Raw genomic sequence first — 115,343 nt, 5'->3', positions numbered from 1 at the left:
GCCGGAGACCTTCGACAGCTTCATCGCCCAGCGCTCGCGCTGGACCCAGGGCATGATCCAGCTGTTCCTGCTGAAGAATCCGCTGTTCAAGCGCGGCCTGACAATCGCCCAGCGGCTCTGCTACACCAGCACGATGCTGTACTGGTTCTTCTGGTTCTGGCGGCCGATCTTCCTGTTGTCGCCGCTGTGCTATGCCCTGTTCGGGCTGGAGATCTACCGCATCAACCTGCCGGATTTCGCCTGCTTCGTCATTCCGCACGTCTTCGCCGCCGCCTTCCTGTCGCAGTTCCTGCACGGGCGGATGCGCTGGCCGCTGTTCTCGGAACTCTACGAGTATCTGCAGTCCTTCCACGTCTCCCGCGCGGCGCTGGCGACGATGATCCGGCCGCGCGACCCGGTGTTCAAGGTCACCGCCAAGGGCCAGTCGGTGGAGGAGGACGGCTTCTCTCCCCTCGCCACGCCCTTCATCGTCACCACGCTGCTGCTGGCGGCCGGGCTGGCGGCCTGCGCATGGCGCTATTCCATGTTCCCGGAACACCGGGCCGCCATCGTCCCGGTGGCGGTGTGGTGTTCCCTCAGCCTGCTGCTGGCGCTGGGCGGGCTTGCGGTCGTCTATGAACGCAAGCGCGTCCGCCGGCAGGAGCGCTTCACCGTCGACCGTCCCGCCGTGCTGAAGCTCGCGGACGGGACCGCCATCGACCTGACCGTCGCCGACGTGTCGGCGGGCGGCGTCGGGCTGCTGGTCGATCCCAAATGGCGCGACTCCATTTCCCGGCCGGACCAGACGCCGGTGCTGACCATCACCGCGACGGAGACGGAGGCGGCGACCACCACCGGTGTGCGCATCTTCCGCATCGAGATGCGCAACGGCGAGCTGGCGGTCGGCGCCAGTTTCGCCCCGCGCGACCGCCAGGACATCGTCGAGATGGCGCGTTTCGTCTTCGGCAACAGCGTCGGCTGGGACGTCTTCCTCGACCGCAAGCGGGTGGCCGCCCCGACCTTCTTCGGCGGGCTGCTGTTCTTCGCCACGCGGGTGGTGCCGCGGCTGGGGCATGTGCTGCTGGCATTGCCGCGCGCCCTGTGGCGCATCCTGAGCTTCCAGGCTCCGTAACGGCCATGGCGCAGGCTCGCACCCATATCTGCGGCCCAAGGGCTGCCTGCAACCTGACCGTCGACGCCCGGACCATCCGCGGCCTGTTGGCCCTGCTGTGCCTCTGCCTCGCCCTCTGGACCGGCTGGACGGCGCCGGCCCGTGCCGAGGACCGGCGGGTGATCCCGCTGTCGAACCTGCGCGACGGCCAGCCGGAGGTCATCCTGCATGGCGAGACGGAGACGGTGGCCCTGCGCGCCGTCCTGCCGCCGGTGGTCGGCCTGACCTCCGTCGTGCTGGCGCTGACCTACGAGAACGGCATCGACATCCTGCCCGAAAAGGGGGCGATGTCGGTCTTCATCAACGGCTCCCCGGTGGCCGACCTGCCGCTGTCCGCCTTCCGCGGGCCGGTCAACGCCTCGATCACCCTGCCGGCCAGCCTGATGCGGCCGGGCGAGAACCAGATCGTCTTCCAGACCAACGCGCAGCACCGCGCCATCTGCTCGGTGCGCGGCACCTACGATTTGTGGGCGCGGGTGAACCTCGCCGCCTCGTCGCTGACGCTGGTGTCGGACCGCGGCGTTCCCGAACCCGATCTCGCCATGGTCAGGCAGCTGCTGGTCGCCGCCGACCGGGCGCGCGAACCGCTGGCCATCCTCCATCCCGGCAGCGAGATCGACGCCGACCATCTCGGCTGGGGCGCCATGGTGGCGCAGTCCTACGGCCTGCTGCTGGGCGACCAGACCCCGCGGATGACGGCGGTGCCGGCCCAACCGCCCGCCCAACCGTCCGCCCAACCGCCCGCCGCCAAACCCGGAGCCTCCGGTTCGCCGTCGCTGGAAACTCTTCCCCTGCCGGGCGGCAAGAACGTGCTGATCGGCACCCGCGACCGCATCGCCCCGCTGCTGGGCGAGGCGCGGGCCGCCGCCATCGCCGGTCCCTTCCTTGCCGTCTATCCGCTTCCCGGCCCCGGCGGCGGGGCCTTCGTCGCCGTCGCCTCCGGCCGCACGCCGCAGGAAGTGGATCAGGCGGTGATGCGGCTGGCCGACCTTTCCCGGCCGCTGCCGACCCAGACCGCCATGATCGTCACCGACGCGGCCCCGCCGGCGCCGCTGCCGCAGCCGGCAGTGCAGGCGGAGGGGCGCTACCGCCTGTCGGAGCTGGGCTTCCAGACCGTCCAGCACAGCGGCTACCGCTATGCCGGGCACTTCACCCTGACCCTGCCCACCGGCTTCGCCCCGGTCAGCGACCGCTCCATCCTGTTCCACGTCAACGGCGCGTTCGAGGGCAGTCTCGGTTCGGGCGCCGTGCTGAACGTCCGGGTGAACGGCAAGTCGGCGGGCGCCATCGAGATCGACAAGCGGTCCAGCGGCGTGATCGACAATGGCGAGATGCCGCTGCCGATGGCGATGTTCCGCCCCGGCCCCAACGTGATCGAGGTGGAGGCGGAACTGCCGCCGGCCGGCGGCACCGACTGCGTCTTCGCGGTGCGGCGGCCGACCTTCACCCTGCTCGACAGCTCCAGCATCGAAATTCCGGGCTTCGCCCGCCTCGTCACGCTGCCCAGCCTGGGCGGCTTCGGCAACACCGCCTATCCCTATGGCGGCGTCGCGGGCGGCGAGCCGGCGGCCCCCTTCGACCTCGTGGTCGTCGGGCGGGAGCCCGCCTGGTTCGGCGCCGCCTGGAGCCTGACCGCCCGGCTGGCGCAGCGGGCGGGCGACCTGATGGCGGTGGTGCCCTACACCGGCTGGGACGGTGCGCCGGACGACAACGCGCTGATCGTCGGCCCGGTCGCGGCGCTGCCGCAGGCCGTCTTCGCCTCGGCCCCCCTTCCTGCCGACCGTCTCGCCGGCCTGCTGGAGGCCGGAACCCTGATCGCCCAGGCCAGTGCGCGGGGCGAGCCGATGCCGGCGGCAGACCGCCGCGCCCTGGCAGAGCGGCTGCGGCTGGGCTGGTCCGGCAGCACCGTCCGTCCGGGCGTTACCCGGTCCGCTGGCTTGCCGTCTTCGTCCTTCGGCATCGCCGGGACGGCACAGGCGGCCGATGGCGGCGCCCAGAACCGCTGGCAGCGGATGGCCGGCGAGGCCAAGGACGCCTCCGCCGCCGCCGGCGGCTGGGTTCCCGACTGGGCGCGGCGCGTGATGGCCGCGGCGGCCCGCTACGTCAACCATTGGACGGTGGAGAATGCGCCGGTCGACGTCGTCGCCCTGACCGAGAATGCCGACCAGCTGCCGGAGGCGGCGCTTCTGCAATACCGGGCGCCCGGCGCCGATCCGCTGACCTGGACCCTGCTGACCGCGTCGGATCCCCGCTCCATCGACCGCGCCATGCGCAGCCTGGGGGAAGCCGGCCTGTGGGACAAGCTGCGCGGCGGCGGGGCGCTGTGGAGCAGTGCGGCGCCGGCCGTCACCACGCTGGAGGCGTCGAACCGCTACCAGATCATTCTCAATCCCTTTGACATCGGCAACCTGATCCTGATCCTGGCCCGCAACCTGTCGCAGCGGATCGAGCTTCTGTTCGCCATGCTGCTGGGGACGGCGGTGGTGCTGACGGTCAGCATGCGTCTTCTGCTGAAGCATGGACATCGGGAACGGAGCGGACCATGACCCCATCGCGGCGTGACCTACGGGATGCACAGATCTCGCATCCGCGAAGAAAATACAATCTCCGGGGGCGAGTGGCCCTTCTCCCCTTGTGGGAGAAGGGTTGGGATGAGGGGTGCGGCCGGCCAAAGGCCGGGAAGATTCGGTTTGCCCCCCTCACCCCAACCCCTCTCCCGCGAGGGGAGAGGGGCTTTGTTCAGCGCCAGACAGCATGCTCTGTTGCAAGCGAGAGATCTGTGCACCCTGTGGCATCGCGGCGTGACGTGCTGTTCGGAGCGGCAACCCTGGGCCTGACGGCGGGTCTGGCGGCCGGCCTGTCGACGGCCTTCCCGGCCGCCGCCTTAGCCGCGCCCTTCGATGCGGCGGCGTGGCGGCGCTATGCCGAACGCTTCCTGCAGCCGGACGGGCGGATCGTCGACACCGGCAACAAGGGCGTCAGCCATTCCGAAGGGCAGGGCTACGGCATGCTGCTGGCCGCGGCGGCCGGCGACCGCGCCGCCTTCGACCGGATGTGGGGCTGGACCCAGCGCACGCTGATGGTGCGCGGCGACGGGCTGGTGGCGTGGCGCTGGACCCCCGGCGGCGGCGTCACCGACCGCAACAACGCATCCGACGGCGACATGCTGATCGCCTGGGCGCTGCTGCGCGCCGCCGAGCTATGGAAGACGGAGGCCTACCGCACCGCCGCCGCCGCCATCGTCAAGGCGCTGGAGTCCGGGCTTCTGGTGGAGCATGCCGGGCTGACCGTCCTGCTGCCGGGGCGTGACGGCTTCCGCAAGGGCGACACGCTGGTCCTCAACCCCAGCTATTGGATCTTCCCGGCCATCCGCGCCTTCGCCGCCTTGCCCGGCGGACAGCGCTGGAACAAGGTGACCGATTCCGGTCTGGTCCTGCTGTCGAAGGCGCGCTTCGGCGGGTTCCAGCTGCCGCCGGACTGGATGGCGCTGGACGCCGCCGGCACCGTCACCGTCGCCGAAGGCTTCAGGAAGCAATATGGCTACGATGCCGTGCGCGTCCCGCTCTATCTGGCCTGGGACGGCTACCGCGATCCCTATTATTTCCGGCCCTATGCCGATCTGGTGGCGAAATTCGGCGGATCGACGGTCCCCGCCACCGTCTCGCTGCCGGGCGGCACCACCACGCAGGTGGCGGCCTCCGTCGGCATGCTGGCGGTCTACCGGCTGGCCTGCCGCCTTGCCGGCGCCGGAGCCGGGGCGGGGGGCGGCGACATGGTGACCGTGCCGCCGCTGGCGCCGGACGAGGATTACTACTCCACCACCCTGTTCCACCTCTCCGCGCTGGCGGCCCAAAGCCTGGGGATCGACCCGTGACCCGTCCCGTCCTTCTTCCGACCCTTCTTCTTGCCGGCATCGCCGCGCTCGGCGGCGGGAGCGATGGCTGGGCGCAGTCGAACGGCGGCGGCCGCGCGCTTGCCCCCGGCGTGAAGGTGGAGGTGGCGCCGGCCCCCGGCAGCGGCTCCGGCCCCGCCGCCGGCAAGGTGGACGAGACGGCTCTGCGCTATTACGCCCGCATCGGCGACGGCGAACGGCTGGAGGCGGAGATCGCCCGCCTGCGCGCCCTCGATCCGACCTGGGAGCCGCCCAAGGACCTGTTCGCGCCGCAGCCGGCCGCCGCGAGCGTCGACGAAAGCCCCTTCTGGAGCCTGCTGTCCGCCGGCAAGGTGGCGGAGGCGCGCGCCGCCATCGCCGAACAGCGGCGCAAGTCGCCCTCCTGGCAGCCGTCGGACAAGCTGCTGCAGGAGCTCGACCTCGCCGAGAGCGCCGGCCGCATCCGTTCGGCCAGCGACACCAAGCGCTGGCAGGATGTGGTGGACGCCGCCGCCGCCAATCCGGAGGCGGTGGCCTGCAACCGGCTGGACAATGCGTGGCGCCTCGCCGAGGCCTATGCCGAGCTGAAACAGACCGACCGCGCCTTCGACACCTACAAGACCATTGTCACCAGCTGCCCCAAGGCCAAGGAGCGGCGCGATACAATCTTCAAGGCATCGCGCTATCTCGGCCCCGACCGGCTGCGCGAGCTGGCGGCGCTCGGCGCCACCGCCAACCCGGCGACGGGGGAGGACTACTCCACCGTCCGCACCGCCGAGGCCGAACTCGAAACCGGCCGTCTGCTGGAGCGCCTGGGCAATTCCAAGGCCGGGGCCCTGTCCGACGCCGACCTGTCGCGCGTCCAGGGCATCGTCCGCGACAAGCAGGACGCCGACGCCGCCATCGCGCTCGGCTGGTACTTCCAGAAGCAGAAGAACTTCGCGGAGGCGCAGAGCTGGTTCTCCCAGGCCAATGGCTGGGCGCCGTCCGACCGGGCGGCGGAAGGTCTGGTGCTGGCCTACAACGGTTTGGGCGAAAAGGCGCAGGCCCGCGCCGCCGCCGCGCCGTGGAAGGGCAAGTCGAACCGCGTCGACCAAGCCCTCAAGGCGGTGGATCCGCCGCGCGGGCCCTCCGGCGGCGGGCGCAGCGCTCCGCAGGGGCCGAGCGAGCTCGACCGGGCGCTGGCCCGCCAGGATTATGCCGCCTGCCTTACCATCATCCGCGCCTCGATCGTCAAAAGCGGCCCGACCGCCGCCCTGCTGCAGCAGCGCGGCTGGTGCCTGCTGGAGATGAAGCGCCCGTCGGAGGCCGAGGCCTCCTTCGCCGAGGCGAAGGCTCTGGCCGCGCGCGAACCGGCCAAGGACGGCGCATCGGCCGGCAGCCTGCCGCAGAAGGCGACCCCGGCGCAGGAGAACGCCTATGGGCAGGCCATCGCCCGTCTGGCGACCGGCGACGTGGCCGGCCTGACCCGCGACCTGCCGCGCGCCAACATGACGGCGGCGCAGAAGGCGGAAATCCGCGCCTCGCTGCTGGCGGCGGAGGCCAACCGGGCGCTGGAGGACAAGCGCTACAACGACGTGCTGCGCCTGCTCGACGCCCGCAGGGAACTGGAGCCGGAACCGCGCAATCTCGGCATCCTGCGCGGCTGGGCGCTCTACAATCTGTTGCGCATGGACGAGGCCTATGCCCAGTTCAAGGCCATCGACGACCGGCTGAGCACCGAGGAATCGCGCGAAGGCGTCACCATCACCGGGAAGACGATCTATCATGGCTGGTAAGGGAGCCCCGATGCCCGAGACACCGTCCGATAGCCCGACGGCCAAGTCCGGCGGCGTGCGCACCCTCCTGCTGGCGACGCTGGCCGCCGTCACCCTGCTGACCTCGGGCTGCGCCGGCTGGGTGCGCGACAACCTGACCCAGGCGCCGACGCCGTGGCGCCGCATCCAGCCCGCCGCCTTGCCGGTGACCCTGCCGGACAGCCGGGACTTCCCCATCGTCGCCGCCCGCATGCGCGACACCGGCACCGTCTACAAGAGCTATATCGTCGTGCTGGGCAACCCCACGGTGCTGCCGGGCGAGAACCGCCTGACGGTGGACGTACAGACCCTGCCCGACAGCCTGTTCGGCGCGCTGGTCCAGCCGCCCCGCATCTTCCCGGTCCCGCTCTACACCATGGACACGCTGACCGAGACGACGAAGCGCGAATTCCCGGAGATGCGCATCAAGCTCGCCGACAGCGCCCGCCGCAACCGCTACGGCGACTACGACTATGTCACCGCCCAGGACGGCGAGAACAGCTGCGTGCTGGCCTGGCAGCTGATCGGCGACCGCAAGCGCATATTGCCGGAGCGGATCGAGGCGATCCGGCTGGACTACCGGGTCTGCGGCGTCGGCTCCAACATCCCCGCCCTGCTGGCCCCGTTCGAGGCGATGACGCTGACCCTGCCGGAAACGGTGCTTGAGGTGCAGGATTTGGGCGGCCTGTAACCAAGGATCGCAAAAGGGCGACAACGGCTCGGCTTTGCGGTAGTCATGGGCGGCCATTCGCTTCCCATGACTGCAGAACCCATCGCCGATGACCACCGTTTCCGAAGCCCTGCGCATTGCCGTCGGTCTGCACCAGGGCGGCCGTCTGGCCGAAGCGGCGGACATTTACCGGAAGATCATCCGGGCCGCGCCCGCGGTGGCCGATGCCTGGCATCTGCTGGGTGTTCTGCATCACCAGTCCGGCGACTCCGGCGAAGCGGTGCGACTGATCGGGCAAGCGATCGGGCGCGATGGCCTGTGCGCCGCCTATCACGACAATCTCGGTTCGGCACTGCGTGCCGGGGGGAAGGCCGGTCAGGCCGCCGGCCATCACCGGGCCGCGCTGGCGATCGATCCGGGCTGGGTCAAGCCTTTCGGCAATCTGGCCGGCGCCCTGACCGATCTGGGCGACGGCGCCGCGGCTGCCGATGCCCTGCGCCGGGCGCTGCGGCTTTCCCCCGATACCGAAGCCTATCTGCTGCGGCTCGGCGACTGCCTGTATTCCCAGGACCGGATCGGCGCGGCGGAAGAGGTTTACCGGCGGCTGGACGGGCTTTATCCCGACCGCCCGGACTATCTGTACCGGCTGGGCCTCTGCCGGCTGGCGGAAAGCAGGCTGATGACGTCCGCCCTGGCCACCTCCGGCCATCTGGTCGACCGCAAGGCGATGGGAGAGTCTGTCGCCGCCTTCGGCCGCGCCGCCGCCGGCGGTCATGCCGATGCCACCAGGAACCTGTTCGGGACGGCGGTCGTCGCCCTTCAGAACGGGGTGATGGAAGACGGGATGCTGGGCCGGGTCGCGGAGGCCGGGCGGCGCCGGCTGATGACCGAACCGGGCGACAGCGTCGCCCTGTCCGTGGTCTGCTACGATCTGTATCGCCAGGGGCGCCTTGACGCCGCCCGCCGCTTTTTCCGCAAATATGCGCGCCATTGGCCGGCGCAGGCGGTCGCGGCGGATTTCGAGATGCTGCTGTGGACGATGGTGCGCAGCGAACCGGCGTTTTTCGAGCGGCTTCTCGCCGATCCGCCCACCCTGTTCGGCCGTGCCAACCGCCGCATGCCGGTTGCGCCGGGCGCCGATGGCCGGCCGGTCCTGCTGGTGGGGTGCGACGACGATTATTGGCGCCGGTTCGGCGCAGCCTTCCTGGATTCGGCGCGCGAGCGGGCGCCGTCCTGCGCCATGCATGTCCATATCGTCAACCCGTCGGCAGAGACCGAAGCGGCGCTGGCGGATCCGGCTGGCGCCGGCGGCGGCCCGCTGTCGGTCTCCTTCGAGGCTGCCGACCTCGGCGGGTTGCCCGACCCTGTGCGGCTGACCTATTACGCCTCCGCCCGCTTCGCGGTGACGCAGCGTCTTCTGCGGCAGCAGGTCGGGCCGGTGATCCAGGTCGATGTCGATGCGCTGCTGCTCGCCGATCCGGGTGCGGCGATGGCGGGCTGGCCGGGCTGGGATGTCGCGGTGATGCAGGACCGGCGCGGGCGCGGCCCGACCCGCGACTTCCTCGCCGGCTTCCTGGCCTTCAACCGGACACCGGCCGCGCAGCGTTACCTCGACCTCGTGGTCGCCTATATCGCCCGGCATTTCGACGAGGGGCGGGCCTTCTGGGGGCTGGATCAGGCCGCCCCCTTCTGCACCCACGACCATCTGGTCCGCAGCGGCGGCGCGCCAACCCTGATCCGCTTCGATTTCGAAGCCTTTCCCTTCCTGCGCTTCCTGGAGAAGTGACCCCCCTCACGCCGCCCGCGCCGTCTCCCGCTGCCGCAGCCGCTCCTCCAGCGCCCGCCAGCGCGGCTCGACCGCCTCCCAGGCCCGCTGCTTGACCGGCCCGAAGCCGCGGATCTCCTGCGGCAGCGCGGCCAGCTCCACCGCGGTGGCGAGCCTGTCCGCCGACAGCCGTTCCGCGATCTCCGCCACCGTCGCCTCATAGCGGGCGATCAGCGCGCGCTCCATCTTCCGCTCCGCCGTATAGCCGAACGGGTCGAGCGCCGTGCCGCGCAGCCGTTTGCAAGCCGCAAGCCCGCGGAACACCGGCAGGATCCAGGCGCCCAGCGCCATCTTGCGCGGCTCGCCATGGCCGTTGGTGTCGCGCGACAGCAGGGGAGGGGCGAGGTGGAAGACCGGCTTCCAATCCCCCTCGAACCGCTCCTCCAGGCTTTTGCGGAAGACCGGATCGCTGTGCAGCCGGGCGACCTCATACTCGTCCTTGTAGGCCATCAGCTTGAAGGCGCTGCGCGCCACCGCCTCGGCCAGCGCGGTCGAACCGGGAGCCACGCGGCCTTCCGCCTGCCGTGCCCGCTCCACCAGCGCGCGGTAGCGCCCGGCATAGGCGCGGTCCTGATACTCCGCCAGGAAGGCCGCCCGCCGCTCCACGATGCCGGCGAGGTCAGCAGCCGGCGCCCCCTCCTCCGCCCCCAGCCCCGCCAGAGCTTCCGGTCGGTGCGCGGCGAGGCGGCCGAAGGCGAAGGCGCGCAGGTTGGCGGCGACGCCGGTGCCGTTCAGCTCGATGGCGCGGGTCAGCGCCTCCAGCCCGACCGGCAGCAGCCCCTTCTGGAAGGCGACGCCCATCAGGAAGACGTTGGCGAGGATGCTGTCGCCGAACAGCGCGGTGACCACCCGGTTGGCGTCCACCACCTCGACCTGCTCGGCCCCCGCCGCCCGGCGCAGGCTGCGCAGCAGAGCCCCCGCATCCGGCAGCTTGGCGCCGTCGCGGGTGAAGGCCCCGGTCGGCGCCACATGGGCGTTGGCCACCACCCGCGTCCGCCCCAGCCGCACCGTCTTCAGCGCGTCCGGCGAGGCCGCGACCACCGTGTCGCAGGCCAGCACCAGCTGCGCCCGCTTCGGGTCGATCCGCGCCTGATGGAGCAGCGCCGCATCCCCCGCCACCCGCAGATAGCTGTAGACCGCACCGCCCTTCTGCGCGAAGCCCATGAAGTCCAGCACCGAGGACGCCTTGCCCTCCAGATGCGCAGCCATCGCCAGCACCGCGCCGATGGTGACGACGCCGGTGCCGCCGACCCCGACGATCAGGATCTCCGCCAAATCTCCAGCTGCGCCATAGCGCGGCAGCGGCAGCGCCGCCAGTTCCCCGGCGAAGCGCGCGGCGACCCTGTCCGGCTCCGGCTTGCGCAAGCTCCCGCCCACCACCGAGACGAAGCTGGGGCAGAAGCCGTCGGCGCAGGAATAATCCTTGTTGCAGCTGGATTGGTCGATCTGCCGCTTCACCCCGAATTCGGTCTGTTTCGGCTGCACCGACAGGCAGTTCGACTTCTTGCCGCAGTCGCCGCAGCCTTCGCAGACCAGATCGTTGATCACCATCCGCCGCGCCGGGTCGGCCATGGTGCCGCGCTTGCGCCGCCGCCGCTTCTCCGCCGCGCAGGTCTGCTCATAGACGATGGCGGTAACGCCGGGAATCTCGCGCATCTCGCGCTGCACGGCGTCCAATTCCTCGCGGTGATGCACCGTGGTGAAGGGCGCCAGCCCCGACCGGCTGTCATACTTCTCCGGCGCGTCGCTGACCACGGCGATGCGGGTGATGCCCTCCGCCGCCAGCTGGCGGGTGATGGCGTCGACGGAGATCGGGCCGTCCACCGGCTGGCCGCCGGTCATGGCGACGGCGTCGTTGAACAGGATCTTGTAGGTGATGTTGATTTTGGCAGCCACCGCCTGCCGGATCGCCAGCAGGCCGGAATGGAAATAGGTGCCCTCGCCCAGATTCTGGAAGATGTGCGGCCGCTTGCTGAACGGCGCCTGCCCGATCCAGCTGACGCCCTCGCCGCCCATCTGGCTCAGCCCCACCGTGTCGCGGTCCATCCACGACGCCATGAAGTGGCAGCCGATGCCGGCCATCGCCTTGCTCCCCTCCGGCACCTTGGTCGAGCTGTTGTGCGGACAGCCGGAGCAGAAATAGGGCGTCCGCGCCAGAGCAGGATTGATTGCAGGGGCAGCGGGAGCCTCCCCCGGCAGCAGCTCCGCCAGCCGCCCTACAAAATCCTGTTCCGGAAAGCGGTGGCGGATGCGCTCCACCAGAGCCTTGGCGACGATCCAGGGCCGCAGTTCCCCGGTGGCGGGCAGCAGCGGGGCGCCGAACTCGTCGGTCTTGCCGACCACGGCGCGCGGCCGCTCCCCGGCCGGCAGGTGGAACAGCAGATCCTTCAGCTGCCCCTCGACGACCGGCGCCTTCTCCTCCACCACCAGCACCTCGTCGGCGCCGCGGGCGGCGGCGAGCGCGAAGTCCGGCTCCAGCGGCCAGGACAGCCCGATCTTGTGGACCGACAGCCCGATCCGCTCCGCCTCCGCCGGCCCGATGCCGAGCAGCCGCAGCGCCTCCATCACATCGAGATGCGCCTTGCCGGTGGTGACGATGCGCAGCCAGCCGCCCCGGCCGGAACTGCCGCCCATCACGGTGCGGTCGATGCGGTTGACGCGGGCGAAGGCCTTCACCGCCGCGACCTTGGCGGCCAGCCTTTCCTCGATGGCGAGGCTGGGCAGGTCGGGCCAGCGGTAATGCAGCCCCCCCGGCGGCGGATCGAACGCCACCGGCAGGTATCCGCCCTCCAGCGCCGGAATCCGCACCGTGCCCGAGCTTTCCACCGATTCCGAGATCGCCTTGAACCCGACCCAGGCGCCGGAGAAGCGCGACAGGGCATAGCCGTACAGCCCGAACTCCAGATAGTCGCGGATGCCCGCCGGGTTCAGCACCGGCATCGACCATGCGATCATGGCGAGGTCGCTCTGGTGCGGCATGCTGGACGACACGCAGCCATGGTCGTCGCCGGCCACCGCCAGCACCCCGCCGCGCGGCGAGCTGCCATAGGCGTTGGCATGTTTCAGCACGTCGCCGGAGCGGTCCACCCCCGGCCCCTTGCCGTACCACATGCCGAACACGCCATCGACCTTGCCCTCGCCCGAGGATTCGACCTGCTGGGTCCCCATGACGGCGGTTGCGCCCAGATCCTCGTTGACGCCGGGGACGAAGCGGATGGCATGGGCGTCCAGATGCGTGCGCGCCTGCCACAGCGCCTGATCCAGCCCGCCCAGCGGCGACCCGCGATAGCCGCTGACGAATCCCGCCGTGTTCAGCCCGGCCCGCCGGTCGCTCTCCGCCTGGAGCAGCAGCAGCCGGACCAGCGCCTGCGTCCCCGACAGATAGACCTGCCCCCCGGCGCGGCTGTAGCGGTCGTCCAGGCGATAGCTGCGGTCGATCCGGTCAGGAGCCCGACCGTGATCGCGCTCCGCCCGCAGGCCCGTCGGCATGCCGTCCATGTCTCGTTCCCTCGATTATCCTTCGTTGGAACGAGTGTGCGCCCTTTGCAGGCAAATGATTTTGCGGGTTGGGCGCGGAACGGGTGTGTTCGGAAAATCCCGTTGCGGATTGTTGGGGTGTGGAGCGAAATTTTTGCGGTGGATGGGTGGGGGAGGGACGAAGCAGGGGGGTAGGGAGTGAGACTTGTCAGATGGACAAATGCACTCCCCTTCGCGACAGCGGTTCAGTGGCGGACCAGCAGGTCCAGCGGCACCTGGAGCGCACCGGCGATGCGGGCCATCGCGTCGAAGCTGCCGGGCTTTTTCCCGTTCTCAATCTCGGACAGGTAGGACGGAGCCACGCCTGCGGCTTCCGCCAGTCCGCGGGCCGTGAGGCCGCGATGCTCGCGGAGCACCGCAACAGGATGCTCCCCATCAAGGATGCGCTCCGCGACCTCGAACGGAAAAGTCTCCGTCTCCCCCGCAGCGAGCCGTGCCTTTACGGTTTCGGCGTCGGCCAAGTCCTGGGCGTCCGTCACCAGATCGGCCAGGGCCTCGAAGTCGGCCCGGCTGAGGGTGACGCTGTCCGCCGTCTCGGCAATCGGCGTGATTGGCAGAGCGTTCATCGATAGACCTCCTTGCGGTTCCCGACCTTCAGCACCGTGACCAACAGCGCATCGCCGTCGATCTGGTAGATGGCCCGCCAGTCCCCGTGGCGGATGCGGCCTTGCCCGCCGCCGAACGCCTTCGCCCAGGGATGGGGGTCATAAGGAGCGGCGGCGAAGGTCTTCAGCTTGTCCCGCAGCCCGGCCGCATCGCCCTTTGGCATGCGGAGCAGAACCTTCAGCGCAGTGGCTTCGATCACGAGCTTCATGCAGACATGATCGCTGATAGCGAATCAACGGTCAAGCTGCTATTCGCTAACGGCGAACCACCCCTTTTCACGACAACGCCAGGACGGCCGCGGCTGCCCCTTTCGCGACAGCGGTCCCATGCTCTGGCCGCTCCCTTTCACGTCAGCACCACGACAGCCGAGGTCGCTTGTTCAATAAACGACCCTTTGTCAATGCATGGAAAAAGAGAAGGATTTACAATCCAAGATTTGTTTTTAGTGCAGCGGTTGCTAGGGCGTGTCGTCAGTTATGGGATTCCCAGCGGTAGGAATGCGTGATTCATAGAGGGTCGGCTGACGGGAGGGCCGACGAATGCGACGCTATGCTTTGCGCGACGATCAGTGGGAGCGGGTCCAGGATTTTCTGCCGGGGCGGGTAGGCCATGTCGGGGGGACGGCGAAGGACAACCGCCTGTTCGTCGAGGCGGTGCTGTACCGTTACCGGGCTGGCATTCCCTGGCGCGACCTGCCCACCCGGTTCGGGGATTGGAAGAACACCCACCGCCGCTACCGCCGCTGGTGCGAGAGCGGGGTGTTCGAGCGCCTTTTCAAAGCCCTGGCCGAGGACAGCGACAACGAGTACATGATGCTCGACGCGACCATCGTCCGCGCCCACCAGCACAGCGCCGGGGCGCGAAAAAAGGGGGCGCCTGCCAAGCCATCGGCCGATCACGAGGGGGGCTGACGACGAAGATCCATGCCATCGTGGACGCCTTGGGCAACCCGGTGGCGATCTCCCTGACCCCCGGTCAGGCCTCTGACTTCAGCCAAGCCGCCCCTCTGCTCGACGCGGTCGAGCCGCAGGCCCTCATCGCCGACAAGGCCTATGATGGCGACGCCCTGATCGACGCATTGAAGGAGCGCGACATCGTCCCCGTCATCCCGTCCAAGGCTAATCGGCTGATCGCCCGCGATACCGATTTCGCCTTGTACCGCGAACGTAATCTCGTCGAGCGATTCTTCAACAAGCTGAAGGGCTTCCGAGCCATTGCAACTCGATACGACAAGCTTGCCAGCACTTTCTTGGCGGCTGTTTACCTCGTGTCGGCTGTCATCTGGCTCAACTGACGACACGCCCTAGTCCAACCCCGATCTTCTCGGATGTGGAGAGTAGCCATTGGCCAGCCTGACCGATCGATGCCAGAGCCTGTTGTACCTTTGATGCGTCATTGGCTTCGGCCCCAATTTGGGCTTCGGATAGGCGTCCGATAGCGGAAAAGTGTTCTGGACTACTGGCTTGTGGTAGGACAGCGGTCCGAAGGGATGCAAACTCAGCCGCTAACTTGGTAAGGTCCATTCCTGACAGGCTTCCGGCATTCCCGGTAATCTGTGTCGACCGATTGGTACCCTGTTGGATCGCACCTCCATTAAATGTGCCAATATTTATGATGTTTTGCACTGCGGGAAAATGCTGCGTTGGAAAACCAGGGCGCGCTAACGCGTCCTCCACCGCATCCACTCCACCACCCGTAATAAAAACGTGTGGTAGCGCGGCCATCTCTCGACTGTCCTTAGAGTCCGACTCGGAATCGGCAAAGCTGTGTCTATGTTCGAGCCACCCGTCTTGAGAGCAGTTTGACGCTGGCGATGAAGACCCAGGCGACGGCACTCTCGACGGTGGCCTCGAAGTCCTTGGCGAGGCGGCGATTGCGGTTAAGCCAAGCGATTGTACGCTCAACGACCCACCGCCGAGGCAGCAGTTCAAAGCCTTTGGCGGCGTCGGACCGCTTGACGATCTCCAGAGTCCATGTCCCGATCTGAGCCAAAGCGGTTTCCAGCTTGGGTCCAGCGTAGCCGCCGTCCGCGAAGACGTGGCGAAGCCAGGGGAAGAGCGTGCGAACGGAGGCGAGGAGCGCCGGGGCGCCATCACGGTCCTGGATGTCGGCGGCATGAACGATGGCGGCGACCAGCAAGCCATTGGTGTCGGTCAACACATGCCGCTTGCGCCCCTTGATGCACTTGCCCGCGTCGTAGCCACGGGGGCCACCTGCTTCCGTCGTCTTGACCGACTGGCTGTCGATCACCCCCGCTGTCGGGCTGGCCTCCCGTCCCATGCTTTCCCGAACCATCGCCACCAAGGCGTGATTGATCGTCTCCCAGGTCCCATCGTCGCGCCAGCGGTAGAAATAGCGCTGGACCGTCGTCATCGGCGGGAAATCCTTCGGCAGTTGCCGCCACTGGCACCCGGAGGTCGCCAGAAAGAGGATGCCGTTCACGATCTCGCGCACGTTGACCGTTCGCGGCCGTCCCAAGCGTCGAGCCGCCGGGAGGAGTGGTTCGAGCACCGCCCACTCCGCGTCCGTCGTGTCGCTTGAATACCTCAATCCTTTTCGCTGATACTGCGCTCGGGTGATTTCAGTCCACATTGTCTTGTCATTCGTCATGCTTCGCAACATCAATCGAATCACAAGAGACTGAAATCACTCAATTCTTTTCGGGTCAGGCTCTCAGCAATGTCATGAGCTGCAGAGTTTCCTTCTAATCTCAGCATCGTTGCCCATTCTGAAATTGTTTTATCAATTATATGCTTATCATCCAACTCTTTGAGCTTAAAATATAGATCACCTTTCTTATATTCGAAATGGTCGCAAACACTTTCTAGTGTTCTCCTGCACATAATAACCGAAGCAGTATAAGCCTTTACTTTCAGACATTTCTCGGCTTCCTCGTAATTAAACTGTATATTGTCAGGTATCTCGGTTTCAAATTTTTTTAGTAAATTTAGGGTACAAAACTTTTGGAGTTGCATACTCCATATTTCCCTGTCCAACGTAATAAATCTCTCTTGACACCAGTATTGGCCCGTCACACGACGGGCATTGTAAAATGGAGTATTCTATATTATCTTGGCTAAATTCATCAAAGGTGTTATAGGATCCTTTAATATCCGCATCTACAAATGTACCGCAGCCATCGCATTCAATGCGCATTTTCAATCCTCCATTTCGTGACAGTTGCCCAGAAGTGATTATTTTCGCTAAACGTTTTCTGAAGTGCTTTCAGTTTTAATTGCTGATTGGAAATTAGTCTTTCATCTACTGCCTAGACACCACAAATTCAGCTATACTTAACCGCTTTTCCACCAGCTTAGCCGGATGCCCTTCCGGCAATCCCCGATCCCGTGCCGCGCTCATACCAGACTTGGTCCGCTCACTGATAAGATTGCGTTCAAACTCAGCCATGGTCGAGACTAGGGTGAACACGAGCTTGCCCGTTGCTGTGCTGGTGTCGAGATATTCACTCAAGCTTCGCAAGCTTACCTTCGCTTCCTGCAATCGATCACCTATGGGCAGCAGCTCCTTGGTGCTGTGCGCCAATCGGTCTAGGCGCCACACCATGAGCGTGTCGCTCCGACGAAAAGCCTTCAACGCGCCGGCTAACACTGGCTGTTCGGACCGCAAGCTATTGGTCTTGTCCGACCGTACATCGTTGGGCCGAATTTCGGCGGCGATCAGCGCCGCGATCTGGAGGTCAAGTTTCTGATCGTCAATGGACATCCGTACATAACCAATCAGATGTGGATGAACAGCATTCTTCGTGTATCTATCCATTTAAATGCATTATAGCGTGAAAAATTCCACGGAAAACCAATCTTGCGTGGCATTGCTCGAGCTAAAGTGTCGCGAATCCCGCCGTGGGACAAAAACCCCTCAACCAGAAAAAATTCCTATATCCTCCCCCGCTGGTCCCATCCACCCGCGGAGCCCCGCCATGCCGCTCGACAGCCGCACCCTCTCCGACGACCATTTCCCCTGCTGGGCGGAGGAGCCGCCGGTCCCCGCCGACGGCTCGCTGGTTCCCGGATCGCAGTTCAACGAGGAACAATGGATCATGGCCGCCGGCATGCTGGCGCGCGGCTGTTCCTTCCTCTACGTCGCCCGCGCCATGGGATGCAGCCGCACCACCCTGTGGCGGGCCTATTACGGATCGCGGGATTTCCGCCATCGCGTCTGGTGGGAACGGCAGGCGTTGAACCGGGAGGCGGACCTGCGCCTTGCCTCGATCCGCACCCTGGTGGCGGAACAGATCGAGCGGCTGGTGTCGATGGGCGATCCGAAGACGGTGCGCTGGCTGGCCGAACGGCTCGGCCTGTTCGCCGGGCTCGACGCCCCGGCCAGACCGGCGGCGCGCGCTCCCCAGCCCGACCGGCCCGCCCCGTCCCCGGAACCGGCGGCAACGCCGGCCCCGCAATCGCCCCCGCAATCGCCGCAGCCGCCCCCTCAGCCCTCATCGCCGCCGCAGCCCGAGCCGGCCGCTCCGCCCCCGACGCCCGCCGGCCCCGGCGGCGACCGTTCCCGTCCGCGGCCGGTGGAGCCGGTCGCCGCGGCGCTCCCCGATCCCGCCCCGGTGCCGGTGGACGGATGGAACAGCGCGCGAAATCCGTTCCACACTGTTCCATCCGCCGCCGCTCCGCCGGCCAAGGCGGGCGGGCGGCGCCGCGTCAGCCCCCTCGGATCAGCTCCGAATACCAGCGCGCCGACTCCTTCGGGGTCCGCGCTTGCGTCGTGAAATCGACATGGACGATGCCGAACCGCGTGCCGTAGCCGCCGCCCCATTCGAAATTGTCCAGCAGCGACCAGACGAAATATCCCCGCACGTCGGCCCCCCGCGCCTTCGCCTCCGCCATCGCGGCGATGTAGGCCTGGAGGTAGGCCAGCCGCTCGGCATCCACCACGCGCCCCTCGGCATCCGGGGCCTCCGCCGCCTTGGTGCCGTATCCGTTCTCCGTCACATAGATCGGCAGGCGGTAACGGCGGGTCAGGTCGATCAGCGTGTCGCGGAAACAGCCGGGGTCATAGGGCCAGTCGATGGCCGTCCGCTTCATCCCCGCCGGCGGCGATCCGAATCCGAAGCCCCAGATCAGGCTGTCGTCCTTGCGGCCATAGACCGGGGCGTAATGGTTCAGCCCGAACCAGTCCAGCGGCCGGGCGATGCGCGCCATGTCGCCGGGCTGCACATAGGGCTCGATGGCTTCGGCTATGCGGCGCGGATAATATGCCAGCAGCTGGGCGTCGGGGAAGGCGCGGTTCCAATGCTCGTCGAACAGGGCGGCGGCCTCGACATCCTCCGGCCGGTCGGTCTCGGGCCGCATCGGCTGGACGCTGTGCACCGCGCCGATGGAGGCATTCGGCACCAGGGCGCGCAGCACGTCCACCCCGGCGCCATGGGCGAGGTTGACGTGGTGGATCGTCTTCAGGTGGGTGGCGCGGTCGGCGATGCTCGGCGCCCCCCAGCCGAAGGCCCAGCCGAACAGGGTGAAGACGGAGAATTCGTTGAAGGTGGCCCAGCGCTTCACCCGGTCGCCATAGCGCCGGGCGCACAGCGCGGCGTAATCGGCGAACCATCCGGCGCCGTCGCGGACGGCCCAGCCGCCCTGGTCCTGCAAGGCCTGCGGCAGGTCCCAGTGATACAGGCACAGCCAGGGCTCGATGTTCTTCTCCAGCAGCCGGTCGATCAGCCGGTCGTAGAAATCCAGCCCCTTTTCGTTCGGCGCGCCGCGCCCGCGCGGCAGCACCCGCGGCCAGGAGACGGAGAAGCGGTAGGCCTGCAGCCCCAGCTCGGCCATCAGCTCCACATCCTCCGGCATCCGGTGGTAATGGTCGCAGGCGACGTCGCCGCTCTCGCCATTGTCGACCCGGCCCTTCAGCTTGCAGAAGCTGTCCCAGATGCTGGGCGCCCGCCCGTCGGCCTCGGCCGCGCCCTCGATCTGATAGGCGGAGGTGGAGGCGCCCCACAGGAAGTCTTTGGGAAAAACCGGACGTTCGGCCATGGCGGATCACCCGAAATATGGATGATCGGATCCTACCTCTTTCCCGTCCGGGTGGAAGGGGCCAATCGTCGCTGTTCCCGGCGGATGCTCCGTCACGATATCGCGGTCGACAGGATGGCGCGGCACTCCTATGGTCTGGCCGACCGGACGAGCGATTCAGAAAGGAACGGGCGCATCATGGCGAAAAAGGACGGGGTCAACGGCAAGGGCGGCCAGTTCAGCGGGACGCCGGCCGACCGGCTGGTCCGGCTGTGGCGCAACAACGACGAGCGTTTCGGCGCGCTGCTGGACGAGGTGCTGGACGGCAACCGCCAGGGCGTGATCGAAGCGGCCGTGGGCAAGCTGCGCGAGGAGGAAGGCTACGACTTCATGGACGAGGTCGAGGCCTTCTCCGAAACCGCGCAGGGCACCGACGAGCAGGGCGACCCGACCCTCTCCACCCTGTTCTGGCTGGTGCTGGAGGTGGACGGGCCGCTGGACGCGCCGCCGCCGGTGGGCGTGATCGAGGAAGCGCTCGATTCGGCCGGGCTGCTGGAAAAGGCCGCCGACATGCGGCTGCTGCCGCTGTGGCTGGATCCGGAGCCGCTGTCCTACCTGGATGCCGCCGACCGCCGCACCCTGCTGCGCCGCCTGATCTCCTCGCCGGAGGAGGCGGAGAGCTTCGCCCGCACGCAGGATCTGCTGGCCCCCGCCGACGACAGCGGCACCCGGCTGGTCGGCGTCGTCGGTCTGGTGATCGAGGAGGATGCGGAGCTGGAAGGGGAGGGCATGCCCGATCCGCTGAAGCTCGGCTTCGCCGACGACGGGCAGGAGCTGGAGATCGACCCCATCGAGCAGGAGCGCATCCGCCAGTCGATGGCCGCCTTCGCCGAAGCGGTCGCCGCCGCCGATCCGCGGGTGAAGCGCTGCGAGCCGGTCGGCGGGCTGAACGATCTCTTGGACTTCACCGCCGAGGGCGTCTGGCCGGACGACATCGAGGCCAACTTCGACGAGATCAACGACTTCCTCGACATCGCCGGCAACGAGACCGGCGACGGCGTCCTCGACCTGTCGGTCGGCCAGACGCCGGAGGGGCTGCTGGTCCGCGTCTACAACTCCGACGGCGTGTTGCTCGACGAGCGGAGTTTCGACCTCTCCGGCGCCCGCGCCGACGAGGCGCTGGCGATGATGAAGCGGCGCTGCCGCCGCCTCACCGAGGAGTAAGGAGGCTCAGCGCCGGGCGGGCCTGACCGCCAGCACGCAGGCGACGGCGGCGAGGATCAGCACCAGCGCCGCCGCCAGCCGCAGCGTCATCGGCTCGCCCAGCAGCAGCACCGCCCCGCCGACCCCGACCACCGGGATCAGCAGGGTGCTGACCGCCGCCTCTCCCACCGTCAGCCGGCGCACGGTGACGTACCACAGCGCCTGCGCCGCGCAGATCGAACAGACGATGTGCCAGGCGAAACCGACCCACACCTCTGGGTGGATCTCGGCCAGGGCCGGCCTCGTCTCCGTCGCCGCCAGCAGGATCATCGGCGGGGCGCACAGCACATACTGCCAGCCGGTGATGACCATCGGGTTGCTGCGCCAGACCCGCCGCTTCATCACGATGGTGCCCAGCGCCCAGGCCAGCGCCGACACCAGCATCACCGCCGGCCCGGCCAGCTGCGACGGCGGCGCCGTCAGCGCCTCCGGCCCCAGCAGGACCATCAGCCCGGCCAACCCGCAGGCCAGCCCGACGATCTGGCGGGCTCCCGGCCGCTCGCCCAGCAGCGGGATCGCCAGCAGCGTCGCCCACACCGGCATGGTGAAGGCGATGATCGCCGCCTGCGAGGTCGCCATCAGGCTCTGCCCCAGCGCCGTGCAGAGGTTGAAGACCAGCACATTGCACAGCCCCGCCGCCGCCAGCGCCGGCCATTCCGCCCGCTCCACCCGCAGCCGGTGCCCGGCCAGCCGCGCCGCCCCCAGCAGCAGAACCGCCCCGGCGGTGAAGCCGATGGCGCGCAGGCTGAAGATCGGCATCTGCGTCAGGATCGTCTTCACCGCCGGCCAGTTCATGCCCCAGAACAGGCTGATGGCGACGATCAGCAGATACTTGACCAGATCGCGGCCGGCCCCGCTGGCGGCGATGGCGGTCATGCCGCTCTCTTGCCTTCAAACCCGTCCAGGAAGCTCGAAAGGTTGGCCGACAGCGCGTCGATGGCGTATCCGCCCTCCTGCACCAGAACGGTGGGCATGTCAGCGGCGGCGATCAGCGCGCCCATGCGGGCGAAGCCCGGCGTGGTGACGCCGAAGGCGGCCAGCGGATCGTCGATGAAGGTGTCGAAGCCCAGCGAGACGAACAGCATGTCCGGCCCGAAGCGGCGGACCTCCTCCAGCCCCTTGCCGATGGTCGCCAGCACGGTCGCCTCGTCGCTGCCGATGGGCAGCGGCAGGTTCAGATTGTATCCCTCGCCGCGGCCGGTCCCGCGCTCCTGCGCGAAGCCGGCCATGTGCGGATAGAACTCCGCCGGATCGGCATGGACCGAGACGAAGAACACGTCGTCGCGCTCGTAGAAGATATCCTGGGTGCCGTTGCCGTGATGGACGTCCACATCGATGATCGCCACCCGCGCCGCCCGGCCCTGGGCTCGCAGGATCGGCAGCACCGACTCCGCCGCGACCGCGACATGGTTGAGGTAGCAGAAGCCGCCGGCCATATCGCGGGTGGCATGATGCCCCGGCGGCCGGCACAGCGCATAGGCCGCACGGTCCGCCCCGGTGGCGACCAGCCGCGCCGCATGGATGGCGGCGTTGGTCGCGGCGCAGGTGGCGGTCCAGGTCTCCGCGCCGATGGGGCAGGCGGTGTCGAACATGTGCCAGCCGGCCTGCCCGACGATGCAGGTGGGATAGCTGGGGGCGGCCTGCATCCGGTGGACGTTGGGCAGCACCACGTCGCCCATGTCGCCCTTCGCCACCCAGCGCGCATGGGCGGTCTCCAGGAAGGCTAGATAGGCGGGGGTGTGGACTGCGGCGCGCGGGGCGGAGCCGTAATCGTCGGGACGGATCAGCGTCTCGCCGCGCTTCTCGATCAGCGAGGCCAGCGCACCGACCCGCTCCGGCTTCTCCGGCAGGGCGCGCAGCAGGCCCTTGTTGAAGTAGGTGGCGGGGCGGTGCAGGGCGGCGTCGGGGTGATGGACGAACTTCATGGGGGACTCCGGGGCGTGCTGAGGTGGTGCCCCCTCCCTCCCGCTTCGCGGGTCCCTCCCTCCCCCGCCTTCGGCGGTGGAGGGACAGGAAGCGCCAGTCCCCTCTCCCTCGAAGAGGGGGAGGGTTAGGGAGGGGGCAATTGCAACTTGCGCCGTTACGGCCGGCCGGCCGTGGCGACCAGCGTTTCGAACAGCACGGCGGCACCGCGGGCGCCGTCGGCGGGGGAGATGTTCTCGACCTCGTTGTGGCTGATGCCGTCCTCGCAGGGGATGAAGATCATCGCCGTCGGCACCTTGCCCGCCACATACACCGCGTCATGGCCGGCGCCCGACACGATGTCGCGGTGGCTGAAGCCGAAGCCGCTCGCCGCTTCGCGCACCCGGTCGACCAGCGGCTCGGCGAAGGGCGTCGGCGGGAAGTGCCAGAAATCGGCGATCTCGGCGCTCACCCCCTGCTGCTCGGCGATTTCGGCGACGGCGGCACGGAAGCGGCGGTCCATGTCGGCCAGAGTGTCGGCGTTCGGGTGGCGCAGGTCGACGGTGAAGAAGACCCGGCCGGGGATGACGTTGCGCGAATGCGGGTGGACGTCGAGGATGCCGACGGTGGCGCACGGGTCGCCCGCCGTCTCCAGCCCGACCCGCTGCACCGCCTGCACCATGGCCGAGGCGGCGACCAGCGCGTCGCGGCGCAGGCGCATCGGCGTCGGGCCGGCATGCGCCTCCACCCCCGTCACCGTCACCTCGTACCAGCGCTGGCCCTGCGCGCCGGTGACGACGCCGATCTCCTTGCCCTCGACCTCCAGCACCGGACCCTGTTCGATGTGGGCCTCCAGATAGGCGTGCATGGGGTGATCGACGGAAGCCTCGCCGGCATAGCCGGTGCGGACCAGTTCGTCGCCGAGCCGGGCTCCGTCCTGCGCCACCTTGTCGAGGATCTCCTCCAGCGTGAAGATTCCGGTGACCACGCCCGATCCCATCATCGGCGGCGAGAAGCGCGATCCCTCCTCGTTGGTCCAAACCGCGACCTCGACCGGGTGCAGGGTTTCCACCCCACGGTCGTTCAGCGAGCGCACCACCTCCAGCGCCGCCAGCACGCCGAACACGCCGTCGAACCGTCCGCCGGTCGGCTGGGTGTCGAGATGGCTGCCCATCACCACCGGGGCCAGGCTGTCGTCGCGGCCCCTGCGGCGGGCGAAGATGTTGCCGATGCGGTCGACGGTCACGGTACAGCCGGCGGCCTCGCACCAGGAGACGAACAGGTCGCGGCCGGCCTTGTCCTCGTCCGACAGTGCAAGGCGGCAGCTGCCGCCTTTCGCGGTGGCGCCGATCTTCGCCATCTCGGCAAGGCTGTCCCACAGACGGTCGGCGTCGATGGGCAGGTTGGAGGGGAGGGGCATGGTGGCTCCGGGTGGGGTTTGTTGGATTCTTGGGGGTGGGAGTTGCGGTTGCCCCCTCCCTAACCCTCCCCCGCTCTTGCGGGAGAGGGAACTCCGCCGCTTCGCGAATAGCTCACATCGACAAGCGTCCTGCCCCCTCTCCCGCGAAGCGGGGGAGGGATGGGGAGGGGGCAATGGTTGAGGGGGCAATGGTTGAGTGGGCCTTGGTTGCGGTATCTAAGCCACCACCTCCCGCCGCTCCCGCGCCCTGAGGTCGACCATCGCCGACACCGCGCGCAGCATCGGCACCTCCATGCCGCAGCGCTCCGCCAGTTCGATCACCGATCCCAGGATCGCCTCCAGCTCCAGCCGGCGGCCGGCCTCATAGTCCTGCAGCATCGACGTCTTGAAGTCGCCGACGCCGGCGGCCATGGCGATGCGTTCGTCCACGCTGGTGGTGAAGACCACGCCCAGCCGCTCCGCCACCGCCTTGGCCTCCAGCATCATGGCGCGGCCGGTCTCCCGCGTGCCGGGATCGTTGCACAGCCGGCCCAGCGTCGATCCGGTCAGCACGCTCAACGGGTTGAAGGCGAGGTTGCCCCACAGCTTCACCCAGATCGCCTGCCGGATATCGGTGGTCTTCGCCGGCTGGAACCCGGCCTGCCCGAACAGGGTGACGATGCGGTCCACCGCCGGGTTGTCGCGGCCGGCAGCGTCGCCCCCGGCATCACCGAAAACGAAGCGCTGGTCGCTGACATGGCGCAGGCGGCAGGGGCCGTCGCCCTCAACCGCGACGAAGGTCGTCGCGCCGACCACCCGGTCGGGATCGATGGAGCGCCAAAGCAGCCCGTCGGGATCGACGCTGGCGAGCGGCCGGTCAGCCAACGGCTCCGGCTGGCGGTGCGGATACCACCAGGGAATGCCGTTGATCATCGGCACGATTGCGGTCTCCGGCCCCAGCAGCGGGGTCAGCGTGTCGATGGTGCCGCGCAGTGCATGGGCCTTGACGCAGAGGAACACCAAATCCTGCGGCCCCAGCGACAGGCTGTCGTCGGTGACGCGGGGGGTGAGCCGGGCGACGCGGTTCAACGGCGTCACCATGGTCAGGCCGTTGCGGCGGATGGCGGTTGCGGCGTTCGGCCGGGCGACCAGCGTCACCTCCGCCTCCGTGGCGCCCAGCCGCGCTGTCAGCAGCCCGCCGACCGCCCCGGCCCCGATGATGGCGACCTTCATTCAGTGCGCTCCCGCCGGGACTTGCTGAAGGTCGTCCGGGATGTGCCAGCCCTTGCCGGGGATGGCGTCGAGCAGGCTGCGGGTGTAGGCGTCGCGCGGATGAGTGAACACCTGCCGCGCCGTGCCCAGCTCGACGATCCGTCCGCGGCGCATCACCGCGATGGTGTCGCAGACCTGCGCCGCCACCCGCAGATCGTGGGTGATGAACAGCATGGCGAGGTTCAGCCGCTTGCGGATGTCGTCCAGCAGTTCCAGCACCTGCCCCTGCACCGATACGTCGAGCGCCGACACCGGCTCGTCCGCCACCAGCAGCTTCGGCTCCATGGCGAGCGCGCGGGCGATGCCGATTCGCTGGCGCTGGCCGCCGGAGAACTCGTGCGGGTAGCGGTCGGCGGCCGACCCATCCAGCCCCACCATCGCCAGCAACTCCCGCGCGCGGGTCAGCGCCTTGTTGCGGTCCTCGCCGAAGGCGACCGGCCCCTGGGCCACGATGTCGCCGACGCGGTGGCGCGGGTTCAGCGAGGCGTAGGGGTCCTGGAACACCATCTGCACCGCCCGGCGGTAAGGCTGGAAGCCCTTGCGGTCGAGCGCCAGCAGGTCGGTGCCCTCGAACAGGATGCGGCCCGAATCCGGCTTGATGAGGCCGACGATGGAGCGGCCGAGCGTCGATTTGCCCGATCCCGATTCTCCGACCAGCCCCACGGTCTCGCCGGGATGGATGGTCAGCGACAGGTCGTCGCCGGCCACCACCTGCTTGGATTTCTTGAACAGCCCGCCGCCGACGTTGAACACCTTGCGAACCTTGTCGGCGACCAGCAGCGGCGCGCCGACCTTGGCATGGTCGTCGCGGTGCTCGATGTAGTGCGGAACCGAGGCGATCAGCTGCCGGGTGTAGGGATGCTGCGGCCGGTTCAGCACGTCGGACGCCGGGCCGTATTCCACCAGCTTGCCGTGGCGCATCACCGCCACCCGATGGGCGATCTCCGCCACCACGCCGAAGTCGTGGGTGATGAACATCATGCCCATGTGGCGTTTGGCCTGGATCGAGCGGATCAGGTCGAGGATCTGCTTCTGGGTGGTGACGTCCAGCGCGGTGGTCGGCTCGTCGGCGATCAGGATGTCGGGCTGGCAGGCCAGCGCCATGGCGATCATCACGCGCTGGCGCTGGCCGCCCGACAGGCGGAAGGGATAGGCCTCGGCCAGTTCGGCGGGGTTGGGCAGGCCGACCTGGGCCAGCAGCTCAACCACGCGGGCGCGGCGGGCGGGGGAGGGCAGGTCGGTGTGCTCGCGCAAGCTCTCGCCGATCTGGCGGCCGACCCGCATCAGCGGGTTCAGCGCCGTCATCGGCTCCTGGAACACCATGGCGATGCGGCCGCCGCGCAAGCTCCGCTGCTCGGCCTCCGGCATGGTCAGCACGTCCTTGCCCTTGAACAGCAGGCTGCCGCCGGCGACCCGCACATGCGGGGTGGGCAGCAGGCCCATCATGGCGTGCGCGGTCATCGACTTGCCGGAGCCGGACTCGCCGACCACGCAGAGGATCTCGTCGGGGTTCAAGGTGAAGGTCAGGTTGTCCACCGCCAGCGGGCGGTCGGCGCCCGGCGGCAGCGCGATGCTGAGGCCGCGCACATCGAGAAGAGGCGTGGTCGTCATGGCGGCGGTCTCCGTCGGGATGCGGGTCAGTTCGGACAGGCTCATCGGATCACCCGCGCGACCGGGCGAGCTTCGGGTTCAGCGCATCGTTCAGCCCCTCGCCGACGAGGTTCAACGCCAGCACGGTCAGCACGATGGCGAGGCCGGGGAAGACGCTCATCCACCAGGCCTGCCGGATCACCGTGCGGGCGGCGCCGATCATGTAGCCCCAGCTCATGGCGTTCGGATCGCCCAGACCAAGGAAGCTCAGCGAGCTTTCCAGCAGGATGGCGGTCGCCACCATGAGTGAGGCCGAGACGATGATCGGCGACAGGCTGTTGGGCAGGATCTGGCGCAGGATGATGGTGGTGTTGCTCTGTCCGGTGGTGATGGCGGCCTGCACGAACTCGCGGGTGCGCAGGCTGAGGAACTCGGCGCGGGCGAGGCGTGCGAGCGGCGGCCAGCTGACGATGGCGATGGCGGCGACGATGGTGGTCAGGCTGGGGGTAAAGATGGCGACCAGGACCACGGCCAGCACGAAGTTGGGGATGGTCTGGAACAGCTCGGTGAAGCGCATGATGGCGTCGTCCACCCGTCCGCCATGGAAGCCGGCCAGCGCCCCCAGCGTGACGCCGATGGCCAGCGCCGCGGCGGTGGAGGTCAGGCCGATCAGCAGCGACACCCGCGCCCCGTGGGCGATGCCGGCGGCGATGTCGCGTCCCAGCATGTCGGAGCCCAGCAGCGCGTCCTCGGACAGCGGCGGCTGGAACGGGGCGGTCGCCATGTCCCAGGGATCGTTGGGGAACAGGATGGAGGCGAAGACCGCCAGCACGACGATGGCCGCCAGGATGACGAGGCCCAGGACCGCGCCCTTGTTGCGGGCGAAGGCCCGCCAGAATTCGGACTTCATCATTGGGACACCTGGATGCGCGGATCGACGAGGCCGTAGAGGATGTCGGTCAGGATGTTGAAAAGGATCACCATGATCGACGTGACCAGGAAGATGCCCAGCAGCACCTGATAGTCGCGCTGCAGCACCGCCTCGAAGGCCAGCCGGCCGATGCCGGGCCAGGCGAACACGGTTTCGATCAGGATGGAGCCGCCGACCAGCTGCCCGGCCTGGATGCCCGCCACGGTGATGACCGGCAGGATGGCGTTGCGCAGCACATGGCGGGTGACGATCCGCCCCTGCGACAGCCCCTTGGCCTTGGCCGTCTTGATGAAATCGAGGCCGCGCACCTCCAGCATCGAGGCGCGGGTGAGCCGCGCGTAGCTCGCCATATAGAACAGCGCCAGCGTGATGACCGGCAGGATCAGGTGCTTGGCCACGTCGGCGACATGGGCAAGCCCGGTATAGCCGGCCCCGACCGTCTCGTAGCCGAAGGCCGGCAGCCATCCCAGCTGGATCGAGAACAGCAGGCTCAGCATCAGCCCGATCCAGTAGATCGGGGTGGCGTAGGCCAGCAGCGCCACGACGGTGATGGCGCTGTCGGCCCAGGTGCCGACCGTCACGGCGGCCAGCGTGCCGAGCGCCACGCCCAGGGCCAGCGCCAGCAGGAAGGCGGTCAGTGTCAGCACCAGGGTGGCCGGCAGCCGTTCCGCCAGGATGTCCCAGACGGGCCGCTGCTGCCGGTAGGAGAAGCCGAGATCGCCCTGCACGACCTTGCCGACATAGGTGCCGAGCTGTTCGAGGATCGGGCGGTCGAGCCCGAACTGTTCGCGCAGCTGCGCGACGAACTTCTCGTCGGCGGCCCCGGCTTCGCCCGCCATCACCATGGCCGGGTCGCCGGGGGCGGCATGGACGAGGAAGAAGTTCATCACCACGATGGCGATCAGGATCGCAGCGGCCTTGACCAGGCGGCTCGCGAAGATTTGGGCGAATCCCAGCATGGGCGTGGTCCTATTTCAATTGCCGCGCTCTCGCCTCTCCCCCTCTCCCCGGGGAGGAGAGGGGATAGTGGGGGAGATCGGACGACTACTTCGCCAGCCAGACGTCTTCGTACGTCTCGTTCACCCCGATGGCAGTCTTGTTGGCGTTCCTGACCCGCTTGTCGAGGAAGGTCGGGAACTCCATCTCCAGCAGCCAGACGACCGGCAGCTCGTCGGACAGGATGCGCTGGACCTCGCTGTACTGCTCCTGGCGCTTGGCCGGGTCGTTCTCCTGCGACGCCTTGGCGAACAGCTCGTCCACCTTCGGGTTGGAATAGCCCATCGTGTTGGAGAACATCACGCCCTTGCGGATGTTGGACGAGATGTAGGTGCGGGCGACGCCCAGCGCCGGATCGCCGTACTGGTAGACGAAGTTGGTGGTGATCTCGTAATCCCAGTTGGCGACGCGCTGGCTCCAGCCGGCGGCGTCGGTGCTTTCCAGGACGACGGCGATGCCGACCTTGGACAGCGACTGCTTCAGATACTCGCCCAGGCGGGTCCAGGTCTCGCCATAGGGCATCGGCATGATCTTGACGGTGGCGCGCACGCCCTTGCCGTCGGGCTTCAGGCCCATCTCGTCCAGCAGCGCCTTGGCCTTGGCGAGATCGGGCTCGTAGGTGGTGACCTTCGGGTCGTAGAACTTGACCACCGAGTTGATCGGACCGGTCGGCACGCGTCCCAGCCCGAACCAGATCTTGTCGCGGATGAACTTGCGGTCGATGGCGTAGGCGATGGCCTTACGGAAGCGCTTATCGTCCAGCGGCTTGACGCGGTGGTTGATCTCCAGCCAGGACAGCGGCGCCACGAACTCGTAGCCGGCGGTGGTCATGGTCAGGTTGGGCAGCGCCTTCATGCGCGGAACCTCGAAGGGCTCCAGATCGCTGTACTGTGTCTGCTGCACCTGTCCGCTCTCCAGCGCCAGCGAGCGGCTGGCGGCGTCCGGGATCACGCGGAAGGTGATGCCGTCGAGATAGGGCAGGTCCTTCTTGTAATAGTCTTCGTTGCGGACGAGCTGGATGTAGCTGCCCTTGACCCATTCCTTCAGCTTGAAGGGACCGGTGCCGATCGGCGTGGCGTTGGCCGGATTGGCGCGGAACTCCGTCCCCTCATAGAGATGGGCCGGCACCATCGGGGCGGAGGACACCTCGAAGGCCTGGATGAAGGCGGGGAAGGCTTCCTTCAGCTTGAACTCGACGGTGTGATCGTCCAGCGCGGTGATCGACTCGCAGCGGCTGAAGACGGCACGGGCACGCGGGTGGACCTCCATCAGGAACTTGGAGGTCGAGAACACGACGTCCTTCGCGGTGAAGGGCTTGCCGTCATGCCACTTGACGTTCTGGAACAGCTTGAAGGTGTAGGTCAGCCCGTCCGGCGAGACCGTCCAGCTCTCGGCCAGCGACGGCATCGGGTTCAGCTTCTGGTCGTAGGTCAACAGGCCCTGATAGATCTTGCCGGCGACCGTCTGGGTCGGCCCCTGCTGGTTCAGCCCCAGCATCAGGGTCGGGGGCTCCGGCTGCACGATGGAGTTGAGGACACCGCCGCGGACCGGCGTCTCCTGGGCCATGGCCGGGGCGGCGACCAGCGCCGTGGTGCCGGGAACGGCGAGCACGGCGGCGAGCAGGCCTGCTGCGGCGGCGCGGTGGAACCCGCGGGTGAAACCGCCCTGAAAACTGCGGCGGAAGCTGGCGGGGATACCGGAAAGGCGTCTGGTCATCGGGTGTCCTCGTCTCCAGAAGTTGTCGGTGATGTCAGCGACCCTGTCGTGTCGGTGTTTTTTGTTGGGAGGCTTGTGGGCTGGCGATTGCCCCCTCCCTAACCCTCCCCCGCCTTTGGCGGTGGAGGGGACAGCCGCCGCTTCGCGTAAGGCACCCTCTCCCGCGAAGCGGGGGAGGGTCGGGGAGGGGGCATGACGACTATCCTCACCGCGGCCCCACCGGTCCAGACGTGCCGTCCAGCCAGCGCAGCATCGCGTCCCATTCCAGGACGCCGGCCCGCGGATAGGCGCGCTCGTACTGCTGGGCCGTATGCTCGCACACCTCCGGCGAGGGGTAGACCAGCGGACGGCCGCCGGCCAGCGCCATGATCTGCTGCTTGCAGGCCTGCTCCAGGTAGTACATCAGCACCGCCGCCTCGGCGACGTCCTGGCCGGCGGTCAGCAGGCCATGGTTGCGCAGGATCATGCTGTGGTGGCTGCCGAGATCGGCGACCAGCCGCTCCCGCTCCGCCAGGTCCAGCGCGATGCCTTCGTAGCTGTGGTAGGCGATGCGGTTGTACCAGCGCAGCGAATGCTGGGTGATCGGCAGCAGCCCGTCGGCCTGGGCGCTCACCGCCATGCCCGCGTCGGTGTGCAGGTGGATGACGGCGCCGACGTCGGGACGGGCGTGGTGGACGGCGCTGTGGATGGTGAAGCCGGCGGGGTTGATGGCGTCACCCTCGCGCCCGTCCACCAGATTGCCGTCGATGTCGACCTTCACGAGGTTGTCGGGCGTCACCTCGTGGAACATCAGGCCATAGGGATTGATCAGGAAATGGTCGGGAGTGTCGGGAATCCGCGCCGACATGTGGGTGTAGATCAGGTCGGTCATGCCGAGCCGGTCGAACAGCCGGTAGGCGGCGGCCAGATCGGTGCGCACCTTCCACTCCACGTCGGAGCAGTCGCGGGTGGCGCGCGGGGCGTGGGCGGCGTTTGCTTTCAGGGAGGCGGCGATCATCGGGCGGGTCTCGTCGGGAAAGAAGGGGTCAGATGGGTTCCAGGCCGCACCAGCCGGCGATGAACAGCGCCAGCACGCGGGTCACGTCGCGCAGGCTGTCCAGCGACACCGATTCGTCGATGCCGTGGATGCGCGTCGCCTCCGGGCCGTAGCAGGTGGCGGGCGTGTCGCCGTAGAGCTGGAAGAAGCGCGCGTCGGTGGTGCAGGTCAGCGCCACCAGCTCCGGGTCGCCGCCGCGCACGGCGCGATGGCTGTCAGCCAGCATTGTCACCAGCGGATGGGCCGGGTCGATCTCGCAGCCGGCGGCCTGGAATCCGTTCCACTGCAACTCGACGCCCACCTTGGCAAGAGCCGGGTCGGTGGCGCGCGCCAGCTCCACCGCCCGGGTCACCTCGGCGCGGACCGCCTCCGGCTCCTGCCCGGGGAAGAAGCCGAGCCGGAGGTCGAGCGCGCAGCGCGTCGGGACTGACGACGGCCACTCGCCGCCCTCGATCCGGCCGAGATTGACGTTGACGGGGTGGGCATGGCCACAGAAGGCCGGATGGCGGCAGGCCGGCTCGTTCCAGCGCACTTCCAGCGCCTTCAGATGCGCCGCCAGCACATAGGCCGCCTCGATGGCGTTTACCCCCGCCGAGGTGTCGAGCACATGGGCCGGCGTGCCGGTCAGCACCAGCCGCAGCCACATCACGCCGACCTGGGCGACGGAGATGGAATGGTTGAACGGCTCCGGGATCACCGCGGCGTCGGCGCGGTAGCCGCGATGCAGGCAGGCGAGCGCGCCGTTGCCGGTACACTCCTCCTCGATCACCGACTGCAGATAGACGGGCGCGGCCGGGCGGTAGCCCAGCTTGCGCAAAGCGTCGAAGGCAGAGGTATAGGCTGCGATGCCCGCCTTCATGTCGCCGGCCCCGCGGCCATAGAGCCGCCCATCGGCGATGCGGGGCTCGAAGGGCGGGGTGGTCCACAGCTCCGCCGGGCCGGCGGGCACCACGTCGATGTGGCCGTTCAGGATCAGCGAGCGCCCCTTCGCCTCGCGCGGCTTATGGACGCCGACGACATTCTCGCGACCGGCATAAGCGCCGGGACGAACCGGCGGCGAGAAGCCCGGCATGCGGGAGATCGCCTCCTCGTCCACGTCGAAGCGGTCGACCTCCAGCCCGAGCGCGGCGAAGCGGTCGGCCATCAGCGCCTGCGCGCCGGCCTCCTCCCCCAGCAGCGACGGCTGGCGCACGAGGTCCGACAGCAGGGCCACGCACTCGCCCTGCGTCGCATCGGCGGCGTCGAGGATGGCGGCGCGCAGGCCGGGGTCCGGCAACGCATGGTCGAGACGGTCTGCCGTTTCTCGTGTCATTCCGAATCCTCTTCGCCGATGCGGCTGGATTGCGCGGTCGGTTGAAAAAAGACAAAGCGGCTGCTGCGCGGCCTATCCCAAATGGATATGACCGCTATAATGCGACGTTATGCATGTCCGGCTTGGCGATGTTTGAGGACCGCCATGTGTCGATTAGGCGATGACGAATGCGACGTGGCAAATAAGCATTTTTCATTTCGCCCATGAGTTTGATTTATGCCGCAGTTGCTCAGTGGGCAATCATGTGCGTAGTATTTGGGCGGCAGAACGAATGCACCGGAATCGGGCACCGATGGAGAGGGCGGGGGAGTGAACGAAACCGAGGCGGAACGGCAGGCTCTGGCCCGTCTTGGGCAGCAGATGGACTGGAACCTGCTGCGCACCTTCATGGTGATCGTACAGGAGGGGAGCATCACAAAGGCTTCCGTCCGCCTGTTTTTGACGCAGCCCGCGGTCAGCCTCGCGCTGAAGCGGCTGGAGGAGCAGCTCGGGCGCACCCTGATCGACCGCGGTCCCGGCCGCTTCGCCGTCACTGCCGCCGGCGAGCAGGTCTATGACGAGGCGGTGGCGATCCACGCCACCGTGTCCCGCCTGGGCGCCCTGGTGCGCGACGCCAAGGACGAGATCAGCGGTCATGTCCACATCCTGATGACCAGCCGCATCCAGACGCCGCTGCTCGACCGCTCGCTGCGGGAATTCCACCGGATGTATCCGCAGGTGACCTTCCGCATCGACGTGATGGCCTCGGCCGACGCTCATATCGCCTTGCAGCAGCGGGTCGGCGCCATGGCGATCTGCCTGTTGCGCGAACCGATTCCCGGATTGTCCAGTCAGGTGTTCCTGCGCCAGACCTACCGTCTTTATTGCGGTTCCGAGTTCCGCCTGTTCGGGCAGCGCGACATCGACATCGCCGAACTGCGGCACGAGAATTTCGTCTCCTTCACTTCCGACCAGATCGACGGCGCCCTGTCGCCGCTGACGTTGTTCCGCGCGCGGGAGGGCTTCGCCGGCCGCGTCGTCGCGTCCTCCGCCAATCTGGAGGAGGTGCGCCGCATGATCCTCTGCGGCCTCGGCATCGGACCCCTGCCGGAACACATCGCCGCCCGCGACGTGGATGACGGCATGCTGTGGGAACTGCCGCCCTATGAGGGAATCGCGCCGGTCAACGTCCACCTGATCTGGAACGAACAGGCCAAGCTGAACCGGGCGGAGCGCGCCTTCCTCGACTATCTGCAGACGGCGCTCGCCACCGCGCCGGCGCGGGAACTGGCTGGCGTGTCACCTGTCCCGTAACCGCTGCCATCCCACGCCCCCTCACTGCATCTCTTCCAGCCGCAGCGGCGTCTCCACCAGCAGCCGGAACCGCCCGCGCCCGGTCTTCTCGATCCGCAACGGTCCGCGGCGGTCGTCCAGCCGGCGTTGCAGCAGGATCAGCCGCGCTTCCAGATTCTCGGCGAAATCCGGCAGCGGGATGTCCGGCGCCAGCCGCAATTCGCGGTTGGTGAAGTCGGTGCGCCCCAGCGTCGTGTGGTCGCGCACCAGCTTCCACAGGATCGCCCCGGCCACGCCCTTGATCAGATAGTCGTGGTCGAGGAAGACGCTGTCGTCGGTGGCGTAATGGCGCACGGTGACCGGCTGTCCGCCGGCCGGCGCCGCTGCGGTCTCGGCCGGCGTATCCTCGCCCTCCGTCGCTTGGGCCGCGGGCAGGCTGCGCATCAGCGCGCCCAGCTGTGCGGCGAGCGTCGCCAGCGCATCCTCGTCGTCGTAGGTGAAGCGCATCTCCTGCGCGCTCTCCACGAAAAGCACCCCGGCCAGCTTGCCGCAGCCGTCCCCGGCCTCATGCGCCAGGATCGGCACCGCCAGTTGGCTGTGCGGCTGTTCCAGGCCGGGGAAGGGGATCTCGCGCAACCGCCCCGCCGCCGTGCCCTGCCGCATCGCCATGCTATAGGCGACGTCGGTGGTCATGTGGGTGATGCGGATCGGCACCCGTTCGCGCGCCGCCACGCCGATCACCCCGTCGCCGGGCGCCACCTCCCAGCCGATGCCGCTGCCCCGCCCGCTCCCCTCATAGCCGAGGGCGGCGACGGTGAACAGCCGCCCGCTGGCGGCATCCGGCAGCAGGATCAGCGCATGCTCCACCCCGAACAGGTCGCGCAGGGCGACGATGGCGCGGTCGAGCAGGTCGGACAGGTCGGCGCAGCCGCGCAAGCCTTCGCAGGCGCGCCGGACGGCCGACAGCAGGCTGCGCGGGCGCATGCGCCCGGGCAGGGGATGGCCGCCGGGCACCGCCTCGATCTCCGTCACCCGGAACAGGTCGGCGCCGCGCAGCCGGAACACCTCCGCCATCCCGACATGAGAGGCGATGCCCGACAGCTTGGCCTTCATGCTCTCGAACAGCGGCCCGTCGGTCTCGGTCCGCAGATAGTCCAACCGCAGCCGGTACTGCGCCCCGGTCGACGGGTCGATGACCTCCAGAAGGGCGTCCCGGCAGTCAAGGATGTTGGCCCGCGTCTTGTTGAAGAACTGATAGGACAGGGCGATATGGCCGGGGTCGACGTAATGGACCTGCGACAATTGCGAGACGTTGGGCGTGCCGTCCGGCGCCACCGTGGCGATGGTGGCGGGGATCATCCCCTCCAGACAGGTCCGGATGGCATCCAGCGTCAGCACGGGATGGTGGTCTTGCCGGTCGCTCATGCCGGCACCGGCTCGCCGGCCTTCGGGCCCGGCGTCTGGTCGAACACCGTGGCCGGGCGGACATGCAGCGCCACCAGATCGACCGGATCGCAGGTCATCACCGCCCGGATGAAGGGCTCGGTGAAGCCGATGCCGGTCAGCTCGGCGATGAAGCCGTCCAGGTAGGGGCCGGCGAGCGCCGCCTCTTCCGCCGTCGGGGCGGTCACGACGGCGCCGTCGCCCTTGACCTGCAGGGAGCGGTGGGTGCTGGGTTCGGAAAAGACCACGGCCAGCCGGCCGGTGTCGGCGACGGCGGCCACCAGTTCGGCATTGGCCCGCCCGTCGAGCAGAACGGTCAGCCGCTCTCCCCCGCAACTCGCCCGTGCCGCCACCGCCCGCGCGACCAGGGGCCGGTTCGCCCGGTCGCTGGTCGCGACATTGACGCTGAGGCTGCGGTCGAGGAAGCGCAGAACCGCGGCGCCCACACCCGTCCCAAGCTGAAGACCGTCCGGCTCCGCCACGCCTGCCTCCTCAGCGCCCCTAAGCGCCGTTATTCGGCGATCAGGATAGCAACGGCACCGGCCGGGCGGCAAACCAACCGATGGACGTCATCCATGCGGCAGGGACCTGCCCGGCCATCCCGCTCACGCCCCCGGCGCAACCACGAAGCAGGCCATGCCGATTGTGACCAGTCCGCTGCAGGCGCTGGCCGCATCCTGTTGCGACAAACCGGACAGGCGGGCGCGGTAGAGCGGCCCGGTCTGGGTGTCCACCGCCTGCACGATCCGTTGCGAGCGCGACAGCACCGGCATGGAGCTGCGGGCGCGGTCGATCACGCGCTGGCTGTCGTCGGGCGAGCGGAAGGCGCCAAGCTGCACCGTCCACACCCCGCCGCCGGCGGTCGCCGGTCCGGCCATCGTCGCCACCGGCCGCGGTGCCGGCGCATCGGGCGTCGAGGTGTCGGGCGCCACCACCCGCACCGCGGGCGCCGGAGCCGCTGCCGGGGCGGGCAGCGCCGCCACGGCGATCGGCGGACGGCTGGCCGCCGGGCGGCTGTTCGCCGGCGGCGCGTAGGAGGGCGCCTGATAGGAGGGCGCCTGATAGGAGGGGGTTGGCTGCGACGAGGTGTAGGACGGTCCAAAGTGCGACGGCAAATCGGAGGACGGCGCACTGACCAGCACGATGTCGGCGCCGTTGGGGGCCGGGGTGCGGTTCAGCCGCGGGCCGACCGACGCGATATAGCGCCGCGTCTCGCCCGGCAGGCTGCGCTTGCCGGCCAGATAGTCGCCGTAACAGCCCGGACCGCAATTGTAGGCGCCGAGGAAGCCCGGCGCGCCGAACAGGTTGTACATCTCGCGCAGATAGGCGGTGCCGGCGATGATGTTGTCATGCGGATCGAACGGGTCGGAGCCCAGATCGTGCTTGCGCCGCATCTCCTCATAGGTGCCGGGCATCACCTGCATCAGCCCCATGGCGCCGGCCTTGCTGACGATCGGCTTGCCGTTGACGGTGGTGCGCCCGCCGCTTTCCTGGCGGATCACCTCGCGGATCCACAGCTCCGGCATGTCGAAGCGCTTGGACGCCTCGGCGATGTGGGCGTCGATCTCCGCCGGGGTGGCGGTGCGGTGCGATCCGCCCCCGCTGGCGCAGGCGCTCAGCAGGGCGGTCAGGGCGGCGCAGGTCAGCAACGGCTTCAGGCGACGCACGGAACCCCCGGTCATCGTTCAGTTCTAACTTTAGGATAAGCCCGATTTGGAGGTAGCGACCTTTGCACATTCCGGCCCCGCCGTAAACCGTCCCGGCTGTGACCTTCGACGCGGCCGGGGAACGCGAAGGGGGGAGGGCACCGGAGTCCTTCGGACGGACAAGCGGCCGGACGGCCATCTGCCGTCCGGATCGCCTTCTGCCCGGATTTCCGTTGCCTGGGTCTTTCGGCAATCGGGTCTTTCGGCGAATCACGTCTCCCGGTCGTCGTCCGGGTCGCGGCGGGTCGTCAGTTCGCGCATCAGCCGTTCCTTGGCGGTCTTCCGGCTCGGCCGGCCGGCCGCCCGCCCGAACAGCCCACCCAGCAGCCCGCCGGATTTCGGCTCTTCCTCCGGCTCCGCAGTCACCTGCGCGCGCTCCGCCTCGCGCCGGGCGAGCATGGCGGCGCGGTCGACCAGCGGGTTGCGCAGCCGGTGCGGCAGCGCCTTGAAGGCGAGGTTGGCGCGTTCCAGATCCGTCACCGACTCGGTGGACCGGGCGATGCGCAGCGCCACCCGGAACAGATCGAGCCGCCACGCATCCTCCGGCGCATGCGGCAGCGTTTCCGCCGCCGCCAGCAGGGTGTCCAGCCCCTTCCCGGTCAAGGCGCTGGTGGATCGTTCGCTGCTGGATTTCTCGGTGTCGCGGTCCCGTCCCATTCCGTCATCGATGCTGTCGCGCTGAAGGCGGACTTTAGGACGGCTCGACAGGATTTGTCTGCCCCCATGCGGAGACCACACCATTCGGGTGGGGGAGGGGGCGGATCGGGCGGCGTCCGCCAGCCGGAGCAGGGTGGAATCGCAATCATCCTTCTGAGGTGCTCAGGAACAATTTGAAAATCTCATAACTTCTCTTCAGTGCAGGCGTTAAGAAATTTTTCACTACTCAATTTATCTCGTATTTTTTGTCTCCGAGATAGAATATCGTTTTTATTCCTTTGTTCATTAGCTCAACGGCCAAATTCATTGGGAGTTGTGTTCCGTCTGGCTTGAGGGAAGCATATATGTTTATGCCACCATAAAAACAAAACCTAACAAGACTGATGCCAAATTGATCACGATCCGAAATTTGATAATAGAATACATCGGGATTGTTTCCATGATTCTGTTTATCCCTGAGTTCAATCTCAGATTTATCCCTTATAAAATGATAAAAGTTTCTGGCGCTTGGCTCCTTAATGGAGAGGTAGCCTAGAACTACCCTTGTTTCTCCGAAAAATTTCTCGCCAAAGTGATGTAGATAAATTCCTCTGACAATGCGGTCGAAACACCTACTCAGTCTTTCGTAATTTGGCGTTCCCCAAATGCAATCAATAAACGAATTATTTCTACACTCAATCGCAAATATCTTCTTTTCACCGACGAAAACTTCTTCCAAAAGTATTTTAGAATTTCTCCTAATGGCCCTGTTAACTTTGCTAAACTTATGTCTGAATCCAATAGAGTTGTTCCCGATGATTCCGGCAAGGCTGATCATCAAGAACTCGTCGTCGCTTGATTTTGCTGAATTGTGCTGGTCGCAAGATGGAACTGTTATTAAATTTTTCCGGAAGTCTTCGCCAAATTCCTTTCCCTCCGGGAATAAGCATTTGGGTGGTACGTGCTCTTTCGACGTTGAGAGGCTCTTGCACATATAACATTCTTCCATTTTAATCTCCGGGTTTACGAAATCAGTATCTAAATCTACAGCCAACTGCAATCAGATGGCGATAGAAACTGTATACAAATCAGTTCGCGAGAATTTTGATGTTTGCCTAGGAGTTGCGGATAGCGCGAGGATACATTGCTCTTCGGATGGTGCAACATTCATCTTTCTCAGAATAGAACGATGAACCATTTACAATAGCATAAAAAACGCCCTCCCCCCGTCGCCGGGAAGAGGGCTGCAAGTCAAACGGGGAAATGCGCGGCAGGATGCCGGCAATCATGCCAGCGCCCGGGGGTATGGGCGCGGCATCTCGTAGCCGGCCCCTCCGCAAAGCGGCGGAAGGGCCGGAAATCTCACGTCACTCCGCGGCCTGCGCCACGGTCAGGCCCAGCCGCTTGGCCACGCCCTCGCCATAGGCCGGGTCGGCGGCCAGGAAATGCTTCAGCTGGCGCTGCTGGATGAACAGCGGGGCCTTGCCCAGGCTGCCGGCGATGTTGTCCATCAGGCGGTCCTGAGCCTCGGCGCCGATCAGGCGGAACAGCGCGCCGGCCTGGGCGTAGTCGTCGTTGCCCTCGCGGTGGTCGTAGTGGGCGGCGTCGCCGCGGATGCGCAGCGGCGGTTCGCTCGCGACACCGGTCTGCGTCGGGCCGCCGAAGCTGTTCGGCTCGTAATTCGGCCGGGCGCCGCCGTTGCCGTCGGTGCGCATGGCGCCGTCGCGCTGATAGTTGTGGACCGGGCAGCCCTGCGGCTTGTTCACCGGGATTTGGGCGTAGTTGCCGCCCAGCCGGTAGCGGTGGGCGTCGGCATAGGCGAACAGCCGGCCCTGCAGCATCTTGTCCGGGCTGAAGGAGATGCCGGGCACCACGCTGGCCGGGCTGAAGGCGGCCTGCTCGGTCTCCGCGAAGAAATTCTCCGGGTTGCGGTTCAGCACCAGCTCGCCGATCTCGATCAGCGGGTAATCGGCATGCGGCCACACCTTGGTCAGGTCGAACGGGTTGATGCGGTAATCGTCGGCCTCCGCCTCCGGCATGATCTGCACCGAAACGGTCCAGGCCGGGAAGTCGCCCTCCTCGATCGAGGCGTACAGGTCGCGGGTGGCGTGGTCGGGGTCGATGCCGCCCATCACCGTCGCCTGCTCGGCGGTGAAGTTCTCGATGCCCTGGCGGGTCTTGAAGTGGTACTTGACCCAGAAGCGTTCGTTCGCCGCGTTGATCCACGAGAAGGTGTGGCTGCTGAAGCCGTCCATGTGGCGATAGCTGCGCGGCGTGCCGCGGTCGCTGAACAGGATGGTCAGCTGGTGCATCGTCTCCGGCGACAGCGAGAAGAAGTCCCACATCGCGGTGGGGTCCTTCAGGTTGGTGGCCGGGTTGCGCTTCTGGGTGTGGATGAAATCCGGGAACTTCAGCGGATCGCGCAGGAAGAAGACCGGCGTGTTGTTGCCGACCAGATCGTAGTTGCCCTCTTCCGTGTAGAACTTCACGGCGAAGCCGCGCGGGTCGCGCTCGGCATCGGCGGAGCCCTTCTCGCCGCCGACGGTGGAGAAGCGCAGGAAGACGGGCGTCTCCTTGCCCACCGACGACAGGAAGGCGGCCTTGGTCCAACCGGTCACGTCGCGGGTGACGCGGAAGCTGCCATAGGCGCCGGCGCCCTTGGCGTGGACCACGCGCTCCGGAATGCGTTCGCGGTTGAAATGGGCCAGCTTCTCGATCAGGTGAAAGTCCTGCAGCAGCAGCGGACCGCGCGGACCGGCGCTCAGCGAATTCTGGTTGTCGGGAACGGGCTGGCCGAAGCTGGTGGTCAGGGTGCTCATCCGGGTCATCCTCGTTAAGGCGGGTGTCGCTCTGTGCGGCGTCATTGTCTCGCCTCTGGTTATCCGGCGTCTTGAACGATATATCCAAGACATTGAAGGAAATGCTCCCATAGGCACTGTCTATGAATCTCTCCGCCCTCTCCCTGCGTGACCTCGAATATGTCGTCGCCGTCGCCGAGCTGCGTCATTTCGGCCGCGCCGCCGAACGCTGCGCCGTCAGCCAGCCGTCGCTGAGCGCCCAGATCCGCAAGCTGGAGGAGGCGCTTGGCCTCTCCCTGTTCGAGCGGACCAGCCGCAAGGTCCTGCTGACCCCGCGTGGCGAGGCCATCGTCGCCCAGGCCCGTGTGGTGCTGGAGGAGGCGCGGCGCCTGCTGGCCCTGGCCGACGGGTCGGGCGGCGCGCTGACCGGGCGGCTGCGGCTGGCGGCGATCCACACGCTGGGCCCCTACCTGTTCCCGCACATCCTGCCGCCGCTGCGCGAGGCCTGGCCCGACCTGACGCTGATCCTGTCGGAAGGACGGACCGACAGCCTGCTGGAGGAGCTGCGCGACGGCCGGCTCGACGCCGTGCTGCTGGCCCTGCCGGTGGAAACCGACGGGCTGGTGGCGGAGCCGCTGTTCTTCGAGCCCTTCCTGCTCGCCCATCCCGCCGGCCATCGCCTCTGTTCGTCGCCCACCCTGTCGCTGAACGACCTCGACCCGTCGGAGCTTCTGCTGCTGGAGGAGGGGCACTGCCTGCGCGATCAGGCGCTGGCCGCCTGCGGCCTCAGCGCGCGCGGCGGCGGCGTCCATGCCACCGGGCTGGAGACCCTGCGCCACATGGTGGCCGCCGGGGCCGGCTGTACGCTGATGCCGCTGCTGGCGACCCAGGGGGAGGCCGGCCGGACCGCCAGCGTCGGCGGGCTGGTGGATTACCGCCCCTTCGATGCGTCTTCCAACGGCGCCCGCCCGCCCGGCCGCGTCATCGGTCTGGTCTGGCGGGCCAGCGACCCGCGCGACCGCGGCCTGCGCGACCTGGCCGCCTTGCTGCACCGCGTGATGCCGGCGGGCACCGGGCCGGTCCTATCCTGAAGGGATGAGGAGCTTCGGGAAGGAACAAGCGCCCATCGGCCGGGTTGAAGGCTCGGCCCGCGCTTCACACTGTTCTGAGGCGAGGGCACGACTTTCGATCCAGGCGGAGAAGTGGGCGATCATGGCAAACATCCTGAGACAGGCAACGCGGCTCGGCGAAGGATTGCCCTTTCCGCTGGGCGCGACGTGGGACGGCCTCGGCGTCAACTTCGCCTTGTTTTCCGCCCACGCCACCAAGGTCGAACTGTGTCTGTTCGATGAAAATGGCGAGGAGGAGCTCGAACGCATCGAGCTTCCCGAATTCACCAACGAGATCTGGCACGGCTACCTGCCCGATGCCCGTCCCGGCCTGCTCTACGGCTACCGCGTCTATGGCCCCTACGAGCCGGAGCAGGGGCACCGCTTCAACCCCAACAAGCTTCTGCTCGACCCCTATGCCAAGGAGCTGGTCGGCGAGATCCGCTGGAACCCGGCCCATTTCGGCTATGTGATGGAATCGGGCGACGACCTGACCTATGACGAGCGCGACAGCGCGCCCTTCATGCCGAAATGCAAGGTGATCGACCCCGCCTTCACCTGGGGCCGCGACCACAAGCCCGGCACCGCCTGGGACCGCACCATCTTCTACGAAACCCATGTGAAGGGCTTCACCAAGCTGCACCCGGCGGTGCCCGACAGCCTGCGCGGCACCTATGGCGGCATGGCGGTGAAGGAGGTGGTCGACTACATCAAGTCGCTCGGCGTCACCTCGGTGGAGCTGCTGCCGGTCCATGCCTTCGTCCAGGACCAGCATCTGGTCGACAAGGGGCTGGCGAATTACTGGGGCTACAACTCCATCGGCTTCTTCGCGCCGGAACCGCGCTATGCCGCGTCGGGCAACGCCATCAAGGAATTCAAGGAGATGGTCGCCCATCTCCACAACGCCGGGCTGGAGGTGATCCTCGACGTCGTCTACAACCACACGGCCGAGGGCAACGAGCGCGGGCCGACGCTGTCCTTCAAGGGCATCGACAACGCCTCCTACTACCGCCTGCTCCCGGACCAGAAGCGCTATTACATCAACGAGACGGGGACCGGGAACACCGTCAACCTCAGCCACCCGCGCGTGCTGCAGATGGTCACCGACAGCCTGCGCTACTGGGCGACCGAGATGCATGTCGACGGCTTCCGCTTCGACCTCGCCACCATCCTCGGCCGCGAGTCCTACGGCTTCGACGAGGGCGGCGGCTTCCTCGACAGTTGCCTGCAGGACCCGATCCTGAACAGCCTCAAGCTGATCGCCGAGCCTTGGGACTGCGGCCCCGGCGGCTATCAGGTCGGCAATTTCCCGCCGGGCTGGGCGGAGTGGAACGACCGCTACCGCGACACCGTCCGCGCCTTCTGGAAGGGCGACGAGGGCAAGCTGCCGGAGGTGGCGCCGCGGCTGTGCGGTTCCGCCGACCTGTTCGACAAGCGTGGGCGCAAGCCCTGGGCCAGCGTGAACTTCATCACCGCCCATGACGGCTACACGCTGAACGACCTCGTCTCCTACAACGACAAGCACAACGAGGCGAACGGCGAGGACAACAACGACGGCCACTCCCACAACCTGTCCTGGAACCATGGGGTGGAGGGTCCGACCGACGACCCCGAGATCAGAGAACTGCGCGAACGCCAGAAGCGCAACATGCTGGCGACGCTGCTGCTGTCCCAGGGCTCGCCGATGCTGCTGGCCGGCGACGAGTTCGGCAACACCCAGCACGGCAACAACAACGCCTATTGCCAGGACAACGAGACGGCGTGGCTGAACTGGGACGGCATCGACGAGGACGGGCAGGCGCTGATCGAGTTCGTCCGCCGCGTCGTCGCGGTGCGCCAGTCCTTCCCCATGCTGCGCCGTGGCCGCTTCCTGTCGGGCGAATACAATGCCGAGTTCGACATCAAGGACGTGACATGGCTGACCCCCAGCGCCGACGAGATGGACGAAAGCCATTGGCATGACGGCAACGCCCGCTGCATGGGCATGCTGCTGGACGGCCGCGCCCAGGCCAGCGGCATCAAGCGGCCGGCGATGGACGCCACGCTGCTTCTGGTCATCAACGGCCATCACGACGTGGTCGGGTTCACCCTGCCCGAGGTGACAGGCGGCAGCGTCTGGCGCTGTCTGGTCGACACCAACCTGCCGGACCCCGACGAGGCGCCGCGCGTCGACACCGGCGACACCTATATGGTGACCGGCCGCTCGCTGCTGCTGCTGGCGCTGGAACCGGAAGGCAAGACCTCCTTCGCGCTCCGCCGCGCCGCCCACGCCCTGCGCAACGTCGCCGAAAGCCCGACCCTGTCCTTCGGCGAGGAAAGCGTGGAGGAGGAGAAGCCGGCGGAGGTGAAGGAACCGGCGGAGGAGGAAGCGGTGACGGAGGAGGCGGTAAAAGAACCGGAAAAGGTGGAAGCGGCTGCCGAGGCCAAGCCCGAAGCGAAGAAGCCCACCTGAACCGACGCCAAATCTCCCTCTCCCGTCCCGGGAGAGGGAAGGGGCCCATGCGCAGCATGGGAAGGGTGAGGGGTCGTGCAAGGAACCATGCGCTTCCGGTTCCTTGGATCACCCCTCACCCTCCCCACGCCTTCGGCGCGGGTCCCCTCCCTCTCCCGGGGCGGGAGAGGGCATGCAGGATCCGCCGCCATGAAACTGTTCGAATGCCAGAACTGCCGCCAGCCGCTCTATTTCGAGAACACGCTGTGCGAGCGTTGCGGCTACCGGCTTGGCTATCTGCCGGATGTGGGCACGCTGTCGGCCATCGACCCGACCGACCATGACGGGGTGTGGAGCGCGCTCGCCACCAGCGAACCGCTCTACAAATTCTGTGCGAACGCCGAATTGGACGCCTGCAACTGGATGCTGCCGGCCGACTCATCCGACACCCATTGCGCCGCCTGCCGGCACAACCGCACCATCCCCGACCTGTCCGACACCGCCAACCTGACGCTCTGGCGCAAGCTGGAACTGGCCAAGCACCACCTGTTCTACACGCTGACCAACCTGACTCTGCCGCTGCAGACCCGGATCGAAAATCCGGAGGAAGGGCTGGCCTTCGATTTCCTGTCCGACACCGTCGCCGCCGACGGCACGGTGACGCCGGTGCTGACCGGCCACGCCAACGGCCTGATCACCATCAACGTCGCCGAGGCCGACGACGCCGAACGCGAGAAGCGGCGCACCGATATGGGCGAGCCCTACCGCACGCTGCTCGGCCATTTCCGGCACGAGATCGGCCATTATGTCTGGGACCGGCAGGTGCGCGACGACCCGGCCCTGCTGAAACGCTTCCGCGCCCTGTTCGGCGACGAGCGCCAGGATTACGGCGAGGCGCTGAAACGCCACTACGCCAACGGCGCGCCGGCCAATTGGCAGGCGAATTTCGTCAGCTCCTACGCCACCGCCCACCCGTGGGAGGATTTCGCCGAGACCTGGGCGCATTACCTCCACATCGTCGACACGCTGGAGACCGCCCGTGCCTTCGGCCTGCGGATCCGCCCGCGCATCAGCGAAGGGGCAGAGCTCGAATCGGAGATCGACTTCAACCCCCACAAGGCCCGGCACATCGAGGATCTGATCGACCCCTGGCTGCCCTTGACCTATGCGGTAAACAGCCTGAACCGCAGCATGGGTCAGCCGGATCTCTACCCCTTCATCCTGTCGGCATCGGTGATCGAGAAGCTGGGATTCATGAACGGGATGGTGCGGGGGCTGTAGCCTTCCGCCCCTACCCCGACCCTGGTCCCATCGGGAATCGCAAAGGGTGGGGCAGAGTTCGACCAGTGAAGACACTGCGCCATCCCGGCCCTTTACAAGGGATCAACCAAAACAGTCGCGGGCATCTGCAATTTATGGAAGATCGGTATCTGCCGTTTGACGCGCGCCGGTCGTGCATCCGCCAAAAAAGTTTGCGAAACTGACTTTCAGCGTATTGCAGAAAAAGGAAAAGGCCGCTAGCTATTGTGCCGCGGCCCGAGTTTAGGGAGGAAACGCCTGACAGGCGATCGAAACAAAAAATAATGCTGCGTCGCCGAAAATCCAGCCCAATGCGGCTGGATTTTTCGTTTCCGGCGCAAGGATCTTCCGCATATTCCGTGTTGCCCCGGTGGAAGGGGGATTCCCCGAACGGTTGATTGCGCTATCATGTCGGCCCAACGAACCATACAGTCGGGAAGATTCGTCATCATGAAACGGCGTGCGTTCCTTTCCAGCGCCGGTGTCGGCCTTGCCGCCGCCGGAACCGTCGGGACCATTGCGGCCCCGGCCATCGCCCAGAGCTCCCAGCCGGAGATCAAGTGGCGCATGGCGTCGAGCTATCCCAAGAGCCTCGACACCATCTATGGCGCGGCGGAGTTCATCGCCCGGCGCGTGTCCGACGCCACCGACGGCAAGTTCCAGATCCGCCCCTTCGCCGCCGGCGAGATCGTTCCGGCGCTGCAGGTGCTGGACGCGGTGCAGAACGGCACCGTCGAGTGCGGCCAGTCGGCGGCCTATTTCTATGTCGGCAAGGATCCGACCTTCTGCTTCGACACCGCCATGCCCTTCGGCCTGAACACGCGCCAGCACATCGCCTGGATGATGCATGGCGGCGGGCTGGAGCTGATGCGGGAGGTGTTCAAGGATTACAACATCCACCACATCCCCGCCGGCAACACCGGCGCCCAGATGGGCGGCTGGTTCCGCAAGGAGATCAAGAGCCTGGAGGATCTGAAGGGGCTGAAGATGCGCATCGGCGGTCTGGTCGGCCAGATCCTGACGCCCTTCGGTCTGGTCCCGCAGCAGCTCGGCGGCGGCGACATCTATCCGGCGCTGGAACGCGGCACCATCGACGCGGCGGAGTTCGTCGGCCCCCACGACGACGAGAAGCTGGGATTCTACAAGGTCGCCAAATACTACTACTACCCCGGCTGGTGGGAGGGCTCGGCGCAGATCCCGCTGATGTTCAACATGCAGGCCTGGGAATCGCTGCCGAAATCCTACCAGACCATCCTGGAGCAGGCCTGCTGGGAGGCCAACACCTGGATGATCGCCAAGTACGACACGCTGAACGCCGCCGCGCTGAAGCGGCTGGTCGCCGGCGGCGCCGTGCTGCGGCCCTTCCCGCGCGACATGATGCAGGCCTGCGAGAAGGCGGCGTTCGAATTCTACGACAAGCTCGCCGCCGGCAACCCGCGCTTCAAGAAGGTCTATGACGGCTGGAAGCCCTTCCTGGAGCAGGAGCGGCTGTGGTTCCGGGTGGCCGAGAACGGCTTCGACAGCTTCGTCTACTCCCAGGCCGCCCAGCAGCGCTGAACGGGGGGAATTGGGGGCGGGTCGCCTGCGGCGATTCGCCCCCTCCCTTCGCGGCAACAGCTGATTTTCATACTTCCGTCTGTCCGCGAGATCGATCATTGGTCTTCTCAATCGCATGCGAATGGAGCACACTGCCGGTCGAAGCGTAAGCAGGGCCTTCGCATTTGCACAAAAAAACGGCAGACTGTTGAATTGATCAAGGCATAGTCATTCCTCTTGTCTATTTTCTTAAACGCGTGTTACCGTCAGGGCCAGAAAGACGGACCGGGCCGGGGTGGCGTACCCGGATCCAGGTCGCCTGTGACGGGAGCGGACGGATGGACGGCGGGATGATCGCGACGACAGATACCCTGGTGCGCTTCACCGGGGTGCAGAAGACCTACGATGGCGAGCATCTGGTGGTGAAAAGCCTCGATCTCGACATCCGCAAGGGCGAATTCCTGACGCTGCTGGGGCCGTCGGGGTCGGGCAAGACCACCACGCTGATGATGCTGGCCGGGTTCGAGGTGCCGACCCATGGCGACATCTTCATCGGCGACCGGCCGATCAAGAACGTGCCGCCGCACAAGCGCGACATCGGCATGGTCTTCCAGAACTACGCCCTGTTCCCCCACCTGACGATCGAGGAAAACGTCGCCTTCCCGCTGTCGGTGCGCGGTGTTTCCAAGGCGGAAACCAAGGAACGCGTGGCCGCCGCGCTCGACATGATCAAGCTCGGCAACCTGGCGTCGCGCCGTCCCGGCCAGCTGTCCGGCGGCCAGCAGCAGCGCGTGGCACTGGCCCGCGCCCTGGTGTTCAACCCCGCCCTGGTGCTGATGGACGAACCGCTGGGCGCGCTCGACAAGCGCCTGCGCGAACATATGCAGCTGGAGATCAAGCGCCTGCACGAGACGATGGGCCTGACCGTCGTCTACGTCACCCACGACCAGGGGGAAGCGCTGACGATGTCCGACCGAATCGCGGTGTTCAACGACGGCATCGTCCAGCAGATCGACCGCCCGGATGCGCTGTATGAGCGGCCGGTGAACAGCTTCGTCGCCAACTTCATCGGCGAGAACAATGTTCTGAACGGCGTTGTTGAAAATATCGAACAGGGTTGGGCTCGGGTCGCGCTGGATGCCGGCGGCTCGGTGGTGGCGCAGGCGGTCAATGTCAGCGGCGCCGGCAGCCGCAGCTCGCTGTCCATCCGTCCGGAGCGCGTGGCGATCGAGACCGGCGACAGCGGCGACGCGACCACCAACCGCCTGCCGGCCACGCTGACCGACCTGATCTATGTCGGCGACCACACGCTGGCGATTCTGTCCACGCCCGCCAACCCGGAATTCATGGTCAAGCTGCCGGCCGGCTCCTATGCCGGTCTGGCGCCCGGCCAGGACGTCTACATCGCTTTCCGCCCGGAGGACTGCCGGGCGCTCGATCCGGTCTGAGGACGTGGTTCCTCAGTGCCAGGGTGCCTTCCAGCAACAACAACCACGACGAATAAGGACGGGGATCATGTCGAAGATTAAGGTGGCTCTCGGTTTCGCTGCGACCTTCACCGCCCTCACGGCTTTGGCTTCGGCCGCCAGCGCCCGCGACCTGACCGTCGTGTCGTGGGGCGGCGCCTATCAGGATGTCCAGAAGAAGGTCTATTTCGAGCCGTTCAAGGCCACCGGCACGCCGATGAACGACGAATCCTGGGACGGCGGCGTCGGCGTCCTGCGCGCCAAGGTCCAGGGCGGCGCCTCCACCTGGGACGTGGTGCAGGTCGAGAGCGAGGAGCTGGCTCTGGGCTGCGACGAAGGCCTGTACGAGAAGCTGAACTACTCCAAGATCGGCGGCGAGGACGCTTACCTGCCGTCCACCGTCAACGCCTGCGGCGTCGGCGCCATCGTCTATGACTTCGTGCTGGGCTACGACAAGGACAAGCTGAAGGACGCGCCGAAGAGCTGGGCCGATTTCTTCGACACCAAGAAGTATCCGGGCAAGCGCGGCCTGCGCCAGGGTGCCAAGACCACGCTGGAGATCGCGCTGATGGCCGACGGCGTGGCGCCGGCCGACGTCTACAAGGTTCTGGGCACCGATGCCGGTGTCGAGCGCGCCTTCAAGAAGCTCGACACCATCAAGAGCGACATCGTCTGGTGGAAGGCCGGCGCCCAGCCGCCGCAGCTGCTGGCGTCGGGCGAAGTCGCGATGACCTCGGTCTACAACGGCCGCATCGACGCCGCCAACAAGAAGGAAAACAAGAACTTCGGCATGGTGTGGAACGGCGCGCTCTACACCATCGACAGCTGGGTGATCCTGAAGGGCAGCCCGAATCAGGAGGCCGCCTACAAGTTCCTGAACTTCGTCGGCAAGGCGGAGAACCAGGCCAAGCTGTCCGAAGGCATCGCCTATGGCACGTCGAACAAGAAGGCCCCGTCGCTGCTGTCGAAGGCGGTCCTGACCGACCTGCCGACCTCGCCCGACAACATGAAGAACGCGGTGGAGATCAACACCGACTTCTGGCTGGAGAACATCGACCGCCTGACCGAACGCTTCAACAAGTGGGCGGCGAAGTAAGTACTTAGTTGTGATGTCTCCCTCTCCCGTCCCGGGAGAGGGAAGGGGTCCGTGCGGAGCACGGGAAGGGTGAGGGGCAGCGCGAAAATCCCGAACCGCATGGTTCCTTGGATTACCCCTCACCCGGCGCCTTCGGCGCCACCCTCTCCCGGGGCGGGAGAGGGAAGGGACTTTCCAACAGGACAATGCCGATGACAGCCGCCTTCGTTGCCGGCGCCGACGTGCCGTTGAAGCGTCGATTGAAACGGGCCGAGCGCGCCCGGCAGTACCGTGCGCTGGGTCTGGTGCTGCCGCTGCTGGCCTTCCTGCTGTTCACCTTCGTCGTGCCGATCGCCGGCATGATCTGGAAGTCGGTGGACGACTGGGAAGTGCCGCAGGTGATGCCGCAGACCGTGGCGGCGCTGGAGCGCTGGAACGGCCAGGGCCTGCCCGACGAGGCCGCCTATGCCGCGCTCGCCGCCGACATCCGCACCGCGCGCGAGGCCGGAACGCTGGCCGTCGCCGCCAAGCGGCTGAACTATGTCGTCAACGGCTTCCGCACCACGCTGCTGTCGACCGGCCGCAAGCTGAAGGAGCAGCCCGCTCCCGGCACCGCGAAGGCGACGCTGATCGAGATCGCGCCGGCCTGGGGCGAGCGCGAGAGCTGGGCGGCGATCAAGAGCGCCAGCGGTCCGGTCACCAGCTATTACCTGCTGGCGGCGGTCGACCTGACGCGCAACCCGGACGGCGACATCGTCCATGCCCCGGCGGACCAGTCGATCTACCGCGACGTCTTCCTGCGCACCTTCGAGATCGGCTTCGGCGTCACCGTGCTCTGCCTGATCCTGGGCTTCCCGGTTGCCTACATGCTGGCGAATCTGCCGACCGGCCGCTCGAACCTGCTGATGATCTTCGTGCTGCTGCCCTTCTGGACCTCGCTGCTGGTGCGCACCTGCGCCTGGATCGTGATCCTGCAGAGCGAGGGCATCGTCAACGGCTCCCTGCAATGGCTGGGCATCATCGAAGAGCCGATGCGGCTGATCTACAACCGCTTCGGCGTCTACATGGCGATGACCCATGTGCTGCTGCCCTTCATGATCCTGCCGCTCTACAGCGTCATGCGCGGCATCTCGCCGGCCTATATGCGGGCCGCCGCCTCGCTGGGCGCGCCGCCGGTCACCGCCTTCCTGCGCATCTACCTGCCGCAGACCATTCCGGGCATCGGCGCCGGCTGCCTGCTCGTCTTCATCCTGGCCATCGGCTACTACATCACGCCGGCGCTGGTCGGCGGTGCTGCGGACCAGATGATTTCGTCCTTCATCGCCTTCTACACCACGGAAACGGTCAACTGGGGCCTCGCCTCGGCGCTGGGCGCGGTTCTGCTGCTGTCCACGCTGGTGCTGGCGGTGCTCTACGGCAAGCTGGCGCTCGGCCGCCAGACGACGGGAGGTCTGAAGAATTGAGCGCGAACCATTCCCCCCAGACCGCCAGCCAGCGCATCGCCTGGATCACGACGGTCGTCACCGGCACGCTGGTTCTGTTCTTCCTGATGGCGCCGATCCTGGCCATCGTCCCGCTGTCCTTCAGCTCCAGCACCTATCTGACCTATCCGCTGCCCGGCCTGTCGCTGCGCTGGTACGAGGACTTCATCAATTCGGCGCGCTGGATCCATGCGTTGAAGAACAGCATGATCATCGGCGTGGCCTCCGCCATGCTGTCGATGGTGCTGGGCACGCTGGCCTCGCTGGGGCTGGCGCAGTGGAAGAGCAGGTGGAAGCCGCTGGTGCTGGCCGTCGTGCTGTCGCCGATGGTGGTCCCGGTCGTCATCACTGCGGTCGGCGTCTATTTCTTCTTCGCGCCACTCGGCCTGACCGGCAATTATCTGGGCCTGATCCTGGTCCACACCGCGCTGGCGACACCCTTCGTCGTCATCACCGTGTCGGCGACGCTGCAGAGCTTCGACATGACGCTGGCCCGTGCCGCCGCCTCGCTGGGCGCGCCGCCGCTGCTGACCTTCCGCAAGGTGATCCTGCCGCTGATCCTGCCGGGTCTGGCGTCGGGCGCGCTCTTCGCCTTCGCCACCAGCTTCGACGAGGTGGTGACGGTGCTGTTGCTCGCCGGGCCGGAGCAGCGCACGCTGCCGCGTGAGATGTTCAGCGGCATCCGCGAAAACATCAGCCCCACCATCACGGCTGTGGCGGTGGTGCTGACGGTGATCTCGGTCTGCATGCTGTCGACGCTTGAATACCTGCGCCGGCGCAACGAGCGGCTGAAGGGGAATGCGGGGTAGGGGAGTGGGTGAGGGGGAGAGGTGCGTGTGCCCCCTCCCTCCCGCTTCGCGGGTCCCTCCCTCCCCCTCTTCGAGGGAGAGGGTGGATTTGCAGTAGGGCGGCAGTCCCCTCTCCCACCGAAGGTGGGGGAGGGTTAGGGAGGGGGCACCGCACCCCAACGCATCACAAATACGGCGGCGTGCAGGCGCTGATCAGCTCGCATTCCACCTCGCCGATGTTGCGGAACCGATGGGGCACGCGGCTGTCGAAGAAATAGGCGTCGCCGGGGCCGAGCAGCTGTTTGCGGTCGCCCACCGTCAGCTCGATCTGGCCCTTGATGACGATGCCGCCCTCTTCGGATTCATGCTGAAGCATGGTGCGGCCTGTGTCGGCGCCGGGGGCGTAGCGTTCGTGCAGGATTTGCAGGTTGCGGCTGCGCAGGTCGCCCACCTGCCGGAAGGAAACCTGGCCGACGGTGCCCTTCAGCTCGCCGGCCAGTTCGATCAGCTCGTCGCCCTTGAAGAAGATCTGCTCGGGCGGCGGCAAATCGTCGGAGGAAAAGAATTCGGCAAGAGTCATCGGGATGCCCTGAAGCACCTTGCGCAATGACGAAACGGATGGGCTGCTGCGATTCTGCTCGATCAGAGAGATCGTGCCGTTGGTCACTCCGGCTCGCTGGGCGAGCGCCCGCTGGGACAGCCCATGCTGCTCGCGGATCTGCTTCAACCTGGCGCCGACATCGAATTCCATCACCGGACTCCTGTTCCACACCTGTCTAGGCAATAGCCGATCCGCACAACCCCGTCATCAGAATATGAACAGCTAAACAGGGGTTGTTTAATTTATTAAACATGGTAGGCTTCTGTCCAAGATCCAGGCCCCCGCGCAGGAAGCCCTTGATGAACAAGGGAGAGTCCGCCGGGCGCGGCCTAACGGTTCCACAATCCTTCATCCAGGGCGGATAGAACATGCTGTCGTTGAACGACCAGGGCCTTCTCCGAACCAAGGGCTACGTGAATGGTGCGTGGCGTGCGGCCGAGTCCGGGAAGAGCTTCCCGGTCACCAACCCCGCCACCGGCGCCGTCATCGCGGACGTGTCCGACATGGGCGCCGCCGAGACGCGCGAGGCGATCGACGCCGCCAACGCCGCCCTGCCGGCCTGGAAGGCCAAGACTGCCAAGGAGCGCGCGGCCATCCTGCGCCGCTGGTACGACCTGATCCTGGCGGCGCAGGAGGATCTGGCCCAGCTGATGACCGCCGAGCAGGGCAAGCCCCTGACCGAATCGCGGGGCGAGGTGGTCTATGGCGCCTCCTTCATCGAGTGGTTCGCGGAGGAGGGCAAGCGCGCCTACGGCGACGTCATCCCGACCTTCGCCGGCAACAAGCGCATCGTCGTCCTGAAGGAGGCCATCGGCGTCGTCGCGGCGATCACGCCGTGGAACTTCCCGAATGCCATGATCACCCGCAAGGTGGCCCCGGCGCTGGCCGCCGGCTGCACCGTGGTGGTCAAGCCGGCCGAGGACACGCCGCTGTCCGCCCTGGCGCTGGCCGAACTGGCGGAGCGTGCCGGTTTCCCCGCCGGTGTCTTCAACATCGTGATGGGCAGCGATCCGGCCGCCATCGGCACCGAGCTGACCCACAGCCCGATCGTCCGCAAGGTCAGCTTCACCGGCTCGACCGAGGTCGGCAAGCTGCTGATGCGGCAGGCCGCCAGCACGGTCAAGAAGGTGTCGCTGGAGCTGGGCGGCAACGCCCCCTTCATCGTCTTCGACGACGCCGACCTGGACGAGGCGGTCAAGGGCGCCATGGCGTCCAAGTACCGCAACGCCGGCCAGACCTGCGTCTGCGCCAACCGCCTGCTGGTCCAGGCCGGCGTCTATGACGCCTTCGCCGCCAAGCTGGCCGAGGCCGTCAAGGCGCTGAAGGTCGGCAACGGTGCGGAGGCCGGCGTCACCCAGGGTCCGCTGATCAATGCCGATGCCATCGCCAAGGTCGAGGAGCTGATGGGCGACGCGCTGGAGAAGGGCGCCAAGGTCGCGCTCGGCGGCAAGCGCCACGAACTGGGCGGCACCTTCTTCGAGCCGACGATCCTGACCGGCATCACCACCGAGATGCGCGTCGCCCGCGAGGAGATCTTCGGCCCGGTCGCCCCGCTGTTCAAGTTCGAGACGGAAGAGGACGCCATCCGCATGGCGAACGACACCGAATTCGGGCTTGCCGCCTACTTCTACAGCCGCGACATCGGCCGCGTCTGGCGCGTGGCGGAAAAGCTGGAATACGGCATGGTCGGCATCAACGAAGGCATCATCTCGACCGAGGTGGCCCCCTTCGGCGGCGTCAAGGAGTCCGGCATCGGCCGCGAAGGCTCCAAGTACGGCCTCGATGATTTCATGGAAGTCAAATATCTCTGCGTCGGCCTCGGCGCCTGACCCGCCCCACGGGAAAAGTCAAAGGAAGTACGAAAATGACCACCAATCAGTCCTTCGTCGCCCGTCGTGAGGCCGCCGTCTCCCGTGGCATTTCCGCCGGCATGCCCTTCTACATCGACCGGGCTGAAAATGCCGAGATGTGGGACATCGAGGGCAAGCGCTTCATCGACTTCGCCGGCGGCATCGCCGTGCTGAACACCGGCCACCGCCACCCGAAGGTGATGGAGGCGGTGAAGGCGCAGATGGAGCGCTTCACCCACACCTGCGCGATGGTCACGCCCTATGACAGCTTCGTCGAGCTGGCGGAGAAGCTGAACGCGCTGGTCCCCGGCCCGACGCCGAAGAAGACCGCCTTCTTCACCACCGGTGCCGAGGCGGTGGAGAACGCCGTCAAGGTCGCCCGCGCCGCCACCGGCCGTCCGGGCGTGGTCGCCTTCTCCGGCGGCTTCCACGGCCGCACGCTGCTGACCATGGGCCTGACCGGCAAGGTCGTGCCCTACAAGGTCGGCTTCGGTCCCTTCCCGGCCGAAATCTTCCATGTGCCCTTCCCCAACGCCTATCGCGGCATCAGCGAGGCGGAGAGCCTGAAGGCGCTGGACACCCTGTTCAAGTCCGACGTCGATCCGGCCCGCGTTGCCGCGATCATCATCGAGCCGGTGCAGGGCGAGGGCGGCTTCAACATCGCCAGCCCGTCCTTCCTGCAGGCGATCCGCGCGGTCTGCGACAAGCACGGCATCGTCATGATCGTCGACGAGATCCAGACCGGCTTCGCCCGCACCGGCAAGATGTTCGCCGTCGAGCATGCCGGGATCGAGCCGGACCTCGTCACCATGGCGAAGAGCCTGGCCGGCGGCTTCCCGCTGTCGGCGCTGACCGGCAAGGCCGCCCTGATGGACGCCCCGATCCCCGGCGGCCTCGGCGGCACCTATGCCGGCAGCCCGCTGGCGACCACCGCCGCCCTGGCCGTCATCAACGTCATCGAGGAAGAGAAGCTGGTCGAACGCGCCGAAAAGCTCGGCGAGCGCATCGCCGGCCGCTTCCGCACCATGGCCCAGCGCAACAGCCTGTCGGTCATCGGCGACGTCCGCAACCTGGGCGCCATGGTCGCCATGGAACTGGTGACTGACCGCGAGACCAAGGAGCCGGCCGCCGACCTCACCAAGGCGCTGGTCGCCAAGGCCGCCGAGAAGGGCCTGATCCTGCTGTCCTGCGGCACCTACGCCAACGTGATCCGCGTGCTGGTTCCGCTGACCGCGTCGGACGCCCTGGTCGACGAAGGCCTGGACATCATCGAGTGTTCCCTGGAAGAACTGGTGTCGGCGTAATCGCTCCCTCTCCCGCCCCGGGAGAGGGAAGGGGCCCAAGCGAAGCTTGGGAAGGGTGAGGGGGAGTGCAAGGAACCATGCGCTTTCGGTTCCTTGGATCACCCCTCACCCTCCCGCCTTCGGCGGGTCCCTCCCTCTCCCGGGACGGGAGAGGGCTATAAGAAACCAACAGGAGGAAGTGACCTTGGCCGGACCCTTGTCGCACATCCGGGTGCTGGAGCTGTCGCGCGTGCTGGCCGGGCCGTGGTCGGCGCAGACGCTGGCCGATCTCGGCGCCGACGTGATCAAGGTGGAACGGCCGGGCGCCGGCGACGACACCCGCGCCTGGGGTCCGCCCTGGGCCGGCGACCAGTCGGCCTATTTCCTGTCGACCAACCGAGGCAAGCGCTCCATCACCATCGATTTCGAGCGTCCCGAGGGTCAGGAGCTCGTCCGCAAGCTCGCCGCCCAGGCCGACGTCGTCATCGAGAATTTCAAGGTCGGCGGGCTGGTCAAATACGGCCTCGACTATGACAGCCTGAAGGCGGTCAACCCGCGGCTGGTCTACTGCTCGATCACCGGCTTCGGCCAGACCGGGCCGTACCGCAACCGCGCCGGCTACGACTTCATGATCCAGGGCATGGGCGGGTTGATGAGCATCACCGGCCAGCCGGATGGCGAGCCGGGCGGCGGTCCGGTCAAGGTCGGCGTCGCGGTGACGGACATCTTCACCGGCCTCTACGCCACCATCGGCATCATGGGCGCGCTGGCCCACCGCGACCGTACCGGCGAGGGGCAGCAGGTCGACCTTGCGCTGCTCGACGTCCAGGTGGCGGTGCTGGCGAACCAGGCGATGAATTGTCTGGTCGGCGGCAAGGCGCCGCAGCGGCTCGGCAACGCCCATCCCAACATCGTGCCCTATCAGGCCTTCGCCACCCGCGACGGCTACATCATCCTGGCGGTCGGCAACGATGGCCAGTTCGCCAAGTTCTGCACAGTCGCCGGGCAGCCGGAACTTGCGAAGGATGAACGCTACGCCACCAACCCGGCCCGCGTCGCCAACCGCAAAGAGTTGGTGGCTCTGCTGGAGGAGTTGATCCGGACCCGCGACAGCCACGACTGGCTGGCTGCGCTGGAAGAGGTCGGCGTTCCCTGCGGCCCGATCAACGACCTGACCGCGGTGTTCGAAGACCCGCAGGTGAAGGCCCGCAACATCCACCAGGATCTGCCGCACCCGACCCAGGGCAGCGTTCCGACGGTGGCGAGCCCGATCCGCTACAGTGGCACGCCGCTGGTCCACGACACCGCCCCGCCGACGCTGGGCCAGCACACCGACACCGTGCTGGCGGATCAGCTCGGCTTGAGCGAGGCCGACATCGCGTCCTTGCGCGAGAAGGGCGTGATCTGATCGTAGGAGTTGGGGCCGGAAAGCGCCGACTTTCCGGCCCCGACATCGAACGCCCTCCTCAGAACTCGGTCACGACGGTCACGCCGGCGACTTCGAACCTGTCCATGGTCACCAGGGCGTCGATGGACTGCTCAAGATTGATCGTCCGGCCGATCAGCTTCTCCGGCGCCAGCTTGCCGGAGCGCATCATCTCCAGCATCGCGTCATAGCGGTGGGCCTGCATGCCGTGGCTGCCCAGGATCTCCAGCTCGCGAGCAATGACAAGGCTCATCGGGATGGCGGGGGTGCTGTTCTCGGCCAGCATCAGGCCGACCTGCACATGCTTGCCCCGTTTGCGCAGGTTGGCGATGGAATTGAAGCAGGTGGTGGGGTGGCCCAGCGCGTCGAGCGAGACATGGGCGCCGCCGCGCGTGATCTCGATCACCGCTTCGGCGACCTCTCCGACCTCCGACGCGTTCACCGTGGCGACCGCGCCCAGCGCGCGGGCCATGGCGAGCTTGTCCTCCGAGATATCGACGGCGACGACATTGGCGCCCAGCGCATTGGCGATCATGATCGCCGACAGGCCGACGCCGCCGCAACCGTGGACCGCCACCCACTGGCCGGCGGAGGTCTTGCCCTGATCGACGACGGCACGGAACGAGGTCACGAAGCGGCAGCCGAGGCTGGCGGCCGTGGTGAAGTCCATCGTCTCCGGCAGCCCGACCAGATTGATATCCGCCCGATGCAGCCCGACATATTGCGCGAACGATCCCCAATGGGTGAAACCGGGCTGGAATTGCCGGTCGCAGACCTGATGATTGCCGGAATGGCATTCAGGACAGGCGCCGCAGCCGCCGACGAACGGAACCGTCACCCGGTCGCCGATTTTCCATTTGGTCACGTCCTTGCCGACCGCCTCGACGATGCCCGCCAGTTCATGGCCGGGGACATGCGGAAGCTGGATATCGGGGTCGTGGCCGACCCAGCCATGCCAGTCGCTGCGGCAAACCCCGGTCGCCATCACCTTGACGACGACTCCATGCGGTTCCGGCGTCGGGTCGGGCACGGTCATGATTTTGGGCGGTGCGGAAAACGCCTCGTAGACCACCGCTTTCATGGGGGCTCTCCTGCTGGAATGGTCCCGTCATACTACGGCGAACCCGCTGAAATTGGCTTTCAATTGAAGACGGAGCACCCCCTAGGATATGAAGGAGTCTTTCAGATGATATCTTTTCCTTGAAGGAATTCCTCGCCGTGGACCCGCTCGATAAGATGGATGCCGTGATCGTGGACCGGCTGCAGCAGGATGGCCGGCTGTCCAACGCCAGGCTCGCCGAACAGCTGGCGCTGAGCGAGGCGTCCTGCTGGCGCCGACAGAAGCGTCTGGAGGATTCCGGGGTCATCAAGGGGTATCAGGCGGTTCTGGACCGCCGGAAGCTCGGCTTCGGCGTCATGGCCTTCGTGCAGATCGTCTGCACGCAGCATGGCGAGGACGTCACCGCGGCCTTCGAGGCGATCATCCAGGCCTGCCCCCATGTGCTGAGTTGCCACAACACCACCGGAGAGGCGGATTTCCTGCTGGTCGTCGTCGCGCGCGATCTCGACGATTACAGCGGGTTCGTCGACAAGGTGCTGAGACGGCTGCCGGGCGTCGCGAGCATCCGCTCGAACCTGTCCCTGCGGGAGATGAAGGCGACGAACCGGTTGCCGGTTCTGGAGGATGCCCATCGCTGACACCCCGCGGACATGCCGCGGATGGATTTTTCCGCATCGCTCCCGTTCGCCGGGCGGGGGTTGCGTTCGTCCGCCATTCCAGCAATATCGCAGCCCGCGCAGGTCTTCGGCCTGCTTCCGCGGATCCCACGCCATCAACCATCGCCGGACCCTTCCATGACCGCGGCCCCCGCGACCGACACCCGCCGTGGCATCCTGATGATGCTGGGCGGGATGACGCTTTTCACGCTGAACGACGCGCTTGGCAAATGGCTGGTGGCCGACCATCCGGTCGCCATGCTGCTGGCCGTGCGCAGCCTGTTCGGGCTGGCGGTGCTGGCGCCGATGATCTGGCGCGAGGGACTGGCCGCGGTCTTCGCCGTCGACCGGCTGCCGCTGCACATCCTGCGCGTGTTGCTGATGACGGTGGACGTCGCCTGTTTCTACTGGGCGGTCGGTTATCTGCCGCTCGCCGACGTGATGACCATCTACATGTCGGCGCCGCTGATCGTCACCGCGCTGTCGGTGCTGGTGCTGGGGGAAAGCGTCGGCTGGCGCCGCTGGGTGGCAGTTGCTGTCGGCTTCGCCGGCGTGGTCATCGTTCTGAACCCGACCGGCCGGTTCGATCTGTGGCCGTCCCTGGTGGCTCTGCTCGGCGCCTTCATCTTCTCATGCGGCGTGATCTCCACCCGCATCCTGCGCTCCGCCTCCAGCCTGACGCTGGTCGCCAACCAGATGGTCGGCGGGATGCTGATCGGCGGGGTGACGCTGCCCTGGACCTGGGAAGCCCCGGGCTGGCTCGGCTTCTTCCTGCTGGGGCTGCTGGGCATCACCGCGCTGGCCGGCCACGCGATGATGAACCGCTCGCTGCAGCTCAGCCCGGCGGCGGTGGTGGTGCCGTTCCAGTATGTCGCGATCCTGTGGGCGGTGATCCTCGACCTTATCGTCTGGGGTACCGCGCCGACCGCCCGCATCGGTGTGGGGGCGGCGCTGATCATCGGCAGCGGCCTGTTCATCGTCTACCGCGAACAGCGCCTGAAGCGCGGCGTGGCGGCGGAAGGGGTGGCGGAGGTGCCGTGAGGCCCCGACCCACCCCCGGCCTCACAGCCCGAAGAACCGCGGCACCAGCCGGATCGTCACCGGCTCCACCGGGCGCCAGCCATAGTCGCGGATGACGTCGTTGGATTCCACCGCGCGGCGGTTGGGCTCCAGCGACCATGTGATGTGGTAGGTGGAGCCGTCGGGCCGGTCGCTGGTGCCGTCGATGGCGACGACGACCGCCTGCACCCCCTCGCCGTCGTCGGCGCAGCCGATCACCTCCGCCTCGGTGGCGGTCGGCAGCGGCTCCTGCGGGCCGGCGCCGAACTGCAGGGTCACATGATCCGCGACGAGCCGCTCATAGCGCGGCGGGATCAGGGCCAGCAGCCGGCTGCGTTCGTCTGCCGGCAGTTCCCACCCGGTGTATCCCGCTCCCATCGCCCGATCCTCCGAACCGAAAGGCGCCGTATCCGTCAACGCCGGCCGCCGTTCATGATCCCGTCCATGATCTTATTCGCTTCGGCGGGTCCGGCAATCAGTTCGATCATGCGGATGGCGGTGTAGCCGGTGCGCGTGTTGCCGGCGGGACCGCCCAGCGCCTGCTGCGCCTTTTCCGTCAGCGAGGCGGTGGTCTTCTGGGTCATCTCCCGCAGCTCGCCGCGCAGGCCCAGCGAATCGGCGATGGTCGCGCATTTGCGCAGCGCCCGCGCCTGGTTCTCCGCCTGGGCCAGCTGGGTCCGCCCGTCGCCGCCGCCGTCCAGCACGCCGATGGCCGCGATGATTCCGGCATCGGCGTCCTGCAGCACCTGGGTCTTCACCATGGCGTGGACGGAGTTGCGGACCTGCTTCAGCCGCTGGTCGAACTCCTTGTTGCGGCTGTGCTCCATCGCCGCGCGGGTGGCGTCCAGGCTGGCGACGATGCCGAGCGCCAGATCGGCCACCGCCATGCGGTCGGTGGTGCCGCCGGGCGCGTTCTGGAAGGCGCGCGACCGGTCCTCCATCTGGGCGACGACGGTGCCGCTCAGCGCCATGAACAGGGTGGCGCGGTCGGCCGGCTTCTGGCCCAGATCCATGTCCCACAACCCGCTCAGCAGGGCGGACGGGTCGCCGAGGCGCGAGGTCGCGGTCAGGATGAAGATCTTCAGCGCGTCCGGCCGGGCGCGGGCGATGCGGCGGCCGATGGTCTGGATCGCCTCGATGTGGTCGCCGTGCAGCTTCGGCACCGGCTTGGGCGACAGCGCCGCCTTCATCTCCGCCACCTCGGGCGCGATGGACAGGATGGTGGCGATGTCGGACAGGGCGCGCACGCGGTCGGGATTCATCCGCAGATCGAGCGCCTCGCTGTAATGGCCGGCGACGGCCCCCTCGGCAATCCGGGCCACCGCCGTGCCGCAGTCGGCCCAGAACCCCTCGGTCAGCGCCTTGCGCTCAGGCCCGTCCTGCAGGGCGGGGCGGAAGGCGCGCAGCCGGTCCTTGCCGATCTCGGCCTCCACCAGCGGCCACAGACTGTTCATCAGCGACCGCTCGATCACGCTCAGCGGCACCGGGTCGGTCTTGCCCAGGGCTTCGAACAGATCCTCGAACGGGTCGCAGAACAGCCGCTTCAGCGTCGGGCGGCGGTGCAGCCGCAGCTCGACCAGCCGGGGGCGGATGACGGCGATGGTGCGCTGGATGTCGGGATGGTCGTTCATCTGCTCCAGCAGAGTGACGACCTGACGGAACTTGGCCTCGTCGATGTCCAGAAGCTTGTCGCCCAGTGCGACCAGATCCCTCATCTCCATGGTCAGGCCGCCTTCCCTTTGAGCGTCTCGATCCGCATCACCAGATCGACGTCCAGCTGGCCGCTGCGCCAGTCGACATAGGCGCGCACCGACCGCTTCTGGCTGTTGATCAGCTTGTCGGCCATCAGCGACTGGTCGATCCGCCCCTCGTCCCTGGGCAGCAGCGGGATGACGCGGAAGATGTCGTGGACCGCCATGTCCTGGCTGTAGCGGTCCTGGGTCAGCGCGTCGCTCCACAGCAGGATCAGGTATTCCCAGCCGTCCAGCAGCCAGGACAGCCGGCTGGACGCCTTGCGGATCTGCGGCCGCTTGGTCTCCCACTGGCGCAGCAGCGTCTCGAAGGAGGCCATCGCCTGATCCAGCTGGCCGATGACGTTGCGGGCGTGGTTGACCGTGTGCTCCGCCACCTCGGCGCAGAAACCGCCGATGGGGGCCGCTTCCGACACGTTGTCGGTGGCCCAGTCGGTCATGCTGTCGCGGAAGCCCTGCAGGTCGCGCATCAGCCGCCGCAGCCGCGCCGGCTTGGGCGAGCTGGCGAGCCCGATCGATTCCATCAGCACCGCCAGCTCGGCGATGCGGCCATAGAGTTCGGTCGGCTCCAGCGCCAGACGCTGCGCCGCCTTCATCATCAGGTCACGGGTCAGCTTCTGCCCCTCGGCGGAGGTCAGGCCGACCCGCAGGATCTCGGTCGATTCCAGGCCGACCGCCTTCAACGCCTCGACGATCAGCTGATAGTTGATCAGCAGCCGCTGGTCCTCGTCGTCGCTCAGCGCCGCTTCCGCCGCCGCCACCGCCCCGCCGCCGGCAAGCCCGCAGCGCGCCGCCTCCAGCACCGCCTTGCGGATGTCGTCGGGGGAACAGCCGTCGGCCTTGGCGATCAGGTCGTGCAGCATTCGGTCGTGCACCGTCATCGGGAAGGCCAGCGGCAGCGACTTCCACGGCACCACATAGACGCCGCGCCCCTCCGACAGGTTGGGAACCATGACCTCCAGCTGGTCGCGGCCGTCCTTGCGCACCCGCGTCTGCGCCAGGACCGGCGTGGTGAAAGCCACCGCGGCACCGCGTTCCTCGAAGGTGGACGGGGCGAAATTGGTAAGGGAGCGCATCGTGTCTGCGGCCGTGGCTGCCAGGGGGTGTCGAAACCGGGTCGTCCGATTACGGCCCGGCGAAGCTGAATTTTGCGTTAAATCCAATATAAGCCACAACGTGAATATACCACCTTCAGGCTGGGCGGGGGGATCTCTTGCGGTACTCCCGGCCCGAAGCCTTCACCGTTCCTCTCCGCCGGCCGTTGACAGGGAGGGGCGATCTGCGGGAGGGCCGGGAGCATGGCGGGCGCAAGGGCGGCGGGATCGGTGTTCAAATGGATCGGCTACGGCCTGCTGGGCCTGGTCGGCCTCGTCGTGGTCGGCGTCGGCGCGGTGCTGCTGCTGTACGACTGGAACGATGCCCGTGGATTCGTCGCCCGCCGCGCCTCGGCCGCGTTGAACCGCGAGGTCGCCATCGACGGCGACCTGCGCGTCCATCCCGGCAATCCCATCCGCATCCATGTCGAAGGCCTGCGCGTCGCCAACGCCCAATGGGCGCAGGAGCGGGGCGAGGACAAGGACATGCTGGCGATCCAGGCGCTGGACGCCACGTTGCGGCTCTGGCCCCTGCTGCGCGGCGACTGGGAACTGCCGGAGCTGAGGTTCCAGGGTCCCAAGCTGATCCTGGAGAAGAACCAGCAAGGTGAGGCCAACTGGAACTTCGGCCCGCCCAATGCGGAGAAGGAGGTGGCGAAGGAGGCCGCGACCCCCGACGGCCGCGGCGACATCCCGGTGATCGAACGGCTGGTGATCGCCGACGGCCGGATTCGCTACCGCGATCCCACCAGCGACATCGACATCGACAACACCATCAACACCGCCACCGGCGGCAACGACAGCGACACCGTACAGCTGAACGGCAAGGGCAACTTCGCCGGAAAACCCTTCACCCTGGCGGCGGAAGGCGGCTCGCTGCTCACCCTGCGCGACGACCCCAAGCCCTATCCGATGAAGATCGAGGCCGCCGTCGGCAAGACCCAGGGCCGCATCGAGGGCTCGGTGGCGGAGCCGGTGAAGATGGAGGGCATCGACCTGTCGGTGGCGCTCAGCGGCAACGATCTGGCGGAGATCTTCCCGATCCTCGGCATCCCGACGCCGAAGACGCGCCCCTATGCCATCTCCGGCCACCTGTCGCGCGAAGGGGGCCTGTGGGCCTTCCACGGCATGAACGGCAAGGTCGGCGAAAGCGACCTGTCCGGCGACCTGTCGGTCGACACCACCGGCGAGCGGCCGATGGTGAAGGCCCAGCTCACCTCCGACCGGCTGGCGGCCCAGGATCTGGCCGGCCTCGTCGGCGCCTCGCCGCGCGGCAGCGACGATTACCCGACCCGCGGCAACGGCGGCGTGATCCCGGCGACACCGGTGAATGTGGAGAAGCTGCGCAACACCGACATGGACGTCCGCCTGCGCGGCAAGCGGGTGGAGGCGCCCTTCGCCCCGCTTCAGGACCTGGAGATGCGGGTCAGGCTGACCGCCGGCGACCTTCATTTCGACCCGCTGTCGCTCGGCATCGGCGGCGGGCGGATCGCCGGCACGGTGCAGGTGGACGGCAGCCGCAAGGTTCCGGCCCTGCGCACCGACCTGGACATCCGCTCCATGAAGCTGTCGGCCTTCTTCAGCGAGACCTCCTTCGCCGGCCAGATCGGCGGCACGGTGGCGGGGCGCATCCAGCTTGCAGGGACAGGGAAGACGGTGGCCGACCTGCTGGCCAACTCCGACGGCAAGGTCGGCGTCTCGGTCGACGGCGGGCGAATCACCAGCCTCGCGGTCAAGGGCCTGAAGACCAACATTCTGGAGACGCTGGGCGTCGTGCTCTCCGGGTCGGAGCCGCTGCCCTTCAACTGCCTGGTCGGCAACCTGTCGGTCGAGAACGGCATCGCCCGCGTCCAGGCGCTGGTGCTGGACACGCCCGAGACCATCGTCACCGGCAAGGGAACCATCAGCCTGCGCAACGAGGCGCTCGACCTGCGGATCGTCGGCGATTCCAAGTCGCCGCAGATGTTCGCCACCCATGTGCCGGTGCTGGTCGGCGGCACGCTGGGCAACCCCGACATCGCCGTCGATCCCACCGAGTCCGCGGCGCGCGGCGCGGCGGCGGTGGCGCTCGGCGTGCTGCTGACTCCGCTGGCCGGCGTGCTGCCCTTCCTTGACCCGGGCAGTGGTGAGCAGCCACAGTGTGCCCGGCTGGTGCAGGATGCCCGCTCTCCCGACAAGGGAGCGCCGGCGTCCGGCAAGTCGGGCAATGGCCGCGGGGAGGGCGAGGCATCGGGTTCGGCCCGCTGACCGCCTGTTCCGCGTTCCTCCTGTCCGTCCCCTCTCGAACGGGGCAGCCCGGGCAAACGGACAGGAAGGACGCCGCCTTTCCCAATGACCATCGACCAGATGTTATCGTTCGGCATCATCGGCGCGGTCATTGCGCTGCTGATCTGGGACCGGCTGCGCTACGACCTCGTCGGCATGCTCGCCCTGCTGGCTTCGGTCGCGGTGGGGATCGTGCCGGCCAAGCAGGCTTTCCTGGGCTTCTCCGATGACATCGTCATCATCGTCGGCTCCGCCCTGGTGATCAGTGCCGCCGTCGGCCGGTCCGGCGTGGTCGAGGCGGCGATGCGCCCGCTGGCCACGCGCATGACGACGGTGTGGATGCAGGTCGCCGTCCTGGCCGGGGCGGTCACGCTGCTGTCGGCCATCGTCAAGAACATCGGCGCGCTCGCCATCTTCATGCCCATCGCCCTGCAGGTTGCGCGGCGGACCGGCACGCCGGTGTCGATGCTGCTGATGCCGATGGCCTTCGGCTCGCTGATGGGCGGATTGATGACGCTGGTCGGCACCTCCCCGAACGTCATCGTGTCGCGCCTGCGCGCCTAGATGACGGGCGAGCCCTTCCACATGTTCGATTTCACGCCGGTCGGCCTTGTGATCTCGGTGTTCGGTGTCGCCTTCCTGGCGGTCGGCTACCGGCTGTTGCCCAAGGGACGGACGGCGTCGGCCGGTCCGGCCTTCAACATCGACGATTACACGGCGGAGGCACGGCTGCCCACCGGTTCCCAGTTCGTCGGCCGCACCGTGGCGGAACTGGAGGCGGTCGGCGAGGGCGAGGTGACGATTGCCGCCATCGTGCGCGAGAATTACCGCCGCTATGTGCCGTCGGGCCATTGGGTGCTGTTCGCCGACGACATCCTGGTGCTGGAGGGCGACACCACGGCGCTGGCGGAGCTGGTCAAGCGCGCCGGGCTGAAGATGGTGCACGACAAGGATTTGGAGGGGGTCGAGAAGGAGGACGACATCGTCCTGGTCGAGGCGGTGGTCGAGCAGCGCTCCACCATGATCGGCCACAGCATCGAGGAGGTGAACCTGCGCGAGCGCTTCGGTGCCAACCTGCTGGCGATCAGCCGGCGCGGGCGGCCGATCCGCCAGCGGCTGCGCCGCGTCCGCCTGCAGTCGGGCGATCTGGTCGTCCTGCAGGGGCGGGAGGCGGCCATGGCGGACACGCTGGCCGAACTGGGCTGCCTGCCGCTGGCCGAGCGCGATCTCGCCATCGGCCGCACGCCCAAGCGCGCTGCGGCGGTCGCCGTCCTGGGGCTGACCGTGGTTCTGGTCGCCACCGGTCTGGTGCCGGTCGCCATCGCCTTCTTCGGGGCGGCAGTGGTGATGATGGCGCTGAAGGTGGTCAGCCTGCGCGAGGCCTACGAGGCGGTGGAATGGCCGATCCTCGTCCTGCTCGGCTCCCTGATTCCGGTCAGCGAAACCCTGCGCACCACCGGCGGCAGCGAACTGATCGCCGGCCTGCTGTCGCAGCTGTCGCAGGGAATGCCGCCCATCGGCGCGCTCGCCATGATCATGGTGGCGGCGATGGCGGTGACGCCCTTCCTGAACAATGCCGCCACCGTGCTGGTGATGGCGCCCATCGGCGCCAGCCTCGCCACCCATCTCGGGCTGCGGCCGGACGCCTTCCTGATGGCGGTGGCGATCGGGGCGGGCTGCGACTTCCTCACCCCCATCGGGCACCAGTGCAACACGCTGGTGATGGGCCCCGGCGGCTACCGCTTCGGCGACTACTGGCGGCTGGGACTGCCGCTGTCGATCATGGTCGTGATCCTGGGCACCGCGGCCATCTCGGTGTTCTGGCCGCTGGTGCCGAATTAGGCCGGATCCTCCCGGATCGTCACCGGTCCGAAGCGTGCTGCCGATGGTGCGGTCCCGGTCAGGGCTGCCGTACCTTGCGGACGAAGCCGTCGACCTCCGCGCTCAGCGCGGCGCTCTGTTGCGACAGCGTGTCGGCGGCGGCCAGCAGCGTGTCGGCGGAGCGCCGCGTGCGGTCGGCCGCCTCGTTGGCGCCCTCGACGTTGGCCGACACCCCGCGCGTGCCGCGTGCGGCCTCCTGGGCGTTCCTGGTGATCTCCTGTGTGGCTGCGCCCTGTTCCTCCACGGCCGAGGCGACTGCCACGGTGATGGTGGAGATGTTGCCGATGGTCCGGGTGATGCCGTCGATCGCCTGAACGGCGTGGGCGGTTTCCTCTTGGATCGCACTGACCTGGGCCTGGATGTCCTCCGTCGCCTTGGCGGTCTGGTTGGCGAGATTCTTCACCTCGCTGGCGACGACGGCGAAGCCCTTGCCGGCCTCGCCGGCGCGGGCCGCCTCGATGGTGGCGTTCAGCGCCAGCAGGTTCGTCTGGCTGGCGATCACCTGGATCAGATTGACCACGTCGCCGATGCGCTGGGCGGTGGCGGCCAGACCCTTGACGCTCTCGTTGGTGGCATTGGCCTCGCTGACGGCGTTGCGGGCGACCGACGAGGCGCTGGAGACCTGACGGGCGATCTCGGCGACCGAAGCGGCCAGTTCCTCCGTCGCGGCCGCGACCCCCTCGACATTCGCCGTGACGTTGAGGGCGGCCTCCGACATGGAGGCGGACTGGCGGGAGGCATCCTGCGCAGTGGCGGAAAGCGCGCGGGCGTCCTCCTGCACGCTGCCGGTGGCTGAGCGCACCTCGCTGACCATGCGGGACACCGACGTTTCGAACTGGTCGGCGAGCCGTGCCATGGCCAGCCGCTTTTCCTCCTCCTGCCGGCGTTCGCGCTCCTGCTGGCTGGCGCGGACCGTTTCGGCCTCATCCAGGCCACGTTTGAAGACGTCGGTGGCGCGCGCCATCTCGCCGATCTCGTCGCCCTTGCCGAGATGGGGGACCGCCACGCCATGTTCGTTGCGGGACAGCCGGGTCATCGCGATCTTGAGGGCGTTCAGCGGGACTGAGACCCGCGAGATCAGGATCCAGCCGGCCAATGCCATGATCAGACCCAGCAGGGCCAATGTCGTCACATTGACCGTGTGGTAGAAGGCAACCTCCCGTTCCGCTGCCTCGATGGCGCCCTGCGTGCGCTGTTCCAGCAGCACGTAGAACTCGTCGACCGGTGCCATGATTTCCGATTTGAAGGTATGGTATTCCTTCGAATGCATCAGGTTGCGGGCGAGTTCGAAATCAGGCGCCTTCTTGACGGTGTAGTTGCCCCGGCCATCGTCGAACAGGCCCTTCACGGCGTTCATCGCCTTGGTTTCGAGCTTCACCAGCCCATCGGAATTGGCTTGGGCCTGCTTGAGCTTGCCGAACTCGGCCGCCGTGAAGCCGGCCTGCTCCATCAGGGTCTGGAGTGGAACCGTCGGACCGTCCCCGCGCGGCTTCGTGCCGGAGGCGGCGACGAAATCCCAATAGATACGGTGATAGGCCTGCGGGCGCGGCTTCTGGCCGTTGCGGATGGCGAGCACATCCCAATACTGGGCCTCGTACTTCGCATCGCCGGTGATGACATAGGTGCGGGCAAGCCGGGTCAGGTCGTCGGAGCTTTGCCGCAGTTCATCGGCCAGCAGATAAGAATTGTGGCGGATAACCTGCGCAGCCGTCAGAGACTCGCGGGCGCCGGTCAAAAGAGAAAACGACAGGATGTTGGCGGCGAAGGCGATGATGAGGAGGGGGGCCATGATGGCGATCGTTGTCTTGATCGATAACTTCATTCCAGCCATTCCCATCTGAATGATCGCAGACTAAACCATATCGGTTTTCATATGATAATCTTGGTATTTTGACGTGTCATCATATTTCCATTTTGGGTGAAATCTTGAAACTGTTCTGCGGATCGATAAAATGCGCGGGATTCTTCGGCCCGATCATTAAAGCTGAGGTTGTCGAACATTCCGAGATGGCCCTTGCGACCATCGCAAACTGGAACTCGGGTCGGCGGAGTCTGCCGTCTGCTTTGCGAGGTTCCGTGACTTGTCCGTCTGGTGTAGGATTTTCCAATCGCAAGGCCGATGAACCGGCTTGGGCGGACGGGAGGCGGAAATGTCGGTGTGGCGCCGCTATCTGGTGAAGGACGTGACCGGCCGTCTGGTCGACCTGCCGAGCAGCCTGCTCGACCGTGCCGATGACGGCACGGCCCCGTTGCCGCATTTCGCCGGCCGCTGCGTGGAACTGGTGGCCGCGGTGATCGTCGGCGGCCGCGGGAGCCATGCCCGCGTCACCGAACTCGCCTTCACCAAGCTCTATTTCGATCAGTCGGGCTATGTCGACGCCGCCAAGCGCGAGCGGATGATCCGCCTGATGCTGGAAAGCTGCGCCGACCGCCGCTGCGCCCCGCACCGGCTGGGTGCCCGGAAAGACGCCGGGCAGAAGGATTGCGACCGCCTGTCCCGGCTTGCGGGTGCCGCCCGCGACCAGTTGATCCGCGAATTCGGCTGGGAACCGAAGCCCGCCGAACGCGACGCCGCCCTCAGCCGCCTCGACCCCGCCCGCCTGCTCGGCACCCGTCCGGAACCGGTGCGGACGCTGCATTGAGGGGGTGCTCTTCTACAATGCGGGCAACCGCATCCCGCGGTAAGCGCCCTCTCCCGGGACGGGAGAGGGAGCAAACCCCGATTGCCTCACCCGCAAGGGGAGGGGGCTTTTCGGCGGCCATCTTCCGGCCCATATGCAGGCCAACCGAAGCATGGAACCTGGCGAACCACAGATGAGTCCTCCCGATACCGCCCAGACGCTGACGTTTGCGCGGGTGCGCCAGCTGGCACTGATCGGTGCCGGATGCACCATCATCCTGTTCGGCCTGCTGCTGGCACCCTTGCCCGGTCCCGGCGGGCTGCCGGTGATGCTGCTCGGCGGCATTCTCGTGCTGCGCAACTCTGCCGACGCCCGTCGCCTGTTCATACGCGGCAAGCGCCGCTACCCCCGCATGTTCAGCCCGGTGGAGCGCATCCGCCAGAAGCTGCGCGCCCGTCGCCTGCGCAAGATGAACCGCGGCTGAGCCCAAGCATTTTCCCGCAGTCCCTTACCCGCCGGGCAGCCCGGTGATAGCATGGAGCATCGCCGTTCCCGTCCGCCGGCGGGCAGCGTGACCGGTTGAACAGTGGAACACCGGCGGAAAACCGTTCCACAGCGTTTCAAACGTTCCATCCGGCCCGCGCCGCCCGCCCGCGGTCTGCCTTGCGGAAGCGGGTACTGGACAGCCGCGCCCGCCTCCATCCATCTTGTGCGTCCGTTCGCATCAGGAGGGTTTGCGGTGAAGTCGGGCAACGCGCTGCTGTCCAGCTATGGCACCACCATTTTCGAGGTCATGTCCCGCCTGTCGGAAGAGCATGGCGCGATCAATCTGGGCCAGGGGTTCCCCGACGACCGTGGTCCGGCCGACGTGCTGCAGACTGCGGCCGACGCGCTGCTCCAGGGCTGGAACCAGTATCCGTCGATGATGGGCACCCCCGACCTGCGGCAGGCGCTGGCCGCCCATGCCGGGCGCTTCTACGGTCTCGACGTCGACTGGAAGACCGAGACGATGGTCACCTCCGGCGCCACCGAGGCGCTGACCGCCTGTCTGCTCGGCCTGATAAATCCGGGCGACGAGGTGGTGCTGTTCCAGCCGATGTACGACAGCTACCTGCCCATCGTCCGGCTGGCCGGCGGCGTGCCGCGCTTCGTCTCGCTGAAGGCGCCGGACTGGAGCTTCAGCCGTGCCGACCTGGAGGCCGCCTTCTCGCCGCGCACCAAGCTGGTGCTGATCAACGATCCGCTGAACCCGGCGGCCAAGGTCTTCGACCGGGCGGAGCTGGAGCTGATCGCCGAGTTCGTCCAGCGCCACGATGCCTTCGCCGTCTGCGACGAGGTGTATGAGCACATCGTCTTCGACGGCCGCCGCCATATCCCGCTGATGACCCTGCCGGGCATGCGCGACCGCTGCCTGAAGATCGGCTCGGCCGGCAAGACCTTCTCGCTGACCGGCTGGAAGGTCGGCTATGTCACCGCCGCCCCGCATCTGCTGCAGCCGGTCGCCAAGGCCCACCAGTTCCTGACCTTCACCACCCCGCCGAACCTCCAGGCCGCCGTCGCCTATGGGCTGGGCAAGGAGGAGGGCTACTTCACCGGGCTGGCCGCCGGGCTGCAGGCCAAGCGCGACCGGCTTGCCGCCGGGCTGGCCTCCGTCGGATTCGAGGTGCTGCCCAGCGCCGGCACCTATTTCGTCGCCGCCGACATCGGCCGCTTCGGCTTCGACGGCGACGATCAGGCCTTCTGCCGCTGGCTGGTGGAGGAGGCGAAGGTCGCCGCCATCCCGGTCAGCGCCTTTTTCGTCGAGAATGCGCCGACCGGCGTCGTGCGCTTCTGCTTCTCCAAGCGGGACGAGGTGCTGGACGAGGCCATCGCCCGCCTGCGCAACCGCTTCGCGGGCAGCTAGGCATTGCGGCGGCGGGAGCGATCTGCACGCCCCTGCCGCAAAGCCATGGCGAAACCCCAGCCGCTTGGGCATACTCCCGCCGGTTTTGTCCAGGTCCGAGCCGACGCCAGGGCTGTCCCCGGTCTTGCGGTTTCGGACCCACCCGCGGAATTGGGGCCTGTCTCGAATGTTGCGTGCGCTGGCGCGTGTCTGTGCCGTTCTCGTCGCGTGCTCCGGCACGTACACCGTTTCCCGGACCTTCGCCGCCGATCCCCCGGCCGAACCCGTGCCTTTCGGCGTGTCGGGCGTGGAGGTGGTGGCGGAGCGCGATACGCCCCAGGCCTGCTTCACCTTCACCGACCGGCTGGAGCGCTCGCGCGCCGTCAACTACCGCGACTATGTGGCGGTGGAGCCGGCGGTCGAGGGTGCCGCCATCGCCCGCGACCGCACCCTGTGCGTGGAGGGGCTGCGCCATGGCGAGAGCTATCGCGTCACGCTGAAGGACGGGCTGCCGGGCATCGACGGCAAGCGGCTGCCGGCCGCCGACACCCGCGAGGTGCAGGTGCCCAACCGCAAGCCCTCGCTGGCCTTCCGCGGCGCCGGCTACATCCTGCCGCGGGTGGGTGCGGACGGGCTGCCGCTGCGCTCCATCAATCTGGACCGGGCGAAGCTGCAGGTGCTGCGCATCGCCGACCGGGCGCTGGTCGAGAAGATCTATTTCGGCCGCATCACCCAGCAGATGACCGATTACGACATCGGCGAAATCCTGGACAAGTCGGGCCAGGAGGTCTGGCGCGGCGAGATGGGGATCGGCAACCAGCCGAACCGCAGCGTCACCACCGCCTTTCCCATCGACGCCGTTTTGGGCAAGCTGGAGCCGGGCGTCTATGTCGCCGTCGCCGGCGCCGATGAGATCAAGCCGGGCGGCTGGGACCGCAAGGCGACCCAGTGGTTCGTGGTCTCCGATCTCGGCCTCAACACCATCCTCGGCGACGATTCGCTGGTGGTCTTCGCCCGCTCCGTCCAGAGCGCCAGCCCCGCCGCGGGGGTGGAACTGCGTCTGGTCGCCCGCAACGGGTCCGAACTGGGCCGCGTCCGGACCGGAGAGGACGGGCTCGGCCGCTTCGACCTCGCTGCCTTGCGCGCCGCCGGGACCGAGCCGGTGCAGGCCCTGTTCGCCGCGCGCGGCGATGGCGACTTCGCCTTTCTCGACCTGACCGCCGGCGGTGCCCCCTCGGCCGAGACGCCGGACAAGCCTGCCCCGATTGCCCGTCCGATGACCGGCGGGCTCGACGCCTATCTCTATACCGAGCGCGGAATCTACCGGCCGGGCGAGACGGTGCAGCTGACCGCCCTGCTGCGCGACACCGACCTGAACCCGCCCGCCGGGAAGGCGCTGACCATCCGGGTCCTGCGCCCCGACGGGTTCGAGGTGGAGCGGCGCACCCTGACGGACAGCGGGGCCGGCGGCTTCGCCACCCGCATCGACCTGCCGATGAACGCCTTCCCCGGCAACTGGACGGTCACCGCCCATGCCGAGCCGGACGGTCCGGCCATCGGCAGGGCCGAGTTCCTGCTGGAGGATTTCGTGCCCCCGCGGCTGGACCTGTCGCTCGCCTCCCCGACGACGGAGCTGGCAGCCGACGGCGAGGCCGACGTGACGCTCGACAGCCATTATCTCTACGGTGCGCCGGCCTCGGGCCTGCCGGGCGAGCTGACGGTCGCCCTGCGCGCCGCGGTGAACCCCTATCCCAACCTGCCGGGCTACCATTTCGGTCTGGCGCAGGAGGACGTGAAGCCGGCCCGCGCCGACCTGCCGGGCTTCATCACCGATTCCAACGGCGCGGCCCGCCTGAAGGTCAAGCTGCCGCGTCCGCCCGAAAGCACCCGCCCGCTGGAAGCGGTGGTGCGCGCCACCCTGTTCGACATCGGCGGCCGTCCGGTCGGCCGTGACTTCGTCCTGCCGGTGCGCCACCAGCCCTTCGCCATCGGCATCAAGCCGCGCTTCGAGGGCGACGGCGTGCCGGAAGGCGCCACCGCCGGGTTCGAGGTGATCGCCGTCGGGCCGGACGGCAAGCCGACGGACCGCGCCGACCTCTCCTACGAGCTGTTCGAGGAGGAGTACGACTACGCCTGGTACGAGGCGAACGGCCGCTGGGACTACAAGGTCACGGTGAAGGACCAGCGCGTGACCGGCGGCACCCTGTCGGCCCAGGCCGGCGGTCCGGCCGCGGTGGAGGCCCCGGTCGCCGCCGGACGCTACCGGCTGGAGGTGTTCGATCCCAAGACCGGCGTCGCCACCAGCGTGCGCTTCGCCGCCGGCTGGTGGATGACCCCGACCGCCGGCGAGCGGCCGGACGCCGTCGACGTCTCGGTGATGATGCCGGCCTACCGCGCCGGGGAGAGCGCCTGGGTCTTCGTCAAGCCGCCCTATGACAGTCAGGTCCTGGTGGCGGTGGCCGACCGCGGCGTGACCTATGCCGTCACCCGCGCCATCGGCACCCAGGGCGCCTTCCTGGAAATCCCGGTCGGGCAGGGCTGGACCAGCGGCGCCCATGTGCTGGCGACCGCCTTCGCCACCTCCGACCCCCAGTCGAAGAAGCCGCCGCGCCGCGCGGTCGGTCTCGCCTGGCTGGCGATGGACAAGGCGCCGCGCACGCTGGACATCCACCTTTCCGCCCCGGCGGAGGTGGAGCCGCGCCGCGCCATGACCGCCGACGTCACGGTGGACGGCATCGCCGAAGGCCAGCAGGCCTTCGTGACCCTGGCCGCCGTCGACGAATCGGTGATGCAGCTGACCGATCAGCCTTCTCCCGATCCGGCCCGCCACTATCTGGGCAAGCGGCCGCTGACGGTGGAGTTGCGCGACTCCTACGGCCGGCTGATCGATCCGGCCAGCCTGGATGCCACCCGGCCGCCGGCAGCGCCGGCTCCGCGCCTGCGTCAGGTCGCCGGGCTGGTGCCGCCCAAGTCGGAACGGGTGGTCTCGCTCTATTCCGGCATCCTGACAGTGGGAGCCGACGGCAAGGTCTCCGTTCCCTTCGATCTGCCCGATTTCCAGGGCCGCCTGCGCCTGATGGCCGTGGCCTGGAGCGAGGGCCGGATCGGCCATGCCGAAAGCCAGATGCTGGTCCGCGACCCGATCGTCGCCGACGCGGTGCTGCCGCGCTTCCTCGCCCCGGGCGACTCGGCGCAGGTGATGCTGTCGCTCGACAACCTGAACGGCCCGTCCGGCGATTACCGCATGACCCTGACCGCCGAGGGTGCCGTCTCCATCGTTCAGGGCGACGGGGGAGCCGATCTGGCGGTGCCGAAGCTGGCGCGCGGCAAGCGGGCGACCGCCGGCCGGGTGCTGACCGCCACCGCCGTAGGGGCCGGCCATGTCACCCTGGACGTCACCGGTCCGGACGGCGTCCGCGTCACCCGGCGCTGGGACGTCACCGTGCGCCCGGCCTCGCCGCCGATATCGCGCCGCACCGTCGCCGCCCTGCCCACCGACAAGAGCCTGACCCTCCCGGCCGACTTCGCTGCCGGACTGCGGCCGGAGACCCTGTCCGTCGGTGCCGTGGTGGCTCCGCTGCCGGATCTCGACGTGGCGGGCCTGCTCTTCGCGCTGGACCGGGCGGCACCGGGTGGCGCGGAGCAGACCGCCAGCCGCATCCTGCCACTGCTGTCGATGCCCGATGTCGCCGCCGGTCTGGGCATTGCGCCGGAAGACCGCATCAAGGCCCGCGTCCAGCGCGGCATCGACCGTCTGCTGACCTTCCAGCGTGCGGACGGCGCGTTCTCCGCATGGTCGCCGAAGGGCGATCTCGACCCGTGGCTGACCGCCTATGCGGTCGACGTGCTGGGCCGTGCCAAGGCTGCGGGATACCGCATCCCCGACCAGCCCTACCGCAAGGGGCTGGATTGGATGAAGCAGGCGGTCGACAATGCCTGGGTCGAGACCGCCGACCTGCCGGGCCGTGCCTATGCCCTGTATGTGCTGGCTCGGGCGAAACTGATCGATGCCGGCGCAGTCCGGTACTTCCGTGAAAACTACTGGGACCGGCTGCCGACCGACTTCAGCCGGGCGCAGATCGCCGCCGCTGCCGCCGCGCTGGGCGACCAGCCGGCTGCCGCCGACGCCTTCGCCAAGCTGACCGGTGCCCGGATGGTATCCGCCAGCCTGCGCGACCATGGTTCCTCCCTGCGGGACGAGGCTGGCGTGGTGGCGCTGCTGGCGGAAAGCGGGGCGGTCGACCGCGAGCGCATCTTCCAGGCGGCGGAGCGCGTGGCGAAGACCTTCGCCGCGGTCCGCACCACCAACCCGCAGGAACAGGCTTGGCTGCTGCTGGCATCCAAGGCGCTGATCGACCGTGCCGCCCCGATGAAGCTCGCCATCGGCGACCAGACGGTGGAGAACGCCAAGCCCCAGATCCTGCGCATCGACCCGGCCGCACCGCCGGCGATCCGCAACCTGGGCGGCGAAGTCCGGCAGACCGTCTCGGTGGCCGGCGTACCCGACCAGCCGGCGGGCGCGGAAGAGCAGGGCATGACCATCCGCCGCCGCCTGTTCGACATGGCCGGCCGTCCGGTCGACCCGGCCGGTGTCCGCCACAACGACCTGCTGGTGGTGATCCTGGAGGGTGAGGTCGGCGACCCGCTCGATCATTCGGTGCTGGTCAGCGATCCGCTGCCGGCCGGCTTCGAGATCGAGAATGTCCGGCTCGCCAACAGCGGCCAGCTCGGCAAGCTGTCCTGGCTGGGCGAGCTGTCGTCCGTCCGCAACGTGGAGTTCCGCGACGACCGCTTCCTCGCCGCCATCGACCTGCCGAAGGCGGCCCCCCGCTTCCGGCTGGTCTATCTGGTCCGCGCCGTGACTCCCGGCGACTTCGCGGCCCCCGGTGCCCAAGTGCAGGACCTGCAGCGGCCCCACCTGTCCGCCCGCACCTCGGTGTCACGCCTGCGCGTGCTGCCGGAGTGAGGTGAAAAAGAGGCAATGGGCGCCAACCGGCGCCCCTTACCTGCAACACCGTGTCTAAAGGTAGCTCTGCTCGCTTCGATGGTTCTCCCGCCGCCGGACGAGCAGGGTCAGTGCCGCGACCACCACTGCGAAGCACAGGGTCAGCAGCACGTAGAAGGCCAGCGCAAGGCCGACCGTCATGGTGCCGAGCAGCACCATGGCCAATATCCAGACGCCCAGCGATACAATGGCGCGCGCCGACATGGGTTGTCTCCTATCCCCTGTCCTGATCCGCCGAAAACAGTCGACCCACCCTGATCCCGCCGCGGCCTTCTGACCGTCTGTCCGGCGCCGTATCCGCTTCCCATATGGAATCGGGGAACCGGCGGGGCTCGTCGTGTCCTGGGCAAAGCCTGCCACAGCCACAAAGCGGAACGGGGCGTGGCATCCTGTCACTGCGCGGGCGCGCCGCACCTGTTAGTGGCTGAACAGTTGCCTAACCCAGGGCGTGGCCGGGCCGCTCGGCAAACTGGTTGGTTTGGTCAACAAGTCTGTTGACAGCGTGCGGCATAGACCTTACCTTTACGTAAACGTCAAGGAAGGGAGCGAACGGATTGGATCGGCTTTCGGTCGGCTACGACATGGCGGAGATGGGGGATGACGGGGGCGACAGCCGCATGCCCGGCCCGCGGCTCGCCATCGGCGAACTGGCCGGGGAGTTCGGTCTCACCCACCGCACCATCCGCCATTACGAGGACGAAGGGCTGCTGGCGCCGGAGCGGATCGGCAGCGCTCCCGGAGGCGCACGCGTCTACGGCCACCGCGACCGTGCCCGGCTGGCGCTGATCTGCCGGGGCAAGCGGCTGGGCTTCAGCCTGGCCGAAATCAAGGATTTCCTGAACCTCTACGACACCGACGACGCCCAGATCGAACAGATGCGCTACATGCGCATGATCGCGCGCCGCCGGATTTCCGCGCTTGAACAGCAGCTTGCCGACGTCAAACAGACGCTGGCGGAGCTGTGCACCATCGACACCCAGATCTCCGAGCATCTTCGCCGCAACGGCATCACGGAGACGCAGGACATGGAGGAGAAGCACTCATGAAGTCGGTCGTCATCGCCGGTTATGCCCGTTCGCCCTTCGCCTTCGCCCACAAGGGCGAGCTGACCAAGGTCCGCCCCGACGAACTGCTGGCCCGCGTCATCGCGGCGCTGGTGGAACGCACCGGCCTGAAGACCGAAGATGTCGAGGACGTCATCGTCGGCTGCTCCTTCCCCGAGGGCGAGCAGGGGCTGAACGTCGCCCGCACCATCTCCTTCCTGGCCAAGCTGCCGCAGACCGCGGCGGCCACCACGGTGAACCGCTATTGCGGTTCGTCGATGCAGTCGATCCACCAGGCGGCGGGCGCCATCCAGATGGGTGCCGGCGAGGTGTTCATCTGCGGCGGCGTCGAGTCGATGACCCGCGTGCCGATCATGGGCTTCAACCCAATGCCGAATCCGGCGCTGAAGGCCTCCTACCCCGAAGCCTACTGCTCGATGGGCATCACGGCGGAGAATGTCGCCCGCCAATACGCCATTTCCCGCGCCGAGCAGGAGTCGCTGGCCGTCGCCTCGCACGCCAAAGCGGCGGAAGCCCAGGCCGCCGGCCGCATGGCCGACGAGATCGTCGGCATCCAGACCCCGGCCGGTCTGGTCGACAAGGACGGCTGCATCCGCCCCGGCACCAATGCCGACAGCCTGTCGGGCCTGAAGCCGGCCTTCACCGCCGATGGCACCGTGACCGCCGGCACCTCCTCGCCGCTGACCGACGGTGCCGCCGCCGTGCTGGTGACGACGGAGGAGTATGCCAAGGCCAACGGCCTGCCGATCCTGGCGAAGATCCGTTCGGTCGCCGTCGCCGGCTGCGCGCCGGAACTGATGGGGCTGGGTCCGGTCCCGGCGACCCGCAAGGCGCTGGCGCGTGCCGGCCTGTCGATCAACGACATCGACATCATCGAAATCAACGAGGCCTTCTCGTCCCAGGCCATCGCCTGCATGCGCGATCTCGACATCGACCCGTCGCGCATCAACCCGGACGGCGGCGCCCTGGCGCTCGGCCACCCGCTGGGGGCCACCGGCGCCCGCATCACCGGCAAGGCCGCGGCCCTGCTGAAGCGCGAAGGCAAGCAGTTCGCGCTGGCCACCCAGTGCATCGGCGGCGGCCAGGGCATCGCCACCATCCTGGAAGCGGTCTGACGAACGGGATCGGGGAGGAAAAACCATGAAGATCGAACGCGCCGCCGTGATCGGTGCGGGCGTGATGGGCGCCGGCATCGCCGCCCATTTCGCCAACGCCGGCATCCCCTGCGTCCTGCTCGACATCCCGGCGAAGGAGGGTGCGGACCGCAGCGCCATCGCCAAAGGTGCCGTGGCGAAGATGCTGAAGACCGATCCGGCTCCCTTCATGCATCCCAAGAATGCCAAGCTGATCACGCCCGGCAATCTTGAGGATGACCTGAACCTGCTGGCCGATGTCGACTGGATCGTCGAGGCCATCGTCGAGAACCCGGCGATCAAGGCCGACCTTTACAAGCGCATCGATCCGGTGCGCAAGGCGGGCTCTGTCGTGTCGTCCAATACCTCCACCATCACGCTGGCGGTGTTGACGGATGGGCAGAGCGAGCAGTTCCGCAAGGACTTCCTGATCACCCACTTCTTCAACCCGCCGCGCTACATGCGGCTGCTGGAGATCGTCGGCGGCGCCGATACGCGGGCCGACGCGCTGGCGGCCATCGCCGACGTCTGCGACCGCCGCCTGGGCAAGGGCGTCGTCCACTGCAAGGACACGCCGGGCTTCATCGCCAACCGCATCGGCGTCTTCTGGATCCAGTCGGCGGTGAATGCCGCGGTGGACCTCGGCCTGACGGTGGAGGAGGCGGACGCCGTCGGCGGCCGGCCGATGGGCATCCCCAAGACCGGCGTCTTCGGCCTGATGGACCTCGTCGGGCTGGACCTGATGCCGCACATCGCCAAGAGCATGTCGGCCACCCTGCCGGCCAATGACGCCTATCGCGGCCAGATGCGCGAACACCCGGTCATCACCCGGATGATCGCGGAGGGTTATACCGGCCGCAAGGGCAAGGGCGGCTTCTACCGCATCAACAAGGCCGGCGGCGGCAAGGTGAAGGAGTCGGTCGATCTGCAGACCGGTGAGTATGCCCCGTCGGAAAAGGCCCGGCTGGACAGCGTGTCCGCCGCCGGCCGCGACCTGCGCAAGCTGTGCGAGCACCCGGACAAGGGCGGCCGCTTCGCCCGCCGCGTGCTGGCGCAGACGCTGGCCTATGCCGCCAGCCTGGTGCCGGAGATCGCCGACAGCATCGTCGCCGTCGATGAGGGCATGCGCCTCGGCTACAACTGGAAGCAGGGGCCGTTCGAGCTGATCGACCGCCTGGGCACTGGGTGGTTCGCCGAGCTGTGCCGCTCGGAAGGCGTTCCGGTCCCGGCACTGGTGGAGACGGCATCCGGCCGCCCCTTCTACCGGGTGGAGGACGGCAAGCTCCAGCATCTGACGACATCCGGCGTCTATGACACCGTCGTGCGCCCGGACGGCGTGCTGCTGCTGTCCGACATCAAGCGCGCCGCCGGCAAGCCGGTGTGGAAGAACGCTTCCGCCAGCCTGTGGGACATCGGCGACGGCGTGCTGTGCGTCGAGTTCACCAGCAAGATGAACGCCGTCGACGCCGACATCATGGCCGCCTATGAGAAGGCCATGCGCCTGATCGGCGACGGCAAGGGCGACTGGAAGGCGCTCGTCATCCACAACGAGGCCGACAATTTCTCGGTCGGCGCCAATCTGGGCCTCGCTCTGTTCGCGCTGAACATCGGCCTGTGGCCGCAGATCGAGGAGATGGTGGAGGGCGGCCAGCGCACCTACCGGGCGCTGAAATACGCCCCCTTCCCGGTGGTGGCGGCGCCCAGCGGCATGGCATTGGGCGGCGGCTGCGAAATCCTGCTGCATTCCGACCATGTCCAGGCCCATGCCGAGACCTATGTCGGCCTCGTCGAGGTCGGCGTCGGCCTGATCCCGGCCTGGGGCGGCTGCACCGAGATGCTGGCCCGCCATCAGGCCAATCCGAAGGCGGCGCGCGGGCCCATGCCGGGCATTGCCAAGGCCTTCGAGATCATCAGCACCGCCACCGTCGCCAAGTCGGCGGCCGAGGCCAAGGAGCTGCTGTATTTCCGCGCCACCGACGGCATCACCATGAACCGCGACCGCCTGCTGGCCGACGCCAAGGCCAAGGCGCTGGAGCTGGCGGCGGACTACACCCCGCCGGAGAGGACCACGGCCTATGTCCTGCCCGGCCCCAGCGCCAAGGCGGCGATGGAGCTGGCGGTGGAAGGCTTCGCCCTGCAGGGCAAGGTCACGCCGCACGACAAGGTGGTCTGCGCCGCGCTGGCCGAGGTGCTGAGCGGCGGCGAGGAGGCCGACGTTTCCAAGCCGGTCGGCGAGGACCATGTCCTGCGGCTGGAGCGCGAGGCGTTCATGGGTCTGGTGCGCACCGGCGGCACCATCGACCGGATCGAGCACATGCTGCTCACCGGCAAGCCGCTGCGGAACTGAGGGGGAGGAACGAGAGATGCCGATCTACAAGGCTCCGCTTGAGGATGTGCGCTTCGTCCTGGACGAGATCGTCGGCCTGGACAAGCTGTCGGCCCTGCCGGGTTACGAGGACGCCACGCCGGAACTCGTCGGCCAGGTGCTGGAGGAAGGCGCCAAGCTGTGCGAGGAGGTTCTGTTCCCGCTGAACCAGTCTGGCGACGGCGAGGGCTGCCATTTCGAGAATGGCGAGGTCCGCACGCCGAAGGGCTTCAAGGAGGCTTACACCACCTATATCGAGGCCGGCTGGCAGGGTCTGGCCTGCGACCCGGCCTATGGCGGGCAGGGACTGCCGAAGCTGGTCAACATCATGCTGGAGGAGTTCATCTGCTCCGCCAACCTCAGCTTCGGCATGTATCCCGGCCTGTCGCTCGGCGCCTACAACGCGCTGGCGATGTACGGCTCGGACGAGCTGAAGCAGCGCTTTCTGCCCAAGCTGGTCGACGGCACCTGGTCCGGCACCATGTGCCTGACCGAGCCGCATTGCGGCACCGACCTCGGCATCATCCGCACCAAGGCGGTTCCCGACGGGGAGGGTGCCTACAAGATCACCGGCACCAAGATCTTCATCTCGGCCGGCGAGCATGACCTGACCGAGAACATTCTGCATCTGGTGCTGGCCCGCCTGCCCGACGCCCCGGCCGGGACCCGCGGCATCAGCCTGTTCCTGGTGCCGAAGTTCATGCCGAACGAAGACGGCACGCCGGGCGCCCGCAACGGCGTCGCCTGCGGCTCCATCGAGCACAAGATGGGCATCAAGGCGTCCTCGACCTGCGTCATGAACTTCGAGGACGCCACCGGCTGGCTGGTCGGCGAGCCGCACAAGGGCATGCGCGCCATGTTCGTGATGATGAACGCGGCCCGTCTGGCCGTGGGCATCCAGGGGCTGGGGCTGGCCGAGGTGTCCTACCAGAACGCCGTCAACTATGCCCGCGAGCGGCTCCAGGGCCGGTCGCTGTCGGGGGTGAAGGCGCCGGACAAGCCGGCCGATCCGATCATCGTCCATCCCGACGTGCGCCGGAACCTGCTGACCGCCCGCGCCTATGGCGAAGGCGCCCGCGCGCTGGGCGCGCTGGTCGCTTATCACCTGGACGTGGCGGAAAAGCACGCCGACGCCCGCACCTGCCGCGACGCCGACGAGTTCGTCCAGCTGATGACGCCGATCGTCAAGGCGCTGTTCACCGACATCGGCTTCGAGTCGGCCAACATCGCGGTGCAGGTCCATGGCGGCCACGGCTTCATCTGGGAGACCGGCGTCGAGCAATATGTCCGCGATGCCCGCATCTGCCAGATCTATGAGGGCACCAACGGCATCCAGGCGCTGGACCTCGTCGGCCGCAAGCTGCCGCAGGACATGGGGCGCCTGCTGCGCCACTTCTTCCACCCCGTCGGCCGCGACATCGAGGCGGCGATGGAGAAGGACGAGCTGGGCGAGTTCGTGATGCCGCTGGCCAAGGCCTTCGCCAAGCTGCAGCAGGCCACCGCCCTGATCGCCCAGAAGGGCCTGAAGGATCCGGAGGAAGCCGGTGCCGCCGCCAGCGATTACCTGCGCCTGTTCGGTCTGGTTGCGCTCGGCTGGAGCTGGCTGACCATGGTGGAAAAGGCGCAGGCCAAGCTCGACGTCGGGGAAGGCAATGCCGCCTTCTATGAGGCCAAGATCAAGACCGCCCGCTTCTACATGACCAAGCTGCTGCCGCAGACGAACAGCCTGTTCATCACCATCGCCGCCGGCGCCAAGCCGTTGATGGAACTGGAAGAGGCTGCCTTCTGACATGCGTCGACCGCTTGGTCGGGGCGCTTGACTTCAGGCCGGACAGGTGCGCGCAAGGCACCGGTCCGGCCTTTTCTTGCCTTTTCGGCAGGTCGGAAGAGCGCATGCGTATAGGAACCTAAAATTGTCGTAGATCTTTGGAAATATCACTCTTGGGAAGCGCTGGCCTCAGCCGATCAGCTTTCACGGCCGTGACAAAAGTTAATTTCAGGTTGTTCCCTCTCGTCCCTGCGTGTTACATCTCAATAGAGATTACGTTCGGCCGGTGCCTGCTATATCCTTCGGATTTTAGGGAATATGCGGGTGGCGACAGCCCCCTCCTTTTCTGAAGCCTCTGAGGCGACTTTCGGAGGGGCAGGCATGGTTCGGGAGTTTGAGCGATGAAGATCCTGATCGGTGATGATCACGTCCTGTTCCGGGAAGGTCTTCGCCGTCTGCTTGAGCAGCTGCGCGAAAACGCTACCTTTGCGGAAGCCAGCAATTTCGATGAGCTTCTGGACATGGCGGCTTCGAAGGATGAGGCCTATGACCTGATCCTGACCGACCTGCGCATGCCCGGCTGGCCCGGCTTCTCCGGCATCGGCATGCTGCGCGACCGGCAGCCGAACTCCAAGGTCGTGGTCGTGTCCGCGTCCGAGGCGCAGTCCGACGTTCGCGAGGCGCTGGAGAACGGTGCGGCCGGTTACATCCCGAAATCGTCCAGCGTGAAGATCATGTTGAGCGCGCTCGACCTGATTTTCTCCGGTGGCGTCTATGTGCCGGCCACGGTGTTGCGCGAAGGGATCGAGCCCGACCAGCGCGGCGGCTCTGTGATCCCGCCGACCGACCCGCAGCTGGAGCAGCTGCTGACCCAGCGTCAGCGCGAGGTGCTCGACCGCCTGCGCGAAGGCAAGTCGAACAAGCAGATCGCCCATGAACTGGGCCTGTCCGAAGGCACGGTGAAGATCCATATGACCGCGATCTTCAAGTCGCTGGGCGTGCGCAACCGCACCCAGGCGGCCATGGCCTTCCCGCAGTCGCATTCGGCGTAAAGCCGGATTCCGGACATCGATGCGAAAAGACCCGCCGGGACGCCCCGGCGGGTCTTTTCGCGTTGAGGATGGATGGCTCGCCTCAGCCCATTCCGGCCACATAGCCGCGCAGCGATTCGACCTCCAGCTCGGCATCGTCGATGCGGGCCTTCACCACGTCGCCGATGCTGATGACGCCGACCACGCGGCCGGAGTCGATGATGGGCACATGGCGGATGCGCCGTTCGGTCATCACCGCCATCATGTCGGCGACGGTGTCGGTCGGGGTGCCGGTGATCAGGCCGCGCGTCATCAGGTCTGCGGCCGGACGCTCGAGCGCCGCGGCACCGTCGCGGGCGACGGCCCGCACGATGTCGCGTTCCGACAGGATGCCGACCGGCTGGCCATCGTCGTCCATCACCAGCACGGCGCCGATCCGGTGCTCGGTCAGCAGGCGGGTGACGGCGGCCACGGGATCGTCCGGTGCGGCGGAGACGATCCGGTTGCCCTTGCGCTTCAAGACGGCTGCAACATGCATGGCGGTACGGCCTCCCTTCCGATGACCCAGATACTGGAATCATGGGGATTGGCGTACAATCTGCAAGACGGATAATGCAAAGAAAAAGGCGGCCTCTCCGGATGGGAGAGGCCGCCTTTCGAGTGCCGGGACGAGTCCCGAAACCCGTTCTTAGAAGCGGTAGCCGATGCCGACGCCGACCAGCCACGGGTCCAGCGTGACCTTCGAGGTGACCGGCAGGACGGCGGTGCCCACATGGGCATTGGCGGTCACGTCGGTCTTCAGGAAGACCTTCTTGACGTCGACGTTCAGCGACCAGTTGCCGGTGATGGCAACGTCGACACCGGCCTGCAGGGCCCAGCCGAAGCGGTTCTTGTAGTTGGTGTCGGTGATGCGCAGACCGCCGGCGTTGGGGTTGTTGGCCGCATCCTCGTTGTAGAACAGGGTGTAGTTCACGCCGGCGCCGATGTAGGGGCTGATGCGCTCCTTCGGCATGAAGTGGTACTGCACGGTCAGGGTCGGCGGCAGCAGCGAGACCTTGCCGATTTCCGTCACGCCGCCGGCGGCGGCGATCAGGTTGCCCTTCACGCGGTGACGGCTGGTGCCGGCGATCAGTTCGGCGGCGATGTTGTCGGTGAAGAAGTAGGTGAAATCGACTTCCGGAATGTAGTCGTTGCCGACCTTGGCCGAGCCGACGTCACCCAGCGTCGTGTTGTTGATGGTGCCCTTTTCCTGCGGCAGCACGGCCAGGCCGCGCGCACGGACGACGATGTCGCCGGCCGACTTGCCCTTGAAGTCCTGAGCGAGCGACGGGGAAGCGATGGCGACAAGGGCCGAGGTCGCCAGCAGGGCGGCGGCGGCGCGCGACAGGATGGTCATGGGGTCTGCTCCAGGCAATGCGTTGTTGCTGTTCTGTGGCATCAGCCAACGGAGCTATTACCAGACGTACTGTATGGGTACTAGGGGGTTACAACCGATCCTCACTCCATGCAGCAGCTCTGCAACAGTGACGAGTTGTCGCATGGACAAGGAAATCAAGGGCTTGGCCTGATTGTCCGTTGCGGAATCAGCGCCATGCAGTTCTGGACGATGGCGTAACATTGACCAAGTCGTGCCGACCCGCCTGACGCGCCGCCATACACCACGCGCTCGACCACGCCGTTTCTCAAACTGAAGGTTGCTTCGCAATCGAAGCTGTTGACTTCATACCCATAGGCCGGCCAGCCATAGCCATAACCATAATGGGGCCATCCCCAGCCGCCGTAATAACCCAGGGGCGGCGGGCTGGGGTAGGACACCAGACGGGAACTGCGGTAGGTGAAGAACTCGCGATTGTCGACCGCAGCCCGACGTTCCGGCACGCCGGCGCAGGACAGCAGGGTTTCCTTCGGCAGGCCGATCAGGGCGGTCTGTGCCACCAGCGCCTCGTCCACCGCCGGGTTGGCGCAGCCGGCCAAAGCGCCGGCTAATCCCAGCGACGCCACGGCCAGAAGCCGCCGGGCCGGCCTGCTCGTCATCGTTCGACGCCCCATCATCCGACGCACAACCATCGCACGCCTCCACCTATACAGCATTCGTTCACCGAAGCCGGGCCGGCGACAGGTCGGACTCGGCCACACCCAGCGCGCTGACATCCTCCGGCAGGCCCCGGCCGGTGGCGAGTCCCGCCGCCACCCGGCCCATGGCCGGCGCGGTCTGGATGCCGTAGCCGCCTTGGCCGGCAAGCCAGAAGAATCCCTCCGCATCGGGCGCGAACCCCACGACCGGCACCTTGTCCGCCACGAAGCTGCGCAGCCCCGCCCAGCGGTGGGCCAATCTCCGAACGGAGAAGCGCGACGCTTGTTCCAGCCGGTCCACCGTTTCGGCGACGTCGATGTCCTCGGGCTGCACGTCGCAGGGCTCGACAGGCGTCTGGTCGGCGGGGGAGGCCAGCAGGCGGCCGGCATCGGGCTTGACATAGAAGGTCTCGGCCACGTCCGACACCATCGGCCAGCCGTCAAGGCCCACCTTGTCGGCCGGATCCTCGAAGACGGGGTCGAAGGTGATGGCGGTGCGCCGCTTCGGCACCAGCCCGACCGTGGCGACTCCGGCCAGCTTCGCCAGTTCGTCGGCCCAGGCCCCGGCGGCGTTCACCACCACCGGCGCCGCGAAGGTGCCGGCGCTGGTCTCCGCCACCCACAGGCCGTCCCGGCGAGCGAGCGCTCGCACTTCGGCATCGGTCACCACCCGGCCGCCGCGGGCCTTCAGCCCGCGGAGAAAGCCGTGATGCAGGGCGTGAACGTCGATGTCGCGGGCATCCGGCTCCCACACGCCGCCGGCCACATAGTCCGCGCGCAGGAAGGGCGCGCGGGCAAGCACCTGTTCGCGGTCGTAACGTTCGACCGACGGGGTCAGGCGGCGTCCCTGCTCATATTCCTCATCCAGCCGGTCGATCTCGTGGTCGCGGCCGACGATCAGCACGCCGCGCGGCGTCAGCAGTTCGTGTTCGGCGAAGCCGGCGGGCGGGTCGGTGTAGAAATCCCAGCTCGCCACCGTCAGGGCGCGGATCGGCGCCGGACCGTAGGTCTGGGTGTAGAGCGCCGCCGACCGGCCGGTGGAATGATAGCCCGGCTGCGACTCGCGCTCCAGAACCAGCACCCGGCCCTGCGCGGCCAGTTCGTAGGCTGCCGATGCGCCGGCGATGCCGGCCCCGACCACCAGGAAATCGACGCTTTCCAACTGTCCCGCTCCTCGGAGTCTTATCGGCCGCCTATGGGATGGCGGCGCTTTGGCTTGGCATGTGATCGGGCAGGGCGACCATTTCAAGGATCAGTTTCTGCCGCAGTGCGGCGACGAAGCTGTCCTTGTCCATGGCGCTCTTCACGAAGCTTCCCGGCCCGCCGATCACGCTCTTCTCGAAATACTCCTCCAGCCAGGAGAATTCGTCGAGGATGGCGAGGCCGTTGACGATGATTCCGCGCTTCGTCACCCGGTCGCGCGCCTCGGCCGGGTCGATCCCGCCGTTGGAAAAGCCGTTGGAGACCAGATCGATCACCTGCCGCGGCGCCTTGCCGCCGCGGTCGAACAGCTTCGCCGCCTCCAGGATGGCGCTGCCGATGGCCGTCGAGTCGCCCTGGAAGCCGCGCGGCAGGCTGTCGATACGGCCGGCGAAGCGGCCGGCATCCTCCGGCTTTGTCAGGGCCGTCCAGGGGATCAGAACCTTCAGGCTGTTCGGTCCCGAATAGGCGGCCAGCGTCACCCGCGCCCGTGCCGACGCCAGCGCTTCCGCCACCGCCGGATCGCGGAAGGCGGCGGCATGGCCCTGCAACTGGAATTCCAGATCGCCGGTCGTGATGGAGGCCGACCCGTCGAGCGCCAGCACCAGCGCCACGCCCGCCTGTCCCTCCTTCCCGGGCGGGGCGGCCTGCAGGGGAACGACGAGAGCCAGCAGGACGAACAGAGCGGTCATCACGGCACGCGGCATTCGCACAGGCACTCCATCACGCAATCGGCCAAGCAATCGGCCAGGCAGCCGGCCCGCGTCACACGTTGGCAAGCGCGTGGCGCACCACCTTCACCATCACCGACGGCAGCGCCTGATCGCCCAGGCGGTCCACCGGCACCCAGTTTCCATCGGCCCGCTGCCAGTCCGGACCGGCCTTGGCGGCGATCACCTCAAGCTCAAGGTGAAAATGGGTGAATGTATGGCGGACCAGCCCCGGCAGCCGGCGCCAGCGCGCGGGCAGTGGCTGCTGCGCCGCGACCGCGGCCTCGCCCGGCAACTCCGGTCCCCAGTCGGTCGACGGCACCTCCGCCATGCCGCCCAGCAGCCCTTCCTCCGCCCGGCGGCGCAGCAGGACGGCGCCATCCGGGTTCAGCAGCCAATAGGCGACGCCGCGGCGGGTTGGCTTCTCGGCCTTGGCCGCCTTGCGCGGCAGGCTTTCGGCGATGCCGGCGGCGCGTGCCTCGCAATACTCGGCCCAGGGGCACAGCATGCATTTCGGCTTGCGCGGGGTGCAGATGGTGGCGCCCAGGTCCATCATCGCCTGGGCATAGTCGCCGGGCCGGAAATCCGGCGTCAGGGTGGCCGCCAGCCGCCGCAGGGTCGGCTTGGCGTTGGGCAGAGGCTCCTCCACCGCGAAGATGCGGGCGATCACCCGCTCGACATTGCCGTCCACCACTGTCGCCTTGCGGTCGAAGGCAATGGAGGTGATGGCGGCAGCCGTGTAGGCCCCGATTCCCGGCAAATCCAACAGAGCCGCCTCGTTGCCGGGAAACCGCCCGCCATGCCCGTCCGCCACGACGCGGGCGCATTTGTGCAGGTTGCGCGCCCGCGCGTAGTAGCCGAGCCCGGCCCAGGCCACCAGCACGTCGTCCAGCGGCGCGTCGGCCAGATCGCGCACCGTCGGCCAGCGTTCGGTGAAGCTGCGGAAATAGGGGGCGGCGGCGGGCACGGTGGTCTGCTGCAGCATGATCTCGGAAAGCCAGACCCGGTAGGGATCGGCGGTCTCCCCCGGCTTGGCGCGCCAGGGCAGGTCGCGGCGGTGGCGGTCGTACCAGGACAACAGCCGCCGGGCGGCCTCGGTCGAATTTGGAATCATGATGGGAAGAAATAGAGGGTCGGGAGCGTCTGGGGAAGGGAGCCGGCGATATCCCCTGGCCGGATGCTGGGCATCGGCCGAAGCTTGCGCTAGGGTGCCGCCATCCCACATGTCCCGGAACCGGTTCGCGGACCGGGGCTGCACAGGAGTGATCGCAGAGCATGAGCGGACCGCGTCGCATCGGCCAATCCGTTCCGGAGGTCGCCGGCAAGGTGCTGGGCAAGCGCGGACTTGCCTTCGGCGCGCTGATCACCGACTGGCCGTCCATCGTCGGCCACCAGCTGTCGCTGCGCACAGCCCCCGACAAGCTCAGCTTTCCCCGCGGCAAGCGCGAGGAGGCGACGCTGCACATCCGCGCCATGGGCGCCATCGCGCTGGAACTGCAGCATCTGGAACCGCAGATCATCGAGCGCATCAACAGTTTCTTCGGCTATCGCGCCGTGGCGAAGATCAAGCTGATCCATGCGGCACTGCCCTCCACGCGATCGCCGGTGGTGCGCCCGCGCGCCCTGACGATGGACGAGGAGATCGGCATCACCGCCACCACCGCGGCGGTCGAGGACGAGGAACTGCGCGCCACCCTGGAACGCTTCGGCCGCTCGCTGATGGCCCGGCCGAAACGCGCCGCGCGATAGCCGGCTTGCTGGACGCATCGGTACGTCATTGTCTATACGTCAACATCTGGTAGGAACGAGGGCAAAGTGAACCGCAAAATTTTGGGAATCGCCGGTCTTCTGGCCATCGGCTTCACCGCCGCGTTCGGCACCGCCATGACCGCGGCGTCCACGGCCGCACAGGCCGCGGCCACCCTGCCGCCGGTTTCGGAAATGATGGCCGAGCGCGTGATGGGCGACCCGAAGGCGCCGGTGACGATCCTCGACTATTCGTCGATGACCTGCTCGCACTGCGCCAATTTCCACGTCAACGTGCTGCCGAAGATCAAGGAAGCCTACATCGACACCGGCAAGGTCAAGCTGGTCTTCCGTGACTTCCCCTTCGATCAGGCCGCGCTCAGCGCCAGCATGCTGGCCCATTGCGCCCCGCCGGAGCGGTATTTCCCGCTGACCGACGTCCTGTTCAAGAGCCAGCCGAACTGGAGCCGCTCCTCCGATCCGGCCAAGGCGCTGGCGCAGTACGGCAAGCTGGCCGGCATGACCCAGGAGACCATCGACGCCTGCCTCGCCAACAAGGAACTGGCCGACGCCATCCTGAACACCCGGCTGACCGGCCAGAACCAGTATAAGATCGAAGCCACCCCCACCTTCATCCTCAACGACGGCAAGGCCCGCATCGAAGGCGCCCAGTCGTTCGAGGAGTTCTCGAAGGAAATCGACAAGCTGCTGAAGTAAGCGCTTCATTGAAGTTTCAACGGTTGTAAGAGGGGTGATGCCCCCTCCCTAACCCTTCCCCGCTTTCGCGGGAGAGGGAACTGCCGCCGTTCTGGCACTCAACTCCCTCTCCCGCGTAGCGGGGGAGGGTCGGGGAGGGGGCAACCGTCATCCAACCCCGCACCCCTCAAAGCCCGGTACACCAAAGGTTCTTCCCCAGTGCAGTTCACGCGTCTCCGCCTGTCGGGTTTCAAGTCTTTCGTCGATGCCACGGAGCTGGTCATCGAACCCGGCATGACCGGGATCGTCGGCCCCAACGGCTGCGGCAAGTCCAATCTGGTGGAGGCGCTGCGCTGGGTGATGGGCGAAACGTCGGCCAAGCGCATGCGCGGCGGTGACATGGACGACGTCATCTTCGGCGGCACCTCCAGCCGGCCGGCGCGGAACCTGGGCGAGGTGACGCTGGCGGTGGACAACCGGTCGCGCACAGCGCCCGCCGGCTTCAACGAACATGACGAGCTGGAGATCACCCGCCGGATCGAGCGCGGCTCCGGCTCCGACTACCGCATCAACGGCAAGCTGGTGCGGGCGCGCGACGTCCAGCTGCTGTTCGCCGACAACGCCTCGGGTGCCGCGTCGCCGGCCCTGGTCAGCCAGGGCAAGGTCGCGCAGATCATCTCCGCCAAGCCGCAGGACCGCCGCGCCCTGCTGGAGGAGGCCGCCGGCATCACCGGCCTGCATTCCCGCCGGCACGAGGCAGAGTTGCGGCTGAAGGCGGCGGAGGGCAACCTGACCCGCCTCGACGATGTCATCGGGGCGATGGACACCCAGCTGCAAAGCCTGAAGAAGCAGGCGCGGCAGGCATCCCGCTACCGCAACCTGTCCGACCAGATCCGCAAGGCGGAAGCGGTGCTGTGGCACCTGCGCTGGATCGCCGCCCAGGAGGAGCGTGCCCGAGCCCATGCCGCCTTCGCAGCGGCCGAGGCGGCGGTGCGCGACCGCATGCTCTCCGTCAACCAGCTGGCTGCCCGCCGGACGGAGGCCGCCGCCGGCCTGCCGGAGAAGCGCCAGGACGAGGCGCGCGCGGCTTCCGCCCTGCAACGGCTGGTGATCGCCCGCGAACAGCTGGACGCCGAGGAGAAGCGCGTCGCCGATCAGCAGCGCGCACTGGAGGCCCGGCTGCGCCAGATCGCCGGCGACCTCGGCCGCGAGGAGGCTCTGGCCGCCGATGCCGGGGAGGCGCTGGCCCGGCTGGTGGCCGAGCGCGACCGGCTGATCGCCGCACAGGCCGACGAGGAGATGCTTGAGGACGCCGCGGCGGAGGCTCTGGCCGAGGCGCGCGAGCAGGTCGATGCCCTCGACCGCGAACTGACCCGCCTGACCGAAGAGGTCGCCACCGACGAGGCCCGCCGCGCCGCCACCCAGCGTCAGGCCGCCGAACTGGAAACCCGCGCCGCCGGCCTCGCCAAGCGGCTGGCCGAACAGCAGGCCCAGCGCGCCGCCTTGGAGGCGGAGATCGCCGCCCGCGCCGACCTGTCGGACGCCGAACTGGCGGTGGAGCTTGCCGAACAGCGGTTGGAGCAGGCCCGCGAGGCGGCCGAGGCGGCGGAACAGGCGAAGGCGGAGGCCGAACCGGCCCAATCCCGCGCCCGCGAGGCGCTGTCCGCCGCCGAGTCCGCCCGTGCCAAGCTGCATGCCGAGGAGCGCGCGCTGGCCGAATTGCTGGAGGCCGGAGCCGGCGGGCCGTTCCCGCCGCTGGTCGACGCGGTGGCGGTGTCGCCCGGCTATGAGGGGGCGCTGGCCGCCGCGCTCGGCGATGCGCTGACCGCTCCGTTGGACGAGGAGGCGCCGGTGCATTGGCGCACGCTGCCGGCCTATGACTCGGTGGCGCCGCTGCCGGATGGGGTGGAGCCGCTGTCGCGCCATGTGGAAGGACCGCGGGCCGCCGCCCGCGCGCTTGCCCATGTCGGGGTGGTCGACGATGCCGCCGCTGCCGGGGTCTTGGCCGCGGCGCTGGTGCCGGGTCAGGTGCTGGTCAGCCGTGACGGCGGCGCGTGGCGCTGGGACGGTCTGACCGTTCAGGCCGGCGCCCCGACCGCCGCGGCCGTCCGCCTGAAGCAGCGCAACCGGCTGGCCGAACTGCGCGGCGAGCTGGAGCTTGCCGAGGAACGGGTCGAGCTGGCGCGCGAGACTCTGGACGCCGCGAAACTGGCGGTCGAAGCGGCGGCTCAGGCCGACCGCCGTGCCCGCGATGCCGTGCGCGAAGGTTTCGCTGCGCTGAACGCTGCCCGCGACCGCCACGCCAAGCTGGCGCGCGAGGCCGATGCCGCGTCGTCACGGCTTGCGGCATTGGTGGAGGCCGTCGAGCGTCTTGCCGCCGACGAGCGCGAGGCCGCCGCCCGCCGTGACGAAGCGCTGGAACTGCTGGAGTCGCTGCCGGACCCGCGCGAAGGGCGGGAGCGGGTGAACGACCAGCGCGCCGCACTGGCCGAACGCCGCGCCGTGCTGGCCGAGCGGCAGAATGCCGTCGACCGCCTGACGCGCGAGGCACAGGCCCGGCGCCATCGCCTGGGCGCCATCCAGGCCGAAACCACGTCGTGGGACAGCCGCTCCGCCGGGGCCGGGGGCCGGGTGGCGGAGTTGCGCCAGCGCGCGGAGGAGGCCGAAGGCGAACTCGCCCAGCTTTCCGGACGACCGGCCGAGATCGCGGCGGAGCGCCAGGATTTGCTTAACCGGATCACCATGGCGGAGCGCGACCGCAAGCGCGCCGCCGATGGGTTGGCCGAGGCGGAGGCCCGGCTGGCGGAGACCGAACAGGCGCTGCACGATGCCGAAGCGGCGCTGGCCGATGGCCGCGAGGCACGCGCCCATGCCGAGGCCGCGGTTTCCGCCGCCCTCCAGCAGGAACGCACCCTGACGGAGCGCATCGCCGAACGGTTGGACTGCCGGCCGGAGGATACCCGCGCCGCCGCCGATCTCGACCCCGCGGAGCCGATGCCCGATGCGGGAGCGGTGGAAGCCCGGTTGGACAAGCTGACGCGCGAGCGCGAGAACATGGGACCGGTCAACCTGCGCGCCGAGATCGAGGCGCAGGAGCTGGAGGCTCAGATCACCGGTCTGCACAGCGAGCGCGAGGACCTGACCGCCGCCATCGCCCGCCTGCGCCAGGGCATCGCCAGCCTGAACCGCGAGGCGCGCGAACGGCTGGTCGCCAGCTTCGACGTGGTCAACCGCGACTTCCAGGAGCTGTTCACCCGTCTGTTCGGCGGCGGCAAGGCCTATCTGGAATTGGTCAACGCCGAGGACCCGCTGAACGCCGGGTTGGAAATCTACGCCAGTCCGCCGGGCAAGAAGCTGCAGGTGCTCTCATTGCTGTCGGGCGGCGAGCAGGCATTGACCGCGTTGTCGCTGCTGTTCGCCGTCTTCCGGTCGAATCCGGCGCCGATCTGCGTGCTGGACGAGGTCGACGCCCCGCTGGACGAGGCGAATGTCGGGCGCTTCTGCGATCTGGTGGAGGACATCGCACGGCAGGGCGACACCCGCTTCCTGATCATCACCCACCACCGTCTGACCATGGCCCGCGTCGACCGCCTGTTCGGAGTGACGATGGTGGAGCGCGGCGTGTCTCAGCTGGTCAGCGTGGACTTGAGTGCGGCGGAGGAGTTGCGGGGGGTGGCGTGAGGGATGTGTGAAGACGTCGGCTGACGATGTCCCCACCCTGACCCTCCACCGCTGGGCGGGGGAGGGGACTGCCGCCACTCTGGCATTTCAGTCACGCCTTCAAGCACCCTGCCCCCTCTCCCGCGATCGGACCGGCCTTCGGCCGGCCGAGGGCGGGGGAGGGATGGGGAGGGGGCATCCGGTAGCCGACGCTTCCCCAACCCTCACCCCCCCCGCTTCCACACCGTCGTCTCGATGTAGCGGCTCGCCAGGAACCGGTAGGTCTGTTTCTGCAACGCCTCCACCTTCGGTGAGCGTTCCATCGTGACCTCGTCCCAGCCCTGCAGCAGTTCCTCCCATTCCAGCAGCTTGGCGCGCAGGTCGTCGCGGATCTTGCGGATGAACTGGATGGTCGGGTGGAAGTTGCGCAGCGCGCCGACGATGTCGCCGGTCTGGGCGTCGGCCTGGTCGAAGATCAGGTCGTATTCGCGCAAAGGCTTGCGGATCAGCCCCTGCATCCGGTTCAACTCGCTGCAGAAGGTGCGGTCGGTGCGGTAGATGGTGGCGAGCTTCGCCATCGCCTGATCGATGCGGCGGATGTGCTTGAAGCGGTCGCGCAGCGCCTCGATGTAGGACAGTTCCTGCGCCAGATCGTCGATGCGGTCGGTCAGGTACTGTTCATAGTCGTTGGTCAGCTTCAGCCGCTCCGCGATCTTGGCGAAGGCGGCCTTCATCCGCTCCTTGGTCTGCGGGTCCTCGACCACCTGTTCCAGTTCGTCGATGTCGGACACGATCATCTCGTTGCCGGTGAAGGACGAGACGATCTGCACGGTCAGCCGGCCCTTGGCGATGATGCGGTGCTTGTCCTCCACCGACCAGGAGGCGCGGCCGTCCAGCAACTCGCCCGGGATTTCCTCACCCGGCCGGATCAGCTTCACGAAGGCCAGACCCTGTTCGATGATCTCCAGCAGGCGGGCGTCGTGGGTGCCGTCCTCGATCTGGAAGGACTCGAGCAGGGTGGGAAAGGCCAGCGTCGCCTTCAGATCGCCCAGCAGGATGTTCAGCACCGGCTCCTTGCTGTTCGGCTCCTGGCAGAAGAAGGCGCCGGGCAGGCTGAACACCTTGTGCTGAAAATCGAAATGCGTGTCCCGCATCGGCTGGACCAGCACATTCTCCTGCGCGGCCTTTTCGGCGACGGCATCGTCCGGGGCGTCGTCCGCGGCCGGGGCGGTCTCCGAAGAGGGGGTGGGCTCGTCGCTGCTGGAGGTGTCGGTCATCGGCGGGGGCGGAACTCGGCAGTATGAAGGGGCGGGGGGAAGGGGGCAGGCGGATTGCCTCCCCAGACTACAGCAGATCGCGCAGACGGAACCACATCATTGCGAGGACCAGCGCCGGGGTGCGGAACCGCCGTCCGCCGGGGAAGGGCGTGTGGGGAATGCGGGCGAAGACGTCGAAGCGCCCGGCCGTACCGTTGATCGCCTCCGCCATCACCCGGCCGGCCATGCCGGCCAGCGCCACGCCATGGCCGGAATAGCCGTGGGCGTACAGTGTCGTCGGCGACAGCCGGCCCAGATGCGGCATGCGGTTCATGGTGATGGCGACCCGCCCGCCCCAGAAATACTCGACGCGGGCGTCCTTCAGGTCCGGATAGATCGCCAGCATCTTCAACCGCATCGCCTGCTTCAGCCCCGGCGCGTCCACCCCGGAATAGCTGACGCCGCCGCCGAACAGCAGCCGGTGGTCGGCGGAACGGCGGAAGTAGTCGAGCGAGAACTTCATGTCCGAAACCGCGATGTTCGTCGGCAGCAGCGCGGCTGCCCGCTCCTCACCCAGCGGTTCGGTGGCGATCATATAGGTCGCGACCGGCATGATGGTACGGTCGAGCGTCGGCGCCAGCCCGCCGAGATAGGCGTTGCCGGCCAGGATCAGGTGCTTCGCCGTCACCCGGCCGCGCCCGGTGCCCACCCAGGGCTTCGCCCCGCTGTCCATGGCGACGACGCGGCTGTTCTCAAAGATGCGCACCCCGGCGGCATCGGCGGCGCGGGCGAGGCCCAGCGCGTAGTTCAGCGGGTGCAGATGCCCGCTGCCCTCGTCCAGAAGTCCGCCGATATAGGCCTCGCTGCCGACATGCTCGCGGATGCCGGCGCGGTCCAGCCGCCGCACCCGGTCATAGCCGTAGCCGTCGCGCATCTCGCGCTCCAGTGCGTCAACATCCTGCATATGGCGGGGCTTCAGCGCGGCATGGGCGAAGCCCCAGGTCAGGTCGCAGGCGATGGCATGGCGTTCCACCCGCTGGGCCAGCTGGGCCTTCGCCTCCTCACCGAACTCCCACAGGCGGCGCGCATCCTCCTTGCCGACCCAGCTTTCGATGGTCGCCATCGGCTTGTTGTAGCCGGTGATGATCTGCCCGCCGTTGCGGCCCGACGCGCCCCAGCCGCAGCGTTCCGCCTCCAGCAGCACGACGTCGAAGCCGCGCTCCGCCAGTTCCAGCGCCGCGGTCAGGCCGGTATAGCCGCCGCCGACGATGCAGACGTCGCAGGCGACTTCTCCTTCCAGGATCGGGCGCTCGGCTCTGGGAGCGGCGGAGGCCGCGTACCAGCTGTTCAGGTATGAGGCTTTCGGCATGCCCGCAGTTAAGTCCCAGCCGATGGGGAGGTCAACGGAAAGGCGCATGTTTCATCGAAGGGTCATGCTGAACCCTCTGGCGCGCTCCGCCGGAACGGCGTCATAGTGTCGCTGTCGTTCACAGCACGGAGGGGGCTGCCCATCGCCCGGAGCGGTCCGCCACACCCATGGGTTTTATGGAAGACTTCATCAAGAAGAACCGCATTACCGAAGTCGAATGCCTTGTACCCGACATGTCGGGCATCGCGCGGGGAAAGATCGTTCCCGCCGAGAAGTTCCTCCGCATCCTGCGCGACCGCGGCCTGCGCCTGCCAGAGGCGATCTTCGTCCAGACCGTGACCGGTGAGTTCCCCGACGACGAGGACATCACGTCGGATGAAAATTCCGACATCTACATGATCCCGGACGAACGCACGATCCGCTTCGTTCCCTGGTACAACGAGCCGACGGCGCAGGTCATCACCGATTGCGTCTATGCCGACGGCCGTCCGGTCGACGTCTCGCCGCGCCATGTGCTCAAGCGTGTCCTGGCGCTGTACGAGGAGCGCGGCTGGAAGCCGGTCGTGGCGCCAGAGCTGGAATTCTTCCTGGTCCAGGTCAACAAGGATCCCGATTACCCGCTGGTTCCGCCGGTGGGGCGCAATGGCCGGATGGAGAGCGGGCGGCAGGCCTTCGGCATCGACGCCGTCAACGAATTCGATCCGATCTTCGAGGCGGTCTATGATTTCTGCGAGAAGCAGGACATCGACATCGACACCCTGACCCACGAGGCCGGCGCCGCCCAGATCGAGATCAACTTCAACCACGGCGACGCGCTGGAACTGGCCGACCAGGCCTTCCTGTTCAAGCGCACGGCGCGCGAGGCGGCGATCCGCCATCAGGTCTACGCCACATTCATGGCCAAGCCGATGCAGGGCGAACCCGGAAGCGCCATGCATGTCCACCAATCGGTGGTGGACGCCGACAGCGGCCGCAACCTGTTCGCCAACCCCGACGGCACCGACAGCGACCTGTTCATGTCGCATGTCGCCGGCCTGCAGAAATACCTGCCCTATGCGATGCCGCTGCTGGCGCCCAACGTCAACAGCTACCGCCGGTTGGTCCCGAACTCCGATGCGCCGATCAACGTGCATTGGGGCCGCGACAACCGCACCACCGGCCTGCGCGTGCCGGTGTCGCAGCCCGATTCCCGCCGGGTGGAGAACCGGGTGGCCGGCGCCGACGCCAACCCCTATCTCGCCATCGCCGCGTCGCTGGCCTGCGGCTATATCGGCATGACCCAGGGGCTGGAGCCGAACGACCCGATCAAGGGCTCCGCCTACCGGCTCGCCTTCACCCTGCCGCGCCACCAGTCGGAGGCGCTGACCAAGTTCAATGCCTGCAAGCCGCTGAAGGAAATCCTCGGCGAACGCTTCATCGATGCCGTCACCTGCGTGAAGGAGGCGGAGTACGAAGCCTACAACCGTGTCATCAGCTCGTGGGAGCGCGAGAACCTGCTGTTGAACGTCTGATCCGAACCTGTCGGTAGACAACACGGGCCCGGTAGACGACAGGGGCGGCCGGCGGGTGTTCCCGCGGGCCGCCCCTCTACGTATCCGAAACCCGCTTCCTGCGCATCTCGGCGTTGGCCAAGGGCGACCGCCGTCTGCCGCTTCGCGCCGGCCAATTCTCCCTTCGTGAGCCCATCCACCCGGATTTTCCCGGCATCCGGCGGAACGCTCCAGTCTGCAGGCGTATCCCGGCCTCGGTCTTACCCCGGCGGGGCGGCATTCCCACCCCGTCCAGGCGCCCGGTGCCGCGGCTTTCCACGTCCGCGCGGCGCGACCGTGGGCCGAATACAGAAAAACGTCAGGTTGCCGATATCTCGATTATGGGCGGCCGCACACGAAATCGAAGACTTTCAAAATAAAACAGTGATGTATTTTCCAGTCATACCGTTGGACTGAAAAAAGGAAGTGCAGGCGCCACTCGGTGATGCTGCGGTGACCAGTTTGTTATCTTCTTTGAAAATATTCAAGTCTTCCGACCGCATCTGCCGTGGGCATCGCGCACCGCGACGCCGTGGTGTGCGCCCTTTTTGCTCTGCCGGTTTGTCGAACCGGCGGAAACGCACCGTCTCGACGCAACCGATGGATGGCCAAGTATGAGCATGCAGCCCGCGATCACATCCGTTCCAACAGGGCTCCATCGAGCCGGGCGGATCCAGCGCGTCGTCGTCCTGGCGCTTCTGTTCGTCGTGCTGACCACCGGCCTGCTCGGGTTGGCGCTTCACCGTGGCGGCCATGCCAGCAACCTGACCGACATCCAGAATCTGGTCGTGCTGGAAAATCCGGATCTGGTTCCGGTCGATTCATGGGATCCGATGATCGCGGCGTTGAACTGGCTGCACGAACGCCCTGGCGAAAACGTCTATGAAGGCGTGTTCTTCCAGCAGCGCATCAAGTTCCAGTATCCCGTGACCTCGCTTCTGCCGCTGGAGGCGATGCAGGCGTCCGGTATCCTGACTCTCGCGGCGTTCGAACGCATCAACCTGCTGTTCGTGCTGGCGACGGCGGCCGGCATGGCGATCCTGATGCTGGAGATGGCGGCATGGCTGCGCCTGCCAAGCGTGCGGCCGGAGCAGCGGGAGGACTGGCTGACCCAGGTGCTGCTGGGTGGGTTCGGCTTCGCCGTGACCTTGTGCTTCTATCCGGTGCTGAAGGCCTTTTCGCTGGGGCAGGTGCAGGTCTGGCTGAATGCCGCCTTCGTCTTCGCCTGCATCGCCTTGCTGCGCGACCGCCGGGCGCTGTGCGGCGCGCTGCTCGGCGCATCGACGCTGATGAAGCCGCAGATGTCGCTGTTCCTGGCCTGGGCGGTCCTGCGGGGGGACTGGCGGATGGCGGCCGGCTGGGCGGCCGTGGTGGTCCCCGGTGTGGCGGTGGCGACCCTGCTCTACGGCTTCGCGCCGATGATCGATTACCTCGACGTGCTGCTGTTCATCGGCCGCCATGGCGAGAGCTATCACGTCAACCAGACCGTCAACGGGCTGGTCAATCGTCTGCTGCACAACGGCAACAATCTGGACTGGTCGGCGGAGTCCTTCGCCCCCTACAACCCCGTGGTGCATATCGCGACGCAGCTTTCCGGCATCGCCTTCTTCGCCTTCGGCCTGCTGTGGCGCCGCCGCGACCGCGGCACGGACCGGATCGTCGCCTTCACCGTCGCCGGCATCTGCTTCACCATCGGGTCTCCGGTCGCCTGGGTTCATCATTACGGCATCCTGCTGCCGGCCTTCGCACTGGCCTTCCTCATCCTGCTGGAGCCCGGCGTGAGGCGTCCGGCGGGAGCCTTCGCGTTGCTGGCGACCGCCTATTTCCTGGCCGGCAACCTGCTGTTCTGGCCGGTCAATGCGCTGGCCGCGACACCGCTGAACATCCTGCAATCCTACCTTTTCTTCGCCACCCTGATGCTGTTGGGCCTGGTGTACGTGCTGGCCGGCCGCCATGACCGCACCGCAACGCCCGGATCGGCCCGGGGGGAGATTGCCGAACGAGGAGCCGCCACCGCCGCCAGTACTCCGGCTGTCGCTCTCGACGTCGCTGCCTTTGCTCCGGCTGCCGCAGCCGGGTCGGCAGAGTCTCCGGCCACCGCGGAGCCCCCGCTGTTCGTCGACCTGGACGGCACGGTGCTGAAGACCGACCTGCTCTACGAGTCGCTGTTCGGGCTGATCAAGGCGCGGCCCTGGACCGCTTTGCTGGTGCCGGTCTGGCTGGCCGGGGGCAAGGCGCGGCTGAAGGCGGAGCTGGCCCGGCGGGTGGACATCGATCCGGCCGGTCTGGTCTACAACCAGGCCGTTCTGGTGCGGCTGCAGGCGGAGCGCGAGCGGGGCCGCCGGCTGGTGCTGGCCACCGCGGCGCACCACCGCTACGCCGATGCCATCGCCCGCCATCTCGGCCTGTTCGATCAGGTCCTCGCCAGCAGCGACGGCGTCAACCTGAAGAGCGAGCGCAAACTGGCGGCGATCCGGGCGCAGGTGCCGTCCGGCGCCTTCGACTACATCGGCAATGATGAGGCCGACTATGCCGTCTGGCGCGCCGCCCGCCGCGGCATCGCGGTGGACGCGTCCGCCGCCGTGGTGCGCCATGCCGCGACCCTCTGCCCGCTGGAAACCATCGCCACGCCGCGCCGGCCGCGCCTGCTGCTGATCCTGCGGGCGCTGCGCCTGCACCAGTGGCTGAAGAACCTCCTGGTCTTCGTCCCCCTGCTGGCCGGCCAGAAGCTGGGCGAGATCGGTCCGACTCTGCAGGCTGCCGCCGCCTTCCTCGCATTCGGACTGTGTGCGTCGAGCATCTATGTGCTGAACGACCTGCTCGACCTGCCGGCCGACCGCCGTCACCCGCGCAAGCGTCGGCGGCCCTTCGCCGCGGGTGACCTGCCGCTCGACCTTGGCCTGTCGCTGATCCCCGGCTTGCTGCTGGCGAGCGTCGTCCTGTCGGCATTGACCCTGCCGCCGCTGTTCCTGGCCGCACTGGCGACCTATGCCGCCTCGTCGCTGTTCTACAACCTGTTCGCCAAGAACCGGGTGATCTGGGACGTGATGCTGCTGGCCGGGCTCTATTCGCTGCGGGTGCTGGGTGGCGCGACGGCGACGGGCATCGTCCCGTCCTTCTGGCTGCTGGCCTTCTCGATGTTCCTCTTCCTCAGCCTCGCGATGGTGAAGCGCTATTCGGAGATGGACAGCATGCTGAAGCTCGGCTTGGGGCAGGCGGAGGGGCGCGGCTATCTGACCGCCGACATGCCGGTCCTGCAATCCATCGGCGTTTCCGCCGGCTTCCTCTCGGTGCTGGTGATGGCGCTCTACATCAACAGCCCGGAAGTCGGACGCGTCTACGACCAGCCGCAGGCGCTGTGGATCATCTGCCCGCTTCTGCTTTTCTGGATCGGGCGGGTGTGGCTGCAGACCCACCGCGGGCTGATGCACGACGATCCGGTGGTGTTCGCCGCCCGCGACAAGTGGAGCCTCGCCATCGGTCTGGTCTGCGCCGTCGTGCTCGTCTTCGGCCGGGCCTGAGCAATCCGTCCCCCGTCTTCCGCCATCCTGCCGGAGTCCCAATGCCCATCGCTGTCGTCGGATTGATCCTGCTGAGCGTCACGCTGTCCGCCATCGCTCAGATTTCCCTGAAGATCGGAATGTCCAGCCCGGCGGTATCGACCGCCCTGGCGCAGGGGGAGGCCGGGCGGATCGCCCTGTCGGTCGTCGCCACGCCGCATATCCTGACCGGACTTGCCTGTTACGGGCTGGGCATGGTGGTCTGGCTGGCGGTGCTGGCGAAGGTCGACGTCACCATGGCCTATCCCTTCGTCGGGCTGGGCTTCCTGGTCACGCTGGCTCTCGGCGTCCTGTTGCTGGGCGAAAGCATGAGCCTGACGCGGGTGATCGGCACGCTGTTGGTCGTGCTTGGCGTGGTGCTGACCGCCCAGAGCTGAAAGGGACCCCAGCCCGCAAAAAAAGGGTCGGATCTGCACCGGCCATCGAAGATGAAGGCGCCGCGGCAGCAGTCGCGGCGCCCTCTTTTTGCGTTGCGCAAATATTACAAATCGCCTTCGGCTTCATCTTGGTGACTACCATGATATGGAAACCATTTTCATCATCGAATCTTTCAGTTCTAAAATAAAATTGCCGCGATTCCGATGTTGACCGGATTTCCCGGATGGATATAACTGACAGCATATTCGCGAGAAAAAATACCAAGGTACGCAATTTGGACGACAGGCGGCCCGGGTGCCGGCCGGCAGGCCGTTGCCCGGGAAGAGGGCTCTCTTTGCCGGTCGCGGCATTCAACGCACGGGATTTTCGCCCCTTGCGGTCGCGACCGGCCGCCTTCTGCCGCCGTACAGCATCTGGCTGAACAGCATCTGGCTGAACATGCAACGTCGTTCAGCTGCTCGAAGTCTTGAAGATCCACATCGCAACGATCGAAGCCGACATCTGACCTCGTGGCGCCACCGGCCCAAGGGCGCCGGTCCGGCTCCCGTCGAACGCCCCATTGTTGAGTGTTTGGTACCGGCATCCGTGCCGCCCTGTGCCCAGGCGTGGCATCCCTTTTCGTATGCGCCCGGCGGATCAAGATCTGCATAGGAAGATGCGCAATCAATCAGGTACAAAAGCATTCTTTCAAAACAAAAATTAAAAATAACATATTTACAATTGACCACAGCTGGCGTGCCGATATAAATGTGGGAAGGAACAAATAAATAGCACTCAATAGTATGATAAATGGCGGTTCGCCACTTTTGTTGAATTTCTGATAATTCTGAATGTTCGAATAGGTTTGCCGATTTTCAGCTGCCGTCTATCTATTCAGGAATTTCGTCAGTTTCAAACATCGGCATCAAGCTGCGCATACAAAGCGCGTTTCTCCAACCATGCCTTGAAGGAGATCATTCGATGTCCACCCCCCCCATCCGCATGCTCTACGGCGGTGCCATGACCGAGGCGATTGCCAGCGGCGATCTGTCCAAGATGAAGGAGGTGGCCTCGGCGGCGGAGACGCACCTCAACGAGAATGGCGACGTCGCCTCGATGCTCGAGATCCTGAAGATCGAGATCGCGAAAGCCGAAGCGAAGGGCTGATCGGGATCGCCGACGCCGTTCTATTCTTCCCGCGGAGCATTTTTACATGTCCGAAGCACCCCTGCGCTCCATCAAGCCGTATGGCGTGGCGATCTCCGATGCCATCGTCAGTGGCGATCTGGCGAAGATGAAGGAGGTGGCCGCGGCCGCCGAGCAGCATCTCGCCGAACACGGCGACGTCGCCTCGATTCTCCATCTGCTGAAGGTCGAGATCGCCAAGGCCGAAGCCGGTTCCTGACCCGGTCGGGCTTGCCCCGCCTCCTGATTGCCGATCGACCGATTTCCAATCTTCCCGCCATTCAAAACTGAGGAACCGACAGATGTCCGATTCGACCGTTGCCCCTTTCCGTCCGATGTACATGGCCACCATGACCGACGCCATCGCCGGCGGCGATCTGGCGACGATGAAGCAGGTCGCGGCCGAGGCCGAGCAGCATCTCGCCACCTACGGCGACGTTCCGGGGCTGCTGCAGCTCCTGAAGGTCGAGATTGCCAAGGCCGAGGCGAACAGCTGATCCGCGGCGGCCGGGGTGCGGCGTCCATGCCGGCCCGCACCCCGGCGGCGCTGTGCCGCCGATAGTCAGAGCCGCCGCCGATATTCCGAGCCGATGTCATTCCGAGCCAATGCCATTCTGAGGAAGACCCCGGAACCATGGACCAGCCGCTTCCCAGCCCCGACCTTTCGGCCCGCTCCCCGGAACAGCTCCCGGAACAGCCGGCGTCCGTGCCGGCCCGCTATTGCTTCGACGACGATTTCCGCAAGCTGGTTCCGGTCCTGGTGGTCTGGGAAACCACGCTTGCCTGCAATCTGAAATGTCAGCATTGCGGATCGCGCGCCGGCCGGCCGCGGCCGGACGAGTTGACTACCGAGGAGGCGCTCGACCTCGTCGACCGTCTCGCGGCGCTCGGCACCCGCGAGATTTCGCTGATCGGCGGCGAGGCCTATCTGCGCAAGGACTGGGTGGAGATCATCCGGCGCTGCCGCAGCCACGGCATCAGGACCGCCGTGCAGACCGGCGGCCGGAATCTGACCGACCGCCGGCTGGACGAGGCGGTCGCGGCCGGACTCCAGGCCATCGGCGTCTCGATCGACGGGTTGCCCGACCTGCACGACCGGGTGCGCGGCGTTTCCGGTTCCTACGATCAGGCGATGAGCGCCCTGCGCCGGGCCAAGGACCGCGGGCTGGCGGTGTCGGTCAACACCCAGATCGGCCCCGAAACCCCCGACCACCTGCCCGAGCTGATGAACCGGATCATCGAGGCTGGGGCCACGCACTGGCAGATCCAGTTCACCGTCGCCATGGGCAATGCCGTCGACAATCCGGACCTGCTGCTGCAACCCCATCGCCTTCTCGACGTCATGCCCCTGCTGGCCCGCCTCTACCGCGAGGGGCTCGACCGCGGGCTGTTGATGGTGGTCGGCAACAATGTCGGCTATTACGGTCCCTATGAGCATATCTGGCGCGGTCTGGGCGACGACCGGATGCATTGGACCGGCTGCGCCGCCGGGCAGATCGGCATCGGCATCGAAGCGGACGGCACGCTGAAAGGCTGCCCGTCGCTTGCGACCTCCCTCTATGCCGCCGGCAACATCCGCGAGATGAGCGTGGAGGACATCTGGCGCCATGCCGACCGGATGCAGTTCGGCCGCCTGCGGTCGGTGGACGAGCTGTGGGGCTATTGCCGCACCTGCTATTACGCCGACATCTGCCGCGCCGGCTGCACCTGGACCTCCGAATCGCTGCTGGGCAAGCGCGGCAACAATCCCTACTGCCATTACCGCGTGCTCGACCTCGCCAAGCATGGCCTGCGCGAGCGGGTGGTGAAGATCAAGGACGCGCCGAACGAGGCCTTCGCCATCGGCGAATTCGCCCTGATCCAGGAGCCGATCCCCGGCGCCGAGTCCCCCGGCCTGCCGGAGCGCGACCCGGCCAAGGTCCACCGCCACGAGTATGAACGCTCCCTCGAAGGGGGCGTGGTGCCGCCCAGCCTGACGCTCTGCCGCGCCTGCAACCAGTATGTCTGGCCGCATGAGACCGACTGCCCCCATTGCGGCGCCGATGTCGCCGCGGCGGCGGCGCAGCACGGGATCGACAGCGCGCGGCGCCGTGCCCTGATCCGCGAAACCCAGCGCCTGCTGGACGAGGCGCGGGCAGCGAAGCTGGAGGCGGCCGGTGCACCATCGCCCGCCACGGCCGCGGGCGACTGACGACGGGCCGGAACCCTGACCCAAACCGTTGACAACACACCCGGGCCTGGGTGCAATAGCGCCCGCGAGCCGGGTTACGCCGTCGGGATGCGGCGGCGCCCGCAAAACAGACGAACAGGTCGGGGCAAACCATGAAAAAATTCGCTCTCAGCCTCATCGGCGCGGTCGCGGCGATTGCCATCGCCGGCCCGGCGATGGCCCAGGCCAAGAAGCCGGTCAATATCTACATCTGGAACGACTATCTGGGTGAGACGACCCTCGCCGACTTCACCAAGGCCACGGGCGCTGAGACGAAGGTCGACCTGTACGACAGCCTGGAGCTGCTGGAGCAGAAGGTGCTGGTCGGCAAGTCCGGCTACGACGTGATCGTGCCGACCGCGGAGCCGACGCTCTCCCGCCTGATCCAGGCCAAGGTCGTGGGGCCGCTCGACAAGTCGAAGATCCCCAACTACAAGAACATCGACCCGAAGGTCCTGAAGCTGCTGGAGAATTCCGATCCCGGCAACAAGTTCGCCGTGCCCTATCTCGGCGGGACCGTCGGCATCGCCATCATCCCGGAAAAGATCAAGGCCGTCGCCCCCGACGTTGCGCTGGACAGCTGGGACCTGATCTTCAAGCCGGAAGTGGCGAAGAAGGTCGCCGCCTGCGGCATCACCGTGATGGATTCGGCCATCGACGTCATCCCGTCGGTGCTGAATTATCTCGGCCTGGATCCGAACTCCGAAAAGAAGGAGGATCTGGACAAGGTCGAAAAGACGCTGATGGCGGTCCGCCCCTACATCAAGCGTTTCGTCACCGGTGAGAACATCAACATCCTGGCCGGCGGCGACGCCTGCGTCGTGATGGCCTACAACGGCGACGCCATCCAGGGTGCCGCCCGCGCCGCCGAGGCCAAGAGCGCCAAGGTGGAGTACATCACGCCGAAGGAAGGCGTACAGGTGTGGTGGGACACCCTGGCGGTCCCGGCCGATGCGCCGAACAAGGACGGTGCGCACGCGTTCATCAACTTCGCGCTCGACCCGGCCAACATGGCGAACATCTCCAACAAGGTCAGCTACGCCAACGCGGTGCCGGCCTCGCTGCCGATGGTGGCAGACGACATCAAGTCGAACCCGGGCATCTTCCTGCCGGCCGACAGCAATCTGAAGCTGTTCTCGCTGAAGCAGATCAAGCAGGCCACCGACCGCGCCCGCACCCGCGTGTGGACCAAGGTCAAGACCGGCAAGTAAGCCGGACCCCCTGAGGCGCCAACCTGAGGCGCCGACCCGCCCCGGCCGATCCCCAGCGATGGGGAACTGCCGGGGCGTTGTCATGAAAGAGGAACCCGGATGGCCGGTCAGCCGATTCGCAAGCCCACCCGCCTCGAACCGTGGCAGGACGCGGGCCAGACGCCTTATGTCCGCATCGAAAAGGTGACGAAGACCTTCGGCGACTTCGTCGCGGTGGACGAGGTCAGTCTGTCGATCTACCGAAACGAGTTCTTCGCCCTGCTCGGCGGCTCGGGCTCCGGCAAGACGACGCTGCTGCGCATGCTGGCGGGGTTCGAACAGCCGACCGAGGGCAAGATCTTCATCGACGGCGTCGATATGGCCGGCATCCCGCCCTATGAGCGGCCGGTCAACATGATGTTCCAGTCCTACGCCCTGTTCCCGCACATGACGGTGGAGCAGAACGTCGCCTTCGGCCTGCGCCAGGACGGGGTGGCGAAGGCGGAGATCCGCGACCGCGTGGCGGAGATGCTGGGCATGGTCCAGCTGTCGGCCTTCGGCAAGCGCCGTCCGCACCAGCTGTCCGGCGGCCAGCGCCAGCGCGTGGCGCTCGCCCGCTCCCTGGTCAAGCGGCCGAAGCTGCTGCTGCTGGACGAGCCGCTGGGCGCGCTCGACAAGAAGCTGCGCGAGCGCACCCAGTTCGAACTGGTCAACATCCAGGAAAAGCTGGGCGTCACCTTCATCGTCGTGACCCACGACCAGGAAGAGGCGATGACAATGTCCTCGCGCATCGCCGTGATGAACCATGGCGTCATCGCGCAGGTGGGCACGCCGACCGAGATCTACGAATATCCGCACAACCGCTTCGTCGCGGAGTTCATCGGCTCCATCAACATGTTCGACGGCCGCGTCGTCGAGACCGACGGCGATCAGGTGATCGTCGCCTCGGAGGAGGCGGGATGCGAGCTGCTGATCGCCCATGCCACCCCGGCGCCGGCCGGCTCCCCGGTCTCCGTGGCCATCCGGCCGGAGAAGATCGCCCTGTCGAAGGAGCCGGTCGCAGAGGGTGCCTCCGGTGGTGATGGCCGCAACCGGACCACCGGAATCGTGCGGGAGATCGCCTATCTCGGCGATGTGTCGATCTATCTGGTGCAACTGCCGACCGGCAAGACGGTGCGCGTCACCGCCCCCAACGTCACCCGCCGCACCGAAATGCCGATCACCTGGGAGGACGAGGTGACCCTGACCTGGCGCCCCTTCGCCGGCGTGGTGCTGACCCAATGAGGACGGTCGTCTCCATCCTCGTTTCCGGGCTCAGCCGGATCGGGCTGTGGGGCCGCGGCGTGGTCGTCGCCATCCCCTATCTGTGGTTGATGCTGTTCTTCCTGGTGCCCTTCCTGATCGTCTTCGGCATCAGCTTTTCCGAATCGATCATAGCCCAGCCGCCCTATTCGTCGCTGGTGGAATGGCTGACCGACGAGGATGCCGGCACCTCCAAGCTGCAGGTCCTGCTGAACATCAGCAATTACTTCCGGCTGGGTGGGGACGACCTCTACATCCTCGCCTACCTGAACTCGCTGAAGATCGCGGCGGTCACCACGCTGTTCTGCCTGCTCATCGGCTATCCCATGGCCTACGCCATCGCCAAGGCCGAGCCGGCGCGGCGCGGGCCGCTGATGATGCTGGTGATCCTGCCCTTCTGGACCAGCTTCCTGATCCGCATCTATGCCTGGATCGGCATCCTCAAGGGCAACGGCGTCATCAGCAATCTGCTGGAGTGGGCGGGCATCACCAGCGGCCCGGTGGAGATCCTCTATTCCGACTGGGCGGTCTATATCGGCATGACCTATTGCTACCTGCCCTTCATGGTGCTGCCGCTCTATTCGACGCTTGAGAAGATGGACCCCAGCCTGCTGGAGGCGGCGGCCGATCTCGGCTCGCGGCCCTTCAAGTCCTTCCTGTCGATCACTCTGCCGCTGTCGCTGCCGGGCATCGTCGCCGGCTCGCTGCTGGTCTTCATCCCGGCGGTGGGCGAGTTCGTGACGCCGGAACTGCTTGGCGGTCCCGACACGCTGATGATCGGCCGCGTGCTGTGGAACGAGTTCTTTGCCAACCGCGACTGGCCGGTGGCATCGGCCGTCGCCATCGCGCTTCTGCTGGTCCTGGTGGTGCCGATCATGATCTTCCAGCATGTGCAGGGCAAACAGGCGGAGGCCGGCCGATGAAACGGATCGGGTTCCTGTCCTGGGCGCTGTGGTTCGGCTATGCTTTCCTCTACGTGCCCATCGCGCTGCTGATCGTCTACAGCTTCAACGAGTCGCGGCTGGTGACGGTGTGGAGCGGCTTCTCGACCAAATGGTATGCGGAGCTGATCCACAACGACACCCTGCTGGACGCGGCCCTGCTGTCCTTCCAGGTGGCGGCGGTGTCGGCGACGCTGTCGGTCCTGCTGGGCACCTGCGCCGGGCTGGCGCTGGTCCGCTTCGGGCGGTTCCGCGGCCGGACGCTGTTCGGCGGCATGATCACGGCGCCGCTGGTCATGCCGGAGGTCATCACCGGCCTGTCGCTTCTGCTGCTGTTCGTGGCGATGGAGCAATGGCTGGGCTGGCCCGACGGGCGCGGCATCACGACCATCACCATCGCCCACACCACCTTCACCATGTCCTATGTCGCGGTGGTCATCCAGTCGCGGCTTGCCGGCATGGACGGCAGCCTGGAGGAGGCGGCGATGGATCTGGGCGCCCGCCCGGCCAAGGTGTTCTTCGTCATCACCCTGCCGCTGATCGCCCCGGCGCTGGTCGCCGGATGGCTGCTGGCCTTCACCCTGTCGCTGGACGATGTGGTGGTGGCGAGCTTCGTGTCCGGTCCCGGTTCGACGACGCTGCCGATGGTGATCTTCTCCAGCGTGAAGTTCGGCATCAGCCCGCAGATCAACGCGCTGGCCACCCTGATGGTTCTGGTGGTGGCGACCGGCATCTTCGTCGCCAGCATCGTCATGGCCCGCCAGGAGCGTCAGCGCAAACGCGACGAGCAGATGGCGATACAGAACGGATGAGCGCAGAGCTGTGCGTTTGGAGTCCCTCCGGTGCGTATTGACGCACCGGACGGGTTCCAGCCTTTTGTTTTCTTAGTACGGTAAGGGGCGGGGACCCTCGTTTCCAAAGCCCCCGCCTTCACCTTATGCCGGCACCGTCTCTTCCACCGGAACGGAAGGCTGCACGTCCAGCCCCGCACGCTTCTCCACATCCGCCAGCAAGGCGGCGAGGCGGTCGGCTTCGGCCTGGACCGTCGCGACGTCGTACCAGCCGGGCAGAGTCTCCAGGTCCGTGCGCGCCGTGGGGGCCCGTCCCTTCACCTGCACGAGATTGGTCTCTTCGTTTGGATCCCGGGTCAGATCGTACATCTCCCATTCCAGCAGGAGCGGGTTCGCCGGGTCGAAGTAGCGGGCCAGCTTGGCGTTATCGGTGCGCACGCACCGGATGTGGTTGGGCTGGCGCACCGGGCCGGGGGACAGTTCAGGCACGCTCTTGACGCTGAATCCGCCGGTGCGCACGGCCTCGACTGTCTGGCAGTATACCTCGTACGCGCCGTAGTAGTCCGGCTGGGTAAGCCGGCCTCCCTCGGCGGGCTGGGTCACCTCGTCGTCGGTCATGAACAGCACGCCTTCGCGCGGCTGGCCGTCGGGGTAGGTCACCGGCGTGTCGGGGGTCTTCAGCACCGGGGTCAGATCGACGCCGGGAAACGGTGCCATGGTGTGGCGTTCGGCCAGCTTGGCCGCCGCCTCGTCCAGGGACTCCTGGCCGACGCCGGTCAGGCCCAGCACGGTGGGCACGAGGTCGGCATGGCTGGTCACGGTATCCACATGCCTCAGCGTGTTCCCGTCGCCGCCCATCGAGGTCGGGAACCGGACCACCATCGGCACATGCACGGCCTCCTCATAGGCGACGTGCCACTTCTCCAGCATCATGTTGTGGGCCGCTCCCAACTCGCCGTGGTCGGCCACGAAGATGACGATGGTGTTTTCGGCCTGCCCGGAATCCTCCAGGGCCTGGAGCACGCGGTTGATCTGGGGATCGACCTGGGAATGCAGCCAGGCGTAGAATTGCAGGAGCTGGATGCTGTACCCCTCAGGATCCTCGGAAAGCTGGAACGGAATGGTGAATTTCAGGGCCAACGCCACCGCGGCTTCCCAGTCGGCGGTCCCGGCCACGTTGCCGGCGGCGCTGACGGCGCCGTGGCTCGCCTTGGCGGACAGGGCCAGTCCGATCTTGTAGGCGGCGTCGAACTGGCAGGACGGCTTGGTCGACAGATCCTCGTTCCAGGTGGGGATCTTGCCAGCGCAATCCTGCGGGAAGCCCTGCGAGTTGAGCGGCATCGACATGGTGCCCTCGGTCGGCGGGAGCGACGACTGACCCTGGAGAGGCACGTCGAGCGGGCCGAACACCGGTTGGGTCTTTGCCGCGCTTCCATCGGTCGGCGGCAGGGCCTGGGAAACCACCGTGGGATATGTGGCGATGTCGTGGGGATTGGTGAAGGACACCACCGCGAACCACGGGCGCTGGGCGGCGTCGGTGGCGGGGGTGTTGGGGCCGGGCCGCGCCTCGTCGGCGGAAACCCCGTAATTGTAGGGCAGCGCCAGTCCGCGGCGGCGCAGGAACAGGCAGGCGTTGTCGGCGAAACCGGCGTCGCGGTAGATGCCCAGGTTGTTGATGGCCGCCCCATGGGGCTCCGGATAGGACAGCTCCCAATCGGAGAAGCCGTAACGCTGGAGCGAATGGCCGGCCGGGTTGCTGACATGCCATTTGCCGAAATAATGGGAGGAATAGCCGATGGCCTGCATCCAATGGCCCATGGTGGGATGGCCGTCGGCCTCCAGCCACGGGAATTGCGGCGCGTTGCCGTCCTTGAACATGCCGTCGGTCTGGGTCACGCCGGTGCGGTTGCCGTACTGGCCGGTGAACATCACCGCACGGCTGGGGGTGCAGGCGCTGGACGCGATGGTGTGGTTGTGCAGAGCCACCGCGTTCCTGCGCAGCCGGGTCAGGCCGGGAAAGTAGCGGGCATATTCGTTCTCGCCCACGTCCGCCTCGCCCCGGAATCCCAGGATCCGCTTCAGCGGTTCTGCCAGTCCGCCATTGGGACCATAGGAGAAGCGCGGGTAGCGGTATTGATCGACGGAGATCAGAAGGATGTTGGGCCGAGAACCATTGCGCTGGGGGCGGCTGGTATTTTCAGTCATGGCAATATTATCCCTTGCGATCCATATCGGGGAATAGCGACGACAATAGGTAATCGACCTTCTGGAATCGGATGATCTTCCGTTTCGGAAGGCGTCCTATAGCTGTTTTTCTTTCTTCAAAGATAAATAGATAAAAATCACTACGTCAATTGATATTCGCAGTCGTATAAATTTCATCTATGCAATGTTATATCCATACTGATGTGTGTTTTTGTTTTGTATGATTTAAGAGCGGCGCGTAATCACCGCTGCGGTGGACAAGCATTGGTTTTCGCGTGGCGCACCGCTTCCTAATCCTTGGAAAGGGTCTCTCCGCATTGACGCAGGGTTTGCCACGGATGCCGTGCGGAAGGTGTGGCTCGATCTGCCCAAACTGCTCCACCGTCGCCCGGAATTGACAGGGGCTCATCGCAACGCCCCTTTTCAGGCGGGGGAATCACAATGGTTCCATCCCAGAACAGTCTCTTTGGCGGTCCGAACCCTAAGCAGGACTTCCGAGCTCCGCTCATGAATGGCTGGACCCGGAAAATTTGCTGAGCCGCTCAGCCATGGGTCCGCAAGCTCTCCCATCCGCGCTCGGCAGACCCGTGCCGCTACGGATGGCAATTGCCCGTTTCTTTTGCTATATTGATGTCATCGTCAACAGCGAAAGAGGCTGTGCCATGCGCGCGCTCCTGTGGTTCCCCTTGTTGAGGCTCGGATTCTTCAATCCTGTTTCCACTGCTTATTCGACCACCCGTACGGTTACCGCCCGTCGCGCCCTGCGCCCGCCGTCCGGCCGCTGACCGCGCCCTTGCCGGCTCCCTCTCCCGGCATGCCGACGCGACATCTTGATCGCGTCCTTTGAGAAGTTCCTCTGCCATAAGGCCAAGTGCCAGCTGCGGTGGATGCGATTGCCAAACGCGCGCTCCCGTGGTTAGGGTGGATTGGGATGAAAAACGTCCCGGTCCCACGTGGTTCGCCGACCATCCCATTGGTGTTGCGGCTGCGAAGGGCAGGCTGGGACTTTTAAAAGCGTAGAGGGATCGACGCATGACGACACCGAACGCCCCGACGCCGACGGGTCAAGGCTTCCACATGCCCGGCGAATGGGCGCGCCACAGCGGTTGCTGGATGGCGTGGCCATGCCGGCCGGAAACCTGGCCAGAGGGCGCTTTCGACGCTGCATGCGACGCCTACGCCGAGGTCGCGCAGGCCATTTCCCGGTTCGAGCCGGTGACAATGGTGTGCGACCCGGCGGATGTGGCCGAAGCATCGCTCGCCTGCGGTCCCGGCGTTCAGATCCTGCCGCTGCCGATCAGCGATTCCTGGATTCGCGATACCGGTCCCAGCTTCGTCGTCGACGGCAAGGGCGGGCTGGCCGGCGTCCATTGGGGCTTCAACGCCTGGGGCGGCAATTACGACGGCTGCGACAAGGACCGGCAGGTCGGCCGCTTGATTCTCGACCACCTCAAGCTCCCCTGCTTTTCCGCCCCGCTGGTGATGGAGGGCGGCTCGTTCCATGTGGACGGGGAGGGGACGCTGATCACCACGGAACAATGCCTTCTGAACCCTAACCGCAATCCCGGCCTGTCGAAGGAGGAGATCGAGCGGAACCTGAAGGACCATCTCGGCATCGAGACGGTCATCTGGCTGGGCGAGGGCTATCAGGACGACGAGACCGACGGCCATATCGACGAGATCGCGCTGTTCGTGCGTCCCGGCGTGGTGATGGCGATCACCACCGACGATCCCGGCGACCCCAATTTCAAGATCTTCCAGGACAACCTCGACCGGCTGAAGCGCGCCCGCGACGCCAAGGGCCGCGAACTGGAGGTCATCCCGATCCAGCAGCCCGCACGCCGCGACATGAATGGCGTGCGCCTGACCCTGTCCTACACCAACCTCTACATCGCCAATGGCGGCATCGTCATGCCCGCCTTCGAGGATCCGGCCGACGACGAGGCCTACCGCGTCGTCCGCAAGGCCTTCCCCGACCGCGAGGTGGTGCAGATCGCCGCCATGGACATCGTGCGCGGCGGCGGCGGCATCCACTGCATCACCCAGCAGCAGCCGCTTCCCTGACGGCGGGTTCCTCTCCGCCTCCGCCATTGGGCGGGCGAGGGAACGCGTCGGCACGGCCGGTGTTCCTGTCGGGCATTCTCCCTTCCGGAAAGCCCGACGACCATGGCCGAGGACACCGCCCGCCGGCTGCAGGCACGCCCCATCGCGGTGACCAAGGCCGCTCCGCCCGCCTCGACCCAGACGATCCTGCTGATCATCACGCTGATCGTGGTGACGCTGTATCTGGCGGCGGACATCCTGATTCCGATCGCGCTGGCGGTGCTGCTCGGCTTCGTGCTGACGCCCATCGTCAGCCGGCTGGAGCGCTGGCATCTGGGCCGGGTGCCGTCCGTGCTGGCGGTGGTGGTCCTGCTGTTCATGGCCATCATCGGCTTCGGCGCGGTGGTGGGCAGCCAGCTCGGCGATCTGGCGGAAAATCTGCCGACCTACCAGCGCAACATCCACACCAAGATCCAGACCCTGCGCACCGCCTCCTCGTCGACCGGGGACCGCGGCGCGCTGAAACAGGCGACCGACGCCTTCCGCGACCTGCAGCAGGAGTTGGAGAAGGCGACCGCCGGCGAACAGCCGGCAGCGCCACCATCCGGCACGACCGCCGGCACGACCGCCAGCCCGCCGCGCCGGGAGCCGGTGCCGGTCCGCCTCGACCAGTCCGATGCCGGGGTCTTCGACCTCCTGCGCCGGGTCCTCGGCCCGGCGGTGACGCCCATCGCCATGGCCGGCCTGGTGCTGGTCTTCACTATCTTCATGCTGTTGCAGCGCGAGGATCTGCGCGACCGCCTGATCCGGCTGGTCGGGTCCGGCGACCTCAGCCGCACCACGGAGGCGATGAACGATGCTGGCGAGCGCGTCAGCCGCTATCTGCTGATGCAGGTGGTGGTCAATGTCACCTACGGCATTCCCATCGGCATCGGCCTGTGGCTGCTCGGCGTGCCCAATCCGCTGCTTTGGGGGCTGATGGCGACGCTGCTGCGCTTCATCCCCTTCCTGGGGCCGGTGATCGCCTCGGCCTTTCCGATCCTGCTGTCCTTCGCGGTCGATACCGGCTGGACCCTGCCGCTGTTGTGCATCGCGCTGTTCGTGGCGGTGGAGCTGTTTTCCAACAATGTGGTCGAGCCCTGGCTCTACGGCACGGCGACCGGCCTGTCCTCCCTCGCCATCATCATCGCGGCGGTGGTGTGGACGACCTTGTGGGGGCCGGTCGGCCTGCTGCTGGCCACGCCGCTGACCGTCTGCCTCGTGGTGCTGGGCCGCCATGTGCCGCAGCTGCATTTCCTGGAGGTGATGCTGGGCGACCGCCCCGTCCTGCCCGACGAGGCGAAGGTGTATCAACGCCTGCTGGCCCGCGATCCCGTGGAGGCGACCGAGATCGCGGAGGAACGGCTGGGCAAGGACACCCCGGTCGAGATGGCGGATGGCCTGCTGCTGCCCGTCCTGTCGCTGGCCGAGCAGGACCGCCAGCGCGGCACCCTGAACCCGGACGGCCGTCAAGCCGTGGCCGACGGTATGGCGAGCCTGCTGGACGAGTTGTCGGAAACCGGCACTCTGCCGGAGGATGCGCCGCGCGTGCTCTGCATCGGCGCCCGCAACAACCTGGACGAGGCGGCGGCCGGGCTGC

Annotated in this window: 88 protein-coding genes and 2 pseudogenes (2 of these 90 cut by a window edge); 51 read left to right on the top strand and 39 right to left on the bottom strand. The window is 67.2% G+C overall.

Annotation, left to right across the window (positions count from 1 at the left end; translation table 11 throughout):
• The 6 genes from bcsA to AZOLI_RS23435 all read left to right on the top strand — a co-directional run.
• Window positions 1-1,111: the final stretch of a UDP-forming cellulose synthase catalytic subunit gene (bcsA, locus tag AZOLI_RS23460; RefSeq protein WP_014249685.1), read on the top strand. It extends 1,175 nt beyond the left edge of the window; the window shows 1,111 of its 2,286 coding nt (coding positions 1,176-2,286); its start codon lies off the left edge, out of view; it ends in the stop codon at window positions 1,109-1,111.
• Between the two features lie 5 nt (window positions 1,112-1,116).
• Window positions 1,117-3,696, top strand: a complete 2,580-nt coding sequence (locus tag AZOLI_RS23455; RefSeq protein ID WP_014249684.1) for a cellulose biosynthesis cyclic di-GMP-binding regulatory protein BcsB — start codon at window positions 1,117-1,119, stop codon at window positions 3,694-3,696.
• 242 nt (window positions 3,697-3,938) lie between these two features.
• Window positions 3,939-5,024, top strand: a complete 1,086-nt coding sequence (locus AZOLI_RS23450; protein WP_014249682.1) for a glycosyl hydrolase family 8 — start codon at window positions 3,939-3,941, stop codon at window positions 5,022-5,024.
• The gene (locus AZOLI_RS23445) at window positions 5,021-6,799 is read left to right on the top strand and encodes a hypothetical protein (protein WP_014249681.1); all 1,779 of its coding nucleotides are present in this window, start codon (window positions 5,021-5,023) and stop codon (window positions 6,797-6,799) included. The genes AZOLI_RS23450 and AZOLI_RS23445 overlap by 4 nt, the downstream gene beginning before the upstream one ends.
• 10 nt (window positions 6,800-6,809) lie before the next feature.
• The gene (gene bcsN / locus AZOLI_RS23440) at window positions 6,810-7,508 is read left to right on the top strand and encodes a cellulose biosynthesis protein BcsN (protein WP_014249680.1); all 699 of its coding nucleotides are present in this window, start codon (window positions 6,810-6,812) and stop codon (window positions 7,506-7,508) included.
• 88 nt (window positions 7,509-7,596) lie between these two features.
• Entirely contained in the window at window positions 7,597-9,273 is a 1,677-nt protein-coding gene (locus AZOLI_RS23435) for a tetratricopeptide repeat protein (RefSeq protein ID WP_014249679.1), read from the top strand.
• A 6-nt stretch (window positions 9,274-9,279) separates the two neighbouring features.
• On the opposite strand, the gene AZOLI_RS23430 is transcribed toward AZOLI_RS23435, so the two are convergent.
• From AZOLI_RS23430 to AZOLI_RS23420, 3 genes are all read right to left on the bottom strand, one after another.
• On the bottom strand, window positions 9,280-12,810 hold the full coding sequence (locus tag AZOLI_RS23430) for an indolepyruvate ferredoxin oxidoreductase family protein (protein ID WP_014249678.1): 3,531 nt from the start codon (window positions 12,808-12,810) through the stop codon (window positions 9,280-9,282).
• Between the two features lie 224 nt (window positions 12,811-13,034).
• Window positions 13,035-13,415 carry a helix-turn-helix domain-containing protein gene (locus tag AZOLI_RS23425; RefSeq protein ID WP_014249677.1) on the bottom strand — a complete coding sequence of 127 codons (381 nt, stop codon included), beginning with the start codon at window positions 13,413-13,415 and terminating at the stop codon, window positions 13,035-13,037.
• Entirely contained in the window at window positions 13,412-13,663 is a 252-nt protein-coding gene (locus AZOLI_RS23420; protein ID WP_014249676.1) for a type II toxin-antitoxin system RelE family toxin, read from the bottom strand. The genes AZOLI_RS23425 and AZOLI_RS23420 overlap by 4 nt, the downstream gene beginning before the upstream one ends.
• A 331-nt stretch (window positions 13,664-13,994) precedes the next feature.
• Here AZOLI_RS23420 and AZOLI_RS33380 point away from each other — a divergent pair.
• Window positions 13,995-14,273, top strand: a pseudogene (locus tag AZOLI_RS33380) (transposase); the annotation flags it as partial.
• Complete coding sequence (locus AZOLI_RS31635; protein ID WP_244442499.1) at window positions 14,201-14,749, top strand: IS5 family transposase; 549 nt, start codon at window positions 14,201-14,203, stop codon at window positions 14,747-14,749. The pseudogene AZOLI_RS33380 and the gene AZOLI_RS31635, both read left to right, overlap by 73 nt.
• A 476-nt stretch (window positions 14,750-15,225) precedes the next feature.
• Here the strand turns inward: AZOLI_RS31635 and AZOLI_RS23405 are convergent, their stop codons facing one another.
• From AZOLI_RS23405 to AZOLI_RS23400, 3 genes are all read right to left on the bottom strand, one after another.
• The gene (locus AZOLI_RS23405) at window positions 15,226-16,047 is read right to left on the bottom strand and encodes an IS5-like element ISAli1 family transposase (RefSeq protein WP_012976163.1); all 822 of its coding nucleotides are present in this window, start codon (window positions 16,045-16,047) and stop codon (window positions 15,226-15,228) included.
• Between the two features lie 38 nt (window positions 16,048-16,085).
• On the bottom strand, window positions 16,086-16,430 hold the full coding sequence (locus AZOLI_RS31630) for a DUF4145 domain-containing protein (RefSeq protein ID WP_162488390.1): 345 nt from the start codon (window positions 16,428-16,430) through the stop codon (window positions 16,086-16,088).
• A gap of 286 nt (window positions 16,431-16,716) precedes the next feature.
• The gene (locus AZOLI_RS23400; RefSeq protein ID WP_014249673.1) at window positions 16,717-17,232 is read right to left on the bottom strand and encodes a recombinase family protein; all 516 of its coding nucleotides are present in this window, start codon (window positions 17,230-17,232) and stop codon (window positions 16,717-16,719) included.
• Window positions 17,233-17,392: 160 nt separating this feature from the next.
• Between AZOLI_RS23400 and AZOLI_RS33375 the strand changes: the two genes are divergently transcribed.
• Complete coding sequence (locus AZOLI_RS33375; protein WP_014249672.1) at window positions 17,393-18,190, top strand: hypothetical protein; 798 nt, start codon at window positions 17,393-17,395, stop codon at window positions 18,188-18,190.
• Here the strand turns inward: AZOLI_RS33375 and AZOLI_RS23390 are convergent.
• Window positions 18,123-19,451, bottom strand: a complete 1,329-nt coding sequence (locus AZOLI_RS23390) for a GH1 family beta-glucosidase (RefSeq protein ID WP_014249671.1) — start codon at window positions 19,449-19,451, stop codon at window positions 18,123-18,125. The two genes, AZOLI_RS33375 and AZOLI_RS23390, sit on opposite strands and share 68 nt — an antisense overlap.
• 177 nt (window positions 19,452-19,628) lie before the next feature.
• Between AZOLI_RS23390 and AZOLI_RS23385 the strand changes: the two genes are divergently transcribed.
• The gene (locus AZOLI_RS23385; protein WP_014249670.1) at window positions 19,629-20,654 is read left to right on the top strand and encodes a hypothetical protein; all 1,026 of its coding nucleotides are present in this window, start codon (window positions 19,629-19,631) and stop codon (window positions 20,652-20,654) included.
• A 6-nt stretch (window positions 20,655-20,660) separates the two neighbouring features.
• Here AZOLI_RS23385 and AZOLI_RS23380 read toward each other — a convergent pair whose 3' ends face one another.
• The 10 genes from AZOLI_RS23380 to AZOLI_RS23335 all read right to left on the bottom strand — a co-directional run bounded on the left by AZOLI_RS23380 (window position 20,661) and on the right by AZOLI_RS23335 (window position 32,847).
• Window positions 20,661-21,569 (bottom strand): DMT family transporter, encoded by a 909-nt coding sequence (locus tag AZOLI_RS23380; protein ID WP_014249669.1) that lies wholly within the window; start codon window positions 21,567-21,569, stop codon window positions 20,661-20,663.
• Window positions 21,566-22,618 carry a histone deacetylase family protein gene (locus AZOLI_RS23375; RefSeq protein ID WP_014249668.1) on the bottom strand — a complete coding sequence of 351 codons (1,053 nt, stop codon included), beginning with the start codon at window positions 22,616-22,618 and terminating at the stop codon, window positions 21,566-21,568. Before AZOLI_RS23375 ends, AZOLI_RS23380 begins: the two co-directional genes overlap by 4 nt.
• Window positions 22,619-22,773: 155 nt before the next feature.
• Window positions 22,774-24,015, bottom strand: coding sequence for a Zn-dependent hydrolase (locus tag AZOLI_RS23370; RefSeq protein WP_014249667.1), 1,242 nt, complete (start codon window positions 24,013-24,015; stop codon window positions 22,774-22,776).
• Between the two features lie 216 nt (window positions 24,016-24,231).
• Window positions 24,232-25,227, bottom strand: coding sequence for a ketopantoate reductase family protein (locus AZOLI_RS23365; RefSeq protein WP_014249666.1), 996 nt, complete (start codon window positions 25,225-25,227; stop codon window positions 24,232-24,234).
• Window positions 25,228-26,922: an ABC transporter ATP-binding protein gene (locus AZOLI_RS23360; protein WP_014249665.1), complete on the bottom strand. Its 1,695-nt coding sequence runs from the start codon at window positions 26,920-26,922 to the stop codon at window positions 25,228-25,230.
• Between the two features lie 4 nt (window positions 26,923-26,926).
• Window positions 26,927-27,769, bottom strand: a complete 843-nt coding sequence (locus AZOLI_RS23355; RefSeq protein WP_014249664.1) for an ABC transporter permease — start codon at window positions 27,767-27,769, stop codon at window positions 26,927-26,929.
• Window positions 27,766-28,746 (bottom strand): ABC transporter permease, encoded by a 981-nt coding sequence (locus AZOLI_RS23350; protein WP_014249663.1) that lies wholly within the window; start codon window positions 28,744-28,746, stop codon window positions 27,766-27,768. The genes AZOLI_RS23355 and AZOLI_RS23350 overlap by 4 nt, the downstream gene beginning before the upstream one ends.
• A gap of 85 nt (window positions 28,747-28,831) precedes the next feature.
• Complete coding sequence (locus tag AZOLI_RS23345) at window positions 28,832-30,499, bottom strand: ABC transporter substrate-binding protein (RefSeq protein WP_014249662.1); 1,668 nt, start codon at window positions 30,497-30,499, stop codon at window positions 28,832-28,834.
• Window positions 30,500-30,704: 205 nt separating this feature from the next.
• A complete protein-coding gene (locus AZOLI_RS23340; RefSeq protein WP_014249661.1) occupies window positions 30,705-31,496 on the bottom strand; it encodes a class II aldolase/adducin family protein in 792 nt (263 codons plus the stop codon).
• A 28-nt stretch (window positions 31,497-31,524) separates the two neighbouring features.
• Window positions 31,525-32,847: a M20 family metallopeptidase gene (locus AZOLI_RS23335; protein ID WP_014249660.1), complete on the bottom strand. Its 1,323-nt coding sequence runs from the start codon at window positions 32,845-32,847 to the stop codon at window positions 31,525-31,527.
• A 309-nt stretch (window positions 32,848-33,156) separates the two neighbouring features.
• On the opposite strand from AZOLI_RS23335, the gene AZOLI_RS23330 reads away from it, so the two are divergent.
• On the top strand, window positions 33,157-34,140 hold the full coding sequence (locus AZOLI_RS23330; protein WP_014249659.1) for a LysR family transcriptional regulator: 984 nt from the start codon (window positions 33,157-33,159) through the stop codon (window positions 34,138-34,140).
• A 21-nt stretch (window positions 34,141-34,161) separates the two neighbouring features.
• Here AZOLI_RS23330 and AZOLI_RS23325 read toward each other — a convergent pair whose 3' ends face one another.
• The 6 genes from AZOLI_RS23325 to AZOLI_RS23305 form a co-directional block, all read right to left on the bottom strand.
• The gene (locus AZOLI_RS23325; RefSeq protein WP_014249658.1) at window positions 34,162-35,544 is read right to left on the bottom strand and encodes a GAF domain-containing protein; all 1,383 of its coding nucleotides are present in this window, start codon (window positions 35,542-35,544) and stop codon (window positions 34,162-34,164) included.
• Window positions 35,541-36,044, bottom strand: coding sequence for a hypothetical protein (locus tag AZOLI_RS23320; protein WP_014249657.1), 504 nt, complete (start codon window positions 36,042-36,044; stop codon window positions 35,541-35,543). The genes AZOLI_RS23325 and AZOLI_RS23320 overlap by 4 nt, the downstream gene beginning before the upstream one ends.
• 123 nt (window positions 36,045-36,167) lie before the next feature.
• A complete protein-coding gene (locus tag AZOLI_RS23315) occupies window positions 36,168-37,244 on the bottom strand; it encodes a transglycosylase SLT domain-containing protein (protein WP_014249656.1) in 1,077 nt (358 codons plus the stop codon).
• A 234-nt stretch (window positions 37,245-37,478) separates the two neighbouring features.
• Complete coding sequence (locus AZOLI_RS23310; RefSeq protein WP_014249655.1) at window positions 37,479-37,925, bottom strand: hypothetical protein; 447 nt, start codon at window positions 37,923-37,925, stop codon at window positions 37,479-37,481.
• A gap of 226 nt (window positions 37,926-38,151) precedes the next feature.
• Window positions 38,152-38,913 carry a hypothetical protein gene (locus tag AZOLI_RS32700; protein WP_244442624.1) on the bottom strand — a complete coding sequence of 254 codons (762 nt, stop codon included), beginning with the start codon at window positions 38,911-38,913 and terminating at the stop codon, window positions 38,152-38,154.
• A gap of 358 nt (window positions 38,914-39,271) precedes the next feature.
• Window positions 39,272-40,732, bottom strand: coding sequence for a catalase (locus tag AZOLI_RS23305; RefSeq protein ID WP_044552855.1), 1,461 nt, complete (start codon window positions 40,730-40,732; stop codon window positions 39,272-39,274).
• 113 nt (window positions 40,733-40,845) lie between these two features.
• On the opposite strand from AZOLI_RS23305, the gene AZOLI_RS23300 reads away from it, so the two are divergent.
• From AZOLI_RS23300 to AZOLI_RS23265, 8 genes are all read left to right on the top strand, one after another.
• Complete coding sequence (locus AZOLI_RS23300) at window positions 40,846-41,793, top strand: LysR substrate-binding domain-containing protein (protein ID WP_014249652.1); 948 nt, start codon at window positions 40,846-40,848, stop codon at window positions 41,791-41,793.
• Between the two features lie 121 nt (window positions 41,794-41,914).
• Window positions 41,915-44,263, top strand: a complete 2,349-nt coding sequence (gene glgX / locus AZOLI_RS23295; protein ID WP_014249651.1) for a glycogen debranching protein GlgX — start codon at window positions 41,915-41,917, stop codon at window positions 44,261-44,263.
• Window positions 44,264-44,452: 189 nt separating this feature from the next.
• Window positions 44,453-45,523, top strand: coding sequence for a zinc-binding metallopeptidase family protein (locus tag AZOLI_RS23290; RefSeq protein WP_014249650.1), 1,071 nt, complete (start codon window positions 44,453-44,455; stop codon window positions 45,521-45,523).
• A gap of 468 nt (window positions 45,524-45,991) precedes the next feature.
• Entirely contained in the window at window positions 45,992-47,098 is a 1,107-nt protein-coding gene (locus AZOLI_RS23285) for a TRAP transporter substrate-binding protein (RefSeq protein ID WP_044552854.1), read from the top strand.
• A gap of 317 nt (window positions 47,099-47,415) precedes the next feature.
• A complete protein-coding gene (locus tag AZOLI_RS23280) occupies window positions 47,416-48,525 on the top strand; it encodes an ABC transporter ATP-binding protein (protein ID WP_014249648.1) in 1,110 nt (369 codons plus the stop codon).
• Window positions 48,526-48,592: 67 nt separating this feature from the next.
• Window positions 48,593-49,639 carry an ABC transporter substrate-binding protein gene (locus AZOLI_RS23275; RefSeq protein ID WP_014249647.1) on the top strand — a complete coding sequence of 349 codons (1,047 nt, stop codon included), beginning with the start codon at window positions 48,593-48,595 and terminating at the stop codon, window positions 49,637-49,639.
• A gap of 191 nt (window positions 49,640-49,830) precedes the next feature.
• Window positions 49,831-51,081, top strand: a complete 1,251-nt coding sequence (locus AZOLI_RS23270) for an ABC transporter permease (RefSeq protein WP_014249646.1) — start codon at window positions 49,831-49,833, stop codon at window positions 51,079-51,081.
• A complete protein-coding gene (locus AZOLI_RS23265; protein ID WP_014249645.1) occupies window positions 51,078-51,908 on the top strand; it encodes an ABC transporter permease in 831 nt (276 codons plus the stop codon). Before AZOLI_RS23270 ends, AZOLI_RS23265 begins: the two co-directional genes overlap by 4 nt.
• A 163-nt stretch (window positions 51,909-52,071) precedes the next feature.
• Here the strand turns inward: AZOLI_RS23265 and AZOLI_RS23260 are convergent, their stop codons facing one another.
• Complete coding sequence (locus AZOLI_RS23260; RefSeq protein ID WP_014249644.1) at window positions 52,072-52,638, bottom strand: cupin domain-containing protein; 567 nt, start codon at window positions 52,636-52,638, stop codon at window positions 52,072-52,074.
• A 218-nt stretch (window positions 52,639-52,856) separates the two neighbouring features.
• On the opposite strand from AZOLI_RS23260, the gene AZOLI_RS23255 reads away from it, so the two are divergent.
• From AZOLI_RS23255 to AZOLI_RS23245, 3 genes are all read left to right on the top strand, one after another.
• On the top strand, window positions 52,857-54,317 hold the full coding sequence (locus AZOLI_RS23255; RefSeq protein ID WP_014249643.1) for an NAD-dependent succinate-semialdehyde dehydrogenase: 1,461 nt from the start codon (window positions 52,857-52,859) through the stop codon (window positions 54,315-54,317).
• Window positions 54,318-54,352: 35 nt separating this feature from the next.
• A complete protein-coding gene (gene gabT / locus AZOLI_RS23250) occupies window positions 54,353-55,642 on the top strand; it encodes a 4-aminobutyrate--2-oxoglutarate transaminase (protein ID WP_014249642.1) in 1,290 nt (429 codons plus the stop codon).
• A gap of 184 nt (window positions 55,643-55,826) precedes the next feature.
• Window positions 55,827-57,029, top strand: a complete 1,203-nt coding sequence (locus AZOLI_RS23245; RefSeq protein ID WP_014249641.1) for a CaiB/BaiF CoA transferase family protein — start codon at window positions 55,827-55,829, stop codon at window positions 57,027-57,029.
• A 58-nt stretch (window positions 57,030-57,087) separates the two neighbouring features.
• Here AZOLI_RS23245 and AZOLI_RS23240 read toward each other — a convergent pair whose 3' ends face one another.
• Window positions 57,088-58,128, bottom strand: a complete 1,041-nt coding sequence (locus AZOLI_RS23240; RefSeq protein ID WP_014249640.1) for a zinc-dependent alcohol dehydrogenase family protein — start codon at window positions 58,126-58,128, stop codon at window positions 57,088-57,090.
• A 137-nt stretch (window positions 58,129-58,265) separates the two neighbouring features.
• Here AZOLI_RS23240 and AZOLI_RS23235 point away from each other — a divergent pair, with 137 nt between their 5' ends.
• Both AZOLI_RS23235 and AZOLI_RS23230 read left to right on the top strand, forming a co-directional pair.
• Window positions 58,266-58,745: an Lrp/AsnC family transcriptional regulator gene (locus AZOLI_RS23235; protein WP_014249639.1), complete on the top strand. Its 480-nt coding sequence runs from the start codon at window positions 58,266-58,268 to the stop codon at window positions 58,743-58,745.
• 156 nt (window positions 58,746-58,901) lie between these two features.
• Window positions 58,902-59,804, top strand: coding sequence for a DMT family transporter (locus AZOLI_RS23230; RefSeq protein WP_014249638.1), 903 nt, complete (start codon window positions 58,902-58,904; stop codon window positions 59,802-59,804).
• A 21-nt stretch (window positions 59,805-59,825) separates the two neighbouring features.
• Here the strand turns inward: AZOLI_RS23230 and AZOLI_RS23225 are convergent, their stop codons facing one another.
• From AZOLI_RS23225 to AZOLI_RS23215, 3 genes are read right to left on the bottom strand one after another with little or no spacing between them, the layout of a single operon-like run.
• Entirely contained in the window at window positions 59,826-60,200 is a 375-nt protein-coding gene (locus AZOLI_RS23225) for a hypothetical protein (RefSeq protein ID WP_014249637.1), read from the bottom strand.
• Between the two features lie 35 nt (window positions 60,201-60,235).
• Window positions 60,236-61,543: a hypothetical protein gene (locus tag AZOLI_RS23220; protein ID WP_014249636.1), complete on the bottom strand. Its 1,308-nt coding sequence runs from the start codon at window positions 61,541-61,543 to the stop codon at window positions 60,236-60,238.
• Window positions 61,544-61,545: 2 nt separating this feature from the next.
• Window positions 61,546-62,649, bottom strand: a complete 1,104-nt coding sequence (locus AZOLI_RS23215; RefSeq protein WP_014249635.1) for a hypothetical protein — start codon at window positions 62,647-62,649, stop codon at window positions 61,546-61,548.
• A gap of 222 nt (window positions 62,650-62,871) precedes the next feature.
• On the opposite strand from AZOLI_RS23215, the gene AZOLI_RS23210 reads away from it, so the two are divergent.
• Together AZOLI_RS23210 and AZOLI_RS23205 are read left to right on the top strand one after the other, a co-directional pair.
• A complete protein-coding gene (locus AZOLI_RS23210; protein WP_014249634.1) occupies window positions 62,872-64,914 on the top strand; it encodes an AsmA family protein in 2,043 nt (680 codons plus the stop codon).
• A gap of 84 nt (window positions 64,915-64,998) precedes the next feature.
• A pseudogene (locus AZOLI_RS23205) lies at window positions 64,999-66,774 on the top strand (SLC13 family permease).
• Window positions 66,775-66,832: 58 nt separating this feature from the next.
• Here the strand turns inward: AZOLI_RS23205 and AZOLI_RS23200 are convergent.
• Entirely contained in the window at window positions 66,833-68,635 is a 1,803-nt protein-coding gene (locus tag AZOLI_RS23200; protein WP_162488389.1) for a methyl-accepting chemotaxis protein, read from the bottom strand.
• A 328-nt stretch (window positions 68,636-68,963) separates the two neighbouring features.
• Between AZOLI_RS23200 and AZOLI_RS23195 the strand changes: the two genes are divergently transcribed.
• The 4 genes from AZOLI_RS23195 to AZOLI_RS23180 all read left to right on the top strand — a co-directional run bounded on the left by AZOLI_RS23195 (window position 68,964) and on the right by AZOLI_RS23180 (window position 76,282).
• On the top strand, window positions 68,964-69,455 hold the full coding sequence (locus AZOLI_RS23195) for a hypothetical protein (RefSeq protein WP_014249632.1): 492 nt from the start codon (window positions 68,964-68,966) through the stop codon (window positions 69,453-69,455).
• 172 nt (window positions 69,456-69,627) lie between these two features.
• Window positions 69,628-69,918, top strand: a complete 291-nt coding sequence (locus AZOLI_RS23190; protein WP_014249631.1) for a hypothetical protein — start codon at window positions 69,628-69,630, stop codon at window positions 69,916-69,918.
• Window positions 69,919-70,173: 255 nt separating this feature from the next.
• Entirely contained in the window at window positions 70,174-71,337 is a 1,164-nt protein-coding gene (locus tag AZOLI_RS23185) for an aminotransferase (protein ID WP_014249629.1), read from the top strand.
• Between the two features lie 166 nt (window positions 71,338-71,503).
• Window positions 71,504-76,282: an alpha-2-macroglobulin family protein gene (locus AZOLI_RS23180; protein ID WP_014249628.1), complete on the top strand. Its 4,779-nt coding sequence runs from the start codon at window positions 71,504-71,506 to the stop codon at window positions 76,280-76,282.
• 54 nt (window positions 76,283-76,336) lie between these two features.
• Here AZOLI_RS23180 and AZOLI_RS23175 read toward each other — a convergent pair whose 3' ends face one another.
• Window positions 76,337-76,525 carry a hypothetical protein gene (locus AZOLI_RS23175; RefSeq protein WP_014249627.1) on the bottom strand — a complete coding sequence of 63 codons (189 nt, stop codon included), beginning with the start codon at window positions 76,523-76,525 and terminating at the stop codon, window positions 76,337-76,339.
• A gap of 350 nt (window positions 76,526-76,875) precedes the next feature.
• Between AZOLI_RS23175 and AZOLI_RS23170 the strand changes: the two genes are divergently transcribed.
• The 5 genes from AZOLI_RS23170 (at window position 76,876) to AZOLI_RS23150 (ending at window position 83,703) form a co-directional block, all read left to right on the top strand.
• A complete protein-coding gene (locus tag AZOLI_RS23170) occupies window positions 76,876-77,367 on the top strand; it encodes a MerR family transcriptional regulator (RefSeq protein WP_014249626.1) in 492 nt (163 codons plus the stop codon).
• A complete protein-coding gene (locus AZOLI_RS23165; RefSeq protein WP_014249625.1) occupies window positions 77,364-78,500 on the top strand; it encodes a thiolase family protein in 1,137 nt (378 codons plus the stop codon). The genes AZOLI_RS23170 and AZOLI_RS23165 overlap by 4 nt, the downstream gene beginning before the upstream one ends.
• Before the next feature lie 25 nt (window positions 78,501-78,525).
• A complete protein-coding gene (locus AZOLI_RS23160) occupies window positions 78,526-80,865 on the top strand; it encodes a 3-hydroxyacyl-CoA dehydrogenase/enoyl-CoA hydratase family protein (RefSeq protein WP_014249624.1) in 2,340 nt (779 codons plus the stop codon).
• 16 nt (window positions 80,866-80,881) lie between these two features.
• Window positions 80,882-82,672 (top strand): acyl-CoA dehydrogenase C-terminal domain-containing protein, encoded by a 1,791-nt coding sequence (locus tag AZOLI_RS23155; RefSeq protein WP_014249623.1) that lies wholly within the window; start codon window positions 80,882-80,884, stop codon window positions 82,670-82,672.
• 380 nt (window positions 82,673-83,052) lie between these two features.
• Entirely contained in the window at window positions 83,053-83,703 is a 651-nt protein-coding gene (locus tag AZOLI_RS23150; protein ID WP_014249622.1) for a response regulator, read from the top strand.
• Between the two features lie 82 nt (window positions 83,704-83,785).
• Here the strand turns inward: AZOLI_RS23150 and AZOLI_RS23145 are convergent, their stop codons facing one another.
• From AZOLI_RS23145 to mutY, 6 genes are all read right to left on the bottom strand, one after another.
• The gene (locus AZOLI_RS23145) at window positions 83,786-84,220 is read right to left on the bottom strand and encodes a CBS domain-containing protein (protein WP_014249621.1); all 435 of its coding nucleotides are present in this window, start codon (window positions 84,218-84,220) and stop codon (window positions 83,786-83,788) included.
• Between the two features lie 150 nt (window positions 84,221-84,370).
• Complete coding sequence (locus tag AZOLI_RS23140; RefSeq protein WP_044552849.1) at window positions 84,371-85,078, bottom strand: OmpW/AlkL family protein; 708 nt, start codon at window positions 85,076-85,078, stop codon at window positions 84,371-84,373.
• 155 nt (window positions 85,079-85,233) lie between these two features.
• On the bottom strand, window positions 85,234-85,716 hold the full coding sequence (locus tag AZOLI_RS23135) for a hypothetical protein (protein ID WP_014249619.1): 483 nt from the start codon (window positions 85,714-85,716) through the stop codon (window positions 85,234-85,236).
• Between the two features lie 61 nt (window positions 85,717-85,777).
• Window positions 85,778-86,917 (bottom strand): NAD(P)/FAD-dependent oxidoreductase, encoded by a 1,140-nt coding sequence (locus AZOLI_RS23130; protein WP_014249618.1) that lies wholly within the window; start codon window positions 86,915-86,917, stop codon window positions 85,778-85,780.
• Between the two features lie 31 nt (window positions 86,918-86,948).
• Window positions 86,949-87,662, bottom strand: coding sequence for a DUF1194 domain-containing protein (locus tag AZOLI_RS23125; protein WP_014249617.1), 714 nt, complete (start codon window positions 87,660-87,662; stop codon window positions 86,949-86,951).
• A gap of 58 nt (window positions 87,663-87,720) precedes the next feature.
• Entirely contained in the window at window positions 87,721-88,779 is a 1,059-nt protein-coding gene (mutY, locus tag AZOLI_RS23120; protein WP_014249616.1) for an A/G-specific adenine glycosylase, read from the bottom strand.
• Window positions 88,780-88,940: 161 nt separating this feature from the next.
• On the opposite strand from mutY, the gene AZOLI_RS23115 reads away from it, so the two are divergent.
• The 3 genes from AZOLI_RS23115 (at window position 88,941) to smc (ending at window position 93,788) form a co-directional block, all read left to right on the top strand.
• A complete protein-coding gene (locus AZOLI_RS23115; protein WP_014249615.1) occupies window positions 88,941-89,414 on the top strand; it encodes a DUF721 domain-containing protein in 474 nt (157 codons plus the stop codon).
• A gap of 66 nt (window positions 89,415-89,480) precedes the next feature.
• Window positions 89,481-90,128 (top strand): DsbA family protein, encoded by a 648-nt coding sequence (locus tag AZOLI_RS23110; RefSeq protein ID WP_044552846.1) that lies wholly within the window; start codon window positions 89,481-89,483, stop codon window positions 90,126-90,128.
• A 198-nt stretch (window positions 90,129-90,326) separates the two neighbouring features.
• Window positions 90,327-93,788: a chromosome segregation protein SMC gene (gene smc / locus AZOLI_RS23105; protein ID WP_014249613.1), complete on the top strand. Its 3,462-nt coding sequence runs from the start codon at window positions 90,327-90,329 to the stop codon at window positions 93,786-93,788.
• A gap of 203 nt (window positions 93,789-93,991) precedes the next feature.
• Here smc and AZOLI_RS23100 read toward each other — a convergent pair whose 3' ends face one another.
• Together AZOLI_RS23100 and AZOLI_RS23095 are read right to left on the bottom strand one after the other, a co-directional pair.
• Window positions 93,992-95,044, bottom strand: a complete 1,053-nt coding sequence (locus AZOLI_RS23100; protein WP_014249612.1) for a hypothetical protein — start codon at window positions 95,042-95,044, stop codon at window positions 93,992-93,994.
• Between the two features lie 67 nt (window positions 95,045-95,111).
• A complete protein-coding gene (locus tag AZOLI_RS23095) occupies window positions 95,112-96,392 on the bottom strand; it encodes an NAD(P)/FAD-dependent oxidoreductase (RefSeq protein WP_014249611.1) in 1,281 nt (426 codons plus the stop codon).
• 167 nt (window positions 96,393-96,559) lie between these two features.
• On the opposite strand from AZOLI_RS23095, the gene AZOLI_RS23090 reads away from it, so the two are divergent.
• From AZOLI_RS23090 to AZOLI_RS23040, 11 genes are all read left to right on the top strand, one after another.
• Window positions 96,560-97,903: a glutamine synthetase family protein gene (locus AZOLI_RS23090; RefSeq protein WP_014249610.1), complete on the top strand. Its 1,344-nt coding sequence runs from the start codon at window positions 96,560-96,562 to the stop codon at window positions 97,901-97,903.
• A gap of 632 nt (window positions 97,904-98,535) precedes the next feature.
• Complete coding sequence (locus tag AZOLI_RS31610) at window positions 98,536-101,442, top strand: UbiA family prenyltransferase (RefSeq protein WP_014249609.1); 2,907 nt, start codon at window positions 98,536-98,538, stop codon at window positions 101,440-101,442.
• A 41-nt stretch (window positions 101,443-101,483) separates the two neighbouring features.
• Entirely contained in the window at window positions 101,484-101,858 is a 375-nt protein-coding gene (locus AZOLI_RS23080; RefSeq protein WP_014249608.1) for an EamA family transporter, read from the top strand.
• 961 nt (window positions 101,859-102,819) lie between these two features.
• Window positions 102,820-103,005, top strand: a complete 186-nt coding sequence (locus AZOLI_RS23075) for a DUF1843 domain-containing protein (protein ID WP_014249606.1) — start codon at window positions 102,820-102,822, stop codon at window positions 103,003-103,005.
• Window positions 103,006-103,051: 46 nt separating this feature from the next.
• The gene (locus AZOLI_RS23070; protein WP_014249605.1) at window positions 103,052-103,243 is read left to right on the top strand and encodes a DUF1843 domain-containing protein; all 192 of its coding nucleotides are present in this window, start codon (window positions 103,052-103,054) and stop codon (window positions 103,241-103,243) included.
• Window positions 103,244-103,325: 82 nt separating this feature from the next.
• Window positions 103,326-103,520: a DUF1843 domain-containing protein gene (locus tag AZOLI_RS23065; RefSeq protein ID WP_014249604.1), complete on the top strand. Its 195-nt coding sequence runs from the start codon at window positions 103,326-103,328 to the stop codon at window positions 103,518-103,520.
• A gap of 137 nt (window positions 103,521-103,657) precedes the next feature.
• Window positions 103,658-105,214 (top strand): GDL motif peptide-associated radical SAM/SPASM maturase, encoded by a 1,557-nt coding sequence (locus tag AZOLI_RS23060; protein ID WP_014249603.1) that lies wholly within the window; start codon window positions 103,658-103,660, stop codon window positions 105,212-105,214.
• Window positions 105,215-105,345: 131 nt separating this feature from the next.
• Entirely contained in the window at window positions 105,346-106,443 is a 1,098-nt protein-coding gene (locus AZOLI_RS23055) for an extracellular solute-binding protein (protein WP_014249602.1), read from the top strand.
• Window positions 106,444-106,542: 99 nt separating this feature from the next.
• On the top strand, window positions 106,543-107,706 hold the full coding sequence (locus tag AZOLI_RS23050) for an ABC transporter ATP-binding protein (protein WP_014249601.1): 1,164 nt from the start codon (window positions 106,543-106,545) through the stop codon (window positions 107,704-107,706).
• Window positions 107,703-108,647 (top strand): ABC transporter permease subunit, encoded by a 945-nt coding sequence (locus AZOLI_RS23045; RefSeq protein WP_014249600.1) that lies wholly within the window; start codon window positions 107,703-107,705, stop codon window positions 108,645-108,647. Before AZOLI_RS23050 ends, AZOLI_RS23045 begins: the two co-directional genes overlap by 4 nt.
• Window positions 108,644-109,477: an ABC transporter permease subunit gene (locus AZOLI_RS23040; protein WP_014249599.1), complete on the top strand. Its 834-nt coding sequence runs from the start codon at window positions 108,644-108,646 to the stop codon at window positions 109,475-109,477. Before AZOLI_RS23045 ends, AZOLI_RS23040 begins: the two co-directional genes overlap by 4 nt.
• A 123-nt stretch (window positions 109,478-109,600) precedes the next feature.
• Here AZOLI_RS23040 and AZOLI_RS23035 read toward each other — a convergent pair whose 3' ends face one another.
• Entirely contained in the window at window positions 109,601-111,661 is a 2,061-nt protein-coding gene (locus tag AZOLI_RS23035) for a sulfatase-like hydrolase/transferase (RefSeq protein ID WP_014249598.1), read from the bottom strand.
• A gap of 1,032 nt (window positions 111,662-112,693) precedes the next feature.
• Between AZOLI_RS23035 and aguA the strand changes: the two genes are divergently transcribed.
• Both aguA and AZOLI_RS23025 read left to right on the top strand, forming a co-directional pair.
• Window positions 112,694-113,725 carry an agmatine deiminase gene (gene aguA, locus AZOLI_RS23030; RefSeq protein ID WP_014249595.1) on the top strand — a complete coding sequence of 344 codons (1,032 nt, stop codon included), beginning with the start codon at window positions 112,694-112,696 and terminating at the stop codon, window positions 113,723-113,725.
• Between the two features lie 102 nt (window positions 113,726-113,827).
• Window positions 113,828-115,343, top strand: the 5' portion of a protein-coding gene (locus tag AZOLI_RS23025; RefSeq protein ID WP_014249594.1) for an AI-2E family transporter. Its footprint extends 371 nt past the window's final position; the window shows 1,516 of its 1,887 coding nt (coding positions 1-1,516); it begins with the start codon at window positions 113,828-113,830; its stop codon lies beyond the right edge, outside the window.

This window comes from Azospirillum lipoferum 4B, from assembly GCF_000283655.1.
In the GTDB taxonomy this organism is placed as follows: domain Bacteria; phylum Pseudomonadota; class Alphaproteobacteria; order Azospirillales; family Azospirillaceae; genus Azospirillum; species Azospirillum lipoferum_C.
Note: the sequence above shows the minus strand (reverse complement) of the source record. Positions and strands in the feature narration are given on the sequence as shown.

Bases quoted from the DNA above. Each gene is read 5' to 3' on its own strand.
- AZOLI_RS23190 (WP_014249631.1), top strand. From the start codon at position 69,628: ATGAGTCCTCCCGATACCGCCCAGACGCTGACGTTTGCGCGGGTGCGC.
- AZOLI_RS23035 (WP_014249598.1), bottom strand. From the start codon at position 111,661: ATGACTGAAAATACCAGCCGCCCCCAGCGCAATGGTTCTCGGCCCAAC.
- AZOLI_RS23100 (WP_014249612.1), bottom strand. From the start codon at position 95,044: ATGACCGACACCTCCAGCAGCGACGAGCCCACCCCCTCTTCGGAGACC.
- AZOLI_RS23225 (WP_014249637.1), bottom strand. From the start codon at position 60,200: ATGGGAGCGGGATACACCGGGTGGGAACTGCCGGCAGACGAACGCAGC.
- AZOLI_RS32700 (WP_244442624.1), bottom strand. From the start codon at position 38,913: ATGGAAGAATGTTATATGTGCAAGAGCCTCTCAACGTCGAAAGAGCAC.
- glgX (WP_014249651.1), top strand. From the start codon at position 41,915: ATGGCAAACATCCTGAGACAGGCAACGCGGCTCGGCGAAGGATTGCCC.
- AZOLI_RS23260 (WP_014249644.1), bottom strand. From the start codon at position 52,638: ATGGAATTCGATGTCGGCGCCAGGTTGAAGCAGATCCGCGAGCAGCAT.
- AZOLI_RS23270 (WP_014249646.1), top strand. From the start codon at position 49,831: ATGACAGCCGCCTTCGTTGCCGGCGCCGACGTGCCGTTGAAGCGTCGA.
- AZOLI_RS23355 (WP_014249664.1), bottom strand. From the start codon at position 27,769: ATGATGAAGTCCGAATTCTGGCGGGCCTTCGCCCGCAACAAGGGCGCG.
- AZOLI_RS23040 (WP_014249599.1), top strand. From the start codon at position 108,644: ATGAAACGGATCGGGTTCCTGTCCTGGGCGCTGTGGTTCGGCTATGCT.
- AZOLI_RS23365 (WP_014249666.1), bottom strand. From the start codon at position 25,227: ATGAAGGTCGCCATCATCGGGGCCGGGGCGGTCGGCGGGCTGCTGACA.
- AZOLI_RS23370 (WP_014249667.1), bottom strand. From the start codon at position 24,015: ATGCCCCTCCCCTCCAACCTGCCCATCGACGCCGACCGTCTGTGGGAC.
- AZOLI_RS23155 (WP_014249623.1), top strand. From the start codon at position 80,882: ATGCCGATCTACAAGGCTCCGCTTGAGGATGTGCGCTTCGTCCTGGAC.
- AZOLI_RS23305 (WP_044552855.1), bottom strand. From the start codon at position 40,732: ATGACCCGGATGAGCACCCTGACCACCAGCTTCGGCCAGCCCGTTCCC.
- AZOLI_RS23150 (WP_014249622.1), top strand. From the start codon at position 83,053: ATGAAGATCCTGATCGGTGATGATCACGTCCTGTTCCGGGAAGGTCTT.
- AZOLI_RS23455 (WP_014249684.1), top strand. From the start codon at position 1,117: ATGGCGCAGGCTCGCACCCATATCTGCGGCCCAAGGGCTGCCTGCAAC.
- AZOLI_RS23055 (WP_014249602.1), top strand. From the start codon at position 105,346: ATGAAAAAATTCGCTCTCAGCCTCATCGGCGCGGTCGCGGCGATTGCC.
- AZOLI_RS31610 (WP_014249609.1), top strand. From the start codon at position 98,536: ATGAGCATGCAGCCCGCGATCACATCCGTTCCAACAGGGCTCCATCGA.
- AZOLI_RS23425 (WP_014249677.1), bottom strand. From the start codon at position 13,415: ATGAACGCTCTGCCAATCACGCCGATTGCCGAGACGGCGGACAGCGTC.
- AZOLI_RS23390 (WP_014249671.1), bottom strand. From the start codon at position 19,451: ATGGCCGAACGTCCGGTTTTTCCCAAAGACTTCCTGTGGGGCGCCTCC.
- AZOLI_RS23090 (WP_014249610.1), top strand. From the start codon at position 96,560: ATGGGTTTTATGGAAGACTTCATCAAGAAGAACCGCATTACCGAAGTC.
- AZOLI_RS33375 (WP_014249672.1), top strand. From the start codon at position 17,393: ATGCCGCTCGACAGCCGCACCCTCTCCGACGACCATTTCCCCTGCTGG.
- AZOLI_RS23075 (WP_014249606.1), top strand. From the start codon at position 102,820: ATGTCCACCCCCCCCATCCGCATGCTCTACGGCGGTGCCATGACCGAG.
- AZOLI_RS23280 (WP_014249648.1), top strand. From the start codon at position 47,416: ATGGACGGCGGGATGATCGCGACGACAGATACCCTGGTGCGCTTCACC.
- AZOLI_RS23145 (WP_014249621.1), bottom strand. From the start codon at position 84,220: ATGCATGTTGCAGCCGTCTTGAAGCGCAAGGGCAACCGGATCGTCTCC.
- AZOLI_RS23230 (WP_014249638.1), top strand. From the start codon at position 58,902: ATGACCGCGGCCCCCGCGACCGACACCCGCCGTGGCATCCTGATGATG.
- AZOLI_RS23435 (WP_014249679.1), top strand. From the start codon at position 7,597: ATGACCACCGTTTCCGAAGCCCTGCGCATTGCCGTCGGTCTGCACCAG.
- bcsN (WP_014249680.1), top strand. From the start codon at position 6,810: ATGCCCGAGACACCGTCCGATAGCCCGACGGCCAAGTCCGGCGGCGTG.
- AZOLI_RS23375 (WP_014249668.1), bottom strand. From the start codon at position 22,618: ATGAAGTTCGTCCATCACCCCGACGCCGCCCTGCACCGCCCCGCCACC.
- AZOLI_RS23300 (WP_014249652.1), top strand. From the start codon at position 40,846: ATGAATCTCTCCGCCCTCTCCCTGCGTGACCTCGAATATGTCGTCGCC.
- AZOLI_RS31630 (WP_162488390.1), bottom strand. From the start codon at position 16,430: ATGCAACTCCAAAAGTTTTGTACCCTAAATTTACTAAAAAAATTTGAA.
- aguA (WP_014249595.1), top strand. From the start codon at position 112,694: ATGACGACACCGAACGCCCCGACGCCGACGGGTCAAGGCTTCCACATG.
- AZOLI_RS23140 (WP_044552849.1), bottom strand. From the start codon at position 85,078: ATGACCATCCTGTCGCGCGCCGCCGCCGCCCTGCTGGCGACCTCGGCC.
- AZOLI_RS23070 (WP_014249605.1), top strand. From the start codon at position 103,052: ATGTCCGAAGCACCCCTGCGCTCCATCAAGCCGTATGGCGTGGCGATC.
- AZOLI_RS23215 (WP_014249635.1), bottom strand. From the start codon at position 62,649: ATGCGCTCCCTTACCAATTTCGCCCCGTCCACCTTCGAGGAACGCGGT.
- AZOLI_RS23115 (WP_014249615.1), top strand. From the start codon at position 88,941: ATGAGCGGACCGCGTCGCATCGGCCAATCCGTTCCGGAGGTCGCCGGC.
- AZOLI_RS23050 (WP_014249601.1), top strand. From the start codon at position 106,543: ATGGCCGGTCAGCCGATTCGCAAGCCCACCCGCCTCGAACCGTGGCAG.
- AZOLI_RS23380 (WP_014249669.1), bottom strand. From the start codon at position 21,569: ATGACCGCCATCGCCGCCAGCGGGGCCGGCCGCGATCTGGTCAAGTAT.
- AZOLI_RS23285 (WP_044552854.1), top strand. From the start codon at position 45,992: ATGAAACGGCGTGCGTTCCTTTCCAGCGCCGGTGTCGGCCTTGCCGCC.
- AZOLI_RS23065 (WP_014249604.1), top strand. From the start codon at position 103,326: ATGTCCGATTCGACCGTTGCCCCTTTCCGTCCGATGTACATGGCCACC.
- AZOLI_RS23350 (WP_014249663.1), bottom strand. From the start codon at position 28,746: ATGCTGGGATTCGCCCAAATCTTCGCGAGCCGCCTGGTCAAGGCCGCT.
- AZOLI_RS23175 (WP_014249627.1), bottom strand. From the start codon at position 76,525: ATGTCGGCGCGCGCCATTGTATCGCTGGGCGTCTGGATATTGGCCATG.
- AZOLI_RS23045 (WP_014249600.1), top strand. From the start codon at position 107,703: ATGAGGACGGTCGTCTCCATCCTCGTTTCCGGGCTCAGCCGGATCGGG.
- AZOLI_RS23340 (WP_014249661.1), bottom strand. From the start codon at position 31,496: ATGATCGCCGCCTCCCTGAAAGCAAACGCCGCCCACGCCCCGCGCGCC.
- AZOLI_RS23255 (WP_014249643.1), top strand. From the start codon at position 52,857: ATGCTGTCGTTGAACGACCAGGGCCTTCTCCGAACCAAGGGCTACGTG.
- AZOLI_RS23385 (WP_014249670.1), top strand. From the start codon at position 19,629: ATGGCGAAAAAGGACGGGGTCAACGGCAAGGGCGGCCAGTTCAGCGGG.
- AZOLI_RS23095 (WP_014249611.1), bottom strand. From the start codon at position 96,392: ATGCCGAAAGCCTCATACCTGAACAGCTGGTACGCGGCCTCCGCCGCT.
- AZOLI_RS23200 (WP_162488389.1), bottom strand. From the start codon at position 68,635: ATGAAGTTATCGATCAAGACAACGATCGCCATCATGGCCCCCCTCCTC.
- AZOLI_RS23430 (WP_014249678.1), bottom strand. From the start codon at position 12,810: ATGGACGGCATGCCGACGGGCCTGCGGGCGGAGCGCGATCACGGTCGG.
- AZOLI_RS23080 (WP_014249608.1), top strand. From the start codon at position 101,484: ATGCCCATCGCTGTCGTCGGATTGATCCTGCTGAGCGTCACGCTGTCC.
- AZOLI_RS23325 (WP_014249658.1), bottom strand. From the start codon at position 35,544: ATGAGCGACCGGCAAGACCACCATCCCGTGCTGACGCTGGATGCCATC.
- AZOLI_RS23335 (WP_014249660.1), bottom strand. From the start codon at position 32,847: ATGACACGAGAAACGGCAGACCGTCTCGACCATGCGTTGCCGGACCCC.
- AZOLI_RS23360 (WP_014249665.1), bottom strand. From the start codon at position 26,922: ATGAGCCTGTCCGAACTGACCCGCATCCCGACGGAGACCGCCGCCATG.
- AZOLI_RS23400 (WP_014249673.1), bottom strand. From the start codon at position 17,232: ATGGATAGATACACGAAGAATGCTGTTCATCCACATCTGATTGGTTAT.
- AZOLI_RS23195 (WP_014249632.1), top strand. From the start codon at position 68,964: ATGTCGGTGTGGCGCCGCTATCTGGTGAAGGACGTGACCGGCCGTCTG.
- AZOLI_RS23290 (WP_014249650.1), top strand. From the start codon at position 44,453: ATGAAACTGTTCGAATGCCAGAACTGCCGCCAGCCGCTCTATTTCGAG.
- AZOLI_RS23165 (WP_014249625.1), top strand. From the start codon at position 77,364: ATGAAGTCGGTCGTCATCGCCGGTTATGCCCGTTCGCCCTTCGCCTTC.
- AZOLI_RS23060 (WP_014249603.1), top strand. From the start codon at position 103,658: ATGGACCAGCCGCTTCCCAGCCCCGACCTTTCGGCCCGCTCCCCGGAA.
- gabT (WP_014249642.1), top strand. From the start codon at position 54,353: ATGACCACCAATCAGTCCTTCGTCGCCCGTCGTGAGGCCGCCGTCTCC.
- AZOLI_RS23240 (WP_014249640.1), bottom strand. From the start codon at position 58,128: ATGAAAGCGGTGGTCTACGAGGCGTTTTCCGCACCGCCCAAAATCATG.
- AZOLI_RS23275 (WP_014249647.1), top strand. From the start codon at position 48,593: ATGTCGAAGATTAAGGTGGCTCTCGGTTTCGCTGCGACCTTCACCGCC.
- AZOLI_RS23160 (WP_014249624.1), top strand. From the start codon at position 78,526: ATGAAGATCGAACGCGCCGCCGTGATCGGTGCGGGCGTGATGGGCGCC.
- AZOLI_RS23420 (WP_014249676.1), bottom strand. From the start codon at position 13,663: ATGAAGCTCGTGATCGAAGCCACTGCGCTGAAGGTTCTGCTCCGCATG.
- AZOLI_RS23310 (WP_014249655.1), bottom strand. From the start codon at position 37,925: ATGGGACGGGACCGCGACACCGAGAAATCCAGCAGCGAACGATCCACC.
- AZOLI_RS23345 (WP_014249662.1), bottom strand. From the start codon at position 30,499: ATGACCAGACGCCTTTCCGGTATCCCCGCCAGCTTCCGCCGCAGTTTT.
- AZOLI_RS23220 (WP_014249636.1), bottom strand. From the start codon at position 61,543: ATGGAGATGAGGGATCTGGTCGCACTGGGCGACAAGCTTCTGGACATC.
- AZOLI_RS23405 (WP_012976163.1), bottom strand. From the start codon at position 16,047: ATGTGGACTGAAATCACCCGAGCGCAGTATCAGCGAAAAGGATTGAGG.
- AZOLI_RS23210 (WP_014249634.1), top strand. From the start codon at position 62,872: ATGGCGGGCGCAAGGGCGGCGGGATCGGTGTTCAAATGGATCGGCTAC.
- mutY (WP_014249616.1), bottom strand. From the start codon at position 88,779: ATGATTCCAAATTCGACCGAGGCCGCCCGGCGGCTGTTGTCCTGGTAC.
- AZOLI_RS23315 (WP_014249656.1), bottom strand. From the start codon at position 37,244: ATGACCGGGGGTTCCGTGCGTCGCCTGAAGCCGTTGCTGACCTGCGCC.
- AZOLI_RS23125 (WP_014249617.1), bottom strand. From the start codon at position 87,662: ATGCCGCGTGCCGTGATGACCGCTCTGTTCGTCCTGCTGGCTCTCGTC.
- AZOLI_RS23180 (WP_014249628.1), top strand. From the start codon at position 71,504: ATGTTGCGTGCGCTGGCGCGTGTCTGTGCCGTTCTCGTCGCGTGCTCC.
- AZOLI_RS23135 (WP_014249619.1), bottom strand. From the start codon at position 85,716: ATGACGAGCAGGCCGGCCCGGCGGCTTCTGGCCGTGGCGTCGCTGGGA.